This is a genomic window from Vibrio gigantis, assembly GCF_024347515.1.
GTDB lineage: Bacteria > Pseudomonadota > Gammaproteobacteria > Enterobacterales > Vibrionaceae > Vibrio > Vibrio gigantis.
Window position 1 is genome coordinate 3459916 of the sequence record NZ_AP025492.1, and the last position, 115343, is coordinate 3575258.

The window sequence follows — 115343 nt, forward strand, 5'->3', positions numbered from 1 at the left end:
CTCAATCGAGGTGCACAAGTCTCTTATTGTGAGACCTACCGTAGAGAATATATTCCCATTAGCGACCACAATACCTATCAAACATGGATAAACAAAAAAACGTCCAAAGTTGTCATCACTAGTCAGGAACAATTGGAGTATCTGTGCTCAATTACCCCTGACGAGTATTTGGCTTGGCTTTCAACGAGACAACTATTTGTCCCAAGTCAGCGCATAGTAGAACGAGCACACCAACTCGGCTTCTTGAACGTGACCAATACTCACAGTGCTACGAACCAAATATTACTGGCTGCTCTCCGGCCCTAGCTAGAAACAGGAAATAAGCATGACAAGCAAAAAAAATAATGAGCATATTGAACCTGAAAATAAACAAGACACTCAGCCAGTAGTTGTTGAAAGCGAAAAAGCTGACTCTACAGAGACAAAACAGCCTGAACAGAAGCTTGATGCCTCTACGTCAGATACCGCTAAAAATGAGCAGCCTCAAGCTGAACATCAAGAGCAAATAGAGAAAGCAGAAAAACAAGGTAAACGCGGTGTCAAACTAGGTGCTATTGCGATCGCTATTTCTATTATCTTCAGTGGTGGTATCGCATTTCAAATGCAACAAAAGAGCGCTGAATACTCAGCTCAAATCGCTGCTCTTCAAGCACAGCTTCAAAATACCCAAGCAGCAGTAAATAAAGATCTACAAACCATCAAACAAGAGACGATCCAAGAAGCTTCACACGCGGTGGAGAAAACTCAGGTAGTACAGTCTCAACAGCAGAAGAGCATTCAAAGCCTGCAGTTAGCGGTGGCTGATGTGAAAGGTCGACGCCCGAATGACTGGTTACTTGCTGAAGCCGATTACCTTGTGAAACTGGCAGGACGTAAACTGTTCCTAGAACATGATGCCGTAAGTGCAACCAAGTTAATGGAAAGTGCCGATCAACGTATCGCAGCATTAAATGACCCGAGCTTAGTATCACTGCGTCAATCAATGACCAATGACATTACTAAGCTTCGTACTATTCCTCTGATCGACCGTGATGGCTTAGTTCTACGCATTACAAGTCTGCAACAGCAAGTCGATACACTGCCGCTTGCCAATGCTATTCTTCCAGAAGCTGCCGCTGTTGAGAAAAAAGCGGTATCACAAGATATTAATGATTGGCAGAACAACCTGATGACGTCGATGAAAGACTTCTCAGAAAACTTCATCACCTTCCGTAGTCGTGATGGCGAAGTTATCCCTCTACTATCTCCTGAGCAACACTTCTACCTACGTGAAAATATCAAAGGTAAATTAGAAACTGCAATTCGCGCAGTCTACAAAGAGCAAGGTGAAGTCTATAGTACGGCTCTTAATACCGCTAGCGAGTGGTCAAAAGCGTATCTAAACCAAGATAGCAACTCAGTTATTGAATTTGAGAAAGCAATTAAACAGTTAAGTGAACAGAACATCTCTGTGAAATACCCTGTAAAACTAGAGTCTCAAAATGAGTTATCCGATGTGATACGTGAGCGACTACGTCGTGAAGTCACCGTTATGACCACGGAGGAGAAATAATGATTCGTTGGATTTTTCTTTTTCTCGTATTAGGTGCTGGGTTAGTTGTCGGCACCCAGTTCTCAGGTCAACAAGGGTATGTGCTGATCTCAATAGCAAATAAGACCATTGAGATGAGCGTAACAACACTGGTTATTTTTGTCATTGCACTTCTAGCCGCTCTATTCGGTTTAGAGTACCTATTTAAAAAACTTATGTACGCAAGCTCGACAACTTGGAACTGGTTCAGCGTTCGTAAACTAAAACGCTCTCGCCGTTATACCAATGAAGGGATCATCAAGCTTCTTGAAGGTGATTGGAAAGGTGCTGAGAAGAAGGTAACTCGTTGGGCTAATCATCATGACATGCCCCTGCTTTGTTATTTAGTCGCTTCTCAAGCTGCTCACGAACAAGGCAATACAAGTGAGCGCGATAAGTATATCGAGCTTGCTAGCCAACAGGACGACTCTTTACTAGCGGTTGAGCTAACTAAAGCAAAACAGCAAATCAGTGAGTCGAACTACGAAGCGGCATTCAATACGCTTTCTTCCTTAAAAGGCACATACCCTAATAACACCGCGGTACTTGGGCTATTAAAAGCCACCTACATGCAACTTAAGTTATGGGAACCGTTGCTAGAGCTGACACCTAAATTGGTAAAGAACAAGCTTCTAACAACTGATGAACAACGTGAATTAGAACAGAAAGCACAATGTGGTTTACTTCATGATGTTGCACAGCAGCAAGGCAGTGAAGGCCTAATAAGCCACTGGAACAAGCTTTCAAGAAAGCAGAAACAAAACTCGCATCTTGTATCATGCTTTGTGAAACAACTGATCGCTCGTAAAGCTGACTCAGAAGCGTTCACAGTGATCAAAGAGAATATTGCAAAGAGTGGTTCAAATGAGCTCTACATGTTGCTTCCAGAACTTAATCTAGCCGATCACCACCCAGTAGTGGTCATGCTAGAACGTGCTATCAGTAAAGACAGCGGTAATGCCGAAGCACATAGTGCATTAGCTCAATTCTACCTGAGAGAGCAGAAGTGGGCAGAAGCACAAGGCCACTTCGAAAAAGCCCTAGCACTTCGCTCAAATGTTTCAGATTATGGATACCTATCTGACGCACTAGAGAAGCAAAACTTAACGAAAGCGGCTCACGAGGTTTCTCGTAAAGCGCTAGCTCTAGTTCAGCCAGCCTAGTCTAATTCTATAAATGAAAAGCCGATGCCCAGCATCGGCTTTTTTGTATCTGTAGCTTATCGCCAGATAACGTCAAAGATACCTCTAAACCAAATCTATCCCCTTACTCGCTCCCCCTCGCAAACCGAGTTTATAAAACTATGATTTCACGAAATAAAGGATCCCAAACACACGGCAAGCAACTTTAATTGTGTCTGTACATAATTCAGAATTCTTATAAACAAGCTCGTAGATTTGATTCAAGAGCCACCTCAGAGAAAACTGGCACCTTGAAGCTAAAGAGAAATGAAACTCACCTCAAGAGAAGGCGTTTAAAAATATTTATCAGCCGATAGAAACCCACTTTAAATTACGCTGAGTTATCAATGAAATAGCTATCAATATTCCAACTATAAAATGCTAACACCCGGTAATGTAGCTACCGTAGCTGCCTGTTGAGTCACTTCTGTAGTAAAAGAGATGAGCAAGAATTCCAGAACCAACAAAGCCTTATCATTAAAAACGAGGGATCTTTACCTGCCAACTCAAATTAGTAGGAAGCAAAACTCTCTAAAATTCTCTGGAAAGGTTAATCATTGAACCATAGCCAATATCAGCGGACAACAGAGATTATAAGAGAAGGATTGACGCCCTTATACCGGAAACGACGAAAGCCTAGTCGTCAGACTAGGCTTTCTAATACGAGCGAGAATAGCGAAAGCGTTTAATGCGGCCACCGAGCAAGGAGAAATCCTGTTGGCACGATCTCCTCGAGAGACAAAACACTTTTCTTCAAATGTAAAAAAGCCCTGCTATTTCTAGCAGGGCTTTTCTAATAAGTGGCGGAGTGGACGGGACTCGAACCCGCGACCCCCGGCGTGACAGGCCGGTATTCTAACCAACTGAACTACCACTCCGCAGTGGAATACTTGTCGTCGCTGACAAGTGTTCAAATTTAAAGCCTGGCGATGTCCTACTCTCACATGGGGAAGCCCCACACTACCATCGGCGCTATTGTGTTTCACTTCTGAGTTCGGCATGGAATCAGGTGGGTCCACAATGCTATGGTCGCCAAGCAAATTTTAAAATTCGGAAAGCTGTTTTTCGTTCTCTTCAAACCCATTCAAGCGTTTGGTATTTCTTTGAGTCCATCAAAACCCCTTGGGTGTTGTATGGTTAAGCCTCACGGGCAATTAGTACAGGTTAGCTCAATGCCTCGCAGCACTTACACACCCTGCCTATCAACGTCGTAGTCTACGACAACCCTTTAGGACACTTAAAGTGTCAGGGAAAACTCATCTCAAGGCTCGCTTCCCGCTTAGATGCTTTCAGCGGTTATCGATTCCGAACTTAGCTACCGGGCAATGCCATTGGCATGACAACCCGAACACCAGAGGTTCGTCCACTCCGGTCCTCTCGTACTAGGAGCAGCCCCTTTCAATTTTCCAACGCCCACGGCAGATAGGGACCGAACTGTCTCACGACGTTCTAAACCCAGCTCGCGTACCACTTTAAATGGCGAACAGCCATACCCTTGGGACCGACTTCAGCCCCAGGATGTGATGAGCCGACATCGAGGTGCCAAACACCGCCGTCGATATGAACTCTTGGGCGGTATCAGCCTGTTATCCCCGGAGTACCTTTTATCCGTTGAGCGATGGCCCTTCCATTCAGAACCACCGGATCACTATGACCTGCTTTCGCACCTGCTCGAATTGTCATTCTCGCAGTCAAGCGGGCTTATGCCATTGCACTAACCACACGATGTCCAACCGTGTTTAGCCCACCTTCGTGCTCCTCCGTTACTCTTTGGGAGGAGACCGCCCCAGTCAAACTACCCACCAGGCACTGTCCGTAATCCCGATTCAGGGACCAACGTTAGAACATCAAAACTACAAGGGTGGTATTTCAAGGACGACTCCACCACATCTAGCGACGCGGTTTCAAAGTCTCCCACCTATCCTACACATGTAGGTTCAATGTTCAGTGCCAAGCTGTAGTAAAGGTTCACGGGGTCTTTCCGTCTAGCCGCGGGTACACTGCATCTTCACAGCGATTTCAATTTCACTGAGTCTCGGGTGGAGACAGCGTGGCCATCATTACGCCATTCGTGCAGGTCGGAACTTACCCGACAAGGAATTTCGCTACCTTAGGACCGTTATAGTTACGGCCGCCGTTTACCGGGGCTTCGATCAAGAGCTTCGACCGAAGTCTAACCCCATCAATTAACCTTCCGGCACCGGGCAGGCGTCACACCGTATACGTCATCTTACGATTTTGCACAGTGCTGTGTTTTTAATAAACAGTTGCAGCCACCTGGTATCTGCGACTCTCGTCTGCTCCATCCGCAAGGGACTTCACTGATAAGAGCGTACCTTCTCCCGAAGTTACGGTACCATTTTGCCTAGTTCCTTCACCCGAGTTCTCTCAAGCGCCTTGGTATTCTCTACCCGACCACCTGTGTCGGTTTGGGGTACGATTCCTTACAATCTGAAGCTTAGAGGCTTTTCCTGGAAGCATGGCATCAATGACTTCACTACCGTAGTAGCTCGACATCGTATCTCAGCGTTAGTAGCGGTCCGGATTTACCTAAACCACCCGCCTACGTACTTGAACCTGGACAACCGTCGCCAGGCCCACCTAGCCTTCTCCGTCCCCCCATCGCAATTGTAAGAAGTACGGGAATATTAACCCGTTTCCCATCGACTACGCCTTTCGGCCTCGCCTTAGGAGTCGACTTACCCTGCCCCGATTAACGTTGGACAGGAACCCTTGGTCTTCCGGCGAGGGAGTTTTTCACTCCCTTTATCGTTACTCATGTCAGCATTCGCACTTCTGATACCTCCAGCAGCCCTTACAGACCACCTTCAACGGCTTACAGAACGCTCCCCTACCCCACATACCCTAAGGTACGTAGCCGCAGCTTCGGTGTATAGCTTAGCCCCGTTACATCTTCCGCGCAGGCCGACTCGACCAGTGAGCTATTACGCTTTCTTTAAATGATGGCTGCTTCTAAGCCAACATCCTGGCTGTCTGAGCCTTCCCACATCGTTTCCCACTTAGCTATACTTTGGGACCTTAGCTGGCGGTCTGGGTTGTTTCCCTCTCCACGACGGACGTTAGCACCCGCCGTGTGTCTCCCGGATAGTACTTACTGGTATTCGGAGTTTGCAAAGGGTTGGTAAGTCGGGATGACCCCCTAGCCTTAACAGTGCTCTACCCCCAGTAGTATTCGTCCGAGGCGCTACCTAAATAGCTTTCGGGGAGAACCAGCTATCTCCAGGTTTGATTGGCCTTTCACCCCTAGCCACAAGTCATCCGCTAATTTTTCAACATTAGTCGGTTCGGTCCTCCAGTTGATGTTACTCAACCTTCAACCTGCCCATGGCTAGATCACCTGGTTTCGGGTCTAATCCTAGCAACTGTACGCCCAGTTAAGACTCGGTTTCCCTACGGCTCCCCTAAACGGTTAACCTTGCTACTAAAATTAAGTCGCTGACCCATTATACAAAAGGTACGCAGTCACACCACGAAGGTGCTCCTACTGCTTGTACGTACACGGTTTCAGGTTCTATTTCACTCCCCTCACAGGGGTTCTTTTCGCCTTTCCCTCACGGTACTGGTTCACTATCGGTCAGTCAGTAGTATTTAGCCTTGGAGGATGGTCCCCCCATATTCAGACAGGATATCACGTGTCCCGCCCTACTCGTTTTCACTGATTATGATGTGTCGGTTACGGGGCTATCACCCTTTATTGCGAGACTTTCCAGACTCTTCACCTGCATCATTAAAAGCTTAAGGGCTAATCCAATTTCGCTCGCCGCTACTTTCGGAATCTCGGTTGATTTCTCTTCCTCGGGGTACTTAGATGTTTCAGTTCCCCCGGTTTGCCTCCTGTTGCTATGTATTCACAACAGGATACTTACTTATGTAAGTGGGTTTCCCCATTCAGGAATCCCAGACTCAAAAGGTTATTACTACCTAATCTGGGCTTATCGCAAGTTATTACGCCTTTCATCGCCTCTGACTGCCAAGGCATCCACCGTGTACGCTTAGTCACTTAACCATACAACCCGAAAGGGTCTTAGTGTATGGCAACTAACCAAGGTTTTTGGTTGTCATCAAGAAGGGTTAATTCTTGATGACTGTTTGCCGGACTCAATTGTGAATCAAACTAAAGTTTGATTCGAATACAAGACACTTGAATGTGTTTGTTGTGTTTATCTAATGAAAGATAAACATTGAGAACTTTTAAATTTGATTGAATTACTCGTAAGTAATCAATCAGTCAGCTTTCCAAATTGTTAAAGAGCTTGATTCATAAATGAACCATTTTTAAAGATTCTTAGGGAAAAACCCTTAAAGATGGTGGAGCTATGCGGGATCGAACCGCAGACCTCCTGCGTGCAAGGCAGGCGCTCTCCCAGCTGAGCTATAGCCCCATCTAGGTCGATATTGGTGGGTCTGAGTGGACTTGAACCACCGACCTCCCGCTTATCAGGCGAGCGCTCTAACCAGCTGAGCTACAGACCCAATATCGTCTCTTAACTTTTCTAAACCTAATCAATCTGTGTGGACACTCATCGTAAATATCTTCGTATAAGGAGGTGATCCAGCCCCAGGTTCCCCTAGGGCTACCTTGTTACGACTTCACCCCAGTCATGAACCACAAAGTGGTGAGCGTCCTCCCCGAAAGGTTAAACTACCCACTTCTTTTGCAGCCCACTCCCATGGTGTGACGGGCGGTGTGTACAAGGCCCGGGAACGTATTCACCGTGACATTCTGATTCACGATTACTAGCGATTCCGACTTCATGGAGTCGAGTTGCAGACTCCAATCCGGACTACGACGCACTTTTTGGGATTCGCTCACTATCGCTAGCTTGCTGCCCTCTGTATGCGCCATTGTAGCACGTGTGTAGCCCTACTCGTAAGGGCCATGATGACTTGACGTCGTCCCCACCTTCCTCCGGTTTATCACCGGCAGTCTCCCTGGAGTTCCCGACATTACTCGCTGGCAAACAAGGATAAGGGTTGCGCTCGTTGCGGGACTTAACCCAACATTTCACAACACGAGCTGACGACAGCCATGCAGCACCTGTCTCAGAGCTCCCGAAGGCACACCTGCGTCTCCGCTGGCTTCTCTGGATGTCAAGAGTAGGTAAGGTTCTTCGCGTTGCATCGAATTAAACCACATGCTCCACCGCTTGTGCGGGCCCCCGTCAATTCATTTGAGTTTTAATCTTGCGACCGTACTCCCCAGGCGGTCTACTTAACGCGTTAGCTCCGAAAGCCACGGCTCAAGGCCACAACCTCCAAGTAGACATCGTTTACGGCGTGGACTACCAGGGTATCTAATCCTGTTTGCTCCCCACGCTTTCGCATCTGAGTGTCAGTATCTGTCCAGGGGGCCGCCTTCGCCACTGGTATTCCTTCAGATCTCTACGCATTTCACCGCTACACCTGAAATTCTACCCCCCTCTACAGTACTCTAGTTCACCAGTTTCAAATGCAGTTCCGAGGTTGAGCCCCGGGCTTTCACATCTGACTTAATGAACCACCTGCATGCGCTTTACGCCCAGTAATTCCGATTAACGCTCGCACCCTCCGTATTACCGCGGCTGCTGGCACGGAGTTAGCCGGTGCTTCTTCTGTTGCTAACGTCAAGAGATAGCGCTATTAACGCTACCCCCTTCCTCACAACTGAAAGTACTTTACAACCCGAAGGCCTTCTTCATACACGCGGCATGGCTGCATCAGGCTTTCGCCCATTGTGCAATATTCCCCACTGCTGCCTCCCGTAGGAGTCTGGACCGTGTCTCAGTTCCAGTGTGGCTGATCATCCTCTCAGACCAGCTAGGGATCGTCGCCTTGGTGAGCCATTACCTCACCAACTAGCTAATCCCACCTAGGCATATCTTGACGCGAGAGGCCCGAAGGTCCCCCTCTTTGGCCCGTAGGCATTATGCGGTATTAGCCATCGTTTCCAATGGTTATCCCCCACATCAAGGCAATTTCCTAGGCATTACTCACCCGTCCGCCGCTCGACGCCCATTAACGCACCCGAAGGATTGTTAGTGTCGTTTCCGCTCGACTTGCATGTGTTAGGCCTGCCGCCAGCGTTCAATCTGAGCCATGATCAAACTCTTCAATTTAAGACTTTGTGACTCAACGAATACTGACTTCAAAACTAATATTCATTCGCTCTTTTCGAAAAAGGAACGTGAACATGTAATTCTAAAGCTATTACCATTCCAACAGAATGATAATGAATTGACTGTGCCAAATAACCGAAGTTATTTGTATTGGTCACTCAGTTCATTGAAATCAATTTTGTTACCGAAGTAACTGCTATTACCTAAGTAATAACGTTTTGATATTCATCAACGAGTGCCCACACAGATTGATAGGTTTAAATTGTTAAAGAGCTTTGCTTTCAGTGCCTTAGCACTTAAGCAGGACGCGTATAATACGCTTTCTACTTTGAAAGTCAACATAAAATACTAAGAAAACTTAGAACCCTATGGTGACTTGTCTAGAAACTAGACAAAGTCGAAATTAAAGCCTGGCGATGTCCTACTCTCACATGGGGAAGCCCCACACTACCATCGGCGCTATTGTGTTTCACTTCTGAGTTCGGCATGGAATCAGGTGGGTCCACAATGCTATGGTCGCCAAGCAAATTTTAAAATTCGGAAAGCTGTTTTTCGTTCTCTTCAAACTCATTCAAGCGTTTGGTATTTCTTTGAGTCCATCAAAACCCCTTGGGTGTTGTATGGTTAAGCCTCACGGGCAATTAGTACAGGTTAGCTCAATGCCTCGCAGCACTTACACACCCTGCCTATCAACGTCGTAGTCTACGACAACCCTTTAGGACGCTTATAGCGTCAGGGAAAACTCATCTCAAGGCTCGCTTCCCGCTTAGATGCTTTCAGCGGTTATCGATTCCGAACTTAGCTACCGGGCAATGCCATTGGCATGACAACCCGAACACCAGAGGTTCGTCCACTCCGGTCCTCTCGTACTAGGAGCAGCCCCTTTCAATTTTCCAACGCCCACGGCAGATAGGGACCGAACTGTCTCACGACGTTCTAAACCCAGCTCGCGTACCACTTTAAATGGCGAACAGCCATACCCTTGGGACCGACTTCAGCCCCAGGATGTGATGAGCCGACATCGAGGTGCCAAACACCGCCGTCGATATGAACTCTTGGGCGGTATCAGCCTGTTATCCCCGGAGTACCTTTTATCCGTTGAGCGATGGCCCTTCCATTCAGAACCACCGGATCACTATGACCTGCTTTCGCACCTGCTCGAATTGTCATTCTCGCAGTCAAGCGGGCTTATGCCATTGCACTAACCACACGATGTCCAACCGTGTTTAGCCCACCTTCGTGCTCCTCCGTTACTCTTTGGGAGGAGACCGCCCCAGTCAAACTACCCACCAGGCACTGTCCGTAATCCCGATTCAGGGACCAACGTTAGAACATCAAAACTACAAGGGTGGTATTTCAAGGACGACTCCACCACATCTAGCGACGCGGTTTCAAAGTCTCCCACCTATCCTACACATGTAGGTTCAATGTTCAGTGCCAAGCTGTAGTAAAGGTTCACGGGGTCTTTCCGTCTAGCCGCGGGTACACTGCATCTTCACAGCGATTTCAATTTCACTGAGTCTCGGGTGGAGACAGCGTGGCCATCATTACGCCATTCGTGCAGGTCGGAACTTACCCGACAAGGAATTTCGCTACCTTAGGACCGTTATAGTTACGGCCGCCGTTTACCGGGGCTTCGATCAAGAGCTTCGACCGAAGTCTAACCCCATCAATTAACCTTCCGGCACCGGGCAGGCGTCACACCGTATACGTCATCTTACGATTTTGCACAGTGCTGTGTTTTTAATAAACAGTTGCAGCCACCTGGTATCTGCGACTCTCGTCTGCTCCATCCGCAAGGGACTTCACTGATAAGAGCGTACCTTCTCCCGAAGTTACGGTACCATTTTGCCTAGTTCCTTCACCCGAGTTCTCTCAAGCGCCTTGGTATTCTCTACCCGACCACCTGTGTCGGTTTGGGGTACGATTCCTTACAATCTGAAGCTTAGAGGCTTTTCCTGGAAGCATGGCATCAATGACTTCACTACCGTAGTAGCTCGACATCGTATCTCAGCGTTAATGAAAGTCCGGATTTACCTAAACTTTCCGCCTACGTACTTGAACCTGGACAACCGTCGCCAGGCCCACCTAGCCTTCTCCGTCCCCCCATCGCAATTGTAAGAAGTACGGGAATATTAACCCGTTTCCCATCGACTACGCCTTTCGGCCTCGCCTTAGGAGTCGACTTACCCTGCCCCGATTAACGTTGGACAGGAACCCTTGGTCTTCCGGCGAGGGAGTTTTTCACTCCCTTTATCGTTACTCATGTCAGCATTCGCACTTCTGATACCTCCAGCAGCCCTTACAGACCACCTTCAACGGCTTACAGAACGCTCCCCTACCCCACATACCCTAAGGTACGTAGCCGCAGCTTCGGTGTATAGCTTAGCCCCGTTACATCTTCCGCGCAGGCCGACTCGACCAGTGAGCTATTACGCTTTCTTTAAATGATGGCTGCTTCTAAGCCAACATCCTGGCTGTCTGAGCCTTCCCACATCGTTTCCCACTTAGCTATACTTTGGGACCTTAGCTGGCGGTCTGGGTTGTTTCCCTCTCCACGACGGACGTTAGCACCCGCCGTGTGTCTCCCGGATAGTACTTACTGGTATTCGGAGTTTGCAAAGGGTTGGTAAGTCGGGATGACCCCCTAGCCTTAACAGTGCTCTACCCCCAGTAGTATTCGTCCGAGGCGCTACCTAAATAGCTTTCGGGGAGAACCAGCTATCTCCAGGTTTGATTGGCCTTTCACCCCTAGCCACAAGTCATCCGCTAATTTTTCAACATTAGTCGGTTCGGTCCTCCAGTTGATGTTACTCAACCTTCAACCTGCCCATGGCTAGATCACCTGGTTTCGGGTCTAATCCTAGCAACTGTACGCCCAGTTAAGACTCGGTTTCCCTACGGCTCCCCTAAACGGTTAACCTTGCTACTAAAATTAAGTCGCTGACCCATTATACAAAAGGTACGCAGTCACACCACGAAGGTGCTCCTACTGCTTGTACGTACACGGTTTCAGGTTCTATTTCACTCCCCTCACAGGGGTTCTTTTCGCCTTTCCCTCACGGTACTGGTTCACTATCGGTCAGTCAGTAGTATTTAGCCTTGGAGGATGGTCCCCCCATATTCAGACAGGATATCACGTGTCCCGCCCTACTCGTTTTCACTGATTATGATGTGTCGGTTACGGGGCTATCACCCTTTATTGCGAGACTTTCCAGACTCTTCACCTGCATCATTAAAAGCTTAAGGGCTAATCCAATTTCGCTCGCCGCTACTTTCGGAATCTCGGTTGATTTCTCTTCCTCGGGGTACTTAGATGTTTCAGTTCCCCCGGTTTGCCTCCTGTTGCTATGTATTCACAACAGGATACTTACTTATGTAAGTGGGTTTCCCCATTCAGGAATCCCAGACTCAAAAGGTTATTACTACCTAATCTGGGCTTATCGCAAGTTATTACGCCTTTCATCGCCTCTGACTGCCAAGGCATCCACCGTGTACGCTTAGTCACTTAACCATACAACCCGAAAGGGTCTTAGTGTATGGCAACTAACCAAGGTTTTTGGTTGTCATCAAGAAGGGTTAATTCTTGATAACTGTTTGCCGGACTCAATTGTGAATCAATGTAAACATTGATTCGAATACAAGACACTTGAATGTGTTTGTTGTGTTTATCATAAAGATAAACATTGAGAACTTTTAAATTTGATTGAATTACTCGTAAGTAATCAATCAGTCAGCTTTCCAAATTGTTAAAGAGCATAAAGCAAAAAGCTTTAATCAATAACTTACGTTATTAATTAAAGCTCTGGCTTTAACTAAATCTAAACCATCAATCTGTGTGGACACTCATCGTAAGTATCTTCGTATAAGGAGGTGATCCAGCCCCAGGTTCCCCTAGGGCTACCTTGTTACGACTTCACCCCAGTCATGAACCACAAAGTGGTGAGCGTCCTCCCCGAAAGGTTAAACTACCCACTTCTTTTGCAGCCCACTCCCATGGTGTGACGGGCGGTGTGTACAAGGCCCGGGAACGTATTCACCGTGACATTCTGATTCACGATTACTAGCGATTCCGACTTCATGGAGTCGAGTTGCAGACTCCAATCCGGACTACGACGCACTTTTTGGGATTCGCTCACTATCGCTAGCTTGCTGCCCTCTGTATGCGCCATTGTAGCACGTGTGTAGCCCTACTCGTAAGGGCCATGATGACTTGACGTCGTCCCCACCTTCCTCCGGTTTATCACCGGCAGTCTCCCTGGAGTTCCCGACATTACTCGCTGGCAAACAAGGATAAGGGTTGCGCTCGTTGCGGGACTTAACCCAACATTTCACAACACGAGCTGACGACAGCCATGCAGCACCTGTCTCAGAGCTCCCGAAGGCACACCTGCGTCTCCGCTGGCTTCTCTGGATGTCAAGAGTAGGTAAGGTTCTTCGCGTTGCATCGAATTAAACCACATGCTCCACCGCTTGTGCGGGCCCCCGTCAATTCATTTGAGTTTTAATCTTGCGACCGTACTCCCCAGGCGGTCTACTTAACGCGTTAGCTCCGAAAGCCACGGCTCAAGGCCACAACCTCCAAGTAGACATCGTTTACGGCGTGGACTACCAGGGTATCTAATCCTGTTTGCTCCCCACGCTTTCGCATCTGAGTGTCAGTATCTGTCCAGGGGGCCGCCTTCGCCACTGGTATTCCTTCAGATCTCTACGCATTTCACCGCTACACCTGAAATTCTACCCCCCTCTACAGTACTCTAGTTCACCAGTTTCAAATGCAGTTCCGAGGTTGAGCCCCGGGCTTTCACATCTGACTTAATGAACCACCTGCATGCGCTTTACGCCCAGTAATTCCGATTAACGCTCGCACCCTCCGTATTACCGCGGCTGCTGGCACGGAGTTAGCCGGTGCTTCTTCTGTTGCTAACGTCAAGAGATAGCGCTATTAACGCTACCCCCTTCCTCACAACTGAAAGTACTTTACAACCCGAAGGCCTTCTTCATACACGCGGCATGGCTGCATCAGGCTTTCGCCCATTGTGCAATATTCCCCACTGCTGCCTCCCGTAGGAGTCTGGACCGTGTCTCAGTTCCAGTGTGGCTGATCATCCTCTCAGACCAGCTAGGGATCGTCGCCTTGGTGAGCCATTACCTCACCAACTAGCTAATCCCACCTAGGCATATCTTGACGCGAGAGGCCCGAAGGTCCCCCTCTTTGGCCCGTAGGCATTATGCGGTATTAGCCATCGTTTCCAATGGTTATCCCCCACATCAAGGCAATTTCCTAGGCATTACTCACCCGTCCGCCGCTCGACGCCCATTAACGCACCCGAAGGATTGTTAGTGTCGTTTCCGCTCGACTTGCATGTGTTAGGCCTGCCGCCAGCGTTCAATCTGAGCCATGATCAAACTCTTCAATTTAAGATTTTGTGACTCAACGAATACTGACTTCAAAACTAATATTCATTCGCTCTTTTCGAAAAAGGAACGTGAACATGTAATTCTAAAGCTATTATCATTCCAACAGAATGATAATGAATTGACTGTGCCAAATAACCGAGGTTATTTGTATTGGTCACTCAGTTCATTGAAATCATTTTGATTCCGAAGAATCTGTTTTATCTAACGATAAAACGTTTTGATATTCATCAACGAGTGCCCACACAGATTGATAGGTTTAAATTGTTAAAGAGCTTTACTTCTTGAGCGTTCCTTTTAAGTAAGGAGCCTCTCGAAGTGGACGGCCATTCTAGCGAATTAACATTCAGTGTCAAACACTTTTTGAAAATTAATTTTTTGTCGCTTTCCGTCTTACTGATTCTTGCTGAAGCCTTGTGGCGTCTGCCGTCTCAGTGGGGTCGCATTATAGGGAACCCTCTCAGGTTAGCAACTACTTTTTCATAAAAAATGAATAAATAGAGGTTAACTGCCTAATAGTTCACCTAAACGTAAAAAAGAGAGCATTTCTGCTCTCTTTTTGCTCAAAATCTAAGGGTATTATTAGATAAAAGCGTAAGCATCAGCGTACATATGGTCACGCTTTGCTTCTTTATTCTGAGTAAATAGGTCTCTCGCAGCACCAGCCATTTCAAAACGACCTGCAATATAGATATCGAAATCAGCCAGTGATTCGAAACTTTGCGTGATTGCTTCAAGTACATTACCAGTTTGGCCGTGCCATACTTCAGGAGCTTCTTCTACTACTGGTATAAAGTGCACGTTGCTGTGCTTTTCTGCGATGCCAACTAACTCTTCTTTCGCATACAACTGGCACTCATCTTTTGCGCCCCAGTATAGATAGATCTCTTTCGAGCTATTTTGTGCGATGCAGTGATCAAGAATAGAACGCACGTAACTGAAACCAGTACCACCAGCAATAAGTAATAGAGGGCGATCGCTTTCTTCTTTGATCCAAGCATCACCGTGTGGTGCGTCAATCGCGATATCACCATCTTCAGCTTGTGCCTTCTTCATCGCTTCAACGACTTCTAGTGCGTAAGCGTTGTGCTCAGCAGCACCAATGTGTAACTCAAGTTCGCCTTCGTGGCGACAAGGGCTACTTGCGATGGAGAATGGTCGCTTATCTTTCTCACCCATTTCAACCATAAGGTACTGGCCTGCTTTAAAGGCGACCGGTGTCTCTGGGTGCAATAGGATTTGGTAAGTATTACAAGCCAAAGGCTCGATAGACTTCACTTTACATTTAATAGTCATGTTCTTCCTCTTACTAACCCTTAATCGGCAAAGGTTAGAACTAAATTACTTTCTGCAAATGCTTGGCAAGCGAAAATCCAGCCCTGTTCCTGCTCTTTCTCTGTGAGCATGGGTTCAAGGTGGTAACTCACTTGCCCTTCTAATTTTTTGCACATACACATCGCGCATGCGCCAACTTGGCAACGGTTTGGGAAATAGATATCGCTGTTGAGCGCAGCATCCAAGACCGTTTGCCCTTTTTCTACTGTGAAACTGATGTTTTCTGGATATAAGACTACTTGGTAGCTCATGAAATTCCTAGTTGTTCCCAGATGCTATCAATCTTTTTAACGACATCAGGATCTTTCGTGATAGGAACTCCCCACTCGCGAAGACATTCGCCTTCCCATTTATTGGTCGCATCTAGTCCCATTTTCGAGCGTCCAGTTTCGTTCTGTAGGAATAAGGTATCTCTGGCCGGGTCCATTCTGGTGGTTACCGCCCAAATGATGTCATTCCAGTCACTCACATTGACATCACCATCACACACGATAACAAACTTGTTCTCATCAAATTGAGACCAAACCGCTTCCATAATTTTCTTACCATTACCTGCTGCTTGCTTATCAATAGACACGACAACCATGCTGGCATTATCGTTCTGTAGATGAATATCAATAATTTCAGGGTGAGCCTTGGTTAACTCAGCCAAGCCACCTTCGATATGTTCACTACTTACTGGAGTAGATTCAACGTCTGGTGATAATGCTAACTCCGCATCCCACTTCTTGGTGATGTCTAAGCCCATCTTAGAGCCCAATCCAACCACAGGTGATGCAAAATCTAACGAGTCGATAGGCGTGTTCTCGATCATCAAGCTATCACGAGACGGATCCATGTGTTCACACATCGCAGCCGTTACTTGAGACCAATCACGTGCGTTCACATCCTCATCGCACACCAATACAAATTTGGTGTACATGAATTGGCGCAAGAAAGACCATACCCCCATCATCACTCGCTTAGCGTGACCTGGATATTGCTTCTTCATAGTCACTACCGCCATTCGGTACGAACAACCCTCAGGTGGCAGGTAGAAGTCTTCTATCTCCGGGAACTGCTTTTGAAGAATAGGAACAAATACTTCATTTAGTGCAACACCCAATACCGCAGGTTCATCAGGCGGACGGCCAGTATAGGTGCTGTGATAGATAGGGTTCTCGCGCATGGTTACATGAGTAATCGTAAATACGTGGTGCTTTTCTTTCTCGTTGTAGTAACCCGTATGGTCTCCATATGGGCCTTCATCGGCGAACTCATTCGGGTCGATGTAACCTTCCATTACGATTTCCGCACTTGCTGGTACTTCTAGGTCATTACTGATTGATTTAACGACCTCAGTTTTACTACCACGCAGCAAGCCTGCAAACGCGTATTCAGATAAAGTATCCGGCACTGGTGTAACCGCACCCAGAATGGTGGCAGGATCAGCACCGAACGCAACGGATACTGGGAATGGTTTACCTGGGTTGGTTTCCATCCAATCGCGCAGATCAAGCGCACCACCACGGTGGGCTAACCAACGCATGATGATTTTATTCTTACCTATCTTCTGCTGACGATAGATGCCTAAGTTTTGGCGTTTCTTGTTTGGACCACGAGTAACCGTTAAACCCCACGTTAGCAACGGTGCGACATCGTCGGCCCAACAGCTCATCACAGGAATTTTATCTAGGTCGACATCATCACCTTGCCATACCACTTGTTGACATGCCGCTTTGCGAAGGCGTTTAGCCGGCATGTTTAAGACTTGCTTAAATACAGGCAGTTTATCAAGAGCGTCTTTAAAGCCTTTTGGTGGCTCAGGTTCTTTTAGGTAAGCAAGCAACTTACCCACTTCGCGCAGCTCTTTTACATCCTGACGCCCCATACCAATAGCAACACGATTAGGCGTACCAAATAGGTTAGTCAAAACAGGCATGTCATAGCCTACTGGGTTTTCAAACAATAGAGCCGGGCCACCAGCACGTAGAGTACGGTCGCTAATCTCGGTCATTTCATAGTCTGGGTCGACTGGATGAGAGATGCGTTTCAACTGACCAATACTTTCAAGATGGTCGATAAAATCACGTAAATCTTTAAAACTCATAGGACTTCTACATGCTGATTATTCTGCGCTCAGTATATCAAAAAGGGTGACACTGAGATCCCCCTTTTTAATGTGGTTATTGAGAGCCAAAATCCACTTTACGGTAATGCTTGCTCAATCAAAGAGCTCTTCACCTGAGGGTTATCGTTGACGAGATCTTGCAACCAACGCGTGTGACCTTGTTTGGCGAGTTCACGCGCGACTAATGGCGCTTCATCGGCAATCGCCATCCGAGATACAAGGAACTGCTTCACCTCTTCTGACAACGGGTTTACCTTGGTGAGCAAGGTAATCGCTTCATCTTTCAGTCGCGGGTTCTTGGTCGCTGCCATTACCTGTTCAAGCGCGAACGTTTGTTTGGTTTCAGCAAGGCGAACTAACTCAGCTTGGCTATGATAATCGGCCTTCATTCGCCATAGAATCTTATAGACCTCTGGGTCTTCGCTCACTTGTGCTAATCGAACCACCACTTCAGTCGAGGGTAACCAACTAACAATAGAAGATGCGGTGAGTTGCTTAGTTAGGTAATCCACCGCCTCTGGAGATAAACTGTCTAGCTCTCTGATTAACAGCGCTTCTCGCGTTTGAACTTGATGCTCCGAGCCGGATAACCACTCTTTTAGATCGAGTTCCTGCTTCTCAGCATCGAGAACAAAAACCAGTGTCTTCTGATCTTGGCGCCACTGTTTGATGAGACGATTAGCAATTGAAGGGTAATTAAAGGCAGGTACCGTAAACTCATAGCCATCTCCACGCTCTAAAACTTGGTAAGTGGGTGTGATAGCGAGTTGCTGCTCGATGAAAATAGACATCTTGGGTGTGAGGACGATTTTTTGCTGTTCGAGCTTCTTCAAGAGTTGGTAACGAGCTACCTCTTGTTGGGGAAATGTCAGTCGCTCAAGCGCAAAGCGTAACGAATTGACTTCGTCACGCACGACAAGCTCGAGTAATTCAGCAGTTTTCAGTTTTACTTGATCATTCTCAAGCCAAGACTCTACTGTAAGTGGAGACATCTCGGTGGCATAGCTAATACCAACCGGTGAAAATAACAGTGAAGTAGACAGGAGCAATGATGACAACAGTCCATGTTGCATTTTAACTTCCTTGTAACACTTTTGCTCATTCTGCAAGCTGTCGCTACAAAATGCAAATAAAAAGCGCCACCCGAAGGCAGCGCTTATTAAATAACTATCCGCTAATCAATATTACTGACGACGCATTGCGTCAAAGAACTCGTCGTTCGTTTTGGTCATTGCTAGCTTGTCGATAAGGAATTCCATTGCGTCGATTTCGCCCATAGGGTGAACAATCTTACGCAGGATCCACATCTTCTGTAGTTCATCGTTCTTGGTAAGAAGCTCTTCACGACGAGTACCAGAGCGGTTGAAATCAATCGCAGGGAATACACGTTTTTCAGCAATCTTACGGTTAAGGTGCAGTTCCATGTTACCTGTACCTTTGAATTCTTCGTAGATAACTTCATCCATCTTAGAACCAGTATCAACCAGTGCTGTAGCGATGATAGTTAAGCTACCGCCTTCTTCTACGTTACGTGCTGCACCGAAGAAACGCTTAGGACGGTGAAGTGCATTCGCGTCAACACCACCGGTAAGAACTTTACCTGATGACGGAATCACGGTGTTGTAAGCACGAGCTAGACGAGTAATAGAATCCAGAAGGATAACTACGTCTTTTTTGTGTTCAACAAGGCGTTTTGCTTTCTCGATAACCATTTCTGCTACTTGTACGTGGCGAGATGCTGGCTCATCGAATGTAGAAGCAACTACTTCACCTTTAACTAGGCGCTGCATTTCTGTTACTTCTTCAGGACGCTCATCGATAAGTAGAACCATTAGTTCACACTCAGGATGGTTACGAGCAATACTTTGTGCAATGTTTTGCAAAAGCATTGTCTTACCCGCTTTAGGCGGAGCAACAATAAGACCACGCTGACCTTTACCAATTGGAGATGCAAGATCAAGAATACGAGCCGTAATATCTTCAGTCGCACCATTACCCGCTTCCATCACCATACGTTCGTTAGCGTGAAGAGGAGTAAGGTTTTCGAAAAGAATCTTGTTACGAGCGTTGTCTGGCTTGTCGTAGTTAACCGTGTTCACTTTAAGCAGTGCAAAGTAACGCTCACCATCTTTAGGTGGACGGATTTTACCGCCAATAGAGTCACCAGTGCGAAGGTTAAAACGACGAATTTGGCTTGGCGATACGTAAATGTCGTCAGGGCCAGCTAGGTATGAGCTGTCTGCACTACGTAGGAAACCAAAACCGTCTTGAAGAATTTCTAGAACACCATCACCAAAGATGTCCTCACCACTTTTTGCATGCGCTTTAAGGATGGAGAAGATAATGTCTTGTTTTCTTAGGCGAGCTTGATTTTCAAGACCTAAGCTTTCGCTAAGTTTAACAAGCTCAGACACAGGTCTGTTCTTCAGTTCAGTAAGATTCATAGTGGTGGAAGTTTGTTTAGTCAAAATAGGATCTGTTTTCTTAAGTTAAGAAGGATTTGGTCACAGGATCGACCAAGAAGAGAAATTCGTTCAATTAACGTGCGATAAATTAGCACTAAAACTAAGACTAGTCCATAGCTTAGAAAAAACAAAACCGCGCATTTGTTAACTGCACGGTTTCTTTTCAAATGCTGACCCGATTAAAGGTTAGCGTCTAAGAACTCTTTAAGTTGAGTTTTAGACAATGCACCAACTTTAGTCGCTGCTACGCCGCCATCTTTGAAAAGAAGTAGCGTTGGAATGCCGCGAATACCAAATTTTGGTGGAGTACCAGCATTTTGGTCGATATTTAATTTACCGATAGTGAGCTTGCCTTCGTACTCGTCTGCGATTTCATCAAGAATCGGCGCAATCATTTTACATGGACCACACCATTCTGCCCAAAAATCAACAAGAACAGGGCCTGCAGCGTTGATTACATCGTTATCAAAACCGTCATCAGTTAGCTGCAAAATCTTATCACTCATCTTCCACTCCAATGTATTTTTTAGAACTGGTTGGATGATAACCAGTAAATAGATGCCCTATTGGAATGTATTTACTTTCGTATTGCAAGCTTAAGCTGATATTCTATAGCAATGAAAAAGACGCATATCACAGAGCAAAAGTTCGCCGACTTGGATTTACTTCCGCAAGTCATTGAAGGATTGGAGAAAAAAGGGTTCGATTATTGTACCCCTATCCAAGCCTTGGCGCTCCCGGTACTGCTCACCGGCCAAGACATTGCAGGCCAGGCCCAAACGGGTACTGGTAAAACGCTTGCGTTTCTTACTGCTACTTTTAACCACCTGCTAAAAACACCTGAGCATGAAGGGCGTAAGCCTAACCAGCCTCGTGCAATTATTATGGCACCAACGCGTGAACTCGCGATTCAGATCTATAACGATGCTGACTCTCTAGTTGCAAGCACAGGTATCAAAGCAGCACTTGCTTACGGTGGTGAAAGCTACGATAAGCAACTAGGTAAGATCGAAGAAGGCGCAGATATCTTAATTGGTACCACTGGCCGCATCATCGACTTCTACAAGCAGAAGGTATTTAACCTTAACCATATTCAAGCTGTTGTTCTTGACGAAGCTGATCGCATGTTCGATCTTGGTTTCATCAAAGACATCCGCTTCTTGTTCCGCCGTATGCCTGAGCCAAAAGATCGCCTGAACATGCTGTTCTCTGCGACATTGTCTTACCGCGTACAAGAGCTAGCGTTCGAGCACATGCACAACCCAGAGCATGTTGTTGTTGAGCCCGAGCGTAAAACAGGTCACCGTATTCAGGAAGAGCTGTTCTACCCTTCAAACGAACACAAGATGGCACTTCTGCAGACGCTCATTGAAGAAGAGTGGCCAGAGCGCGCTATCATCTTCGCTAACACTAAGCACAAATGTGAGTCTGTTTGGGGCCACCTAGCTGCTGATGGTCACCGTGTTGGCCTACTAACAGGTGATGTTCCTCAGAAGAAACGTGAAAAAATTCTTGAGCAATTCACCAAAGGCGATGTTGACCTGCTTGTCGCAACCGATGTTGCAGCACGTGGCCTACACATCCCTCAAGTAACACACGTATTCAACTTTGATCTACCTGACGATTGCGAAGATTACGTTCACCGTATCGGTCGTACAGGTCGTGCTGGAGAAAGTGGTCACTCGATCAGCTTTGCTTGCGAAGATTACGCAATCAACTTGCCACCAATCGAAGAGTACATTGAGCACGCAATCCCAATGTCTGATTACGATGCTTCTGCACTGCTAGAAGATCTGCCAGCACCATTGCGCTTACGTACACGTAACCCGCAACAACGCCGCTCAAACAACAATGGCCCACGCAACGGTAACCGTAAACCGAACCAGAACCGTCGCCCACGCCAACCGCGTCATAACAAGGAAGCTTAGTCGCTTATGAGTCAAACAGTGTCACCTCCGCTTTACGCTGCAATCGACCTCGGGTCGAACAGTTTTCATATGCTCGTTGTGCGTCATATCGATGGCAGCGTACAAACCATGGCTAAGATTAAGCGCAAAGTGCGTTTAGCCGCAGGCTTAGATGAAAATAATGCGCTTAGTACAGAAGCAATGCAGCGCGGTTGGGACTGTTTGAGTCTCTTTGCAGAGCGACTGCAAGATATTCCGAAAGAAAATATCCGCATTGTCGGTACAGCGACCCTACGTACCGCTATCAATGTGGATATATTTCTGGAGAAAGCGAACCAGATCCTTGGATACGACATCAATGTTATCTCCGGTGAAGAAGAAGCTGCGACTATCTATAAAGGCGTAGCACACACTTCTGGTGGCAGCGGCCGCCGACTGGTTGTTGATATTGGTGGCGCTAGTACCGAGATGATCATCGGTGAAGGCTTTTCTGCAAAAGCACTAACCAGCCTGAAAATGGGTTGTGTTACTTGGCTTGAGCGCCACTTTAAAGATCGCCAATTAACTGCAACCAACTTTAACAATGCCATTGAAGCGGCAAAATCTACGTTGGCTCCTATCCTAGATAGCTACACTGATATCGGATGGGATGTGTGTGTTGGTGCTAGTGGTACTGTTCAGGCACTGCAAGAAATCATGTTGGCGCAAGGTATGGATGAAGTTATCACTCATGCCAAACTTAAGCGCCTACAGAAACAAGCGATGATCACTGAGCGCTTGGAAGAGCTAGAAATAGAAGGACTTACCCTTGAGCGTGCATTAGTGTTCCCAAGTGGCCTTTCTATTCTTATTGCGATTTTTGAGCTGCTTGAAATCGATTCAATGACACTCGCAGGCGGCGCACTTCGTGAAGGCCTAGCTTACGAGATGGTTGAAGAACTACGCCAAGAAGATATCCGTGCACGTACCATCAAAAGCGTGCAATCACGCTATCAAATGGACGTAAGCTACGGTGAACAAGTTGCTGTAGTCGCACAAACTCTGTTAGACCAAGCTGGCGCTGAAGCGTGGGTTCCAGAACCTCAAGCTAGTGTGCTATTGCAAACGGCGGCTAAGCTTCATGAGATTGGTTTAACCATCGATTTCAAAAAGGGCGGTGAGCACAGTGCTTACCTACTGCAGCACTTAGATCTACCTGGCTTTACTCGAGCTCAAAAACACTACTTGGGTGAGTTAACACGTCGCTACCGTGAACAGTTAACCTCATTGCCCGAGCAACATGCCATCTCAGGTACCAGTAGCAAACGCATCTTACGTATTCTACGTTTGGCTATTTTGTTGACTCACCGTCGTAACCCAGCGCTAGTGCCTGAGTTCAAGCTTACTACTGACAGTGATAATCTGACTCTAACACTTTCTAAGCAATGGCTAGCAGACAACCCGCTGACCGCTGCAGAGCTAGAGATCGAGTCGAATAGACAAACCGACATTGGCTGGCCGCTGACGATTGCTGAGCAGTAACGCTTAAGCTTAAATCAGCCCCAGAAGTTATTCGAAAGCTCCCTATAACGGGAGCTTTTTGTTTATGTCTAACAGCAATCCTATTAATCCATCACCTCAAATATTTAACTCACGCACACCTTTTAGAATCCACTCTAAAATTACAACAAATTCATCACATTATGTAATAGAGTTAATAAGGTGAATATAGAACGCAGGATGCCGTTTGAATGCAGGAGAAAGGGATGCTTGAGAAGAATTCATGTTTTAGTGTCGATGAGTGGCTATTCGTTCCAAATGAAGGGCAAATCCTCTTCGCCGAAAGAACGGTAACCATAGATAAGCGTTTAACTAAACTACTTGAATTTTTGTGCCTCAATCCCGGGCAAACTCATACCCGAGACGAACTCATCAACAACGTCTGGAGCGGTATGATTCTCAGTGACCAAGTAGTCACACAAGCGGTGTTTGAGCTGCGTAAGGTTCTGAAGCAAAACTCTCAACAGCACAACAGCTACATCATTACCGTGCCAAAGCGTGGCTATAAGTTTGAAGCGGACGTAATACAAAGCAAAATCGAGACTGACCAAGTCGCTGAACCTGAACCATCAACAACTCAGCCCTCTGCTCCAGAACAATCGCCACCAGCAGATAAACCGCCCCAAACTGATGTCAGTGAGCAAACTAAGCCCAATAAAAGAAACCTGATGATTGGTTTACTACTTAGCGCTATCGTTGTTATGGAGTCTGGCTATATCCTTTATTCAGCATCGAGCAGCACGCCAGATGAAAAGGTCGCTCCTGCAACCCAACTCCGACACTATGAGTTTCGTTATGTCATGTTGGATATCAGCGATGACGTCAAACACGACCCGGTTTTATACGGCACCATCACCAAATTCATTGAGTACTTGAGCGCTTACAGTGGCATACGCATAGTCCATAGCGAGCCATTACAAAAGATTGCGGCAATCAAACTCACCTTTGGTACGAGCCCAAGTCGAGACGGCAAGCATACTCGCCTCACCATGCGTTATCACAATAACATCTCTGACCAATCGCACCTCAACCGCCGCTACCCGACGGAGTTGTCAGAGCTGCACCACACACTCTACCGCATGGTCGATGACATACTAGACGCTCTTTATATCAAGGTGCCGAAAGAGGAGCTCACAGAAAGTATTTCCCAACTGCCAATGACGCCCGACGCATTAAAATACACACTCAGTGGCCTTGGTGTGTTGTACAACGAGGCAGAGTTGCCAATGGTGATGGATTACTTCGCAAAAGCCCAACAAGCTGACCCTAGCAATGATCTTGTGTTCGTTGCCAATTACATAGGCAAGGTGATGAACACCTTCTACGCCTCTTCAGGCAGTAAAAAACAAGCCATTGCTAAGTTGAATCAAGAGGCTAAACCAAGACTAGAGCGCCTGCTCGCAGAAGGAAAACTGGCGCGCGCCTATGACGCCAACGCCATCATCGCCCTTTCTGAGGATGACCCAGAAAAAGCGATGAAGATTTTGTTGTCGATGCCACCGCAAAACCAATCGATATTGACCTACCTACTGCTTGCGAAAGCGGAAGAGTCTCGCGGTAATGCGGGTGCAGCAAAAGAGCTATACATCAAAGCAACACAAGGCAACTCTTCTCTCAAAGCAATACAGATGGCCTCACCACTGTTTTTCGACAGTAACCTAGAACCTCTTCTGAAAGAATTAGAGTGATAGCCTCTATAGGACCTCGCTGTGCTGTAAGGCGCGCTCTTCTACTCCTCCATTATCTGGGTTCGAAGCTCTTTGCGCCTTGTTAAGCTGCCTATCCAGTAAGATATGGCAGATTTCGAGCGTTAATCCAAACGCTAAAGCAACGTACAAATAGCTTTTATCCACATGTAACCCATACCCTTCAACAACGAGCAAACCACCCAATAAAATCAGGAATAAAAGGGCAAGTAGCTTCAAACCAGGATAAGCGGTAATGGTTATTTGAATCTTTTCAGCAACCGCCAGCATGATGATTGCAGAGATAACGATAGCAGCAATGATGATCTCTACGTTGTGGACCAAAGCCACTGCAGTAATCACCGAGTCGAATGAGAACACTGCATCGATAGCAATAATCTGTAGTACGATCATGGTGACACTGGTTTCGAGTGCGTTCTTCTCTTTTTTCTCTTTTACTAGCAACCAATTCAATAGCTCTTTAAAGCTCTTCAATAGCAGGAAGCCACCACCAACAATCAAGATCAGATCTTTACCTGATAGGCCGCGCTCAAAAACGGTAATAAAGGGTTCGGTGAGCGACATCAACCAGGTAACCGAGAATACCAATCCAATCCGCGTAACAACCGCTAAGCCAATACCAAGATTACGAATACGGCTTCTTAGCCTCACGGGTAGCTTCTCGACCAAGATTGAGATGAAGATAATGTTGTCGACTCCCAGAATCACTTCCAGTAGTAAAAGCATGCTAAATGACGCGAGATAATCAACGTACATAAACACCTCTTGCTTTGATGGCATTCATCCTAGCCGCAGAGAGAAGTGGCTCAACCATCAGCCAAAGAAAGATCAATTGAATAATAAATGGAGTCAGCATGGTTATGATGGCTCCACGTTATTACGTGTGCAAACAGTGGTACGCGCCCCAAAATAGCCCTGCTTTCTTAGCTTTAGAAAGCAGAACACCGTCAGTTTTATGGTAATCAGTATCATCAGTAATCGAACCAAGTTGTGAATGGCCGGCCATTCTACGAATTGGCGAAATGGCTTCATCACTAAAGCGTCACCTATAGATAAAAGGGATATAACAGAAATATAAAGATCTACATATCAATCACTTAACCACACATGACAAACCAATGATTAATGTTCACTCTGCTTGGGCAAAGTCGAACTAGAAAGGAAAATAAAACCATAATGATTTAATGATGTATTGGAAACGAACGGCCACAATAATGCAGCCTCAACTATTTAGAGGTTACTATGCTTAGCTACATCGACACCATTTTTTCGACATTAAAACAGTACGACTTGTTACTCGCTTTGCTGTTTATTCTTATCTATTGGATTCTTAAACACTCTACGGAAAAAGCCATTCAGGCACTCGCAGAGACAAAAACCGTCAATGCGACACGCACTGCTTTCATCAATCGCTGCTTTAATATCATTTACTTCGGGTTCTTGTTTGCAACCTATTTGATTGTCAGCGGCATCGGCTACGGTAACTTTTCGATTTTTATCTCTTCAGTATTCACGGTTATCGGTGTCGGTTTTATCGCTCAGTGGTCCATTCTCAGCAACATCACCGCCAGCTTCTTAATCTTCTTTGTATTCCCCTACCGTATTGGGGACTCAATCATTGTGGCCGATGGAGATGGTATTGAAGGAAAGATACTCGACATAAAGATGTTCCATACTCTAATCCGACATCCAGAGGGCAATGTGATTACCTACCCTAATTCACTACTACTGCAAAAAAGCGTGACTAAGGTGAGCCCAAAGAACTCGAAATATAAGGTATCAGTGCCAAGAAAGAGTAATAAGGATGCAGGTGTTGGTGTTGAGACCGTGCTTGAAGGCCAAGCTTAGTGGAGCAGCCATAGAAAGGAATAAACAAAGAGGAACGAAAGGCGGTTATTCAGAGATGACCTTGAATAACCGCGATTCCATCTAGCTAGGCGTTAACACCTGTCGCTTTAAAGTCAGGGTTCACAGCGGTTAGCTTCTTAACAATGTAGTTCAGAAGCACGCCGTACATAGGAACAAACAAGCCTAGGCTGATGATAAGTTTGAAACCGTAATCAACCAGTGCAATCTCAGTCCAATGTTCTGCCATGAATGGATCTGGGCTTTGGTAGAAAGCGATCGCAAAGAAAGCGATGGTATCAATGGCATTACCGAATAGCGTTGAACATGTTGGGGCAACCCACCACTGTTTAAGCTGACGTAGACGGTTGAAAACATGTACATCCAAGATCTGCCCCAGTAAATAAGCCATGAAGCTTGCTGCTGCGATACGTGCAACAAACAAGTTGAACTCACCGAGTTGACTAAAGCCTTGGAACGAACCTTCAAAGAACACGACTGACAAAAAATAAGAAACGGCCAATGCAGGTAACATCACTAAGAAAATGATTTTACGAGCCAGCTGTGCGCCAAAAATGCGTACGGTCAGATCAGTCGCTAGGAAGATAAACGGGAAAGTGAAAGCACCCCAAGTGGTGTGCATACCGAAAACGGTAAAAGGTAGCTGAACCAGATAGTTGCTTGACGCAATAATGATCAAATGGAACAAAACTAATAGTGCTAGGGCTTTGCGCTGTTGCTCAGGGGTAAAGTTACTCATGCTGTACCTTTTTAGTTTGGTTTGGGGGTGAGGGAACCCAAATCGAGTCATTTCTTCGAATAAACTAAGAAAGCTCTTACCAATAATGTGAATTAAAAATGTATCTATAATTTGCTCTATTGAGCGGCGGGCGATTATACATTAATCAATATTGGCTGCAATGGTGAGAACAGACGCAAACGTTTATTCTCACTTTTATTGGTGAACGGCGCTAGAAACTATGTTTTAAAAGCCAGGTTTAAAAGCTACGTTTTAGAAGCCATGCTCAAAGTTAGAAACCACGCTTAAACAAAGCTGCTAGGTAATCAAACTCTTCTCGGCTCTCTTCAGCGTTTAACGACTCAAACCAAATTGATTCACTGTAATGCTCAGACTTTAAGAACATCCGACAATCTTCAAAATCGATCAACCAAGAGTGCATGTCAGCGTCCCACTGCTTTTCCACCACAGAAGCGGACAACAATGCCACCAGCTTTTCACCTAACACTTCGTAAGAATCAAAATCAAAACTTGGAGACGTAATCAATAAACGTCCTTCCTCAGCCAAATACTCTCTTAAACCAAATTCTGTTTGTGTTGTCATGTCCCTATCAACCTTATTCTTTTTCTATGATCTAACCGTTTTTAGAAGCTAAACGATTCTGAAAACTAGCCGTGTGTCGTGATGTGTTCTTGAATCAAATCTAAGAATGGGTCTGCGTACTTATCAAGTTTACGCTGACCAACACCGTTTACTGCCAACATCTCACCGTATGAGGTAGGCAGCACTTCGGCCATATCAATCAGAGTCGCATCACTGAACACCACATAAGGTGGCAAACCATCTTCATCAGCAATCGACTTACGCAGCTTACGCAGTTTGGCAAACAGCTTCTTATCATAGTTCTTGCTACTTAATTTATCGGACTTAGCATTACGTACCGCCGTATCTAAACGAGGCACAGCCAATTCCAAAGACATCTCACCACGCAGTAGTGGCCGCGCTTCTTCTGTTAGCTGTAATGTTGAATTACGAGTGATGTTTTGGAACAACAAGCCTTTGTGAATCAACTGACGGAAGATACTGATCCAGTAATCATGACTGTGGTCACGGCCAATACCGTAAGTAGACAGCTTGTCGTGACCATTATCGCGCACACGGATGTTCTGCATGCCACGCATCACTTCAACCACATAGCCCATACCAAACGACTGATTCACACGGTACACACAAGATAATGCCTTCTGCGCCTCTTGGGTCGCATCAAAGTGTTTTGGTGGGTCGAGGCAGATATCACAGTTACCACATTGCTTCTCGCGATACTCACCAAAGTAGTTGAGCAGTACCTGACGACGACAAGTTTGCGCTTCTGCAAAGGCGCTCATCGCGTTTAGCTTATGCATCTCAACCTGTTTCTGTGGACCTTCTTCTTTCTCATCCAGCATACGACGCAGCCACCCCATATCAGCAGGGTCAAACAGCATCATCGCTTCAGCAGGCAAGCCATCACGACCCGCACGGCCAGTCTCTTGATAGTAAGACTCGATGTTGCGTGGAATATCAAAGTGCACCACAAAGCGTACATTGGGTTTGTTGATACCCATACCAAACGCCACAGTCGCGACAACAATCTGGATATCATCACGTTGGAAAGCTTCTTGAACGTAAGCGCGCTCATCGGTGTCCATGCCTGCGTGGTAACCCGCAGCGCGAATACCGTTGTTACACAGCTTCTCAGTCACCATCTCTACTTTTTTACGGCTGCCGCAATAGATGATTCCGCAATTACCCTTTTGTGTTTCTAGGTAGCGAACCACCTGAGACACCGGCTTGTGTTTCTCAACCAAGTTGTAGCGAATGTTAGGGCGATCGAAGCTACCTAAATAAGTGTGCGGATCTATCAACTGCAAACGCGAGATAATATCTTTGCGCGTCGCATCATCAGCAGTTGCTGTAAGCGCCATGTAGGGCACATGAGGGAAATACTGTTTAAGCTGGCCTAACGAGGCATATTCTGGGCGGAAATCATGCCCCCACTGCGAGATACAGTGCGCTTCGTCGACCGCTATCATAGAAAGCGGTAGGCCTTGTAGACGCTCGATAAAGTCACGCATCAACACGCGCTCTGGTGACACATATACCATTTTCAGCTGACCTGAGTTCATGCGATTAAACACACTTAGCAATTGGTCGCGAGGCATTGAAGAGTTAATGCACTCTGCTGCCACACCATTAGCTTTCAACTGATCAACTTGGTCTTTCATCAGCGAGATAAGCGGTGAGATAACCAGAGTGAGCCCTTGACGCACTAAGGCTGGAATCTGGTAACACAGAGATTTTCCGCCACCGGTTGGCATAATAACCAAGCTGTCTTGGCCTTCCACGGCCAGATCAATAACCTCTTGCTGACCATCGCGAAAGGTTTGATAGCCAAACACATCTTGTAAGATGGTTTGCGCATCATTCGCAGGAGTTGGTGTTTGCTCAGCAATCAGAGTGGCGGTCATTGTGGTTCCTAATCGAGGTATAAAGTCAGCATGCAGCGTTGGCAAGCAAGTCGCACATTGTAGAGTGGAACGCTGGTGAATTAAACCGCAAATTGTTAGGTGAAAAGGGTTATCGCTCCTATACTGACCAACTCTCTTATAAATCTTATTAATAAGCACTCGGTGCTAGAGAAAGATGCATGACTCCAGAAGAACAACAACGTACGCGCCAAGGAATTTTGCTTGCTGTAGGTGCTTACACCATGTGGGGGATCGCCCCTATATATTTCAAATCTTTAAGTGAGGTTTCCCCGCTAGAGATCCTTAGCCACCGTGTAGTATGGTCTTTTTTCTTACTCGCTTTCTTGCTACACATTGGCCGCAGCTGGCGTAAAGTACGCGACACCTTAACTTCAAAGCCAAAAATGCTCTATTTGGTGGCGACGTCTATTTTGGTAGGCGCTAACTGGCTGATCTTTATTTGGGCGGTCAACTCCAATCACATGCTCGATGCTAGCTTGGGGTATTACATCAACCCACTGATTAACGTGTTGCTCGGGATGCTCTTCCTTGGCGAACGCTTACGTAAGCTACAATGGTTTGCAGTGGCTCTTGCTGCGATTGGTGTATTGATCCAATTAATTGCCTTCGGTTCAGTGCCGATTGTCGCCATTGCTCTAGCCTTTAGCTTTGGTTTTTATGGCTTACTGCGTAAGAAAGTCAGCTTAGAGGCACAAACTGGCTTGTTCATTGAAACTCTGGTGATGCTGCCTCTTGCCGCAACCTACTTACTGTTTATTGCCGATAGCCCAACCTCAAATTTATCGATGAACCCGATGCAACTCAACCTGTTACTGGTAGCTGCAGGTGTGATCACCACGGTTCCATTGCTGTGTTTTACTGGCGCTGCAACTCGCTTAAAACTATCGACACTCGGCTTCTTCCAGTACATCGGCCCCAGCTTGATGTTCTTACTAGCGGTTCTAATTTACGGTGAAGCGTTTACCAGTGACAAAGCGATTACCTTCGCCTTTATTTGGGGAGCGTTGGTGATATTCAGCTTTGATGGTCTACGTAACAACAGAAAGAACAAACAAGCTAAACAGTAACACTGATCGTTTTTTACAAGACAATTTCGAAATACGAAGATAAGCTTGGTTGAATTGATGACTATTTAACCAAGCTTTTTTGTACCATGGATAAAGTCCACTATTACTCCACCCCAACAGATGATATCAGCCTGATCCAAGCTCAATACCAAGAGTTTGCCTTTCAGCGCCACTATCATTTGGACTTTCACATTGGTTTAATTACCCAAGGGCAGCAAAAATTCGCCTATAAAGGGACTAGCCATCATGTTGGCGCAGGCCAAGTTGTCATCATGCCACCCGATGAACTGCATGATGGGCATTCCAAACTCGATTCGGGTTATCAAGTCAGCGTGTTCGCAGTTTCTCCCCAGTGGTTTCAAGATCTTGCCGATCCCAAGCAAAATGGTCACACATTAGGCTTTTCTGAGTTGATCCTCTCCGATCAAGCTGCATTTTCACAATTACGCAACCTACACGGTCTGTTAATCAATCAAAACATCAGCCAACTCGCTCAAGATTGCTTACCATTCGAGGGATTCTCGACGATTGTCGATCGTTATGCGAAATTTGGGTCCAAGAGCGACATCAAATTGGGTAATCAATCGATTGATACGCTAAAAGACTATTTGATGGCAAATTTAGATCAGCCAGTGCGATTAGAACAACTGTCTGAGCTGTGCGGCTTAACCACAACTCAATTCCAACGCCACTTTAAAAACAGAATGGGTATCACGCCATACGCATGGCTGAGCCGCTTACGTATGGAGCAGAGCATGCGCCTAATCAAATCTGGCATATGTGGTACCAAGGTCGCGTACCAAGTGGGCTTCTATGATCAAGCACACTTCTCCAAAGCGTTCAAAACCACATTCGGCGTCCCGCCCTCACAAATCAACTAAGTGTTGATAATTTACAATTGCTCGATTTCAAATCACGGTAAGCTACGCTCAATACGATTACTTATTTAAAAATAGCGGCAGCGTTATTGAGAACTAACATGAACGAAGTCACCATACTGATCACCCTCGCCTCAATCCACTTCATAGCTTTGATGAGCCCCGGCCCTGACTTTGCGTTAGTCGTGCAAAATGCGACGCGTCACGGCAGACAAACAGGCTTGTACATCGCGCTTGGCCTATCTTGTGGGATTTTACTGCATTCGTTGCTGAGCCTGACGGGCATCAGTTATCTGGTTCATCAGCACCCAACTCTTTTCGCGACCATACAGTTAGCTGGCGGTAGCTACTTGTTGTATCTCGGTGTTGGTGCACTAAAGGCCACCTGGCAGATCATTACTCATCACGAAGATGAGGCCAATCCTGTCGATTCAAAGGATCTGATTCTTACCAATAAACGTCAGGCATTTTCGAAAGGGTTTGCGACTAACATCCTTAATCCAAAGGCCTTAGTGTTTTTCATCAGTTTGATGTCGAGCTTGGTTCCTGCAGACATGTCGCTGTCGGGCAAAGGCCTTGCTTTAATCATCCTATTTGGCCTTTCGCTATTCTGGTTCTCGCTACTGGCGTGGATGCTTTCAACTAAAACCCTACAGAAGAAGCTTAGCGAAGCAACAGTCTACATTGATGGCTTGTGTGGCGTGCTATTTAGCCTGATTGGCCTAAGTATTCTTTGGCAGTCGTTGTCTGGTTTAATCGCCTAAATTCGAATCAAGATTACAATTCGTTAACAACACACTGGCTATCTTATCTTTCCACTGCCAATCTAGCTCTGCATATTAAAAGGAGAAGATCATGCAGTGGAAAAAAAAACTAACAACCCTCGCCACTTCTACCCTACTTTTTGCCTCTCACGTCAGTTGGGCAAATCAAGCTGCCGATTCCGTCGCTCCCGAACAAAGTAGTGGTTTAGAAACCAAACAACTCGTAAAAGCTAACGACTGGATGGTCACCGCGGCCAACCCTCTGGCAACCCAAGCCGGCGCTGATGTACTTGCTCGTGGTGGTAACGCGATTGATGCCATGGTTGCTGTACAGCTAATGCTTGGCTTAGTTGAACCGCAGTCGTCCGGTATTGGCGGTGGCGCATTTCTTGTTTATTTTGATGGAAAGGACAAACAGCTTAAAACCTACGATGGTCGCGAAACCGCCCCACTTGATGCTACCCCACGTCTATTCCAAGACGAAAACGGCCAACCGCTTAAATTTTATGATGCCGTGGTTGGTGGTCGCTCAGTAGCGACACCGGGAACAGTCCAATTACTGTGGGACACTCACCAAAAATATGGCAAGTTAGAGTGGGCATCGCTGATCAAGCCTATCGCACAACTGGCTGAAAAAGGTTTTACCATCAGCCCACGTTTAGCGACCTTGATTGAAAATGACCAAGAACGACTAAGCCGCTTTACCACTACCAAAGCCTACTTCTTTAATGCCGATGGCAGCCCGAAAACCGCAGGTACGCTACTTAAGAACCCTGAATACGCCGCAACGTTAAACGCTATCTCAAAGGATGGTGCTAAGGCTTTCTATCAAGGCGAGATTTCCGCTGACATCATCAACACAGTACAAACGGCCAAAGGTAACCCGGGCGTATTGGCACAGAAAGACTTCGATGCGTATTCAATCAAGCAACGCGAACCGGTTTGTTCTGCTTATGAGAGTTACGATATCTGTGGCATGGGACCACCAAGTTCAGGTGCATTAACCGTTGGACAGATCTTAGCGATGACTGAACAGTTTGATCTGAAATCATGGGGGCCAAACGACGCGAAATCTTGGCAAGTGTTAGCGGATGCTTCTCGCCTAGCCTTTGCAGACCGTGGTATGTACATGGCAGACCAAGATTACGTACCAATGCCGACACAAGGGTTAGTAAACACTGACTATCTGCAGGAACGTGCCCAGTTAATTACCGCAGGTAAGGCATTAGACAGTGCGCCATCAGGCACCCCACCGTGGGATCACGCCATGCTGCGCAGCCAAGATGTGTCTATTGAACTGCCGTCCACCAGCCACTTCAATATTGTCGATAGCGATGGCAATGTCGTATCGATGACCACCACCATCGAGAACGCATTTGGCTCACGCCTGATGGTAAGAGGATTCCTACTCAACAACGAACTGACCGACTTCTCATTCAAGACTCATAACGATGGCAAGCCTATCGCGAACCGACTTGAACCGGGTAAGCGTCCACGTTCTTCAATGGCACCGACCATTATCATGCAAGACGATAAGCCTTATATGGCGATCGGTTCTCCGGGTGGTAGCCGCATCATAGGTTATGTAGCACAAGCTATTATTGCCCATACCCAGTGGGACATGAATATCCAGCAAGCGATCAACCAACCGCACTTCCTCAACCGTTTCGGCACCTTAGATTTGGAAAAAGGAACATCGGCGGAAAACTTCAAACCTGAGCTAGAAAAGATGGGATTTGAGGTCAACGTTCGAGATCTTAATTCGGGTTTACACGCCATTCGCATCACAAAAGATGGTCTAGAAGGTGCTGCAGACCCACGTCGTGAAGGTGCCGCTATCGGCCAATAAGGGAGAATACTCCCTTTTTACTCCCTGTCTTGTGCGAGATCTCTCACAAGGCAGTGAGTAAATATCGATATTTAACTGCGAAATTAAGCACCCATATATCGTAACCAATTGAAATTAAACAACATGTACATTTATCCTTCAAATAATTATATAGAAATTCGCGTATGCACCATTGCTGATAAATAAGGAATCGGTAATATGAATGGTGTCGGAAGGATGCTGACACGGAACAGGAAATGCCAAGGACTTGGTTATCTTCAGGATGAAGATTCGATTACTCAGGATGAATAATCGGCATGGATAGCGAAATGGACATTGAATGGACGCAATAGTAACTAGGATGGTTGCTACTAAGGAAAGACAATGGACACCTCTGGATGAGGAAAGGACTGAACATCAGGATGATGTAAAGGACACCGCTCAAGGAACAAGTGACGCGCGCTAACGAGGATTGTTGGCAGATCAGGATAAGATCAAGGACACCGCTAGGAAGGCGACGAAAGGAATACGCTGAAGGATAACAGCACACTATCATGGATTTGATGCATGGAGCACACTTAGTAGCCGGATTGCTGCGAGTAAGACTATAGACCCCGATGAGCGCAAGCTCTCGGGGTTTTTCTTTATCTGTCGTCCCACCATCTCTTCCCTAAAACAAGCAAATCAAAGACCTTTGATTACAATTCTGACATTTAAACCATTCACTTCTTAACCACTTCCGAGTAACGTAAGTCTTACTAGGCTCAACTAGTTTCATAACCATAATTAAACTAAGGACAAATTCATGTCACACGTTACCTTCAAAGGCGCTGCTGTACCGCTAACTGGCACATTCCCACAAACTGGCGAACAGGCACCAAGTTTTGCACTGACTGCAGGCGATCTTTCTGAACTGACACTTGCTTCTCTTGCAGACAAGAAAGTAGTTCTAAACATCTTCCCAAGCATCGACACTGCAACTTGTGCAACGAGCGTACGTACGTTCAACGCAAAAGCGGCAGAGCTTGAGAACACAGTTGTTGTTTGTATTTCTGCTGACCTACCATTTGCTGCAGGCCGCTTCTGCGAACTAGAAGGCATTGAAGGCGTTCAACACGCTTCGACTTTCCGCTCTCCTACATTCGCATCAGACTACGGCGTAGCGATTGCTGAAGGTCCACTAGCAAGCCTAACAACACGTGCAGTTGTCGTTGTTGATGAAAAAGGTGTGGTAACACACAGCGAGTTAGTTACAGAGATCACTGAAGAACCAAACTACGAAGCGGCACTTGCAGCACTGTAAACTCCCTTCTAGTCAGTCATGTATTGTGATCGCTTAAAGCGATATGCAATAAAAAAGAGCAGCCATTGGCTGCTCTTTTTGTTTTCAATAATGAACGGTTATTAGATGCCGAAGTAACAGGTTAAAGCTGCTCTAAGCGTGCGTACGCGGTGACTAACCACTTAATGCCTTCGCCATTGAAAGCGACTTGAACTCGGCTTTGCGGGCCGCTTCCTTCAAAATTAATGATCGTCCCTTCCCCAAACTTAGGGTGGTTAACACGAGAGCCCAAGGTAAAGCCTGTCTCGTTGAAGTTCTCTTTCACTGCTGTCTGGCTAAAACGGCCACTGCTTGCAGGGCGGCTCACTTGCGCTTTCATACGCACTTCATCCAGACAGGTCTCTGGTAGCTCACGAATAAAACGCGATGGTTTGTGGTACTTGTCTTGACCGTACAAACGACGCATCTCAGCATAAGTGATGTATAACTTTTCCATCGCACGTGTCATACCTACGTAACACAGGCGGCGCTCTTCTTCTAAACGTCCTGCTTCTTCAGCAGACATTTGGCTTGGGAACATGCCTTCTTCGACACCCACCATAAACACCATTGGGAACTCTAGGCCTTTCGCACTGTGCAGAGTCATTAACTGAACTGCATCATCAAACTCATCAGCCTGACCTTCACCCGCCTCTAGCGCCGCATGCGTTAAGAAAGCCGTTAGCATGCTCATCTCATCCGCTTCTTCTGGCTTCTCAAACTGGCGAGTTGCTGTGACCAATTCTTCTAAGTTCTCAATACGTGCCTTTGATTTCTCGCCTTTTTCTTGCTCATACATCGCAAACAAACCCGACGATTTAATCACATGGTCGGTCTGTTCATGTAAGCTCAATTCTAACGTGTCATCTTCAAGCGCATTAATAAGCTCGATAAAACGGCTTAATGCACCCGCAGCACGGCCGGGTAGCACTTGCTCTTCTATCAAAGCAACACTGGCTTCCCACATGGTTGCACCACGATCACGCGCTGCAAGACGAATCGTTTCTAACGTTTTATCACCCAAGCCACGCGTTGGTGTATTAACCACGCGTTCAAACGCCGCATCATTACTGCGGTTATTCATTAGGCGCATGTAGCTCAAAGCATCTCTGATTTCTTGACGCTCGAAGAATCGCATGCCGCCGTAGATTCGGTATGGTAAACCCGCTTGAATTAGCGCCTCTTCCAGAACACGAGATTGGGCGTTATTACGATAAAGCATCGCGGTATCTTCGAGTGCACCGCCTTTCTCTTGCCACTCTTTGATCTTACTAACCGTGAAACGCGCTTCATCCAACTCGTTATAAGCCGAGTACACCGAGATTGGCTCGCCATCGTTGCCATCGGTCCACAGCTCTTTACCCATACGCTCGGTATTATTCGAGATAAGTTCATTAGATGCCTGCAGAATGGTTTTGGTCGAGCGGTAATTTTGTTCGAGTCGAATCGTCGAAGCACCTGGGAACTCATCCAAGAACTTCTGAATATTTTCGATTTTTGCACCACGCCAGCCATAGATAGATTGATCATCGTCGCCCACGATCATCACGCGACAATCAGGCCCCGCCATCATACGCAGCCACGCGTATTGGATGTTGTTGGTATCTTGGAATTCGTCGACAAGGATATGTTTAAAGCGAGCTTGGTAATGTTCTCGAACATGCTTCTTATCACGCAGTAGCTCGTGGGCTCTTAATAAGATCTCTGCGAAGTCGACCAAGCCAGCACGATCACATGCTTCTTGGTAAGCTGAATAGATCTTTAACCACGTTTGAGTGATTGGATCATGGTAGGCGTCAATGTGACTTGGGCGTAAGCCTTCGTCTTTCTTACCATTTATCCACCAAGAAGCTTGCTTTGCAGGCCACTGCTTTTCATCAAGGTTTTGCGCCTTGATTAAACGGCGTAGCAAACGAACCTGGTCATCTGAATCAATAATCTGGAAATCTTCTGGCAGTTTTGCATCTAGGTAGTGAGCACGAAGGATGCGGTGACAGATACCATGGAAGGTGCCGTTCCACATACCTGATGAGCTGCCCATCATCAACTCTTCAATACGACCACGCATCTCTGCTGCCGCTTTGTTGGTGAAGGTAACAGACATAATAGAGAACGGTGATGCTTGCTCTACACTTTGCAACCAAGCGATACGATGCACCAACACTCGCGTTTTACCACTACCAGCACCTGCCAGAATAAGTAGGTTTTCTAAAGGTGCCGCGACCGCCTCACGTTGTTTGTCGTTTAAGCCATCGAGTAAAAGCGAAGGATCTATCATTGGATATGCTCACTACTGGGTATTTATACATAAAAGTTGATTATAACCTAAACACTAGGCTGCGTTTAGGATAATAAGAAGAAAAAACAATCAAAAATTAACATCATAAATTCAATAAGTTAAACAATAAAACACCATTAATATTGATATTTTTTATAATACCGTGAAATTATTTCCTGGTTGTTCCTATCCTTTTTAATAAGCAAGTTAACAATCCATTAACCTGCGATATAAAAATACTATTAAGTCCTAGAGGGAATGACTATGAAAAATTCTAATCTTGCTGTTACAGCTGCAATCACAAGTGTACTAGCATTCGGTGGTGCAGTTCTTACATCAGCACCTGCGGAAGCAGCAGCAAAAGAAAAATGCTACGGCGTGGCAAAAGCTGGCCAAAATGATTGTGCAACCAAAACAAGCTCATGTGCGGGTACAGCAAAAGAAGACAACCAATCAGATGCATTCGTGGTCGTTCCTAAAGGGCTATGTGGCAAATTATCAGGTGGTAGCACCCAATCATCATAATTGAGCTGCTTAGTATGGTGAGCTGACATTCAGCTCACCTCCACTTCTTGTTAGGAGAATCGTTGTGACTCAAACTCTTCACCCCAATGCAGGAGTTGGTCTTAGAACACCACACTTGGATTTCTTTAGCCAAAATCCATCTCTAGTGAGTTGGTTAGAGGTTCACAGCGAGAACTACTTCTTAGCTCAATCACCGCAACGCCAACAACTCAGAGACATTCGCAGCGCACGCAGCATAAGTTGCCACGGTGTTGGATTATCTCTCGGTTCAGTTGAGCGTATTAATCAACACCATCTGGTGCAGTTAAAAGACCTGATTGATGATATCGAACCTTTCTTGGTTTCTGACCATCTCAGCTGGAGTCAGAATGGCGGTCATTACTTCAATGACTTGCTACCGCTGCCTTATACCGAAGAGGCGTTAGAAGTCTTTTGCCGCAATGTCATCGAAGTTCAAGACAGCCTGCAACGCCCTATGTTGATTGAGAACCCATCGAGCTACCTAGCCTTCAAGCATTCAACCATTCCAGAGTGGGAGTTTTTGGCTGAGGTACAAAAGCGTACTGAGTGTCGCCTACTGCTCGATTTCAATAATATTTTTGTCTCATCTTTTAATCATGGCTTTAGTTGTGAAGAGTACTTAAGCGGAATACCAGCAGACAAAGTTGAAGAAATTCACTTGGCAGGTTTTACCAAAAAGAAGCTTGAACAAGGTGAGATCTGGATAGACACACACAGTAAGCCTGTCTGTGACGAAGTGTGGCAACTCTATACTGACTGGATAGCACAACATGGTTCACGTCATACTTTGATTGAATGGGATCTAGATATCCCAGAGCCACAAGTTTTATTGACCGAAGCAACCAAAGCCAGTGACATCTTGTATCAACACGACAAGTTCAACCAAAGGAGTCGCGTATCATGAGCCACTCCCTAGCAGATGTTCAATTGGAGTTTGCTAACGCCCTACGCTACCAAAACAATGGTGAGCACTGCGACATAGTGCGCGACCATTTTACCGATGAACAGCGAATCCAGATTTACCGTAATAACTTTGTGATCAGCTTGAGCGAAGTTCTGGCAGCAACCTACCCACTCACTGAAATGTTAGTTGGTGAAGAGTGCTTCCAACAGATGGCTCGTCAACATGTCTTAAGTTCTCCATCGACCTCTGGTGATGTCAGTGGTTACGGTGAACACTTTGAACAGACTATCCAAGCCTTTCCTGCCGTTATTGAGGCTGCACCTTATCTCGGTGAAGTGGCTTTGTATGAATGGCAGAAAGACTGTTTGATAAGGTTTACGTCACAAGCACATGTCGACCAGAAACCTCTTTCTTGCCTAGCCGATGTACCACAAGAACAACAAGGCGCTTTGGTCTTTCATCTCAAAGATTCAATAACACTGATTCATTCTAGTTACACGATTATCGCGCTTGAACACGCCATCTATCAGCAACAACTTGATGGGCTAGACATAAATCAAGCCGAGTTTGGGGTGTTAATCCGAGCTGAGAATTCACAGGTTGAGAGTCATTGTTTGACAAAAGAAAGCCACCAACTCCTCACTGAATTGCAATCAGGTCGAGCACTCTCAGCGATAGACCCTTTACTACTACAACATCTGAATACTGTTATGGCGCTAAACGTCATCTCAGGTTTTTCAATCAATGCCGAATTGGAGACATAACATGGATAACAACACAGTCACGAACATGATGGCTCAATACGACAGTTTGATTGAGAAATCACAGGCACTTTTTGTTCCAGTGCTTCTACTATTTTGTCGCCTTTGGGTGGCGTGGGTATTCTTTAATTCTGGGCTCACTAAGATAGCAACTTGGGATAGCACGCTTTACTTGTTTGAGTTGGAATACCAAGTGCCACTGCTACCTTGGGAATTAGCGGCTTACATGGGTACCGCCGCTGAGTTAATTCTGCCGGTGTTCTTAGCGCTCGGTTTATTAACACGACCTATGGCTGCGGTGTTGTTCGTTTTCAATATCATTGCCGTTGTGTCTTACCCTGTATTATGGGATCAAGGCTTCTACGATCATCAGCTTTGGGGGTTAATGATTCTTATCGTTGTCGTGTGGGGCGCAGGACCGTTTTCACTTGATAGAGTTTTGAAAGCGCAGTTCAGGAATTAATATGAGTTTTCACCTCTTTTGAATTGCTACAGCCCAAACGCAAAAAACCACTCCATTGAGTGGTTTTTTTTTAACTGGGATAAGCTTACTTATTTAGAAAAGCTTGTAGCTCTTCAGCAGAGATGCCTTGCTCGGCTAGCTCTTTTGCTAGTAGCTGAACCTGCTCACCTTTACGAGACTCTACCACGCGCTGAAACTGGTAAATGATATCTCGTAAAGTATCGATTGGAACTTGTTTTGCCGCACTGCGAATACGCTCTTCACTTTGGTTGCCTAGTTCTTTAAGCAGTTTACCAAACATGACCTTTTCAGGTGCATCTTCCATTTGTTCTAAGACGCGCGCCATTTCGTAGGTTGTTAATGACATTACAGTATTTTCCGTTGGGTACTAACGTTTCAATGAGTGACAAATATACCATGTTTTAACGTTTCGAAAACTGCCATTTGTATATTTTGTCACCCTTGTAACTTATGCCTTAGCAAACGTCGCGTGCCAAGACTTACCCGCTTTGCTCGCAAGCACTAATAGCGCAGGAACTATCAGGAACATTTGCAGAGCGATCATCACTTGCGACGTTAAATCAAGACGTTGCATGGTACCCACAAGAAGTCCTGAACCACTCATTTGGAATAGGCCAAGCAGCGCAGCCGCTGTACCCGCACGGTCACCGAAAGGTTCTAGAGCTTTACCAGCTGCAGCACCAAGAATCCAAGCAAACCCAACCGACGATAAGAAGATCGGTAGCATGAATGCGATTGGAGTCGCGTGCTCAGCAAGCACCAACATAATCACACCCGCTAAGCCCAGCGTCGAGATACCAACAACCAATGCCTTGTAAGTACCAAAACGGTCCATAAACTTCGGCGCTGTGAATGCAGCAGTGATGTTGATAGCAGCGTTAATACCAAACCAGAAGGTAAACTCGTTCATCGTCAAACCTAGGTTCTCCATCAACACAACCGGTGCTGAGGTAACATAAGCAAGAATTACCGCCATCGCCATCAAACACAAGGTTGCATGGAAAAGGAATGATGGTGTTTTCAGTACTGACCAGTAACGCTCCAGTTTGAACACAGCAACCTTCTCTGTCGCCGGGTTAGATTCTTTCATTTGGAAGAATAAGATGCTGCCAACGACTACCGCGAAACCAGCCATAAAGCTGAAGTTCGAACGCCAGCCAAATTGATGAGTTAACCAAGCGCCAAGAATCGGTGCCAACGCAGGGATAAAACAGATCGCACCATTGAGGTAGCTGATCATTCGGCCACTCTTCTCTGGGCCAAATAGATCGCGAACCGTTGCAAAGGCAGCTACAGAAGTCGCACAAGCTCCTAAGCCTTGTAGCAGCCGAGCTATTAGCATCATATCAATCGATTGAGCTGCCCACGCCAAGCAAGCACTCAATGCATAGATACTAACACCTCCCAATGCAACGGTTCGACGTCCTAGCTTATCAGCCAAAGGGCCGGCAAATAGTTGGCCGACACCCATGGCAAATAAAAACCAAGTAATCGTATCTTGTGCTAGTGCATGTTCCACGTGAAACGCTGTCGAAATTTGTGGCAGAGCTGGTAGGTAGATATCAATAGCCAAAGGGCTAAATAGAACCAGCATTGCCAATAAAGCAACCTGCAGTTTACTAGGGGTTGGAAGCGCGTTAGAAGGCACAAGATTCTCCGAATGAGTTAATTTAGGTGCATAATAACCAACTAAAGATATGAACAAAAATGGCATATACTCATTAGCATTATTCCAAATAGGAAACTCATATGAATATCGAGAAACTTTCGCGCCTCGACCTCAACCTATTAGTTTGCTTGCAGGTGCTAATGGAAGAGTTGAGTGTTACTCGCACTGCGCATCGATTGTGCCTAAGCCAGTCAGCCGTGAGTAAGTCATTAGCCAAACTTCGTGAGCAATTTAATGACCCCCTTTTCACAAGAAGTGCACATGGCTTGCGACCAACACCAAAGGCTTTATTTCTCAAGCCTCGATTAGAAACGCTGATCAATCAACTTGATGTGCTCACCCAACCAGAGACGTTCATTCCCAACAACAGTGACCACAGTTTTCACATTGCGGCTGTTGAAAGTGTGTACCCGCTGATTCTTCCCCACTTCTTACCGGCTATATTTCGACAAGCCCCTAAAGTGAATATCAACACCCACGCTTGGACGGAGCAAACCTTTAAGAAACTGCAGCTAGGTGAGCTCGATATCGGACTCACAGGTAAAGACATCGACATCAACGACGCGCGTTTAACCATGCTGCCGCCAGATGATATTTGCGAACAGGAGATCTACCGTGATGCACAGATGTGTGTATTAAGACGAAACCACCCTGCTCTGAGCGGTAAATGGGATCTGGAAACCTACCTTGCACAGCGTCATGTACAAGTGAGGTGCGATGGCAACGACCGTTGGTTACTCGACTATAAGCTTGCCGACCTTGGTCACCAACGTGATATCGCTATTTCTGTTCCCGACTTCAACAGTGCGGCTAGCCTGTGTACCTACACTGACTTTGTATTTACGGCACCAAGTCACTTCACCTACCTTGTTGCCAAGCAACTCGACTTAGTCGTTGTCCCTCTACCAATGGAATTTCCGCCGATGGCATACACTCTATTTTGGCACCGTGATAGAGAAAATGACCCAGCGTTAACTTGGTTGCGAGATATCATCAAAGAAAAAACTCTGCACCTTAGATAAAAATGGCGTACAGCGTTTGCAGCAAACGAACAAAAGCGCTAGCTTATTGACCTAATAAGTCCCCTCGCATGTATATCTACTGTGAGTGTTAACAAGGATCCTAACAATAAGGATAAACACAGATGCACAATATCACTGCGGAACGCGTTACTGCGGTTCGAGCTTGGCTTGAAGCAAACCACCTAGATGCTGTTATCATTCCACACGAAGATGAATACCTAGGTGAATACGTTCCAGCTCATAACGAGCGACTTCACTGGCTAACCGGTTTCACTGGTTCTGCAGGTGCGGCTGTTATCACACGTGAAAACGCGGCTATTTTTGTTGATGGTCGCTATACCGTTCAGGTTCGCAAACAAGTACCTGGTGAGCTATTTGAGTATCGCCACCTTATTGAAGAACCAGCTTTAGATTGGATCATCAATTCACTAGCGCAAGGCAGTAAAGTTGCGTTTGACCCACGTATGCACACAGCCGCTTGGTTGAAAGGCGCACAAGCTAAACTGGCTGATAAAGTAGAACTTACCACATTAACAGCAAACCCGATTGATGAGCTTTGGTCTACTCGCCCTACACCAGTTGTATCTGATGTTCGCCTCATGGCAACAGACGCCGTTGGCCAATCAAGTGAAAGCAAACGTGCAGAAATTGCAGGTCTACTAAAAGCGAAAGGTGCTGATGCCGCTATCCTTACCGAACTGGATTCAATCTGCTGGTTACTCAACATTCGTGGTTTAGACGTATCTCGTCTACCAGTCGTGTTATCTAATGCCATCATTCACGCCGATGAAAGTGTCGATTTCTTCTTAGATCCAGCTCGTATCCCTGCAGGCTTTGAAGCGCACGTTGGTAATGGTATTCGTGTTTCTCACCCATCAGAACTTGAAGCTCGCCTTCAATCTTTAGAGGGTAAGAATGTGTCAGTTGATTCAGGCACAAGCAATGCTTGGTATACGCTTGTTCTACAAAACGCTGGCGCTCATATTATTGAAGCAGCAGACCCATGCCTAATGCCAAAAGCTGCGAAGAACGAAACTGAAATTGCAGGCATGAAAGCATGTCACATCCGTGATGGCGTGGCGATGGCAAAATTCCTATCTTGGATTGATGCAGAAGTCGCGCAAGGTAACCTGCATAACGAAGCGGTATTAGCAGACAAAGTACAGTCATTCCGCGAGCAAGATCCAACATTGATGGACTTAAGTTTTGACACGATTTCAGCAGCAGGCGGCAACGCAGCTATGTGTCACTACAATCATGAGAACCAACCTGAGCCAGGTCAGTTAGAGATGAATACTCTGTACCTAGTCGATTCAGGCGGTCAGTATTTAGATGGCACAACCGACATCACTCGTACTATTGCGATTGGCCAGCCAAGCGACGAAATGATTCAGCAATTCACATTAGCGCTTAAAGGCCACATTGGTATTGCACGTGCGCGTTTCCCACAAGGTACTCGTGGTTTCCAACTTGATATCCTAGCGCGTCAGCACTTATGGGCAGAAGGCTTCGACTATGACCACGGTACTGGTCACGGTGTTGGTCACTTCCTGAGTGTTCATGAAGGCCCACAAAGCATCTCTAAGAAGCTGATCGACGTACCTCTTGTTGAAGGCATGGTGTTATCAAACGAGCCGGGTTACTACCGTGCCGATGAATTTGGTATTCGTATCGAGAACCTAGAATTGGTTGTTGAGCTTCCAACTCAAGGTGACTTCTCAGTACTAACGTTTGAATCGCTAACACGTTGCCCTATCGATAAGCGCAACATCAACGTCGATCTACTGACACGACCTGAGCTTGCATGGCTGAACGATTACCACCAAAAAGTATGGAATGATGTTAGCCCACTAGTTGAAGGTGACACGTTAGAATGGCTACGCGAATCAACAACCCCATTGGTTCACGCTTAATACCTTGCTAGGTAGGTAACTGAGCCAAAACTAGTTGGCTCAGTTAGATATTAAAACGGCTACCTTTAGGTAGCCGTTTTTGTTTGTCGATTTCACATCACAGATGTTTCACGTGGAACATCAAACAAGATGTTAGTTAGCCTGAGTAAGCGCTGTGCCAATCTCGCCATACCGGGTCGAAGCCTCTGTGACGAATCATAGTCTCAACATCAGCCGCACTTCTCTCATCACTTATCTCAAACTGCTCAAGCTCTTCCTCACCCGAAGCATAACCGCCCGGTTGAGTTTTTGACGCGGCAGACATGCTAGTGATACCTAACGGCAACACGTTATCGCGGAACGTTGCAGATTCACGCGTCGAAAGAGACAACTCAACCTCTGGGTTTAATAGTCGATAAGCACAGATAAGTTGCACCAATTGTTTATCACTCATAATCGATTTAGGTTGCAAACCACCCTCACAAGGACGAAGGCGTGGGAACGAAATCGAGTAACGCGTTTGCCAATACGTACGTTCAAGGTAGTCTAAATGAGCTGCCACGAAGAAGCAGTCAGTTCGCCAATCTTCCAGGCCAATCAAAGCACCAATACCTATCTTATCAATACCCGCTTTTGCCAAACGATCTGGCGTTTCGAGCCGGTATTCAAAATCCATTTTATTGCCACGCAAGTGGTGCTCAGCGTAGGTACTTGGGCTATATGTTTCTTGATAAACCATCACAGCATCTAAGCCAAGCGTTTTGAGCTCGGCGTAGTCGTCTTGATCAAGCGGCTGAACTTCCATCGCAAGATAGTTAAATTGCGCTTTGATATTCGGTAGCACCTCACGGAAGTATTTCATTCCAACCTTAGTTTCGTGTTCGCCGGTCACCAACAATACACTATCGAATTTCATCTTTTTGATGGCCGCGCTTTCGGCATCAATTTCATCCAAGGTTAGTGTGCGACGCTTAATGCGGTTCTCCATTGAGAAGCCACAATAGGTACACGCATTCGCACACAAGTTCGATAAGTACAAAGGAATATACAGCGAGATCGTATTACCGAACCGCTTACGTGTTAGTGCCAACGATCGTTGTGCCATCTGCTCTAAGTAAGGTTCTGCAGCCGGAGAAATTAAAGCCTTAAAATCTTCTAAGTCACGTTTGGGTTTACTCAGAGCACGTTCAACATCCGTTGCAGTTTTGCTGAAGATAGACATACCAATGTCATCCCAGTTGAGCTGTTTAAATCGATCAACAAACGTCATAGCAATACTACTCGTCTAGGAATGAGGTGAGCGGGCTTGAAGCAACCGCGTGAGATACCTGACCTGCTAGCCCAGCAAGGTAAGCCATTCGACCAGCTTCAACTGCCAGCTTAAAGGCAATCGCCATATCAACAGGCTGTTGAGAAGCAGCAATCGCAGTATTAACTAGAACAGCGTCCGCGCCCATTTCCATTGCACGAGCAGCATGTGATGGTGCACCAATGCCAGCATCAACAATCACAGGAACGTTCGCTTGGTCGATAATGATCTCTAGGAAGTCTGCTGACGCGATTCCCTTATTAGAACCAATCGGAGCACCTAATGGCATCACAGCGGCGCAGCCTACCTCTTCTAAGCGTTTACACAAAACAGGGTCGGCGTGGCAATAAGGCAACACAACAAAGCCATCTTTCACTAGTTGCTCAGCAGCATTAAGTGTCTCGATTGGGTCTGGCATCAAGTACTTTGGATCTGGGTGAATCTCAAGCTTTAGCCAGTTAGTACCTAATGCTTCACGAGCCAAGTGTGCGGCGAAAATTGCATCCTTAGCGTTCTTCGCACCAGAGGTATTCGGAAGTAGATTAACGCCAGCATCAATAATTGGCTGTAAAATATCATCTTGCTCAGAACGAATATCGACTCTCTTTAGTGCCATGGTTGCCAGTTGAGAACCGGAAGCTTCAATAGCACTCGCCATCAAATGCTTGTTTGCAAATTTGCCGGTTCCCGTGAACAGACGTGATTGAAACGTTTTATCTGCGATGCTTAACATGGTTAGCCCCCTGCAATAGCTTGGAAAAGAGAGATAGAATCGCCTTCATTAACGATGGTTTGTTGCCACTGGCTGCGTGGGACAACCGCGTTATTGATAGCAAACACACACCCTAAATCAGGTAGCGATAGTGCTTGGATGATGTCTGAAAGAGACGATGATTGCGCGACCTGCTCTGGTTGCTCGTTTATAGAAATAGTTATGTGGCTCATTGTGCTTCTTCTTGTAGGTGTTGGATCGCAGTTGTATTGCAAACCGGACATTCGCTATCTTGCGTGACCATTAGGTTTTGCCAGTTCATGGTCTGGCCATCGAACAGTTTTAACTGATGCGTTGCGACTTTAAACTCGCCACCGCTAATACGCTGAATAGCAGCAAGAGCTTGGAGGTTACCTATCGTTCCAACCACTGGACCAATAATGCCGCTATCACTACAACGCGTTGTTTGTGGATGATGTTCAAACGGGAAAAGACAGTGATAACACCCCTGCCGGTTCTGATAATCAAAGACAATAAATTGACCTCTCCAGCCGATTGCAGAACCCGATATCAAAGGTGTATTAGCTTTGAAACAAGCTCGGTTAACCTGCTGGCGTGACGCGAAATTGTCAGTACAATCCAATACGAGATCAGCCAACATGACTTCTAATTTAAGTTGGCTTTCACTCATTCGTTGATTGATAGTTCTTACTTGGCCTCGACCATTAAGCTCATTCAGTTGTTGTTTGAGTGCTTCGACCTTAGGTGAACCTAATTGGCTTTCCTTAAACGCTACCTGTCTCTGCAGGTTGGACGAATCAACACAGTCATCATCGACCAACACGATTCTTCCAACACCAGAAGCTGCGAGATAGAGAGAAGCCGCATTACCTAAACCACCGCAACCCATCACCAACACATGGCTGTTTAACAGGTTTCGTTGCCCTTGCTCACCAACCTCAGGTAGTGCAATTTGTCGTTGGTAACGGATGAACTCAAAGTCACTCAGCATAGCTAGGCTCCCGCATAACCTCTTTACTAGTCATTGAAGACCTAGGAGCCATCAGCTTATCGAAGAATTCGATCACTTTCTGTGGGTCTTCCGCTAATGTAATTGCGCGTACAACCGCTAAGCTCGATACACCACAATCCCAAACCTGCGCAGCTGTCGATTGGTCAATACCGCCAATAGCCACCGTCGGATAACCAGTAAGTTCTTCTGTGTATGGGATGGTATCAATTAGCTGTTGGTACAGAGATAAACGCACCAAACCTTGAGGCTTGGAGGGCATCTGTTTCGTCGTGGTCGGGAATATATGGCCTAGTGCAATGTAGCTTGGATTGATTTGGACGATGCGTAACAACTCATAATAACCATGAGTCGATAGACCGATCTTAATACCCGCTTGGCTCAGTTGGGAAAGGTTTGATTCTTCAATATCCTCTTGCCCAAGGTGTACACCAAAAGCACCATGCTTGAGCGCAAGCTGCCAGTAATCATTAATAAAAACCTGAGCGTTATATTCTCGACCAAGTTCGATAGATCGCGCAACTTGTTGCTCCAAGTCGGCTTGTTGAGGGTTCTTAATACGCAGTTGGACGGTGTTGATTCCAAGCTTAAGCAACCTTTCTATCCACTCAACATCATCAACAACCGGATATAAGCCGAGGCTATTTTTGCTCAACTCAGGGAAGGAAAGTACTGTCCCTTGGTTGGCCCAACCGACACTTATATCCAGTCGTTCATCTTCTAGAACAGGGATAGGAAAGTTTTGATAGTGTCCTGGCCATGTTCCACGTGAAACATTCGATGCAGCGCGAGCCACAACCAATACGTCTTCTAATGGGAATTCTAGCGCCAACAAAGTAAGTAACCAAGCGAAGTGGCCACGACTATCTAACTCCTGATGAGTTGTAGTTTCACACTTGATAGCTCGATTAGAATCTAAGTGTGACCAGATATCTAACACAGCTGAATCATCGGAGACTCCGATATAGACGGTGTTCGAAGCTTGAGCCAAAGCAGCACAAACATCGGTCAACGCGGCTGAATTACTGTAATCAACAACATGGCTCAGTTGCGCTAACTGACACTCTGCTAAGGAATCAACATCATCAACAAAGCCAATAGATAGTGCCTGTTGAGCATCAACGATAGAGAAGTATCGAGTTGGGCTAACACCCAACTCAACTGCATCAGTTGCTAAACCTTGTCGTTTAGCAACCAATAGACAGTTTTGAACCTCTCCCGTTAACTCGATGTATTGAGATGGGATGAGAATCTTCACTGTCATTATTCCTCTAGTTGAGCTTCTTTTGCGCCTACTGCAGGGTGATAAAGTTCAGAGCCAGTATCTCGGAACTCTTGTGATTTTTGACGCATTCCCTCCAACGGGTTATCTAGCATCTTAATCTCAATAGCCTGATCAGCGGCTACTTGTTCTGTGTCTTTCGCGTACTCTCGAACTTCTTGAGAAATCTTCATCGAGCAGAACTTAGGACCACACATAGAGCAGAAGTGAGCAACCTTGCCCGACTCTTGTGGCAGGGTTTCATCGTGGAAAGAACGTGCTGTTTCCGGATCTAAAGCTAGATTAAATTGGTCTTCCCAACGGAATTCAAAACGTGCTTTAGACAATGCATTATCTCGGATTTGTGCGCCCGGGTGCCCTTTTGCCAAGTCTGCAGCATGTGCTGCCAGCTTGTAAGTAATCAAGCCAGTCTTCACATCTTCTTTGTTCGGCAAGCCTAAATGCTCTTTAGGCGTTACATAACAAAGCATCGCACAGCCGTACCAACCAATCATCGCCGCACCAATACCAGAGGTAATATGGTCATAACCCGGCGCAATATCTGTAGTCAGTGGACCTAAAGTATAGAAAGGCGCTTCATGGCAGTGCTCTAACTGCTCGTCCATGTTCTCTTTAATAAGATGCATAGGTACATGTCCAGGGCCTTCAATGATCACCTGAACGTCATATTCCCAAGCCACTTTAGTCAACTCACCTAGAGTGCGTAACTCCGAGAATTGAGCCTCATCGTTAGCATCTGCAATAGAGCCTGGACGCAAGCCATCACCAAGTGAAAGAGCAACATCATACTTCGCACAGATCTCACAGATCTCGCGGAAATGTGTGTATAGGAAGCTTTCCTGATGATGTGCAAGACACCATTTCGCGATAATAGATCCACCACGAGAGACAATGCCAGTCACACGTTTAGCCGTCATAGGTACGTAACGAAGCAGCAAACCGGCATGGATAGTGAAGTAATCAACACCCTGCTCAGCTTGTTCAATCAAGGTATCGCGCATCACTTCCCAGTTTAGGTCTTCTGCAACGCCATTCACTTTTTCAAGCGCTTGATACATAGGAACCGTACCAATCGGCACAGGGCTGTTACGCAGGATCCATTCACGAGTCTCGTGGATATTACGTCCAGTAGAAAGGTCCATTACGGTGTCGCCACCCCAGCGGGTTGACCATACTAACTTCTCAACTTCTTCTTCAATTGAAGAGCTTACTGAAGAGTTACCGATATTGGCGTTCACTTTCACTAAGAAGTTTCTACCAATAATCATAGGCTCTGATTCTGGGTGGTTGATGTTTGAAGGGATAATAGCTCGACCTTCAGCAACCTCTTTACGCACGAACTCAGGGGTGATTTCTTTAGGTAGGTTGGCGCCAAAGTTATGGCCAGGGTGTTGGTGATTAAGTTGTTCATCAGCAAACTTCTGACGTCCCATGTTCTCACGTATCGAAATATACTCCATCTCAGGAGTGATAATACCCTGACGAGCATAATGCAGTTGAGTTACACATTGGTCGCCAGTAGCACGACGAATTCTAGGCAGGTTTCCGTAACGAAGGTCGTCTAAGGTTTCATCTTCTAAACGTTCTTTGGTGTAAACAGAGCTTACATCATCGAGCAATTCCGTATCGCCACGCTCTTCAATCCATTGCTCTCGCAACTTAGGAAGGCCGCTATAAAGGTCTATTTCATGCGTAGGATCGGTATAAACACCGGAGGTATCGTAGACATGAATAGGCTCATTAGATTCGAATACAGGCTCTTTTTTGGTGCCACCGACAAGGCTATCTGCGAGTGATATTTCTCGCACAGGGACTTGGATATCTTCTCGAGATCCTTGGATGTAAGCTTTTTTTGAATTTGGATAAGGTTGTACGGATAAAGAATCAATGAAATTCTTCGCTTCCAGTCTTGCTTGTTTACGACTCGACATAGCATTTTTCCTTGGCTTTTAGCCATTATTTATAGGGATAAAAATGCTTGACGGATTAGATGCTACAAGAGGGATCACGGTAAGAAATACAGTTGTGATCTGGAGATAGATCTCTAGAAGGATTCTAGTTAGATATCTACTCTTGTTCCCTTCGCAGGTATTAGCCTGATCAGGTTCAACGGATCCCGAGTTAACGGTCTCAGCCATATGGCACTCCGACAAGTTCGATCGAGTATATAAAAACGGCTTGGATAAACCAAGCCGAGTTGTTAACAAATCGTAAGAAAGTTTTAAGACTTTATCAAAAGTTGGAAGCCGATCCATGCTGCTGAAATACTGAGAACCACGTTGAGCAACACATTAAGCCCCATCTTAAAGAAAGCGCCCTGCTGCATAAGAAGCACGTTATCCATCGAAAATGTAGAGAACGTAGTCAGTGCTCCAAGGAAACCGAGGCCAATGATCTGTCTCCATGGCTCCGTCGCAACCATCTCATTTTCGAATGCGGCGATGAGCAAGCCCATAATCAAAGAGCCGATCACGTTAACGGTCAGTGTTCCGTAAGGAAAGCCACGCCCTAACATCACTACACATAACTCTGAAATCAAATAGCGCGAACAAGCACCAAATGCGCCACCAATGGCAATAAAACCTAAAATAGATAGCTGACCCATGAATCCTCCCAAATAACAGTCCCTATATTCTAGCTTTACCGCCGATAAAAGCGAGGGTAGAAACTAAGAATGCATGCGCAAAAATTAAACGTTACAGGTGTCACTTAACTTCAATATATCCCATTAGTCCCGTTTTCATGTGCTCAATGACATGACAGTGGTACATCCAACGTCCTGGGTTGTCTGCAACAAATGCAGCTTTAGCTCGGCCGTTTTTTCCAAGTAACACTGTATCGGTATGGAAAGGTTCTTCAATTTTTTTACCATCAAGTTCCAATACAGTAAATGTATGACCATGAATATGAATCGGGTGATGATATTGAGTGACGTTCTTAAGATCGAATATGTAAGTCTTACCTAACTCTAAAGTCGCCAACGGCTCTGGAATATTGTCTTTGCTCATTCCCTCCCATGCTCGCTTATTAGTAAGCCAAAATTTAGGCATGGACTTACCATCTTTAGATACTGGTGATACCGCCCCTTCCCACTCAAACACAAAATCGATTTCTTCTGCGTTGGCGAGATCTAAGTTAGGCACGGGATTCAAAGGCAATGAAGGAAGTGTTTGGCCTTCTATTAACGTTGAATCTACAACCTCAAACTCACACAAGGAGAACGGAAAACGCCCCTTCATTTGAAGGACACTCACTTGCTCGCCCACCTTAGGAGCAATCAGCCCAAGGTCGACACGCATACCTGGGCCAATTTTATATTGAGTCAGCTTATAAGGTGTCTTTACAGGGTTACCATCAATGCCAATGACCCATGCTTCTGCCCCTTCAATAGCAATCGGATAGGTAATCGTGTTATCAACATTAGCGATACGGAGCCTAGTCGTTGCATACTGCTTCAATTGATAGATAGGTTCATGTACTCCATTAACGCTACTCCACTCTCCTGGCGTGCCCATACGAGCGCTGAGGCGGGGAATCATTAAGTCTTTCCACTGACCTTGTTTGTCGATATGCCAATGTTTAAGCATCAGAGCATGCTCTTCATCGAACTGAACTGGCGCGCTCTCTTCAACAATAATAAGGCCGACTAAGCCCATACCCAGTTGTTTAACGCTGTTCATGTGTGGGTGATACCAAAAAGTACCCGCATCTGGTGGGGTAAACTCATAGACAAACGTTTCACCGGGCATAATAGGAGGCTGACTTAAGAAAGGAACCCCGTCCATTTCGATTGGAATTCTCAGTCCATGCCAATGAATTGTCGTCGGTTCTGAAAGCTTGTTGGTAAATCGGATCGTTACCTTTTCGCCTTGTCGACAGCGAATAATCGGCGCTGGAATCTGTCCATTAAAGGCTAAAACATTAGTATTAAACCCCTTTACCAACTCAGCAGTTGAGGGCTCAGCAGTTAAGTCATAAACGAACTTTCCTTGCTCATCAACAGACTGCTTCATTGAACAAGCCGGCAGGACGGTTAGTGCAGATATAGCGAGAGATGATTGAATAAACTTACGACGGGAAATATCCATATTTGTTGCCTTTTAGTAATAACAACCAAAATGTAACAAAATATTGAGAATAATTCTCATAAAGAAGTGTGGTTTGTGCTATCGGTTATTTATAAAAGAAGCTGAGATAAGTAAGCACTTACACTTTTAAGGCTAAGTTCTGTTAAAGATAGGAATTATCGAATAAATAGAAAGCAAAAAGATTCCAAGTTTTCTGCGGGGACGCGTAGTCTGGAGCCTTAAATATGCCAGGGGCGCCTAGCTATCCAAACATTACTTTTCAGAAGCAACAGACGTAAAAAAGCCCCAGCATTTCTGCTGAGGCTTTAGTATATGGCAGGGGTGGAGAGATTCGAACTCCCAACACGCGGATTTGGAATCCGCTGCTCTGCCAATTGGAGCTACACCCCTAAAAATTTCATTACTTCAGATTCGAAAAAACCTCGCACTAGGCGAGGTTATCGAATAAGTGGCGGAGTGGACGGGACTCGAACCCGCGACCCCCGGCGTGACAGGCCGGTATTCTAACCAACTGAACTACCACTCCGCAGTGGAATACTTGTCGTCGCTGACAAGTGTTCAAATTTAAAGCCTGGCGATGTCCTACTCTCACATGGGGAAGCCCCACACTACCATCGGCGCTATTGTGTTTCACTTCTGAGTTCGGCATGGAATCAGGTGGGTCCACAATGCTATGGTCGCCAAGCAAATTTTAAAATTCGGAAAGCTGTTTTCGTTCTCTTCAAACTCATTCAAGCGTTTGGTATTTCTTTGAGTCCATCAAAACCCCTTGGGTGTTGTATGGTTAAGCCTCACGGGCAATTAGTACAGGTTAGCTCAATGCCTCGCAGCACTTACACACCCTGCCTATCAACGTCGTAGTCTACGACAACCCTTTAGGACGCTTAAAGCGTCAGGGAAAACTCATCTCAAGGCTCGCTTCCCGCTTAGATGCTTTCAGCGGTTATCGATTCCGAACTTAGCTACCGGGCAATGCCATTGGCATGACAACCCGAACACCAGAGGTTCGTCCACTCCGGTCCTCTCGTACTAGGAGCAGCCCCTTTCAATTTTCCAACGCCCACGGCAGATAGGGACCGAACTGTCTCACGACGTTCTAAACCCAGCTCGCGTACCACTTTAAATGGCGAACAGCCATACCCTTGGGACCGACTTCAGCCCCAGGATGTGATGAGCCGACATCGAGGTGCCAAACACCGCCGTCGATATGAACTCTTGGGCGGTATCAGCCTGTTATCCCCGGAGTACCTTTTATCCGTTGAGCGATGGCCCTTCCATTCAGAACCACCGGATCACTATGACCTGCTTTCGCACCTGCTCGAATTGTCATTCTCGCAGTCAAGCGGGCTTATGCCATTGCACTAACCACACGATGTCCAACCGTGTTTAGCCCACCTTCGTGCTCCTCCGTTACTCTTTGGGAGGAGACCGCCCCAGTCAAACTACCCACCAGGCACTGTCCGTAATCCCGATTCAGGGACCAACGTTAGAACATCAAAACTACAAGGGTGGTATTTCAAGGACGACTCCACCACATCTAGCGACGCGGTTTCAAAGTCTCCCACCTATCCTACACATGTAGGTTCAATGTTCAGTGCCAAGCTGTAGTAAAGGTTCACGGGGTCTTTCCGTCTAGCCGCGGGTACACTGCATCTTCACAGCGATTTCAATTTCACTGAGTCTCGGGTGGAGACAGCGTGGCCATCATTACGCCATTCGTGCAGGTCGGAACTTACCCGACAAGGAATTTCGCTACCTTAGGACCGTTATAGTTACGGCCGCCGTTTACCGGGGCTTCGATCAAGAGCTTCGACCGAAGTCTAACCCCATCAATTAACCTTCCGGCACCGGGCAGGCGTCACACCGTATACGTCATCTTACGATTTTGCACAGTGCTGTGTTTTTAATAAACAGTTGCAGCCACCTGGTATCTGCGACTCTCGTCTGCTCCATCCGCAAGGGACTTCACTGATAAGAGCGTACCTTCTCCCGAAGTTACGGTACCATTTTGCCTAGTTCCTTCACCCGAGTTCTCTCAAGCGCCTTGGTATTCTCTACCCGACCACCTGTGTCGGTTTGGGGTACGATTCCTTACAATCTGAAGCTTAGAGGCTTTTCCTGGAAGCATGGCATCAATGACTTCACTACCGTAGTAGCTCGACATCGTATCTCAGCGTTAGTAGCGGTCCGGATTTACCTAAACCACCCGCCTACGTACTTGAACCTGGACAACCGTCGCCAGGCCCACCTAGCCTTCTCCGTCCCCCCATCGCAATTGTAAGAAGTACGGGAATATTAACCCGTTTCCCATCGACTACGCCTTTCGGCCTCGCCTTAGGAGTCGACTTACCCTGCCCCGATTAACGTTGGACAGGAACCCTTGGTCTTCCGGCGAGGGAGTTTTTCACTCCCTTTATCGTTACTCATGTCAGCATTCGCACTTCTGATACCTCCAGCAGCCCTTACAGACCACCTTCAACGGCTTACAGAACGCTCCCCTACCCCACATACCCTAAGGTACGTAGCCGCAGCTTCGGTGTATAGCTTAGCCCCGTTACATCTTCCGCGCAGGCCGACTCGACCAGTGAGCTATTACGCTTTCTTTAAATGATGGCTGCTTCTAAGCCAACATCCTGGCTGTCTGAGCCTTCCCACATCGTTTCCCACTTAGCTATACTTTGGGACCTTAGCTGGCGGTCTGGGTTGTTTCCCTCTCCACGACGGACGTTAGCACCCGCCGTGTGTCTCCCGGATAGTACTTACTGGTATTCGGAGTTTGCAAAGGGTTGGTAAGTCGGGATGACCCCCTAGCCTTAACAGTGCTCTACCCCCAGTAGTATTCGTCCGAGGCGCTACCTAAATAGCTTTCGGGGAGAACCAGCTATCTCCAGGTTTGATTGGCCTTTCACCCCTAGCCACAAGTCATCCGCTAATTTTTCAACATTAGTCGGTTCGGTCCTCCAGTTGATGTTACTCAACCTTCAACCTGCCCATGGCTAGATCACCTGGTTTCGGGTCTAATCCTAGCAACTGTACGCCCAGTTAAGACTCGGTTTCCCTACGGCTCCCCTAAACGGTTAACCTTGCTACTAAAATTAAGTCGCTGACCCATTATACAAAAGGTACGCAGTCACACCACGAAGGTGCTCCTACTGCTTGTACGTACACGGTTTCAGGTTCTATTTCACTCCCCTCACAGGGGTTCTTTTCGCCTTTCCCTCACGGTACTGGTTCACTATCGGTCAGTCAGTAGTATTTAGCCTTGGAGGATGGTCCCCCCATATTCAGACAGGATATCACGTGTCCCGCCCTACTCGTTTTCACTGATTATGATGTGTCGGTTACGGGGCTATCACCCTTTATTGCGAGACTTTCCAGACTCTTCACCTGCATCATTAAAAGCTTAAGGGCTAATCCAATTTCGCTCGCCGCTACTTTCGGAATCTCGGTTGATTTCTCTTCCTCGGGGTACTTAGATGTTTCAGTTCCCCCGGTTTGCCTCCTGTTGCTATGTATTCACAACAGGATACTTACTTATGTAAGTGGGTTTCCCCATTCAGGAATCCCAGACTCAAAAGGTTATTACTACCTAATCTGGGCTTATCGCAAGTTATTACGCCTTTCATCGCCTCTGACTGCCAAGGCATCCACCGTGTACGCTTAGTCACTTAACCATACAACCCGAAAGGGTCTTAATGTATGGCAACTAACCAAGGTTTTTGGTTGTCATCAAGAAGGGTTAATTCTTGATAACTGTTTGCCGGACTCAATTGTGAATCAAACTAACGTTTGATTCGAATACAAGACACTTGAATGTGTTTGTTGTGTTTATCATAAAGATAAACATTGAGAACTTTTAAATTTGATTGAATTACTCGTAAGTAATCAATCAGTCAGCTTTCCAAATTGTTAAAGAGCATGAGACTTTAAGAACCAGTGTTCTAAAATTCACATTTTCTAAAGACTCTCACAGTCGAAAAATCCAACCAGCGACATAAGAAGTGGTTTGGAGTTTTAACTTCCAAGAATATTTAGAGAATGGTGGGCGATACCGGGCTCGAACCAGTGACCCCCTGCTTGTAAGGCAGGTGCTCTCCCAACTGAGCTAATCGCCCACGATAGTTTTAATTCCTTCGCGGAGAAAGAATGGTGGGTCGTGCAGGATTCGAACCTGCGACCAATTGATTAAAAGTCAACTGCTCTACCAACTGAGCTAACGACCCAATGGTATCCCGTAGGGGAGTCGAACCCCTGTTACCGCCGTGAAAGGGCGGTGTCCTAGGCCTCTAGACGAACGGGACACTGGATTGAAGAACTTGGGAGTTCTTCGTCTCTTTTACTTTCTAAACCTAATCAATCTGTGTGGGCACTCATCGTAAATATCTTCGTATAAGGAGGTGATCCAGCCCCAGGTTCCCCTAGGGCTACCTTGTTACGACTTCACCCCAGTCATGAACCACAAAGTGGTGAGCGTCCTCCCCGAAAGGTTAAACTACCCACTTCTTTTGCAGCCCACTCCCATGGTGTGACGGGCGGTGTGTACAAGGCCCGGGAACGTATTCACCGTGACATTCTGATTCACGATTACTAGCGATTCCGACTTCATGGAGTCGAGTTGCAGACTCCAATCCGGACTACGACGCACTTTTTGGGATTCGCTCACTATCGCTAGCTTGCTGCCCTCTGTATGCGCCATTGTAGCACGTGTGTAGCCCTACTCGTAAGGGCCATGATGACTTGACGTCGTCCCCACCTTCCTCCGGTTTATCACCGGCAGTCTCCCTGGAGTTCCCGACATTACTCGCTGGCAAACAAGGATAAGGGTTGCGCTCGTTGCGGGACTTAACCCAACATTTCACAACACGAGCTGACGACAGCCATGCAGCACCTGTCTCAGAGCTCCCGAAGGCACACCTGCGTCTCCGCTGGCTTCTCTGGATGTCAAGAGTAGGTAAGGTTCTTCGCGTTGCATCGAATTAAACCACATGCTCCACCGCTTGTGCGGGCCCCCGTCAATTCATTTGAGTTTTAATCTTGCGACCGTACTCCCCAGGCGGTCTACTTAACGCGTTAGCTCCGAAAGCCACGGCTCAAGGCCACAACCTCCAAGTAGACATCGTTTACGGCGTGGACTACCAGGGTATCTAATCCTGTTTGCTCCCCACGCTTTCGCATCTGAGTGTCAGTATCTGTCCAGGGGGCCGCCTTCGCCACTGGTATTCCTTCAGATCTCTACGCATTTCACCGCTACACCTGAAATTCTACCCCCCTCTACAGTACTCTAGTTCACCAGTTTCAAATGCAGTTCCGAGGTTGAGCCCCGGGCTTTCACATCTGACTTAATGAACCACCTGCATGCGCTTTACGCCCAGTAATTCCGATTAACGCTCGCACCCTCCGTATTACCGCGGCTGCTGGCACGGAGTTAGCCGGTGCTTCTTCTGTTGCTAACGTCAAGAGATAGCGCTATTAACGCTACCCCCTTCCTCACAACTGAAAGTACTTTACAACCCGAAGGCCTTCTTCATACACGCGGCATGGCTGCATCAGGCTTTCGCCCATTGTGCAATATTCCCCACTGCTGCCTCCCGTAGGAGTCTGGACCGTGTCTCAGTTCCAGTGTGGCTGATCATCCTCTCAGACCAGCTAGGGATCGTCGCCTTGGTGAGCCATTACCTCACCAACTAGCTAATCCCACCTAGGCATATCTTGACGCGAGAGGCCCGAAGGTCCCCCTCTTTGGCCCGTAGGCATTATGCGGTATTAGCCATCGTTTCCAATGGTTATCCCCCACATCAAGGCAATTTCCTAGGCATTACTCACCCGTCCGCCGCTCGACGCCCATTAACGCACCCGAAGGATTGTTAGTGTCGTTTCCGCTCGACTTGCATGTGTTAGGCCTGCCGCCAGCGTTCAATCTGAGCCATGATCAAACTCTTCAATTTAAGATTTTGTGACTCAACGAATACTGACTTCAAAACTACTGTGTAATTTTAAAGTTATTACCATTCCAACAGAATGATAATGAATTGACTGTGCCAAATAACCCCTCTCTATAAAGAAAGTAATTATTCGTATTGGTCACTCAGTTCATTGAAATCAATTTTGTTACCGAAGTAACTGCTATTACCTAAGTAATAACGTTTTGATATTCATCAACGAGTGCCCACACAGATTGATAGGTTTAAATTGTTAAAGAGCTTTTCCTTTTTGAGCTTCGCTCAAATCGGACGGCCATTTTAGCGATTTAAGTTTTAGTGTCAACCACTATTTTCAAAACTTTTTTCAAGCGCTTAGCTTGGCTAATTAGGCTTGCTGATTCGTTTAGGTTTCTTTCGAAGCCATCCCGTGTCAGCGAGGTGGCATTATAGAGATTTCGATCACACTGGCAAGCCCTTTTTGAAGTTTTTCTTACTTTTTTGATTGTTCGAGCGTTTTTTGTTCAAAACACCCCATTTTCACTAGTATTCCCCTTAATTAAGGGCTTAAGGTGCCTATATAAAGGAGGATTTATGAGTTCAATACGTAGTTATAAAGGAATATCCCCCCAGATTGGACAAGATGTCTATATAGATACAAGTTCGGTACTGGTTGGTGATATCAAAATCGGTAACGACTCCAGCGTGTGGCCTTTGGTTGCAGCTCGAGGGGATGTAAACCACATCCATATTGGAGAGAGAACTAATATTCAAGACGGAAGCGTCTTGCACGTCACCCATAAGAATGCAGAAAATCCTGAGGGTTATCCTCTACTAATAGGTAATGATGTGACCATTGGCCATAAAGTAATGCTGCATGGCTGCACTATTAAAGATCGTGTACTCGTCGGCATGGGCGCTATCTTATTAGATGGTGTGGTCGTCGAACAAGACGTAATGATTGGTGCGGGAAGTTTGGTGCCACCTAACAAGGTACTTGAGAGTGGTTATCTCTATGTAGGAAGCCCAGTTAAGCAAGCACGCCCATTAAATGATAAAGAACGTGCTTTCTTGCAGAAGTCGGCTGACAACTATGTTCAGAATAAAAACGACTATATAGACTCTGTCCTTCCAGCCTAAAGCGCTTTGATCTGAATCCGATTAGAGGAGTCATACTCCTCTTCTTCTATTAACTCTTCCGCTAGCTCTTCAATATCGAAACGTAACCCTGAAAAGATAACTAAAGCTTGATCACCTTCCTCTATATCTTTACCGGCCAGTCGTGATAATTCTTCAATAGACATGACACATTCAATCAATGCGCCCGACTGTTGTGCAGGAAAAGTGATTGTTCGACTTGCTTCATCCCAATCTTGGATATCAGGAAATAGAATTGATTGATTCATTTTTATAAATACCTTGTTACATCTCTAGGTTTTTACGTAGTTCTCTTAAGATCTGCTTAGTTCCCGGACGAAGACCACGCCATAGTATGAAGCTCTCTGCAGCCTGACCCACCAGCATACCTAAACCATCATAAGCAGCATGAACACCATTATCTAATGCCCATTGGTTGAATACTGTATTGCCTGAACCATAAACCATGTCGTAGACGACACTATTACTATTGAAGATAGATGGAGAAACTTCTGGTAGTTGACCACTTAGGCCTGATGACGTTGAGTTAATAATGACATCAAAGCCTTCAAGCACATCACTTAGCCCTACCCCTTTAATGTTTCCATGCGAGGTAAACATCTCAGATAACAGTTCAGCTTTTGAACTGGTGCGGTTAGCCACCACTAATTGCTGCGGCTTTTGATCGAGGAGAGGTTGAATCACTCCTCTTGCTGCGCCACCAGCACCCAGTAAGAGAACTCGAGCTCCCTCTAATACCACTTGGTGTTGAAGTAGATCTTGAACAAGCCCCTCACCATCAGTGTTATCACCAATGATTTCTCCGTCATCTAGCTTCTTTAATGTATTAACAGCACCGGCTAGCTGAGCTCTTTCAGTCAATCGATTAGCAAACTGATAAGCGTCTTCTTTAAATGGTGCTGTGACATTACACCCTCTACCGCCTTCGCTAAAAAAAGCGTTAGCCTCGGTAATGAATTGACCGTGTTCTGGCTGCAGTGCTGTATAGGTAAGTTGTTGATTGGTTTGGCGAGCAAATAATGTGTGAATGAATGGCGATTTGCTTTGCCCAATAGGGTTACCGAAAACGGCATAACGATCTACTTGCTGTGTCATATCCTTACCTAACAGAAATAATAAAAGGGTCATCTATATAGACGACCCTATCACTATCCCTATAAGGAAGGAAGAACTACCAAACTCGCGGTTTTAGGTAGTCACTATAAAGCAGCGCTTCTGGTGACCCTACTTCTGGTTCGTAACGATATTCCCAACGTGCCAATGGCGGCATAGACATCAATATAGACTCTGTACGACCACCGCTTTGCAGACCAAACAAAGTGCCACGGTCATAGACTAGGTTGAATTCAACGTAGCGACCACGGCGGTATAGCTGGAAGTCACGCTCACGCTCACCATAAGGTGTCTCTTTACGGCGCTCAACAATAGGTAGGTATGCCGCGGCATAACCTTCACCAACAGCCTGCATGTAAGCAAAACTCTTTTCAAAGCCCCACTCATTTAAGTCATCAAAGAACAGGCCACCAACACCACGCGTTTCATCGCGGTGAGGTAGGAAGAAGTACTTATCGCACCACTCTTTGTGTTCTTGATATACGTTATCACCAAATGGTGCACACAGAGCTTTAGCAGTTTGATGCCAAGACTGACAGTCTTCGTCGAAAGGGTAGAATGGCGTTAAGTCAAAACCACCACCAAACCACCAAATTGGGTCTTCACCTTCTTTTTCCGCAATGAAGAATCGAACATTAGCGTGTGAAGTTGGGATATAAGGGTTTTTAGGATGGATAACTAATGAGACACCCATCGCCTCAAACTTACGCCCGGCTAATTCAGGGCGATGAGCAGTCGCTGAGGCAGGCATTGCCTTACCTGCAACGTGAGAGAAGTTTACACCACCCTGCTCAAAGACTGCACCGTCAGTCATCACACGAGTGCGACCACCTCCACCAAGGCGATCGCTAGGTTCACGTTCCCATGCATCTTCTTTGAATAGTGCACTACCATCAGCTTGTTCAAGCTGTTGGCAAATCGAATCTTGTAGGCTCAGTAAAAACTGCTTTACTGCTTCTTTATCAATTGCTGACATTTTACTTTCCTTTGCAGGGTTTAACCCTGTCTTAATATTTTCGATGTTTTTGCATCTCTAATTTCGCTTGGCTTGTCACGACCACCCGTTTCCCCTTCAAGAATCGCAACCAAGTGTTGGCCAAGTTGCTGTTGTACCTCTTCGGTCGTCATACAAGGTGGTTCGCCCGTCAGATTAGCACTGGTAGAGGTTAACGGCTTACCGAATTCATTACACATTCTTTGCACCAAAGGGTGATCCGTCACTCGCACAGCGATTGAATCAAACTGACCACTCACCCAGTCAGTCACTTTAGCACTGGTTGGCATGATCCAAGTGACTGGCCCCGGCCATGTAGCTTTAACCGTCGCCAATTGCTCATCGGTCAGTTGGCTTTCATCAATATAAGGAAGCAGCTGCTCGTAACTTGCCGCAATCAAGATCAAGCCCTTTTCAACTGGACGCTGTTTTAACTCGAGTAATTTCTTGATGGCATGTGGATTATCAGGATCACAACCAACCCCAAAAACGCCTTCGGTCGGGTAAGCAATGACTTCGCCCTGTTGTAATGCCTGCAATGTATGTTGAAAGTTATCCACGGGTTGCCTCATTAAGTCAGTTATCGAACTCACTAAGTGTACAAATTATCACTCACTGTTACTAAAGCTATTTGTTTATAAAATGTATCAATTGGCAATTTAGACTGACGCAAACGTTTTCCTTAAGCGATTTTACCCGTATAATGCGCGCAAAATATCTAATCACTAATTAAATCGTACCTGAAGGAGTTTGAGATGACTGTCGGTATTATCATGGGTTCTAAATCTGATTGGCCAACAATGAAGCTAGCTGCGGACATGTTGGATCAGTTTGGCGTGGCGTACGAAACAAAAGTGGTTTCAGCTCACCGCACACCTCAGTTGCTTGCAGACTACGCAACCAGTGCGAAAGAGCGCGGTATTAAAGTCATTATTGCTGGTGCTGGCGGTGCTGCTCACCTACCAGGCATGGCGGCTGCTTTCACAAGCGTCCCAGTTCTTGGCGTTCCAGTTCAGTCTAAAGCGCTGAAAGGCATGGATTCTCTGCTTTCTATCGTGCAAATGCCAAAAGGCATTGCGGTAGGTACTCTGGCTATCGGTGAAGCGGGTGCAGCGAACGCTGGCATCCTAGCCGCTCAAATCATTGGCACACACAATGAAGAAGTAATGGCAAAAGTAGAAGCATTCCGCTCTGAGCAAACAGAAACGGTACTTGCTAATCCAAACCCTGCAGAGGACTAATCCCCATGCATGTTCTTGTGTTAGGCGCGGGCCAACTTGCTCGCATGATGTCCCTAGCTGGGGCACCGCTGAATATTGAAATTTCTGCTTTTGATGTTGGCAGCAAAAATATTGTTCATCCATTAACGCAAGCGATTCTAGGCAACGGCTTAGAGAATGCGATAGAGCGAGCGGACGTCATTACGGCTGAGTTCGAACACATCCCTCACGACGTACTTGAGGTATGTGAGCGCAGCGGTAAGTTCTTACCGACCACAGAAGCAATCAAAGCAGGCGGTGACCGTCGCCTTGAAAAAGCGCTGTTAGACGAAGCGAACGTGAAAAACGCTAAGTACTATGTGATTAACTCTCGCGAAGACTTTAACGCTGCGATCGCTCACGTTGGCTTACCAATGGTACTGAAGAGCACACTTGGCGGCTACGATGGTAAGGGCCAGTGGCGCTTAAAGACACTAGACAATGTTGACGCGACTTGGGCAGAAATGGCCGAGTGCATTGCAGCGACAGACAATCAAGCCATTGTGGCTGAAGAGTTCGTTCCATTCGACCGTGAAGTATCACTGGTTGGTGCTCGCGGTACCAATGGCGAGATTCAAGTGTACCCACTGGCTGAGAATGTTCACACCGACGGCGTGTTGAGCTTATCGACCGCGATTGATGACATGGAACTGCAAGAGCAAGCGAAAACCATGTTCACAGCAATTGCAGAACGCTTAGATTACGTTGGCGTGCTAGCACTTGAGTTCTTTGATGTTCAAGGTTCACTGCTGGTTAACGAGATAGCACCACGTGTTCATAACTCTGGCCACTGGACGCAACAAGGCGCTGAAACTTGTCAGTTTGAGAACCATCTGCGTGCTGTATGTGGCATGCCACTAGGCAGCACTAAGCTGATTCGTCCAACCGCAATGATCAACATTCTTGGTGAAGATACTCTACCTGAGGCTATTCTGGCCCAAGGTGGCTGTCATGTTCATTGGTATGGTAAAGAGAAGCGTGCAGGTCGTAAGATGGGCCATATTAACGTGAGCGCTGACTACAACGCAGAACTGCAAAGAGCGTTGTGCTCATTGGCTGATATTCTCGATAAGCAAGCCTACCCGGCTGTGCATGAGTTTGCTGAGCAGATGAAGTAAGCCTACATTGGTTTATGGATACAAAAAGTTCATTGGATATAGAAACGGCGCTCATTGAGCGCCGTTTTTTTATTTCTGGTCATTCACTTACTGTGATTAACATGACTACTGAGATTGAATGTGATGACACTTACGATCAGCACATTGCTTCTTAGTGCCATTGGCTGTTTTCTTCTCCAGTAACAACGGGAACTGGCACTCTTCACAGCGACCAATAACAGGAGGCTGATTAACGGCAAACTTACACTTAGGGTAGTTATCACAAGCATAGAAGGTTTTGCCATAGCGAGATTTACGCTCAACCAAATGGCCTCTGCCACACTCAGGGCACGCAACAAGTGGCTGCTCTTCAGGTTGTTCTTTCGGTTGATCCAAAGATTCGATGTGATTACACGTTGGGTAACTACTGCAACCAATAAACATCCCAAAGCGGCCCTGCCTTAATACCAACTCGTTTTGGCATTTAGGACACGGCACACCCAGCTCTTTCACCACGTGTCCATCGTTTTGATGCAACGGCTTGATGTAATCACAGCTCGGGTACTGCTTACAGCCTAAAAATGGACCGTGCTTACCATGGCGAAGCTGAAGCTCTCCACCACACTGTGGACATGGTTCATGCTCTAATGCATGTTCATGTGCTGAAAAAAGCTGATTATCAATCTTACTACTCATGACAAGCCTGTGTTAATGCAAGATACCTTGCTCTTTGGTGTACAACAGCTCTTCCATTTGCGTGTAAGCACTTTCATTACCCGGCACATTAAATAGCACCATTAAGATAATCCATTTCAGATCATCTAATTCAAATTCGTTGGTCTCAAGCCCCATCACACGATCAATCACCATTTCACGAATCTCTGTCGTGAGTACGTTGATCTGCTCTAGGAACAGTAAGAAACCTCGACACTCCATATTAATACGTGAAATCTCTCGACTGGTATAAATACGCATTGAGGTATTGGAACACACACTAATCGCCGCTTGGTTCTCGGTATCTTGCAATGCCGCAAGATCTTCTAACCAATGGAGGGCCTTATAAATATCATCTTGGTGAAACCCTGCTCGAAGAAGCTCATCTTCCAGCTCATCTTGATCCACCTGCAATTCAGAATCGCTATGGATGTAGGTTTCAAACAAGTACATCAGTATGTCCATCATCATAGCTTAGCCTCTCCCCTTTCGAATATAGCCACCGGAAACTGCAACAACATGCCCTGAGAGCTCAAGCTCTAAAAGCTGCATCATGACCTCATGCACAGGTATATGGGTTCTCTGTGCCAAAATATCAACGGGTGTCGCCTCTAATCCTACGTTAGCTAACAGCTGTGGAAATGGCAATTGCTCATTTTCACCCTCATTCGGCGTAGGCTCGAACAAACTGGGCTGCTGATCTATAGACCAGTCTAACAGACTCTTTATTTCAATCAGAACATCTTGAGCATTTTGCACCAAACATGCACCAGATTTAATTAAGCTGTTACCTCCGCGGCTGGTTGGACTATGAATTGAGCCAGGAAGTGCAAACACCTCTCGGCCTTGCTCCATGGCATAGCGAGCCGTAATCAAAGAGCCACTCTTCTCAGCCGCCTCAACCACTAAGGTTCCTAGCGACAAGCCACTAATAATACGGTTACGGCGAGGGAAATGTTCAGGTCGTGGTTTAGCACTTGGCCGAAACTCTGAAATCAGCGCACCATTCTCACAAATTCTATCGGCTAAGTTTCTATGCCGCGCAGGGTAAATGGAGTCCAAGCCAGAGCCCAACACTGCGAAGGTCTCCCCTCCTTTATCCAAAGCACCATCATGAGCATAGCCATCAATGCCCAACGCTAAGCCACTCGTGACAATCAAGCCATTTTGTACAAACTCTTTAGCGAAGGACTTCGCTGTCTGTAGTCCTTCGAGACTGGCATTACGACTGCCAACCATTGCGATTTGAGGCTCAATCAATTTTTCAACGTGACCTTTAACGAAAAGAGCACTTGGCGCAGAGGCTGTCTCGTTCAGCAGTTTGGGATAGTGTGGGCAGTTAGGGGTAATGATGTGATGGTTGGGCTGCCTTGCTTGCCACGCTAAGCAAGCCTCCACTTCTCTCGGGGCTTGCTCTCTTAGATAGGAAATTTGCTTGGCAGACAAACCAAGTGCTTGTAGCTGCTGACTTGAGTAGCCAACAATATTAGAAGGAGAATCAATACTCAGCAAACGAGAAAGGCGCTTGCTACCCAATTGAGGAACAAAACTTAGAGTTAGCCAAGCACTCAGTTGCTGCTCATTCACTCGGTGCCCTTAACCTCTTTCGTCAAAGCAAGGTCCAAAGGCGATACCGCCAGAATGTCATTGCTAACCGGCTTAGAGCTCTGAGTGATCAACGCGAGGCTAAAATACTCATAAGGGCGAATGACCATCAAACTACCGAGTGAGGTACTTGGCAATTGCACCTTATCGCTCGCCGCTGACTCTTTATAGCTATATTCACCCTGCTTACCAAACACCACCGCGCCGCTTTCGCTGAGGGTAAACATAGAGCCTTGGCGAAGATTGTCCTGTGAGCCTTTGTTAATAACCACAACCTGATTTTTTGCGCTGTATTGGCTCCCATCTAATGAACCTAAGATATTAGCAAACTGCCCCACAGCACTAGGCGCTGGATAAAATGTGGTTGAGAGATTCACCTGATCAACGCCAAGCTCCGGCAACACTAGATCGTTAAGTAACACCTCTTGCAGCTGAGTCTCTATCTTCAAGCTACTGAACTCATCATCCACCTCTTTGAGGTGTGCCGTAGCGACCAAACGCAAAGAGGTAATACTCGCTTGAGGTTGCTGTCGTTGGTAGGTTTCGACAGAACGGTAAATACCCCATTTTTGATGTTGTTGGTTGCCCGAGATAAATAGTCGGTCTTCACCCGATAAGAAGCGTTTGCCATCACTGGTTCCTAATACCCGTTGCGCCGACTCGATATCTTGCTGCTCTACCAAGCGATCAGATTGTAAATACGGCAGAACTAGCCCTTCATTCACGGTAGGTACTGCTTTCTTTTCTGATACACGAATCTTAGGGCTTAGCTTGATGACGGGTTTAAGGCTCAATACAGGCTCGCCATTAATCCAAACCAGAGACAATTTATCTCCGGGGTAAATAAGATGAGGGTTTTCTATCTCAGGGTTTACCTGCCACAACCTTGGCCACAACCACGGGCTATCGAGATACATCGCGGAGATATCCCACAAGGTATCGCCCTTAACCACCACATACGCCTCGGGTGCACCCTGTTTAATGGTTAAAGGTTGAGCACTATTTTCAGTCGTAGCGGCAAACGAAATCGAGGCACAAATAAGAGATAAAGCGGGGAAAAAATGACGCATGACCTAGGTTCCTTGGTCTGAATATATGACATCTGATTAGAGAATTACCTTCAGGATGCTGTCATTTGACCTCTAAAATGTCTAGAATTGAGCCAACAAGGTTTAAGCTGTTTCGGCACAGTTCAATATTTCGAGTGTATATGTCTGTATTACAAGTATTAACATTACCAGATGATCGTCTACGTACCGTGGCGAAACCGGTAAAAGAAGTTACCCCAGAGATTCAAAAGTTCGTTGATGACATGATTGAAACCATGTACGACGAAGAAGGTATCGGCCTTGCGGCAACGCAAGTAGATTTCCACCAGCGCATCGTTGTTATCGATATTTCAGAAACACGTGACGAGCCTATGGTTCTGATCAACCCTGAAATTACTGACAAACGTGGCGAAGATGGTATCGAAGAAGGCTGTCTATCTGTACCAGGCGCTCGAGCTCTAGTACCTCGCGCTGCAGAAGTAACGGTTAAAGCATTAGACCGTGAAGGCAACGAATTCACATTCGACGCTGACGACCTTCTGGCTATCTGTGTTCAGCACGAACTTGACCATCTAGAAGGCAAGTTGTTTGTTGATTACCTATCGCCACTAAAACGCAAACGTATTCAAGATAAGCTAGCGAAGATTAAACGTTTCAACGAGAAACAAGGTTAATAACCGCTGCTATTACTAAATTAAGAAGGAAGTCTACCTTGAGTCAATCTTTGAGAATTGTCTTCGCAGGTACTCCGGATTTCGCCGCCCGTCATTTGGCGGCGTTGTTGTCTTCGGAGCATGAAGTTATTGCTGTTTACACACAGCCAGATCGTCCAGCAGGCCGCGGTAAAAAACTGACTGCGAGCCCAGTAAAAAACATCGCACTTGAAAACAATATTCCGGTTTACCAACCAGAAAATTTCAAGTCAGATGAAGCTAAGCAAGAATTAGCGGATTTGAATGCTGACATCATGGTAGTTGTTGCTTATGGCTTGTTGCTTCCACAAATGGTTTTAGATACGCCTCGCTTAGGTTGTATCAATGTACATGGTTCTATCCTACCGCGCTGGCGTGGTGCTGCCCCTATCCAACGCTCTATTTGGGCGGGTGATAAAGAGACAGGCGTAACGATCATGCAGATGGATATCGGCCTAGATACGGGTGACATGCTAAGTATCGCAACGCTACCAATTGAAGCGACAGATACCAGTGCTTCAATGTACGAAAAACTAGCTGGCCTTGGCCCTGATGCGCTTGTTGAGTGCTTGTCTGACATAGCTTCTGGTAAAGCGGTGCCTGAAAAGCAAGACGACGAACTTGCTAATTACGCGAAGAAGCTAAGTAAAGAAGAAGCGCGTATCAGCTGGAGTGATGACGCGGCTCATATTGAGCGCTGCGTTCGTGCCTTCAACCCATGGCCAATGAGCCACTTTGAAGCTGCTGAGAACAGCATTAAAGTATGGCAAAGCCGTGTGGCAGAACAAACTTCTGATAAGCCTGCAGGTACCATTCTGCAAGCGGATAAAACGGGTATCTATGTAGCGACTGGACAAGGCGTACTTGTTCTTGAACAACTGCAAGTTCCTGGTAAAAAAGCCATGTCCGTTCAGGATATCTTGAACTCACGTGCAAGCTGGTTTGAAGTTGGCACTCAACTTTCTTAATCCGCTTTTAAAGCTGTTAATTACTCAGCTTAGAAAACCTTTACGAGGGCAGAGATGCCCTCATGTATTCAAATAAATATTCGGTACCCCTCATGAATGTTCGCGCTGCTGCTGCAAATGTCCTATTCCAAGTTGTCGATAAAGGCCACTCTCTTTCACACGCTCTCCCTGCGGCTCAAAAAACGATCCGTCCGCGAGACCATGCTCTACTGCAAGAGATTTGCTACGGCGCACTTCGTTACCTGCCTCGTTTAGAGTCAATCGCTAACGAACTGATGGAAAACCCGCTTAAAGGTAAAAAGCGTGTATTCCACCACCTTATTTTGGTGGGCATTTACCAACTGAGCTTCATGCGTATCCCTTCGCATGCTGCCGTTGCAGAAACAGTTGAGGGCACCAAAACACTGCGTGGCCCAAGCCTAAGTGGTTTGATCAACGCGGTATTACGTAGCTACCTACGTGACCAAGAAGAGCTAGATGAGAAAGCAGTTAGCCACAACGCGGGCAAATATGGCCACCCAAGCTGGATCCTAAAAATGCTTCAAGAGAGCTACCCAGATCAATGGGAGCAACTGGTTGAAGCAAACAACAGCAAGGCACCAATGTGGCTACGCGTTAACCGCCAACACCACACTCGTGACGAGTATGTTGAACTGCTTAAAAACGAAAACATTGAATACACATTGCACCCTGAAGCAGCAGATGCCATAAAATTAGCTGCACCTTGTGATGTTACTTTACTTCCTGGCTTCGACAGAGGTTGGGTATCAGTACAAGACGCTGCCGCTCAGCTTTCAGTTGATTACCTAACACCAAAAGATGGTGAGCTAATCCTAGATTGCTGTGCTGCGCCAGGTGGTAAAACGGCACACATTCTTGAGCATACCAATGACACTGAAGTGGTTGCGATTGACTGCGACATTAAACGCCTAGACCGTGTTTACGATAACCTTGAACGTCTACAACTGCGTGCCGACGTAATTTGTGGTGATGCTCGCTACCCTGAAGAGTGGTGGATGGGTGATAAGTTCGACCGTATCCTACTTGATGCACCTTGTTCAGCGACAGGCGTAATTCGCCGTCACCCTGACATCAAGTGGCTACGTCGCGCATCTGACATTGATGCGCTGGCTGAACTGCAAAGCGAGATTATGGATGCAATGTGGCGTCAGTTGAAAGAAGGCGGCACCATGGTTTATGCGACATGCTCAATCACGCCGCAAGAAAACGTACTGCAAGTGAAAGCATTCCTTGAGCGTACTGAGAACGCAACGCTTGTTGGGTCTGATATCGAAAATCCGGGTCGTCAAATACTGCCTGGAGAAGAAGATATGGATGGCTTCTACTACGCAGTTCTAGTAAAACAGGCATAACAACTAACAGCGGCTAAGAATTTATTTCTTAGCCGCTGTTTCTTTCTAGTGCATTATCAAAACAAAGTTAGATAACTAGAATTACCACGGTAAAGAAAAGAGAAAGGCTATGAAGATCATTATCCTAGGTGCTGGACAAGTTGGCGGTACCCTTGCTGAAAACCTGGTTGGTGAAAACAACGACATCACCATTGTCGACCGTAATGCTGACCGACTGCGTGAACTTCAGGATAAGTACGACCTTAGGGTTGTAAACGGTTATGCCAGTCATCCAAACACACTACGTGAAGCAGGTGCGCAAGATGCCGACATGTTGGTTGCCGTAACCAATATGGATGAAACCAATATGGCTGCGTGTCAGGTTGCTTTCTCTCTTTTCAACACGCCAAACCGAATTGCTCGTATTCGTTCTCCTCAATACCTAGAAGAGAAAGAAGCGCTATTCAAATCAGGGGCTATCCCTGTAGACCACCTGATCGCTCCGGAAGAGCTAGTGACCAGCTATATCGAGCGCCTAATTCAATACCCAGGAGCACTACAAGTGGTGAGCTTTGCTGAACAGAAGGTGAGCCTAGTAGCGGTAAAAGCCTACTATGGTGGTCCACTGGTGGGTAATGCATTGTCTGCTTTGCGTGAGCACATGCCTCATATCGATACGCGTGTTGCGGCTATCTTCCGACAAGGCCGCCCTATTCGCCCACAAGGCACCACCATCATTGAAGCCGATGATGAAGTGTTCTTTGTGGCGGCAAGTAACCATATCCGCTCAGTAATGAGTGAACTACAACGCTTAGAGAAACCGTACCGCCGCATCATGATTGTCGGTGGTGGTAACATCGGTGCAAGCTTAGCGAAACGCCTTGAGCAGAGCTACAGCATCAAGCTTATCGAGCGCAGCTACACACGTGCAGAGAAGCTGTCTGAAGAATTAGAAAACACCATCGTATTCTGTGGTGATGCAGCAGACCAAGAGCTACTCACCGAAGAGAACATCGATCAGGTTGATGTATTCATTGCCCTAACCAATGAAGATGAAACCAACATCATGTCGGCAATGCTGGCTAAGCGTATGGGTGCCAAGAAAGTAATGGTACTGATCCAACGCGGTGCTTACGTCGACCTTGTGCAAGGCGGTGTGATTGACATTGCAATCTCCCCACAACAAGCGACCATTTCTGCGCTACTTACTCACGTTCGTCGTGCTGATATTGTTAACGTATCTTCTTTACGTCGCGGTGCTGCTGAGGCTATCGAAGCCATCGCCCACGGTGACGAAACCACATCTAAAGTCGTTGGCCGAGCAATTGGCGATATCAAACTACCACCGGGTACCACCATTGGTGCCATTGTTCGCGGAGAAGAGGTGCTGATCGCGCACGATAGAACCGTGATCGAACAAGATGACCACGTAGTAATGTTCCTAGTAGACAAGAAGTACGTGCCTGATGTTGAGTCTCTTTTCCAACCGAGTCCGTTCTTCTTGTAGCCTTGTTTCATAAGTCTTCACGTAACAACGCGCTCAGGCATTAAGCTATGGTCAATTTTCGTCCGATATTATTAGTGATAGGGTTAGTGTTATCTAAACTGGCCCTGTTCATGTACATCCCAACACTGGTGGCCTTCTTTACCGGCACAGGTGGCTTTCTCGAGTTTGGTCAATCGGTAGTTATCACGCACATTGTGGCGTTTATCTGCTTAAGCTTAGGCCGCTCCGCAAAATTCCGGTTAGGGGTGCGGGACATGTTCCTAATCACCTCTCTGGTATGGACTATTGCCAGTGCCTTCGCTGCCCTGCCCTTTGTCTTTATCAACCACATCAGCTTCACTGATGCCTATTTTGAAACCATGTCTGGTATCACTACGACAGGTTCAACCGTCTTAAGCGGCTTAGACAGCATGGCTCCAAGCATTCTGTTGTGGCGTTCCATATTACAGTGGCTAGGTGGCATCGGCTTTATCGTGATGGCGGTAGCTGTTCTGCCAATGCTCAACGTCGGTGGTATGCGCCTATTCCAAACCGAATCATCCGATTGGTCAGATAAAAGCAGCCCACGAGCAAAAACAGTCGCCAAGAACATCGTGGCGGTTTATCTAGTTCTTACCGGCTTGTGCATCATTAGTTATCTGTTTGCAGGCATGGGTATCTTTGATGCTATCAATCACGCCTTCACTACGCTGTCGACAGGTGGTTACTCAACATCTGATGGCTCGATGAACCACTTCTCTAACAGTGCTCACTGGGTAGGAACCCTGTTCATGTTCCTTGGTGGTCTGCCGTTCTTACTGTTTGTTAGCGCACTGCGTGGTAGAAAACTCTCAATCCTATATAAAGATGCGCAAGTGAGAGGTTTCACGTATCTATTTTTGGTCACCAGTGCCGTAATATCGACATGGTTGGTGGTTAGAGATGGCTACACAGTCATGGATGCGATGCGTGTTTCGATGTTCAACATAGTGTCAGTCGTCACCACAACCGGTTTTGGCTTAGAAGACTTCACCGCGTGGGGCGCACTGCCAACGACCTTATTTGCGTTTCTAATGATGGCGGGCGCGTGCTCGGGTTCAACCTCTGGTGGTATTAAAATATTCCGCTTCCAGATCGCGATGACCATGCTTCATAAACAAATGATGAAACTGATTCACCCGTCAGGTGTATTTGTTCAACGCTATAACCAACGACCAGTGAATGACGACATTGTGCGTTCACTTGTTGCATTTGGTTTGATGTTCTTTATTACGATTATCTTAATTGCAGGTGGCTTGAGCGCGATGGGACTTGATCCCGTGACCAGTATATCTGGCGCAATCACAGCCGTTGCTAACGTTGGCCCGGGCATGGGCAGCGTGATCGGTCCAACCGGGAACTTTGCTCCACTGCCAGATGCTGCTAAATGGCTATTAAGTTTAGGAATGCTGATGGGGCGACTCGAGATACTGACGCTCATTGTTCTATTTTTCCCAGCCTTTTGGCGACGCTAACCAAGCACAAAATCAAGGAAACACAGATGAAATCATACGTACTTCTCGCTGGCGCATTGCTTAGCAGTTCTGCATTCGCCGACCAGTTGGTGACTCTACCTGATGGTAAAGAAATTTTACTGAAAGACGATTTCACATGGCAATATCATAGTAAGACCTCATCTGACGGAGAGCCTACACTAAAAAGTATTCCTATAGCCAAAAGTATGCGCGGGACTACAATCACGATTGGTGATACAAAACCAAGCTTACAGGTTTCTAAATCAGGTGTGGATGTTTTGATTGGGGCTGGACTCTACGAAAATGAGCAGTTGATTCTACCGATATCTATTACTAACCAGAGTACGCAAGCGGTAGTGTTAGTGACCTTAAAAGTTACGGTCTATTCACCAACGGGTGAGCTACTTCATCAAGAAAGCATTAATACATGGCAATCTATCAAACGTATGGCAGACACTTACCTTCGTCCACAAACTTCTGCCGAAGGTAAGTACTTAGCAATTGATGTTGATAAGTACCCGGAATATAAAATCGATGTCGAGATTACCGACGTTTCAACACGTTAGAAGTCTATCGTAGTAACGCTAAACCGGTGTCACATACAGATAAATAGCGAAGAAATGGCAAGCGCAGCCCGCCAATACAAACAGGTGCCAAATGGCATGGTTATAAGGGATGCGTTTTGCTACATAGAAAATCACACCCAACGAGTAAATCACCCCACCAACCGCCAGCAACACCAAGCCACCTATATCGATATTCATCGCCAATTGATAAACCACAATCAAAGATAGCCACCCCATCGCTAAGTAAATGAACAGCGATAGGCGCTTGAAACGGTACACGAACGCGATCTTCATGATGATACCCACCAACGCAATCCCCCAAATAACCGCCATCAAGCCCATTGCGAGTGGGGTTCTTAAACCGACTAATAAAAACGGGGTGTAGCTACCTGCGATCAGCAAATAAATCGCACAGTGATCGAGGGTTTTCAATAAACGCTTGGTCTTTTCTGTGGTGATCGAGTGATAGAGCGTGGAAGCAAGAAAAAGCAGGATAATACTGCTGCCATAGATTGCCATACTAGCAACAGTCAACATGTCGGCTTGGTAATCAAATGCACGAATCAGCAACAAAATCAGACCAACTACGCCAAGCACAACGCCCAAGCCATGGGTTATCGCATTAGCGCGTTCTTCGATGTCGCTGTATTCGCTGGCTGATGATGCAGACATGAGTATCCTACTAGAGTAAATGTTCAATTGACCTAGTATTGCATATTAAGCTTACACGTGTAAGCTTAAATTTTTATGACATTAATAACGCCAAAACTGTGTGATGAGGTTAGGCGCTCTCAAACTAACTAACTAACCAAAGAGCTAACTAAGAGGCGCTATCTAGATACTCAAGCACCATCTTGCCGGCTTCTTCCGGAGATGTATCCAATGGCACACTCAACTGACGCTGCAGCTGGCCCACTCCCAATAAGCTCGCCAACATACCTTTTGCACCGTCGCGATTGCGGTCTATCTCAAACCACAACTTAAGCTCGGCATCATCACGATGGGCAACAACCTCAAGCTCACGCCAACGGCCATGATAAGGACCAGTCGTCGGAACAAACTCGAACTCTTGTACAAATGGAAGTTCAAAGCCCTCTACCGCTTCACATTCCACTTGGCGGATACGTAGACCTTGAGCTTCAAGTTCGTTAAAAATGCCATCGAGGAGTGCATCAGGACGAACCGTTAAGATATCTTTATCCGATGGGTCAATCGCCATCGCAATATCCAAGCCGGTTTCAAGCCACACCTTTGAATCACCAATCGTGACCGGTGTATTCAGTGGTACATCAAACTCACATTCAAAATCACGGGTTTCACCTGGCTGAATAACAAAGGCATACGGCAGGCTCCATTTGGCCAACGAGTATGTTTGGTGCATTCGGCGTTTATGACCGCCCTCTTGCCTTTGTGAGTTCATGGTGACTTCTTTGACGTAACGACAGCACAAGTTGAGATCGATATTGTCGATCTCCTGTGGCTGAGCGCCACCGTAGACATGCACAATAATGCTCGCCTTTTGTCCTGGATAAAGCACTTCCTGTTGCAATACAGAATCTACCTTGGCAGACCCAATGCCAAAACTTGCTAACGTTTTCTTTAAGAACGACATATGCACCTCCTTTAAAGCATCATCTTAAGCCTGAAAGAGGTTCAAACTCAAATATACTGCTCACACTATTTTAGCTCTAATATCGTTTAATTATCACTCAGGCGTCGATCGATAACTTAGATAGTGATAATCTAAGCCTTGATATGCATGCATATCATTATCCTGATTTATTCTTCGGATTGGCGAAAGCCAGACGAGTGACGCTTCAAGTAATTGAGGTGGATCTCATGGTAAATCAGGCCATTAGATTGGCAATGGATATGCCTGACCGTTAGGTAAATTAATGCGCCCAACAGCTGTCAGGTTCTCGCACACCAACCGTAGTGCGATGCGTCGTCGTAGTGGCTTTGTTGCTGCTCCAACGGCTAAGAAATTGGCTCCTACAATGACTCTAGTTGAGAAGACTGCTTTATTAGCACCGACTACAACAAAAGTGATTAAAGCCGCTTAACAAAAAGCGCAGTTTTTACTGCGCTTTTTCTTGCCCGCTCCCATCTTGAAATGTGTTTACACATTGGTATTCCCTACCCGATTTGATACCTTAGCCACAAATCATTATAAAATTTGTGGAGAATAAAGTATGAAGTGTCACCGCATAGAAGAACTGCTTGAACTGATGGAGCCTGAGTGGCAGAAAGATCAAGAGCTTAACTTGTTAGAGTTCATCATTAAGCTGTCAAAAGAAGCAGGCTACGAGGGTAAACTTGAAGACCTGACTGACGATGTGCTTATCTACCATCTAAAAATGCGTAACAGCAAAAAAGATGAAATGATCCCGGGTCTGAAAAAAGACCAAGAAGATGATTTCAAAACCGCAATTCTAAAAGCACGTGGCATCCTTTAATTACCTCGATGCTCAAGAGCGTAATTACCGTATAGATAAAACTCTCAATTTAAAAAAGCGACCACTCGGTCGCTTTTTTGTTTCTGTTCGCTATTTTTTCGTCACAACTGTTATGACTTTTGTTGTTAAAGGTTGATAGCGTTAAAGAAATGAGAACAAGATTGTCGCTATAATCGCCATCCATAAGAATCTTCTAAAATAATAAGAGTGAGTGCGATAACAACAAATGCACCAAGCTCAATTTCTACAGGTTCTCTAAATCATACTTTCAAGTAATGTCGTCATGCTCGTTTTAAGCGGGCAAACAAGCCACAAAAAGGATAGTCCATGAGTCAGGATAAAATCGATATCAAAGATGTGACTCCTAAAACCTTTAACCCGAAAACACATAAAGGTAATGGAGATCGATTTAACCCAAGTAACCGAATCTATGTTCGAGAAAGCAAAGGTAAATTCCAACAACTGCGTCGCTATGGCGGTTGGTTCTTACTTTTACTTTTTGCGCTTATCCCATGGATTCCATTTGGTGAACGACAAGCGATCTTGCTCGATATCGGTAGCCAACAGTTCAACTTCTTTGGCACCACGTTATACCCGCAAGATCTGACTCTACTCGCGATCCTATTTATGATTGCCGCGTTTGGCTTATTTTTCATAACGACCTTTTTAGGGCGAGTCTGGTGCGGCTACTTGTGTCCACAAACCGTCTGGACCTTCATGTACATATGGTTCGAAGAGAAACTGGAAGGTGCAGCCAATAAGCGAAGAAAACAAGACTCGGGCAAACTGACGAGCAATTTAATCGTCAGAAAAACCCTCAAACACATTGCGTGGTGGGCGATTGCCATCGCTACGGGCTTAACCTTTGTTGGTTACTTCATTCCAATCAAAGAGTTAGTGGTTGGTTTCTTTACCTTTAACTCATCTTTCTGGCCAGTGTTTTGGGTGCTGTTTTTTGCTGGGTGTACTTACGCCAATGCAGGTTGGATGCGTTCAATTGTTTGTCTGCACATGTGTCCTTACGCGCGTTTCCAATCAGCTATGTTTGATAAAGACACCTTCATCGTAGGCTACGACACAGAACGTGGTGAAAGCCGTGGTCCTCGCTCTCGCAAGGCGGATCCAAAAGAGCTTGGCCTAGGCGACTGTATTGACTGTAATTTATGTGTGCAAGTTTGCCCTACCGGAATTGATATCCGTGACGGCCTGCAATACGAATGTATTAACTGTGGCGCGTGTATTGATGCCTGTGACAACACCATGGAACGTATGGGCTATGAGAAAGGCCTGATTAACTACACCACCGAGCACAGACTTGAGGGTCACTCAACCAAGGTAATGCGTCCTAAGTTGCTAGGCTATGGAGCCATCTTGATCGTGATGCTTGGCTTGTTCTTCGCACAGATAGCAAGTGTTGATCCTGCAGGTCTGAGTGTTCTGCGTGACAGAAACCAGCTGTTTAGAATCAATAACCAAGGGTTGGTTGAAAACACCTATACCCTCAAAGTGATCAACAAGACTCAACAAGAGCAAGAATACAAACTCGATGTGAGCGGACTACCCGGTTCTATCTGGTACGGCAAACAGACGATTACCGTCAATCCGGGAGAGGTTTTGAACCTACCTATCAGTTTAGGCGCCGACCCAGAAAAACTGAGCTCACCAGTTTCGACAATTCAGTTTATACTCTCGGATAATGAAGAGTTTACGATGGAAGTCGAAAGCCGCTTTATCAAGAAGCTCTGATACCCGCACCTTAGTGCTTGGTATAACAACCCAATAAATGGAAAAAGGCTCAGTAATGAGCCTTTTTTATTCTATGACGATGCAAGCCTTTAACTTTGATAACCTGACTCCTGACTTCATGTGGTACGCACTGGAGAGTATAGGAGTTCGCGCTGAATCCGGGCTTCTCGCTCTCAACAGTTACGAAAACCGTGTATATCAATTCACAGACGAAGACCGTAAACGCTACGTCGTTAAGTTTTATCGCCCACAGCGCTGGAACAAGGCACAGATCCAAGAAGAACATGACTTCGCACTAGAGCTTATCGAACAAGAGATGCCCGTTGCGCCTCCAATGCGAATCAACGGTGCAACATTACATGAATACCAAGGCTACCTATTTGCCTTATTTGAAAGTGTCGGTGGTAGGCAGTATGAAGTGGATAACCTAGACCAATTGGAAGGCGTTGGGCGCTTTCTTGGGCGTATTCATAAAGCCAGCGCAGGAAGAACATTCCAACATCGCCCTACTATCAGCCTGGATGAATACCTTTATCAGCCACGTAAGATTCTAGAGAATTCTCAGTTTATCCCGACGCACCTAGAGAACGCGTTTTTCAATGACGTTGACCTTCTGATAAAAGAGCTAGAGAGCCAGTGGCCGAGCAACATTGAGAATATCCGCCTGCACGGTGACTGCCACCCTGGCAATATTTTGTGGCGCGATGGGCCAATGTTCGTCGATCTTGATGACGCACGTAACGGCCCTGCGATACAAGATCTGTGGATGCTGCTCAATGGCGAGCGCCAAGATAAGCTGATGCAACTGGATATTTTGCTAGAGAGTTACCAAGAGTTTTGCGATTTTAATACCGCACAACTGAAACTAATCGAACCACTACGCGGTCTACGTATGGTGCATTACATGGCATGGTTGGCGAAACGATGGCACGATCCTGCGTTTCCTCTGGCCTTCCCATGGTTTAATGATCCGAAATATTGGGAACAACAAGTACTTGCTTGTAAAGAGCAAATTGCTACCCTGCAAGAGCCACCACTTTCGTTAATGCCTCAGTGGTAACAGCAATCGCAACATACAACTAGATAAAAATTCAAACATAATGGAGATTGGATAAATGAAAAAGCTATTCGCATTTTTCTCATTGATCATGTTGAGCCTTTCAGCTCACGCTGCGAAATTTAACGAAGGTGAACACTACAAAGTTCTTGACCTAGAAGCATCAAAAAAACCAATGGTGACAGAGTTCTTCTCTTTTTACTGCCCACACTGTAATAGCTTTGAGCCAATCATCCAGCAGCTAAAACAACAGCTACCTAAAGACGCTAAGCTACAGAAGAACCATGTTTCATTTATGGGTGGCAACATGGGGCTGCCAATGAGCAAAGCTTACGCGACCATGATTGCGCTGAAAGTTGAAGACAAGATGGTGCCAGTGATGTTTAACCGCATCCACACAATGAACAAGCCACCACGTGATGAAGCAGAACTGCGTCAAATCTTCCTAGACGAAGGTGTTGATGCGAAGAAATTTGATGCGGCATACAATGGCTTTGCGGTAGATTCAATGGTTCGTCGTTTCGACAAAGCATTCAAAGACAGCGGACTTTCAGGCGTACCAGCTGTCGTAGTTAACAACCGCTACCTAGTAGAAGCTCAAGGCATCAACAGCCTAGATGAATACTTTGAGTTGGTTAACTTCCTGCTGAAAAAGTAAAAAAACAATCAAAAAACCATAATAAGGGAGCTTCGGCTTCCTTTTTTGTCCCTAACGCTTTTTAATCACTTCAGGCAGAAGATACTATCTCTCGATGTAGTTCTACTTCCCATTTATTTAATAAACCTTTACATGGTGCGCGATAAAGTGAACCTTTAGATTTTATTGTTTTCTATAACCTTTTGTTAACAGCTATTTGTTGCTGCCAATTACTGGGGCAAGGAGCCTCTGAATGAAAATTAAATATACGTTATTAGCGTTAAGCGTTGCCGCTGCGCCTGCGTTTGCCAAGCTTGCTGATGAGCAAGGCTTCAGTGGTGAAATCTCTATTAACACCGGGGTAACCTCTTCAACCTCAAACTTTGATACCGATGCTGATAGCACAATTTCATCAAACACGCAGAAAGCCTCATCTGAGAGCTCATTTCTTGTCGCACCTCTAGGTAGTATCGCTTACACCTTTGGTGAAAAGTTAAATCATCAAGTCTACACAGGTACTGCACGTGATGACGTGGCAACGGGTACCGTTGTGCTTGAAGTGGGTTACAAATACCAACTTGAGTCAGGCATGGTGATCGATGCCTCACTACTGCCAACCATTATGTCTGGTGAAACCTGGGCCAACCCTTATGCAGAGGGTGTAGCTCGAAGCAAAACGGATGAAACTGGTAATGCTTTCCGTTTGAAGCTAAGTAACATTGCAGGTTCAGCTTTCTCACTCGATATGGCTTACGCAACCAAGGATGTTGATAGCGATCTGGTTGGATACGAAGAACTTAAGCGTGATGCTGATACCCTCTACCTGAAAGGTCAGTATCGCCAGCCGATTAGCCGCACCATGATGCTAGTACCATCTTTGATTTACCAATCAAGTGATGCGGAAGGTAATGCTGAATCATTCGAACAGTTCGGTGGTGAAGTCAGCTTATTTGGTGGTATGGGTCGTCACCAATACGCATTAACAGCGGGCTACAACCAACGCTCATATGACGCTAGTAACCCAATCTATGACAAAAAGCGTAGTGACGATAATATCAACCTATTCGCTGCTTACGAATATGATCAATTCATGGATTGGGAAAACTGGTCGTTCGTTTCTCTTGCTGGCTACGGCACGAGCGACTCCAACATTACCTTCTATGATGAGTCTCAATACATCGTTTCAGTTGGCTTGAACTACAAGTTCTAACTTCAGCAAGTATCAACTACTTTTCCAAAAAGCCTGCATACAAGCAGGCTTTTTTGTTTACCACAACACAATGACTATACAGCTTGTGCCGTAAGTTGCTTCAATAATCTATCCATCGCGCGGTAACCAAGCGCTTCCGATAAGTGTTTCTTTTCTATCTGCTCGTTACCATCCAGATCAGCAATAGTACGTGCGACCTTGATGATTCGATGATAGGCACGAATCGATAAACCCAGTCTATGCAGCGCTGTTTCCAGAAACTCGGCATCTTCACGTCGCAGTGGGCAATACTTCTCAATTTCTCGACTACCTAACAGTGCATTCGATTTATGGTTGCGAGATAGCATCAACTGACGAGCTTGTTTAACTCTTTGCTTTACAACCTGAGTGGTTTCACCGCGGTCACCACCCTCGGCGAGCATTCCTTTAGGCAGCAATGGAATCTCCAATGACATATCAAACCGATCAAGTAACGGCCCAGATAGCCGATTGAGGTAGCGCAATATGATCTGCGGGTTAGCGCGTGCTTGATTACCTTCGTAGTAACCTGTTGGACTTGGGTTGAGTGCACCGATCAATTGAAAGCGCGCAGGGAAACGAGTTTTCCCCGCCACCCGCGAGATAATGATTTCACCCGACTCCAGTGGCTCACGCAATGAATCGAGCACCTTGCGCTCAAACTCGGGCATCTCATCAAGAAACAATAAGCCATTGTGCGCCAAAGAGATCTCGCCGGGGCGAGGGACTGAGCCCCCACCTACCAGTGCTGCCATTGAACTCGAATGATGTGGAGCGCGAAAAGGACGTTGTTTCCAGTTGTATTGATTGATCTCTTGTTGCGTTAACGAAGCCACCGAAGCGGTTTCCATCGCTTCGTCATCACTCATTTCAGGTAACAAATCACGCAGTCGAGAAGCCAACATGGTCTTGCCCGTTCCGGGAGGGCCTAGAAAAAGTAGGTTATGGTTACCCGCAGCTGCTATCTCTAGTGCTCGTTTGCCTTGCTGTTGGCCGATGATGTCTTGCAGGTCGCGAAGCTCAGACACATCAACTTGATGTTGCTCGGTACGATACAGACCAAGCTGAGCCTGCCCACACAAATCCGCACAAACCTCCAACAAGGTTTGTGCGGATTTGTGAGCTCCCTTGCCCACCAGCGCCGCCTGATCACCGTTGTGGTGTGGGACGACCAAACATCGTTCGACACTATCGGCGGCTAACGTTGCGGGTAACACGCCCTTTACTGAGCGCAACTCTCCTGACAACGCCAACTCACCGATGAATTCATGCTTCGCGATCTTGGATGTGGGAAGCTGCTCGGAGGCGACTAAGATTCCTAGCGCAATAGGCAAATCAAAACGTCCGCCCTCTTTTGGCAAATCTGCTGGAGCGAGATTGACCGTGATTCTTTTCGATGGAAACTCAAAGCGAGAATTAATGATCGCGCTTCTCACTCGATCTTTAGATTCCTTGACCGTTGTTTCAGGCAGACCCACCAGCGTAAAGCCGGGCATTCCGTTGCTTATATGCACCTCAACCGTCACTTCTGGCGCCTCTACACCAACACTAGCTCGACTATGAATTATCGCGAGTCCCATAACTTTCCTTTGTCTTTGATTTAAAAGTATTCGCTCTGGATATTCGTTGCTCACCAAAGCTATAAGGTTGTTATATAGCTTGGTGGAATGGTGTTTTAATGTGAAAAAAGAATGACATTTTCCTTGTCATGCGGCAGATTTGTGTGATAACACTAGAGATGTAGACATTTACTAAAGACAATAAACGAGAAAACTCGAATTATATGAACTTTAACGCTCGCATTTACGCACTGATTAACCTGATTATCGTGGTCATTATTGAGACTGCGCGGGGGCGAGTGGGAAAAAAGTAACCACGAATTAGAAAAAACCCCCGCACTGAAAAGTCCGGGGGTTTTTTCTAATTTGACGATTCGATTTTTATAATTTTAATTATTTTCGGCTTTGCCGATTTACAGGAAGAATGGGAGCACAAGATGTGCAGAGACAAAGGAAACAGTTACCAAAATAAAGGTAATACGGGAGAATTCCGATGAAAGGCGCAGAACTAGTCGTATCCGCACTCAAGCAACAAGGAATTGAGACCGTATTTGGTTACCCAGGTGGTGCCATCATGCCAATCTACGATGCACTTTATGACGGCGGAGTTGAACATATCCTATGTCGCCATGAGCAAGGCGCAGCTATGGCCGCGATCGGCATGGCTCGCGCAACACAAGATGTCGCTGTTTGTATGGCAACGTCTGGCCCAGGTGCTACCAACCTAGTCACAGGCCTTGCTGATGCCTTTATGGACTCTATCCCACTGGTTGCAATCACAGGTCAGGTTGCAAGTTCCCACATTGGTACCGATGCATTCCAAGAAATGGATGTGATTGGTATGTCTCTGTCATGTACAAAACACAGCTACCTAGTCACCGACATTGAAGATCTTGCTCCAACACTCGCTGAAGCGTTTGTGGTAGCTAAATCAGGCCGCCCTGGCCCAGTTATCGTCGATATCGCCAAGGATGTTCAACTAGCAGAAGCGCCTGTTAACACTCTTCCTGATTTTACTCCACCCGCGATTCCTGTTGCGACAACCGATGCCATTGAGCAGGCACAATACTTTTTGTCTCAAGCGACCCGTCCTGTTTTATACGTAGGTGGTGGTGTTCAACTTGCTAAAGCAACCGATGCGGTTCGTGAGTTTTTACGCCTTAACCCAATGCCAGCAGTCAGCACACTAAAAGGCTTGGGTACCATTGAGCGTGACGACCCACACTACTTAGGTATGCTAGGTATGCACGGCACTAAAGCCGCTAACCTAGTGGTTCAAGAGAGTGATTTACTGATTGTTGTTGGTGCTCGTTTTGATGACCGAGTAACTGGCAAGCTAGATACCTTCGCACCTCATGCTAAGGTTATTCATATCGATATCGATGCGGCTGAGTTCAGCAAACTGCGTCTTGCTAATGCGCCAATTCGTGGTGACATCAACAAGATCATGCCTCAGTTGGAACTAAGCCAAGATATCTCATCTTGGGTCCACCACTCTGAAGGTCTTCGTAGCTCATTCAAATGGCGCTACGACCACCCAGGCGATCTGATCTTTGCTCCACTACTGTTGAAGCAGCTGTCAGACATGATGCCAGCGAGCTCTATTGTTTCTACCGATGTTGGCCAACACCAAATGTGGGCAGCTCAACACATTCAGCCTCGCGATCCACAAAACTTCATCACCTCTGCCGGATTAGGCACTATGGGCTTTGGCTTACCAGCCGCTATGGGTGCTTCGGTTGGACGTCCTGATGACCAATCGATTCTAATCTCTGGTGATGGCTCGTTCATGATGAATGTGCAAGAGCTTGGCACACTGAAACGCCGCCAGATCCCTGTGAAGATGGTGCTTCTAAACAACTCTCGCTTGGGCATGGTTCGTCAATGGCAATCACTGTTCTTTGATGGCCGCCACAGTGAAACCATCCTAGATGACAACCCAGACTTCGTGATGCTAGCGAAAGCATTCGATATCCCGGGTAAAACCATCACGCGTAAAGAAGAAGTAGAGCCAGCACTGAAAGAGATGCTAGAGAGCAAAACCGCTTACCTGCTTCATGTTCTTATCGATGAAGAAGAAAACGTATGGCCACTAGTACCGCCAGGTGCTTCAAACAGTGAGATGTTGGAGAACACATAACATGAAAAGATACCTATTAGACATCAAAGCCGATGATAAGCCTGTACTACTAGAGCGTGTTCTTCGTGTTATCCGCCACCGTGGCTTTATTGTTAAGCAAGTCGCGGGCACCCAAAACCACGAAAGCAAAGTGGCGAGTGTTGAGATCATTGTAGACAGTGATCGTCCGATCTCTTTCTTGGTCAATCAAATCGAAAAACTGTGGGATGTGCGTACCGTTGACGTTATCTCAATCAGTCGTAATGAGTTGCCAAACAATAACTTACAACAAAAGATAAACGCATAAGGAACCGCAAACATGACAGCTAAAACGGCAGACTATATTTGGTTTAACGGTGAGATGGTTCCTTGGGCAGAGGCGAACGTTCACGTCCTGACTCACGCAATGCACTACGGTACTTCCGTATTTGAAGGTGTTCGTTGCTACAACACACCAAAAGGTCCGGTTATTTTCCGTCACCCAGAGCACGCAAAACGCCTAAAAGACTCAGCAAAAATTTACCGCTTCCCTATTCCTTACACTGAGGAAGAAATTATGGAAGCGACTCGCGAAACGTTACGTCAAAATAAGCTAGAGTCAGCCTACATCCGCCCTCTAGGTTTCGTTGGTAACGTTGGTTTAGGTGTATGCCCACCAGAAAACACTGAGATGGAACTGATCATCGCAGCTTTCCCTTGGGGCTCTTACCTAGGTGAAGAAGCACTCGAAAATGGCGTAGACGCGATGATCTCAAGTTGGAACCGTGCAGCACCAAACACCATCCCAACCGCTGCTAAAGCGGGTGGTAACTACCTATCTTCACTGCTAGTTGGTGGTGAAGCACGTCGTCATGGTTACGATGAAGGTATCGCACTAAGTGTTGATGGTTACCTTTCTGAAGGCGCAGGTGAAAACATCTTTGTAGTACGTAACGGCGTGCTATCGACACCACCAGCGACCAGTGCAATTCTGCCGGGCATCACGCGTGATTCGATCATGACATTAGCAAAAGACATGGGTTATGAGATCCGTGAAGAGAACATTGCTCGTGAAGCGCTATACCTTGCTGATGAAGTCTTCATGACAGGCACAGCAGCGGAAATCGTTCCGGTTCGTAGCGTAGACAAAATTACAGTAGGTGAAGGAAAACGCGGTCCTATCACTGAAAAAGTTCAAGCGGCTTACTTTGGTTTATTCAATGGCACCACTGAAGATAAATGGGGCTGGTTAGATTACGTTTATCCACAAAACCAAACTTCACAAAACCAAACGCAAACAACTAAGTAAGCAACAGCCAAATATTTTATAAGGATTTAAGCAATGCCAATCTATCGTTCAGCAACGACTACCCACGGACGCAACATGGCTGGTGCGCGCGCTTTATGGCGTGCAACTGGCGTTAAAGATGATGACTTCGGTAAACCAATCATCGCGGTTGTAAACTCTTTCACTCAATTCGTACCAGGCCACGTTCACCTTAAAGATATGGGTCAACTGGTTGCGGGTGAAATCGAGAAAGCGGGCGGTATCGCTAAAGAATTCAACACCATCGCAGTGGATGATGGTATCGCAATGGGTCACGGCGGCATGCTGTACTCACTGCCATCACGTGAGCTTATCGCAGACTCAGTCGAGTACATGGTGAATGCGCACTGTGCAGATGCGATGGTGTGTATCTCTAACTGTGACAAAATCACTCCGGGAATGATGATGGCTGCTATGCGCCTAAACATCCCAGTGATCTTTGTATCGGGTGGCCCAATGGAAGCAGGTAAAACCAAGCTTTCAGATCAAATCATCAAGCTAGACCTTGTTGACGCAATGATCCAAGGTGCAGATCCAACGATTTCAGATGAGCAAAGTGAGCAAGTAGAGCGTTCTGCATGTCCAACATGTGGTTCATGTTCAGGTATGTTCACAGCGAACTCAATGAACTGTCTAACTGAAGCGCTTGGCCTATCTCAGCCAGGTAACGGTTCTATGCTAGCAACCCATGCTGACCGTGAAGAGCTATTCATCAATGCTGGTAAGCGCATCGTTGACCTAACTAAGCGTTACTATGAGCAAGATGACGAATCAGCACTGCCTCGTAACATCGCAAACCGTGCAGCATTTGAAAACGCAATGGCACTGGATATCGCAATGGGCGGTTCTAGTAACACCGTTCTTCACCTATTGGCTTCTGCTCAAGAAGGTGAGATTGATTTTGATATGGGTGATATCGACGAGATGTCTCGCCGTGTTCCACACCTATGTAAGGTTGCGCCTTCAACACCTAAGTACCACATGGAAGACGTTCACCGCGCTGGTGGTGTAATGGCTATCCTAGGTGAACTAGACCGTGCTGGCCTACTGAACAACCAAACTCGCACCGTACTTGGTCTAAGCATGCAAGAGCAACTCGCTCGATACGACATCATGCAGACAGAAGACGAAGCCGTGCTTAAGTTCTTCCGTGCAGGCCCTGCGGGCATCCGTACAACTAAAGCATTCTCACAAGATTGCCGTTGGGATCGTCTTGATGACGACCGTAAAGAAGGTTGTATCCGTACCAAAGAGAACGCATTCAGCCAAGAAGGCGGCCTAGCGGTTCTTTCGGGCAATATCGCGGTTGATGGCTGTATCGTTAAGACGGCAGGTGTTGATGAAGAGAACCTGAAATTCCAAGGCCCTGCTATCGTATTTGAAAGCCAAGATAGTGCTGTTGATGGCATTTTAGGTGGCAAAGTGAAAGCGGGCGAAGTGGTTGTTATTCGTTACGAAGGCCCTAAAGGTGGTCCGGGCATGCAAGAAATGCTTTACCCAACTACTTACCTAAAATCGATGGGTCTAGGCAAGTCTTGTGCACTGCTAACAGATGGTCGTTTCTCGGGTGGTACATCAGGTCTGTCTATCGGTCACGCTTCTCCAGAAGCAGCAAGTGGCGGTGTGATTGGTCTAGTGAACACTGGCGACATCATCACTATCGACATTCCTAGCCGTTCAATCACACTTGATGTGCCTGAAGCAGAGCTAGAAGCGCGTCGTGTTAAGCAAGACGCACTAGGCTGGAAACCAGAAAACCGTCAGCGTGAAGTGTCTTTCGCACTGAAAGCTTACGCAAGCATGGCAACCAGTGCCGACAAAGGCGCCGTGCGTGATAAGTCTAAGCTAGAGGGCTAACTATGAATGATGACACCTCCAGCCCCCAAAAACAAACTGGCGCAGATTATCTGCGCCAGATCCTGAGAGCGCCAGTTTACGAAGCGGCAATAGTGACTCCTCTGCAAGAGATGCCTCGCTTAAGTGCTCGTATTGGTAATCAGGTTCAGCTGAAACGCGAAGACCGTCAACCGGTCCACTCGTTCAAGCTGCGTGGTGCCTACAACATGGTATCAAGCCTTTCTGAGCAGCAAAAAGCCGCTGGTGTAATTGCTGCATCGGCGGGTAATCATGCTCAAGGCATGGCGCTGTCTGGCTCTAAACTTGGTATTCAAACCACGATTGTGATGCCAAAAACCACTCCAGATATCAAGGTCGATGCGGTGCGTGGATTTGGCGGTAACGTCGTTCTGCACGGCAGCAACTTTGATGAAGCTAAGGCTGAAGCCGAGCGCCTTTCTGCTGAACATGGTTACACCTTTGTTCCTCCATTCGATCACCCGTTGGTGATCGCTGGTCAAGGCACCATGGGTATGGAGATGCTTCAGCAAAATGGTCACATGGATTACATCTTTGTGCCAGTTGGTGGTGGTGGCTTGGCTGCGGGTGTTGCAGTTCTTGTTAAACAGCTGATGCCAGAGATTAAAGTCATCGCGGTTGAACCTGAAGACTCATCTTGTTTGAAAGCAGCACTGGATGCCGGTGAGCCTGTAGTACTGGATCAAGTCAGCATGTTTGCTGATGGTGTCGCGGTTAAACGCATTGGTGAAGAGACCTTCCGCCTATGTCAGCAGTACATCGATGGTCACATTGCCGTGTCTAGTGATGAAATTTGCTCGGCGGTGAAAGACATCTTTGAAGACACTCGTGCAATTGCCGAACCTTCAGGGGCGCTTGCTCTGGCTGGTCTCAAAAAGTTTGCTGAACAGAACCAACTGCAAGACAAGCAACTGGCAACGGTACTGTCAGGTGCTAACACCAACTTCCATGGCCTGCGCTATGTGTCTGAACGTTGTGAGTTGGGTGAGAAGCGAGAAGGTTTGCTTGCGGTCACTATCCCTGAACGACAAGGGGCGTTCTTAGAGTTCTGCAATATTATTGGCGGCCGAGCGGTAACAGAGTTTAACTACCGCCACAACGACGAAAGCCTCGCGAATATCTTCGTTGGTGTACGTCTACAAGGCGGGCAAGAAGAGCTCGAGCACATCATCAATGACCTACGCGAAGGTGGCTACCCGGTTGTCGATCTCTCTGATGATGAGATGGCAAAACTGCACATTCGCTACATGATTGGCGGTAAACCATCGAAACCACTGAAAGAACGTCTGTACAGCTTCGAGTTCCCAGAGTATCCAGGTGCATTGATTAAATTCCTTGATACCTTAGGTACTCACTGGAATATCAGCCTGTTCAACTATCGTAACCACGGTGCCGACTACGGTCGTGTATTGTGTGGCTTCGAACTTGGTGATGATGATTTAGCTCAGTTCTCGACACACCTACGAGAGCTTGGCTATCAGTGTAAAGATGAAACCGATAACCCTTCCTACAAGTTCTTCTTGTCTTAAGAGTTAACGACCGAATCAAAAAGAGCGAGTATTTACTCGCTCTTTTTATTGGTGCTGATTCAACCAAAGCTTGAAAAGGATCTTATTGTAAAGAGATCATTAGATCGCCTTGCGATGATCTAACCAATCTTGATGAAGTTGCTCACTCGATCCTAGGTACTTCACCATCCATTCGATCAGTTTATGGTTATCGTCTTTTCGCCACACCAAACAACAATGACTCTGTGGGCTCGGTTCAGGCAATATTTTCTCCACCAGCAAGCCTTGTTCGATAATAGGTGCAGCAATATGCCTTGGCATGTAACCCACCCCTACTCCATTCTTAAGGCACTCTATGGCACTATACCAGTTAGGTAACAATAGGCGTCTTTGATTAGAGTAGTGCCCTGTGTGTCGCTTAGGGAGAACGCTGGAGGTATCGTCCAAACATATTGCGGGATACTGGCTAACAAATTCTTCATTGAGGTTTTGCTCTCGCACACACGGATGACTTGGCGACATTACAAACGCCCAATCTAAGCGTCCCATATCTTTCACCTCAAAGTCACCACCGACCGGAATCGCAGAGGTTGCGCCAATCACGATGTCGGCTCGACCCTGTGCAATGGCTTCCCATGAGCCATTGAACACCTCCATGTTGATCTGAAGTTCGGCAAACTCAAAGGTTTGATAGAACTCTTCAATCATCGGTTTCATCTTGTCGAGTTTCACCACATTATCGAGCGTTAGACGCAAAGTTTTCTTCCAGCCACGAGCAGCACGTCGCGTCTGGGCACTCACCTCTTCCATCTGTCTCAGCAACGCACGAGCCTCTTCAATGAACAACTCACCTGCTGGTGTCAGTTCGACCTTTCTCGGTAAACGTCTGAAAAGTAGAACATCTAGTTCTTGCTCGACTTGCCTAACACCGTAGCTGATCGCCGATGGTACTTTATGCAATTGTTCTGCAGCTGCAGTAAAACTGCCTAAGCGAGCAACAGTATCGAGCATTTCTAAAGAGGATTTAGAGAACATAAGCCTTCAAATTTTTTGATTGATAACTACATATTTTAGCGTTTTATTTTATCAGACCTGAAAAATAGAATGTCAGCATAAATAAATAGGGGTACTCCCCCCTGAGTATCTAACAATTTTTTTGATGATAAAAACATCACTACCTTTAGTTTAATGGCATCTTATGAATATTTCTAAATTTCAATTGGTCTACCTTGCAGTTCTTTCAATGCTTGGCTTTATTGCGACCGATATGTACCTTCCTGCATTTAAGGCAATGGAAGTTGATTTCGCAACTGGCCCAGAGCAAATAGCTCTGTCTCTAACTGTATTCCTTGGCGGTATGGCAATGGGTCAGCTTCTTTGGGGTCTGGCGAGTGACAAGTATGGTCACCGCAATACGCTAGCGGTAGGTCTTGTTATCTTTACTGCAGCTTCATTCGGCCTAGCATTCAGTACCGAGGTATGGCACCTATTGACGCTGCGTTTCATTCAAGCGATCGGTGTGTGTGCTCCTGCTGTAATCTGGCAAGCAATGGTTATCAAGCGTTACTCGCAAAGCAGTAGCCAGCAAATTTTTGCAACCATCATGCCTTTAGTTGCGCTATCTCCTGCACTAGCACCCCAGTTAGGTGTGTTATTGGCGGATAACTTTGGCTGGCATAGTATCTTCGTGACATTAACCCTAATGGGTGCGCTGCTAGTGGCAACCACTATGGCTCAGCCAAAAGAAGCACCAGAAGTAAAACAAACGTCGATTAAGACAGACATCAAGATGTTGCTTAAATCAAAGCCTTACATGGGTAATGTTTTAATGTTTGCTTCGGCATCTGCAGCGTTCTTCGCTTACCTAACGGGTATGCCAGAGATCATGGCTCAGCTCGGTTATGAAGCAAAAGACATCGGTTTGAGCTTTATCCCGCAAACAATCGCGTTCATGGCAGGTGGTTACTTCGGCAAGCAAGCAGTGAAGAAATATGGTGATGGCGTTGTACTAAGAAACCTGATTGGCTTGTTCAGCGTAGCTGCGATGCTTATATTTATCGCATCACAGTGGGAACTGACTTCAATCTGGCCTCTACTTGCACCTTTCTGTCTAATTGCAGTAGCAAACGGTGCCCTCTACCCAATCGTAGTAAACCGTGCCCTATCAAGTGCTAAGCAAAGCCCAGCAACAGCTGCTGGTCTACAAAACAGTCTGCAAATCAGTATCAGTGGCCTATCAAGTGCATTGGTGGCAGCAATGGCTAGCCAAGCTCTAAGCGCAACAGGTGTTGCTGTTGTGATTTGTTTGGGCGCATTGTGGGTTGGCTACATTGTTTCAAACAAAGAGCTGTCTGAACACTTCGCTACGCCGGATAACTCTCGAGTAGTCGCTGACGAGAAACAAGACTAGTTTCTAGGTTAACGAAAACAAAAAAGAGCGAGTAATCTCGCTCTTTTTTATATCTAAATTTAGCCTCTATTGATGACTACTTAGAAGCAGTTTCACCATCGACTACTTCTAACGCAGGCGCTTTATGGCGGCTATATTCATCATAGTTAACCACTCGACTGCGTCCCATGTCTTTTGCCATGTACAGCGCGTTGTCCGCCATCTTAACCAGAGATTCGGTGTCTGAGGCTGGCTTAGGATAGGTGGCGACACCAATAGATACGCCTAGTTGACCTAAAGAAAGCCCTTTGTGCTCAAGGTGCATTGAACGAACCGCATCACACAAGGTTTGTCCGAACTCGGTCGCTTGCTGCATGGTGTAATGTGGAAGCAGCACCGCCAACTCTTCACCACCTAAGCGACAAGCTATCTCATCTTCACTGACACTCTGTTTGAGTAGCGCACTGATCTCTTTTAATACAAAGTCACCTGCATCATGGCCAAAGTTGTCATTGAAGCGTTTGAAGTGATCCAGATCGAGCATGAGTAACGACAGCGGTTGTTCGCTGGTGGCCGAATTCATCGAGTGCTCTTCAAGTTTCTGCTCGAAGAAACGACGGTTGAATAAGCCAGTCAGCGGATCGCTCAGCGCTTGAGAGCGAAGCTTCTCTTGTAAGCTCAGGTTAGCCAATGCCAACCCTAAGTGCTCTGAAACACTGAAGGCCAATTGTTCGGTAATAGGATCGATATTGATATCACCGACACCGAAATAAAGGTGCATGATACCGATGGTGTTGCCATGTGCCGTCAACGGAATACACAGGGTTTGGTTATTTTCCATCTCATGCATGTGACCACAGGTTAACGAGTGGAAATCATCATTCGATTGATGTGCACGTCCTTTACGCAGTGACCAACACTCTTCTGGTGCAAAGCTCGCGCTTCCAAGCCAAGCCTCTCCCCAGTCGAGCTGCGTGATCAACTGGTTACGCGATGCGCGCATCAAGGATACACTGCCGTTCACGTTACCAAGAATTCGCGGCAAAATATCCGAAACAATCTGTTGAGCTTCAACCATGTTGTTACAAGCGGCAAGCATATTCGCGAGGCGGTGCATCAACTCAATTTCATGAGTTCTCTGACGAATGCGCTCGTCTTGCTTCTTCTGTTCTTCTTCTACTCGATGAACAATTTGGCGATTGCTCACATAAGAAGTGCCAATCAAGAAGCTCAAACTCAACAACACCATACCAACTAGAATCCCCATCAATTGGAAGTTCATCTGCTTCAGTTGGTGCATTGGTGAGGAAATAACGATAACGAAGCTGTTATCATTAATAGTTTCTTTGTGGGAGTAATAGATACGATCAACAGAGGTCACAGTACTAAAGCGTACATCACTGCCAAGTCCAGCTTTCAGAGCTTGTTGAAACTCAGGGCGGTCACTATGGTTTTCGACGCCCGCTAGTGCATGGTCAGAAAGATCGGTATCACCAATCACGACACCGTCGAGATTAATCACCTGGATTCTTAATCGTGTATTGGCTTGCGTCAGGTTGCCAATGTAATCATCAACATCCACTCCAGCGCTAAATAGGCTGCTATCTTCACGGATTTCATAAACAACATCAGACATCAATGAGACGAGATGGTTACGTTCGTTCTCTACCACTAACTTTTCCAAGGTGATGTAAAAGCCGTATAAGCCCACCAGCATTGAAAAAGATAAAATAACGATCGGCAAGGTTTGCCATTTTTTATCAACAAGTCTCATTTTGCGCGCACTTTAAATTTACAGAATGACAGCCCGAATATTAACAATCTTCCTACAAAATACAATTAGGAAATAGATTATTTTTTTGTCAGTAAATGATGACAAAAAAGCCAGCAACGTAAGTTGCTGGCTTTCACAAGAATCAAACTTTAGGTGTTAGAAAATTACTTTTTCTTTGGGCGCTGCCAATCTGCAATCTTGCGCTCTTTAGCACGGCTAATCACCAGTTCGTTTTCAGAAACATCACGCGTTACCGTAGAACCAGCTCCTACTGTCGCGCCATTACCAATAGTAACTGGAGCGATTAATTGGCTATCTGAGCCAACGAATACATCATCGCCGATGATAGTCTTAAACTTATTCGCACCATCGTAGTTACAAGTAATAGCACCTGCACCAACGTTAACACGCTGACCAATCTCAGCGTCACCTAAATACGTTAAGTGATTTGCTTTAGAACCTTCACCAAGGCGAGTGTTCTTCACTTCGACAAAGTTACCAACGTGCGAATCATTACGCATGTCAGCACCAGGACGTAGACGAGTGAAAGGACCAACCGTACAGTCTTCACCTACCGTCGCCCCTTCAATTACGCTGTATGGACGAATGATAGTGTTGTCATCGATCTCACAGTCTTTCAATACACAGCCAGTGCCAATAACCACGTTGTCGCCAATACTTACGCTGCCTTCGATGATAACGTTAGTATCAATCTCAACATCCATACCACATTGTAGTTCACCACGCAGATCAAAACGGCTTGGGTCGCGCAGCATTACGCCTTGCTTCAATAGTTTGTCTGCTTGCTCTGCTTGGTAGGCGCGTTCTAGACGAGCCAGCTGAGAGCGGTCGTTCACACCTTCCACTTCAATTGGACTTACTGGGTGCACAGCTTCAACCGCACGACCTTCGTCGTGAGCGGCTGCGATAACGTCAGTCAGGTAATATTCACCCTGTGCGTTGTCGTTGCTTAAACCAGACAACCAACGCTTCAGATCACCACCAGTCGCCACCATAACGCCAGTATTGATCTCTTTGATAAGCTTCTGCTCATCCGTTGCATCTTTTTGCTCAACAATCGCCACAACAGGACCATTGCGACGAATAATACGCCCGTAGCCCATTGGGTTGTCTAACACGACCGTAAGTAGCGCGATGCCACCGTTTGGTTGAGCGTCTAATAGGTTTTCAATTGTTTCAGGTGAGATCAGTGGAACATCACCGTATAGCACCAATACTTTTTCATCATCCGCGAAATGGGCAGATGCTTGATCCACAGCGTGACCCGTACCCAGCTGCTCAGCTTGCAGTGCCCAGTTTACAGATTCTTCAGCTAGGGTAGCCTTCATCTGATCACCACCGTGGCCGTAAACCAAGTTGATGTTTTGAGCGCCTAGACCATTACATGTATCGATAACATGCTTCACCATTGGCTTACCCGCAAGCGTGTGCAGAACCTTTGGTGTGTTTGAATACATGCGAGTGCCTTTGCCCGCCGCGAGAATTACCGCGCTAAACTTCATTGTAAACCTATCCAACGTTATTTTTATTAAGCCGATATTGTAACCGTTTTAGGCAAAAAAATTAAATCGTAATAACCATTTAACCAGTAGTTATACGTAAAAGAAGCATTTTTGAGAATCTAGAAATGCAAAAAGGCGACCCTTAGGTCGCCTTTATCTCAGAGTCTATAATCTTATAAAAGATTAACGACGCTGTTTTGTCAGTTCGATAACTCGTAACTGAGCAATGGCTTTAGCCAGTTCACCGGCCGCTTGTGCGAAGTCTATGTCGCCATGCTGATTTTGGATATTCTCCACAGCCTTGCGTTTAGCTTCTTCCGCCTTTGCTGCGTCTAGCTCTTCACCACGGATAGCAGTATCAGCCAGTACAGTCGCTGTACCAGGTTGAACTTCTACCATACCACCAGAAACATAAATGATTTCTTCGTGGCCGTGCTGCTTAACAATACGCACCATACCAGGCTTGATAGCGGTCAGCAGTGGAGTATGACCATGGAAAATACCAAGCTCACCCTCACTACCGGTCACCTGAAACGTCTCAACAAGGCCTGAGAAAATTTGTTTCTCTGCACTTACAACGTCTAGGTGAAAGGTTATTGCTGCCATATCGCCTCCTAGTTAGCCTTATAGCTTCTTAGCATTCTCGATAGCTTCGTCAATTGCACCACAGTACATAAACGCTTGCTCTGGAATGTCATCGTATTCACCAGATAGAAGACCTTGGAAGCCACGTAGAGTCTCTTTAAGAGGTACGTAAACGCCTGGGTCACCTGTAAATACTTCCGCTACGTGGTAAGGCTGAGTTAGGAACTTCTCAATCTTACGAGCACGAGATACAACTTGCTTATCTTCTTCAGATAGCTCGTCCATACCTAGGATAGCAATGATATCTTTCAGCTCTTTATAGCGCTGAAGAGTAGACTGAACGCCACGAGCGATGTCGTAGTGCTCTTGTCCAACTACCAATGGATCCAGTTGACGTGAAGTAGAATCTAGCGGGTCGATCGCTGGGTATAGACCCATAGATGCGATGTTACGGTTAAGTACAACCGTTGCATCCAAGTGAGCGAACGTTGTTGCTGGAGACGGGTCAGTCAAGTCATCCGCTGGTACATATACCGCCTGTACAGACGTGATAGAACCAGATTTAGTTGACGTGATACGCTCTTGTAGAACACCCATTTCTTCAGCTAGCGTAGGTTGGTAACCTACCGCAGAAGGCATACGACCTAGAAGTGCTGATACTTCAGTACCTGCTAGTGTGTAACGGTAGATGTTATCAACGAACAGTAGAACGTCACGACCTTCGTCACGGAAACGCTCTGCCATTGTTAGACCAGTCAGTGCAACACGTAGACGGTTACCTGGTGGCTCGTTCATCTGACCGTAAACCATTGCTACTTTTGATTCTTCAGGTTTTTCGATGTTTACAACACCTGCTTCCTGCATCTCAAAGTAGAAATCGTTACCTTCACGAGTACGCTCACCTACACCTGCAAATACAGATAGGCCTGAGTGTTGAAGTGCGATGTTGTTGATAAGTTCCATCATGTTAACGGTCTTACCTACACCAGCACCACCGAATAGACCGATTTTACCACCCTTAGCGAACGGACAAATCAAGTCGATTACTTTAACACCAGTTTCTAGAAGAGCCGTCTCGTTAGACTGCTCTTCGTAGCTTGGAGCTTCACGGTGAATGGCGTAATGCTCTTCAGCACCGATCTCACCACACTCATCAATCGCGTCACCTAGGACGTTCATGATACGACCCAATGTCTTAGTACCTACTGGTACTGAGATTGGAGCGCCAGTATTTTCAACTGTCAAACCACGACGTAAACCATCAGAGCTACCCATTACGATTGCGCGAACTACGCCACCGCCAAGTTGTTGCTGAACTTCAAGAACTAGACGTTCTTGTACTTCATTAACATTCAGAGCGTCGTATACACGAGGTACTTCACCCTGTGGGAACTCTACGTCGACTACCGCACCGATGATCTGTACGATCTTACCTGTAGCCATCGTTAATCCTCTAACTATTTAGTTTTACCTAAGCTTAAACCGCAGCTGCGCCTGAAACGATCTCAGAAAGTTCTTGTGTAATCGCCGCTTGACGCGCTTTGTTATACACAAGTTCTAAGTCATCAATAATGTCACCAGCGTTATCTGTTGCTGATTTCATTGCAATCATTCGAGCCGCTTGCTCACAAGCAAGGTTCTCAACCACACCTTGGTACACTTGAGATTCGACATAGCGAACCAATAGTGCATCTAGTAGTGGTTTTGGCTCGGGCTCATAAATGTAGTCCCAAGAATGACTGCGTTTCATTTCTTCGCTGTCTGATTTAGGCAAAGGAAGTAATTGATCGATCGTTGGTTCTTGAACCATAGTGTTTTCAAACTTGTTGAACACTACGAACAGGCGATCTAATTCGCCTTCATCATATTTCTTCAGCATAACGCTTACAGAGCCAATCAAGTCTTCAAGGCTTGGACGATCGCCCAGACCAGAAACTTGAGCTGCTACTTTCGCGCCGCTGTTATTGAAAAATGCTGTCGCTTTTGAACCTACAATTGCAAGTTCAACGTCAGCACCTTTCTCAGACCAATCTTTCATGTCGTTCATGGCTTTCTTGAACAAGTTAATGTTCAAACCACCACAAAGACCACGGTCTGTAGAAACGATGATGTAACCAACACGTTTGGCTTCACGTTCCTCAAGATAAGGATGCTTATACTCGAGGCTACCATTAGCCAAATGACCGATCACTTTACGCATTGTTTCTGCATATGGACGAGTAGCTTCCATTGCGTCTTGAGAACGACGCATTTTTGAAGCTGCTACCATTTCCATTGCTTTCGTAATCTTCTGTGTGCTTTTAACACTACCGATTTTATTACGTATCTCTTTTGCGCCGGCCATCGTTACTCTCCGTTAATGGTATGAGGTGGCCCTAAGACCACCTACCAATTACCAGGTCTGGGTTGCCTTGAAATCGTCAACAAGCTTTTTCAGCTCAGCTTCGATTTCTTTATTGAAAGCACCCGTTGTGTCGATCTGTGTTGCTAGATCGGCATATTGACCACGAGCAAACGACAGTAAAGCAGCTTCAAAGTCTAGAACTTTAGAAAGTTCAACGTCTTGAAGGTATCCGCGCTCTGCAGCGAAGATTACTAGAGCTTGGTCAAATACAGACATAGGAGCGTATTGCTTCTGCTTCATCAGTTCTGTAACTTTTTGACCGTGGTCTAGCTGCTTCTTAGTCGCTTCATCAAGATCCGAAGAGAACTGAGCAAATGCTGCAAGTTCACGGTATTGAGCTAGAGCAGTACGGATACCGCCAGATAGCTTCTTGATGATTTTAGTCTGCGCCGAACCACCTACACGAGAAACTGAGATACCAGGGTCAACAGCTGGACGTACGCCCGCGTTGAATAGCTCAGTTTGTAGGAAGATCTGACCATCAGTAATCGAGATTACGTTCGTTGGTACGAATGCAGATACGTCACCAGCTTGCGTTTCGATGATAGGTAGAGCAGTTAAAGAACCTGTCTTACCTGTCACTTCACCGTTAGTGAATTTTTCTACGTATACTTCGCTTACACGAGCAGCACGCTCTAGTAGACGAGAGTGAAGGTAGAAAACATCACCTGGGAACGCTTCACGACCTGGTGGACGCTTAAGTAGTAGCGAGATTTGACGGTAAGCTACAGCTTGCTTAGATAGATCATCATAAACAATCAGTGCATCTTCACCGCGATCACGGAAGTATTCGCCCATCGCACAACCAGCATACGGTGCAAGGTATTGCAGCGCTGCAGATTCAGAAGCAGATGCAACAACAACAACAGTGTTTGCTAGTGCGCCGTGCTCTTCTAGTTTGCGAACTACGTTAGCAATAGTCGACGCTTTTTGGCCGATAGCTACGTAGATAGAGAAAATACCAGAATCTTTTTGGTTAATAATCGCATCGATCGCCATTGCTGTTTTACCAGTCTGACGGTCACCGATTACTAGTTCACGTTGACCACGACCGATAGGGATCATTGAGTCAACAGACTTGTAACCAGTTTGAACAGGTTGATCTACCGATTTACGGTCGATTACACCTGGTGCGATAATTTCTACAGGCGAAGTCAATTTAGCTTCGATTGGACCTTTACCATCAATTGGCTCACCTAGCGTGTTTACAACACGACCAAGCATTTCAGGACCTACTGGTACTTCTAGAATACGACCAGTACCTGTAACTTTCATGCCTTCCTGTAGGTCAGCATACGGGCCCATTACAACAGCACCAACCGAATCACGGTTCAAGTTTAGTGCTAGAGCGTAACGGCCACCCGGTAGTTCGATCATTTCACCTTGCATCACGTCCGCTAGGCCGTGGATGCTAAGGATGCCATCGCTTACAGAAACGATAGTACCTTCATTGCGAGCTTCACTAACAACGTCGAAAGATTCAATACGTTGTTTAATTAGATCGCTAATTTCAGTGGAATTAAGTTGCATGCTCCAATCCCCATTAAGACTGCAATGCATCGCTCAGGCGGTCTAAACGACTGCGCGCTGAGTTATCGATGACTAGGTCTCCGGCTCGAATAATAACTCCACTAAGTAGAGTCTCATCTATACTGCAATTCAGCTGAACTTTGCGCGCTAAGCGCTGTTCCAATTTGCTGCTGATCTCTGCGCGTTGTTCTTCAGAAAGTTCTACCGCTGAAGTTACTTCAACGTCGATCTCTTTCTCATACTCTTGTTTGAGCAATAAGAACTGTTTACAAACATCAGGAAAAGCCATCAAGCGGCCATTCTCGGCCATCACTTTAATCAAGTTCTGACCGAATTCATCAAATTGTTCGCCACAAATTACAATGAATACTTCAGCTAATTTTTCAGCAGTCATAGAACCGCTTAATAAATTATGAACATCATCATTTTGTGCCACTTCGGCAGCAAAAGTAAGCATCTGACCCCATTGGTCTAGCTCACCTTTATCTACCGCAAAGTCAAACGCTGCTTTAGCATAGGGGCGTGCGATTGTAGTCAAATCAGACATATACAGCCCCTTGCTTTAAAGTTTTGCAGTAATGTTGTTAAGAAGATCATCGTGTACATCTTTATCGATTGTACGCTCAAGGATTTTCTCAGCACCAGCTATAGCCAGAGTTGCGACTTGTTTGCGCAGGTCATCACGGGCACGTGTACGCTCTGCTTCAATTTCTGCTTCAGCTTGCGCTAAGATTTTCTGGCGTTCTGCCTGAGCTTCTTCGCGAGCTTCATCAATAATTTGAGCTTTACGTTTGTTTGCCTGATCAATAACCTCAGTTGCAGTGCGCTTTGCTTCTTTCATTTGCTCAGAAGCGTTGGCTTGTGCCAGGTTCAAGTCTTTAGCAGCGCGTTCAGCGGCTACTAGACCGTCAGCAATTTTTTTCTGACGTTCTTCAATTGCTTGCATGATTGGTGGCCATACATATTTCATGCAGAACCAAACAAACAATGAAAAAGCAATTGCTTGACCTAACAGAGTTGCGTTCATATTCACAACAGCTACCCCTCGTTAAGAATCAACTACAAAAATTTAATTAACTATTAAGAGTTAATTAGCCTGCTAGTTGACCAACAAATGGGTTAGCAAACGTGAATAGTAGTGCGATTACGATACCGATCATTGGAACAGCATCCAGTAGACCAGCGATGATGAACATCTTAACTTGTAGCATTGGAGCCATTTCAGGTTGACGCGCAGCGCCTTCTAGGAATTTACCACCAAGAATAGCAAAACCAATTGCAGTACCTACGGCACAAAGACCAACAATAATAGCAACAGCGATTGCTGAAAAACTTAGTACAGTTTCCATTTACGTTCTCCGATTAACATTAATAGTTAGAATAAAGCTTAAAAATTTTTTAGTGATCACTATCTTCATGAGCCATTGATAAGTAAACGATTGTCAACATCATGAAAACAAACGCTTGAATCAAAATAACCAAGATATGGAAGATAGCCCAAGGTAGTGCACCTACCCATTGTAAGTACCACGGTAGCATTGCCGCGATAAGAATAAACACCACCTCACCCGCAAACATATTACCAAATAAACGCATACCTAGAGATAGTGGCTTCGCTAGTAACGAAATTACCTCAAGTACCAAGTTAAATGGAATCATGATTGGGTGATTAAATGGATGCAGTGCCAATTCTTTAGCAAATCCGCCTAGGCCTTTTACTTTGATGCTGTAGTAAATCATCAGAGCAAAAACACCCAAAGCCATTGCCATTGTTATATTAACATCAGCTGTAGGAACCACTTTCAAGTAAGGGATACCTAGCCAATGCTCTGCAGGATATGGTAAGAAATCGATAGGCACTAAGTCCATCAAGTTCATTAAGATAATCCAGCAGAATATAGTCAGTGCTAGTGGGGCAATCAGAGGGTTGCGGCCATGGAAAGTTTCTTTAACGTTGTCACCAACGAATTCCACTACCATTTCAACAAAACACTGAAGCTTACCAGGTACACCTACTGTTGCTTTCTTAGCGACTGAGCGAAAAACCCAAAGGAATAACATCCCTGTCAACACCGAAAAAAACAGACTGTCTATATGTACGTTCCAGAAACTTGTCTCCTCTACAAGACCAAACTTAGCTAAAGAAAGGTTTTGTAAGTGGTGTTCAATGTATCCGGATGCTGTTGGCGCAGCCATAACTCATCCTATTTTTTATTGTTAATGAAAAGCACTGGCGCAAAGATATTAATACCTAGAACCAGTAAATAGGTCAGTTTGAGGGGAACTAATTCCACCTGCATATACATGTAGACAATAGAGAATAGTAGAACTGTGATAAGGATTTTTAGCGCTTCGCCTGCATAGAACGACGCCGCAACTAACTTAGTTGCGCGAGCTCCACAAAATAGGAAAGCACACACACAAAAAACTACATTTGCGATGACAAAAATACCGCCACCGATTAATGCAGCAAAACCCCAATCAGGATTAACAGCTAAACCTAACCCTATCGCCACTAATATAACCGCGCTAAGCTCGATCAATAACATTTGCTTTGCAAGCACTCGTCCTGGTCTTGCTAACGCCGCTACCATGTATTCGTTCCTCTTTTAAGCCTTCTTTACTACTCGCTTAAAAGCGTGCTGAGAAATTGGCGAAAATTATACGTTCAGCCAAATTGATTGCAATAACAATGCAGCAATCATTTACATTTTTGTATACAAACCTACAACTTTTGTACGAAATTACTTGTTTATTACATAATTGACCTAAATCAATTATCTCATTTAGTACTCTAGTTTAGCAATAAGTTGCTCTAATTTGTGAGGCTCATCAAGAGTAATTGTCACTTTTGACTTACCGCTAACAGAACGAGTAACTGAAACGTTTGCTTGCAATTTTTCCGTGAGTCTTCGTGAAAGTTCGATAGCTTCTGTGTCTTCAGGCTTCGATTCAGCTTCAACGTCTGGTTTTAAGCACTTTTTGACAAGTTGCTCAGTTTGACGCACGGTCATTTTTTTGGTTGCAGCCGTGTTTGCAGCTTCAATCTGGGTATCACCTTCGAGCGCAAGCAGTGCTCGAGCATGTCCCATTTCCAGTTGCTTATTGGAAACTAAACCTTTTACTTCATTTTCGAGCTGATTTAGACGTAATAAGTTACTCACCGTCGCTCTCGATTTACCGATAACTTCAGCGACCTGCTGGTGTGTCAGCTCAAATTCGTTCTGTAAACGCTCTAGCGCTTGTGCTTCTTCGATAACATTCAGATCTTCACGCTGAATATTCTCAATCAATGCCATCGCGATTGCAGCCTTGTCTTCCACTCGCTTGACCAGACATGGCACTTGTTTAAGGCCTGCTTGACGAGCAGCTCTCCAACGGCGCTCACCAGCAATAATCTCGAACTGGTCGTGCGCCAATGGGCGAACTACGATCGGTTGGATAATACCTTGAGATTGAATTGATGCAGCCAGCTCTTCTAGCGCTTCAGGCGCAATATCCTTACGCGGTTGATATACACCAGGCTTTAAGCTGCCCACAGCCAGTTCGATAAGCTCACCATCAGCCGACAACGCCTGACTATGAGAAGCAACTTGCTGTTTTTCACGAGCCAATGAGCTAGTTGCAAGCAATGCATCTAGCCCTTTTCCTAAACCACGCTTAGACATTGAGCGAATTCCTTTGGTTGGACCTATACTGGGACTTCTTCACGACGCAACATTTCGCCTGCAAGAGCAAGATAAGCCTTAGCTCCTGCGGAATATTTGTCGTAGTACATTGCTGGCTTGCCGTGACTCGGGGCTTCTGCCAGACGCACATTTCTAGGGATCACAGTTCGGTAGACTTTGCTACCAAAGTGTTTTTTGAGTTGATCGGATACTTCGTTTGATAAGCGGTTACGAGGATCGTACATAGTACGCAGAAGACCTTCGATCTTCAGGTTCTCGTTTACAACAGCCGCTAATTTACTGATGGTATCCATCAATGCAGTCAAACCTTCCAACGCAAAATATTCACATTGCATAGGAACCAATACGGAGTCGGCCGCAGCCATCGCGTTGATTGTAAGAAGGTTTAATGAGGGTGGGCAATCAATAAAGATGAAATCATAGTTATTGCGAATGGATTCGAGTGCGTTTTTTAAACGAACTTCGCGAGCAAACACTTCCATCAACTTGATTTCTGCCGCAGTAACATCACCGTTCGCGGCGATGAGGTCATAATTGCCAGATGTACTCCGGCAAACTACCTCATCAAATGGGGTGTCTTCAACCAACAAATCGTAAGCAGTTGCTTCAACTTGATACTTGTCGACACCGCTCGCCATAGTGGCATTACCTTGAGGATCGAGGTCAACAACCAATATCTTGCGTTTTGTTGCCGCCATTGATGCTGCTAAATTAATGCAAGTTGTTGTTTTTCCTACACCGCCCTTTTGGTTGGCAATTGCTACGATTCTACCCACTATGGCCTCGCTGATTATCCCTGACGCGATAAAGTAACTAGATGACGCTCTCCATCAAGCTCTGGCACTTGCAGAGCTTTAATGTCTGTCACTGAACACCATTCAGGTAACAGGTCGATTTCGTCTCTAGGATGTTGTCCCTTAAGAGCCAAAAATACACCGGATTGCTCTTTAGGTAAATGGTGACACCACTCTACCATGTCTGTCATTGACGCAAATGCGCGACTGAGCACTGCATCAAACTTTTCTTCTGGTTGAAATTCTTCAACACGACTTTGAACCGGTACCACGTTGTCGATACCCAGCTCATGAATCACTTGCTTGATAAAACGAATACGCTTACCTAGGCTGTCTAGCAAGTAAAACTCGCAGTCTGGATTCATGATTGAGAGCGGAATCCCAGGAAGGCCTGGGCCAGTGCCAACGTCGATAAAACGCTTACCTTGTAAGTGAGTGCTAACAATGATGCTATCTAAGATATGTTTCACCATCATTTCTTGCGGGTCACGAACTGACGTTAGGTTATAAGCTTTGTTCCACTTGTTCAGTAGTTCAACGTAGCCAACCAACTGGCCACGTTGCTTTTCAGATACTTCAAGTTCAGTCTGGCCAATCAGGTGATCCAGTTTTTCGCGTAATGCGCTCATTATGCTTCCTCACCTTTTTTCAACAGGCCGTGTTTTTTCAAGTAAACCAGTAGAATTGAGATTGCCGCAGGTGTGATACCTGAAATTCGAGAAGCAATACCAATTGAATCAGGCTTAGCTGTCGTTAGTTTAAGAACCACTTCGTTAGAAAGTCCTTTCACCTTGCTGTAATCGATATCAGCAGGCAGTTTGGTGTTTTCATGACGCAATGATTTTTCAATTTCATCTTGTTGACGCTGAATGTAACCATCGTACTTCACTTGGATCTCAACTTGTTCAGACGCTTGTTGATCTTCCAGCGCAGGACCAAAACGATCCAATGCGGTTAGCTGTGAATAAGTCATTTCAGGGCGACGAAGAAGATCTTCACCGCTCGCTTCACGAGACATTGGTGTTTTCAGAATTTGGTTCAGTTGATCAATATCTTCAGATTTTGGATTAATCCAGGTCTCTTTCAGACGTTGACGTTCTTTCTCCATGTTTTCCATCTTCTCGCTGAAACGAGCCCAACGAGCGTCATCAACAAGGCCAAGTTCACGCGACTTTTCAGTCAAGCGGATATCGGCGTTATCTTCACGAAGTAGTAAACGGTATTCTGCGCGAGACGTAAACATGCGGTAGGGTTCTTTGGTACCCATGGTTGATAGATCGTCAATAAGCACGCCCATGTAAGCTTGGTCACGACGCGGGCTCCAGCCTTCTTTGCCTTGCGTAAACAAGCTCGCATTCAGACCAGCCATCAAGCCTTGTGCAGCCGCTTCTTCATAGCCCGTGGTACCGTTGATTTGACCCGCGAAGAACAGACCTTTGATAAACTTAGTTTCGTAAGTCAGCTTAAGGTCGCGAGGATCAAAGAAATCGTACTCAATCGCATAGCCAGGGCGAACGATATGAGCATTTTCAAAACCCTTCATTGAGCGAACAATTTGAACCTGTACATCAAACGGCAGACTGGTAGAGATACCATTTGGGTATAACTCATGGGTTGTTAGGCCTTCAGGCTCAATAAAAATTTGGTGACTGTTCTTGTCAGCAAAACGCATCACTTTGTCTTCAATCGAAGGACAGTAACGAGGACCTATACCTTCAATCACACCCGCGTACATTGGGCTACGATCTAGATTGGCACGAATAACGTCATGCGTACTTTCATTGGTATGCGTGATATAGCATGGAATCTGACGAGGTTGTTGAGCTCGGTTACCCATGAATGAGAAAACAGGTGTCGGGTTATCACCGTGCTGAACCTCAAGCTCAGAAAAATCAACGCTACGTGCATCGATACGAGGAGGCGTACCTGTTTTCAGGCGATCAACTCTAAATGGAAGATCACGAAGACGGTCAGCGAGTGCGATCGATGGCGGATCTCCAGCTCGGCCGCCTGAAGAACTTTCCATGCCAATATGGATCTTTCCGCCTAGGAATGTGCCCACAGTCAGTACCACAGCATTTGCCCTGAACTTAAGGCCCATCTGGGTCACCACACCCACCACTTGATCCTGTTCAACGATCAAATCATCAACTGATTGTTGGAACAACGTCAGATTAGGTGTGTTTTCAAGAACGTTACGAACAAAGGCTTTGTAAAGTGCGCGGTCAGCTTGTGCACGAGTAGCACGAACCGCAGGGCCTTTTGATGCGTTCAATGTTCTGAACTGAATACCTGCATGATCAATAGCTTGCGCCATTAATCCACCCATTGCATCGACCTCTTTTACCAAGTGGCCCTTACCGATCCCGCCAATGGCTGGGTTACAAGACATTTGTCCTAATGTATCGATATTATGAGTAAGTAATAACGTACTTTGACCAGTACGTGCAGATGCGAGTGCGGCTTCCGTTCCTGCATGGCCACCACCAACAACGATGACGTCAAATTTTTCGTGATAAAGCATGAACCGACCTCAGGTATTCAAACGTTTTCTAGATTGGTAAAAAGGAGCGATATTCTACCTGTTTTCATGGCCTGAGAAAACGTTTTTGGGATTTTTCGAGAAAGCTGTTTTTAATTAATATAGATAAGATCTTTAAGGAGATCTTTTATTAGATCTATTATTAGGATCGAGGGGCTCTGTGGATAAGTGGAAAATGATCAACAAGATCATGGATCTTTTTTGGATCAAATGATGTGATCTAACTTTGATCAGGATGAGGATTAGCTGGGATCAAAATGGCTACTTATTAACAGGGGAGAATTAACCTAAAACTTGTTATTTGGATAACTATAGGTTAATCACCGTATATGTATGATCTTATCCACAACGAAAATAGAAAATAGATCGCTTATTTCCGATGTTTTTGAAAAAAAGTTATTCACAATCGCTGTGTTCAGAGACAAAAAAAGCGGCATAAGCCGCTTTTTTAGAGAAGAGAGGGGTTAAAACTGGTCGCTATGATCGTTAAACCACGCTTCAGCAGCGTCTTCTGGTACCGGAGTTTCCAATACATCGATGGTAAAACAATCAGAAATAGGTTGAGCGCCGAGCTTTTCCAGTTGGTTGTGGACTGATTTACCCGCCAAACAGAAGGTATCGTAACTCGAATCTCCAAGCGCTACGACTGCAAAGCGAACCTGGCTTAAATCTGGGGATTGCTGGGTCAATGCGTCGATAAACGGCTTAATATTATCTGGAAATTCTCCAGCGCCATGAGTTGAAGTCACCAACAACCAAATGCCTTGTTGGGGGATATTATCGTATTCAGGCTGATTATGAAGGGTTATCTCATGACCTTGCTCTTCAAGAAGATCGTTAAGGTGATCGCCAACGTACTCAGCACCCCCTAAGGTGCTGCCTGTAATAATGTGGATCATTAAGCTGTCCTTATTAAAGAAAAAGGCCAACATGAGCCGGCCTTTAAAGTTTATTTACCAATACAGAAAGAGGTGAAGATACGGCCGAGTAGGTCATCGGAGCTGAACTCACCAGTAATCTCGTTAAGGTGCTGCTGCGTTATACGTAGCTCTTCTGCCAAGATTTCCCCTGCCATATAGCCTTCGAGTTGTTGCTGACCAATATCTAGGTGCTCAGATGCGCGTTCTAGGGCATCTAAGTGGCGACGACGTGCCATGAAGCCACCTTCATTACCACCAGCAAAGCCCATGCAATCTTTTAAATGACTACGTAGTGCATCAACGCCTTGTCCTGTCTTTGCTGATAGCCGAATCAGAGTTGGATCATTAACATGGCAAATTCCGAGATCTTCACCTGTTTGATCGGCTTTGTTACGAATAACGGTCATTCCGATGTTGTTCGGCAGACGATCAACGAAATCGGGCCAGATATCTTTCGGGTCGGTTGCATCGGTAGTGGTGCCATCCACCATAAATAAAACGCGATCGGCTTGGGCAATTTCTTCCCAAGCGCGTTCAATACCGATTTTTTCGACTTCATCGGAGGCTTCACGCAGGCCTGCAGTATCAATAATGTGCAGTGGCATACCATCAATATGGATATGTTCACGCAGTACATCACGCGTGGTACCTGCAATATCAGTCACAATCGCGGAGTCTTTACCTGATAATGCATTCAGTAAACTCGACTTACCGGCATTAGGACGACCTGCAATCACCACCTTCATGCCTTCACGCATGATGGCACCTTGATTGGCTTCTTGGCGAACTGCTTCGAGGTTGTCGATGATAGCTTGTAAGTCAGCGCTTACTTTGCCGTCAGCAAGGAAATCAATCTCTTCCTCTGGGAAGTCGATAGCGGCTTCAACATAGATGCGTAAGTGAATCAGAGAATCCACCAGCGTATTAATGCGTTTTGAAAATTCACCTTGCAGCGATTGTAGGGCTGATTTCGCCGCTTCTTCTGAACTGGCATCAATGAGGTCGGCAATCGCTTCTGCTTGGGTTAAATCCATCTTGTCGTTCAAGAAGGCACGCTCCGAGAACTCCCCTGGGCGTGCTGCGCGTAGCCCTGGAATCGCGAGGATGCGTTTGATGAGCATATCCATTACCACAGGGCCGCCGTGGCCTTGTAGCTCTAATACGTCTTCACCGGTAAACGAGTGCGGGTTAGGAAAGTAAAGCGCGATGCCTTGGTCTAGCTCTAAACCATCGTGAGATTTAAAAGGGGTGTACTCTGCGTAACGTGGTTTCAGTACTTTGCCGGTAACTTCAAGCGCAACTTGGGCAGCTTGTGGGCCTGAAACGCGAATAATACCGACGCCGCCACGGCCGGGTGCAGTCGCTTGAGCAACAATCGTATCTGTAGTCATAGTTGTGCCTGCTAGCATGTGAAAGCCAAAAAGGGGCGCTCACGATTAATCAATTAGCTGAATTGTAATCAGCTAAAAATAAAAAGGCGACCTTTTGGTCGCCTTTCTTTATCTCTTTCTATTCCCGAACTTACTTAGAATGTAAGCCTTTCTTTTCCAGCGCGCGGTAGATAAGCGTTTGCTGAATCAGAGTTACGATGTTCGATACTAGCCAGTATAGAACCAGACCTGAAGGGAAGAACAGGAAGAAGAATGTGAACATAACCGGCATAAAGGTCATGATCTTCTGCTGCATTGGATCCGTTACAGTTGTCGGGCTCATCTTCTGGATTAGGAACATTGAAGCACCCATCAGAAGAGGCAAGATGTAGTATGGGTCTTGTGCTGAAAGGTCAGTAATCCAACCGAAGAACGGTGAGTGACGCAGTTCAACAGACTCCATTAGTGCCCAGTATAGCGAAATGAAGATAGGCATTTGTAGAAGGATAGGTAAACAGCCACCTAGTGGGTTTACTTTCTCTTTCTTGTAAAGCTCCATCATTTCTTGGCTCATGCGTTGACGGTCGTCGCCAATACGCTCACGCATCGCAGTCAGCTTAGGCTGAAGCATACGCATTTTCGCCATAGACGTGTACTGAGCTTTCGTTAGTGGGTACATAGCACCACGAACGATGAAAGTTAGACAGATAATTGCCAGACCCCAGTTCACAACGATGCCTTGAATGAACGAAAGCAGAGTATGAAGTGGTTTAGCAATGAACCATAACCAACCGTAGTCAACTACTAGGTCTAGGTTTGGTGCAACAGCAGCCATTTGGTCTTGAAGTTTAGGACCAACCCAAAGCGTTGCTTTGAAGCTTGCTTCGTCGCCAGTAGCGATGGTCTTGTTCGGCATGCGAACACCGATGTCGCCAAGGTTACCAATGACACGAGTGTAAAGGTTGCTGCCTGCTTCGTCGCGTGGAATCCAAGCACTTGCAAAGTAGTGCTGAATCATCGCTGCCCAACCTTGACCGTTTGCTAGGTTAAGAGACAGGTTGCGATCTTGCATATCATCGAAGCTGTATTTTTTGTAACGCGTATCTTCCGTAGAGTAAGCACCACCACGGTAAGTTGGCATTGTTAGGCTACCACCGTCATCCATAACGTTTTGACGTAGGTGAGCGTACATGCCGAATGTTGCGTTATTACCAGAGTTGTTGATTACATCGTATTCAACGTCAATCGCGTAGCTGCCGCGCTTAAGTACGAATGTTTTAGTGTAATCAAGGCCGTTCGCTTGGTAAGTCATTGGGATGCGTAGTTCATCTTGACCTTCAGCCAGCGTAAAGCTGTCTGCTGAAACCGTGTAGCTAGGGCGGTTAGTGCTGCTTAAATCGATACCTTGAGGACCCACTAGACCGCTTTGAGCGATAAATTGGTGACCTGGTTCGTTTTTAAGAAGAACAAAAGTGTCTTCAGAATCGAACTCTGCAGAGTAATCGTTTAGGTTTGCTTTAACGACATCACCACCAACCGTATCAATTGACAGAGTCAGTACATCAGTTGTTACTGTGATAGTTTTAGCAGAAGAAGCAACTTGACCAGGAGCCGGGTCTAGATCATCTGCATAAGATGGCGCTGGTAGGGTGCTGCCAGATTGTGCCTGCTCAACCGCTTGTGGTGCTGGATTCTGAGCTACGTTCCATTGTTGGAACAGTAGGAAAGAAACCAAAGCCAATGCGATTAACAGGATATTACGTTGAGAATCCATCGTTATTTATCTCTGTCTTGTTTTTGGACTGGTGGAACGGGGTCAAAGCCCCCTTCGTTCAAAGGATGGCATTTTAATAGACGTTTGCCTGATAACCAACACCCTTTTACAAAACCGTGAGCTTTCAACGCTTCTATCGCATATAAAGAGCAGGTTGGAGTAAATCGGCAGCGTGGGCCGATGAGTGGACTAATAAACCATCTATAAAAATAGATGGGTATTAGCGCTATCCACGCGAAGGGCGAGACAGGCGAAGCCATAATTTGTCGAGTAGCTTGAACATTTCTTCATTGCTTAAATCTTGCGCGCTCTTCTTAGCGATTACAACAAAATCTTTGTTAGGAAGTTTGTGTTGAGTGTTACGAAAGCTTTCACGAGTAAGACGCTTGAATCGGTTACGACCCACGGCTGTTTTAATCTGCTTTTTCGGAACGGCTAATCCAAGACGAGGATTTGAAAGAGAGTTATTTCGAGCAATGATGGTGAAATGAGGAGAGCCAGCTCGATGAGCTTGCTTGAAGACATTTTGATAATGTTCGGGAGTTAACAAGCGTAACTCCCGACCGAAGGCTAGCTTATTCAAAATAATCAAAGATTACTTAGAAAGACGCTTACGGCCTTTTGCACGACGTGCATTGATTGTTGCGCGACCGTTCTTAGTAGCCATGCGAGCACGGAAACCGTGAGTACGCTTACGCTTTAGAACTGTAGGTTGAAAAGTGCGTTTCATTGTAATTACCTTACTGATCAGTAGTTTTAGGTTTTTGTTAAACCCGGCGTGGGCATTTTTTCTCTTCTTTATATAAGAAAGGAAAACCGACGCCTCTCAACAAAGAGGCGGAATTGTAATCACTGTCACAAAAAGTGTCAATGATTGGGTTAACTAAAATTCCGGTCGGGGGATTATACGTAGAATAACTAAAATCACAAGGATCCTTAGTCGATCCCAACCTTATTTAAGAATTTTATTAATTTAGGATCCTGTGGATTACCAAAAATATCCTGTGGAGATCCCTGTTCGACAATATGACCGTCAGCCATGAAGATCACTCGGTCTGCGACCTCTCTAGCGAACTGCATTTCATGGGTAACCACCAGCATGGTTTGGTGCTGATTTGCCAGTTTTTTCATTAGGTTAAGCACTTCGCCAACCCACTCAGGATCGAGTGCTGAAGTCGGCTCATCAAACAATAATAGCTCTGGTTGTAGTGCCATTGCACGGCCAATACCAACCCGTTGTTGTTGGCCACCTGAGAGAGAGGCTGGGTAGCTATCACCTTTGTCACCTAAGCCAATATCATCAAGTATTTGTTGTGCTTTTTCATGGGCTTGCTGCTTTTTCCAACCACGAACAGTAATTAAACCTTCAGCAATATTCTGTCTTGCGGTTTGGTGAGCGAACAGTGCATAGTTTTGGAACACAAAACCGGTTTTACGACGAAGTGCAAGCACCTCTGCCTTAGTGTGTTTCTGAGTATCAACCTTGATGTCATCAATCGAAATCGTGCCTTGATCGGCTTGCTCTAGAAAATTCACACAACGCAGTAGGGTAGACTTACCTGTGCCACTTGAACCTATGATGACAATTATCTCACCTTGTTTGATTTCTAGGTTGATCCCTTTCAAAACTTCGGTGTCACCAAACTGCTTGTGGATATTTTGTAATTTGATCATCGTACATATGCCTTATTCAGTTTCACTTCAGCCCAGATTTGAATACGAGTGAGGACAACCACCACGCCCCAGTAAATCAGCGCCACCGCTAAGAAAGCCTCGAAGAAGCGGAAACTTGAAGAAGCCTCCATCTGAGCTTTAGCCATGATTTCGGCTACACCTAGGGTGAATGCAAGGGAAGTCGATTTGATCATGTCGATGAAGTAGTTCATCAATGATGGCAGTGCCACGCGAGTTGCTTGTGGCAAGATCACGCGACGCATGGCTTGACTGGTTGTCATACCTACCGAAAGACTGGCTTCCATCTGGCTGCGATCAATACCGATAATCGCTGCACGAATACTTTCTGCCATATACGCGGCAAAGTGCAGGGTTAAGCCAATCACAGCGGCGCTGAATGCATCCAACCCAACCATCCACGGGAATACTTGTGGTAAGCCATAATAAAGGAGGAACAGCTGTACCAACAATGGTGTTCCTCGGAAGAAGCTAATGTACAGCTGGCTCAATTGGTCGAGTACTGGGATTTTGAATACACGAATATTCGCCAGTATCAGAGACAGGATCAGAGCAAAGAACAAGCCCCAAGTCGCCATCTCCATCGTGGTGCCTAAATACTTCAGTAGTATCGGCAACAGCTCTAGCATGTAATTAAAGTCAAATCCCATAATTTATCTCGTATTTTTATTGGAAGTACTGTTCTATCAGGTTTTTTAATCAGTGCACAAAAGCAAAAAGCCCACCGCTGTATAAAGCAGTGGGCCTTGAATGGTGAAGTGAGTGATTACTTCTGAGTAATGTCTGCACCAAACCATTTCTGAGAGATACTTTCTAGCGTACCATCTGCGCGCATTGCTGCTAATGCTTCGTTTACTTCGGCTTGCAGTTTTTTGCCGTTATCGTTGTCCACGAAAGGCCAAGCGTTTTCAATGGTTTCGAATGGCTGTCCTGCTAGTTGTAATGGTAGACCAGTCTTCTTGATAAGCTCTAGTGCTGATAAGCGATCCATTACGAATGCATCGGCACGGCCCAGTGCAACATCATGTTCAATACCTGTGTCGTAGGTTTTTACATTGATCTTGCCATCTTTGTCGTAGCTGCGAA

The 115343-nt window shown here is 46.0% G+C and carries 96 protein-coding genes, 8 tRNA genes, 9 rRNA genes and 1 riboswitch (2 of these 114 only partly in view); of the genes, 39 read left to right on the forward strand and 74 right to left on the reverse strand.

Annotated elements, in window-relative coordinates:
* The 3 genes in view from OCV56_RS15580 to OCV56_RS15590 are tightly spaced (at most 19 nt apart) and all read left to right on the forward strand, a layout consistent with a single transcriptional unit that may run on beyond the window.
* Window positions 1-306 carry the 3' portion of a uroporphyrinogen-III synthase gene (locus OCV56_RS15580; protein ID WP_086713403.1) on the forward strand. The gene continues 423 nt to the left of window position 1, outside the view, so 306 of the gene's 729 nt are visible here — the last part of the coding sequence; its start codon lies off the left edge, out of view; its stop codon occupies window positions 304-306.
* Between the two features lie 19 nt (window positions 307-325).
* Window positions 326-1552, forward strand: a complete 1227-nt coding sequence (locus tag OCV56_RS15585; RefSeq protein WP_086713402.1) for a uroporphyrinogen-III C-methyltransferase — start codon at window positions 326-328, stop codon at window positions 1550-1552.
* The gene (locus OCV56_RS15590; protein WP_086713401.1) at window positions 1552-2733 is read left to right on the forward strand and encodes a heme biosynthesis protein HemY; all 1182 of its coding nucleotides are present in this window, start codon (window positions 1552-1554) and stop codon (window positions 2731-2733) included. The genes OCV56_RS15585 and OCV56_RS15590 overlap by 1 nt, the downstream gene beginning before the upstream one ends.
* An 819-nt stretch (window positions 2734-3552) precedes the next feature.
* Here OCV56_RS15590 and OCV56_RS15595 read toward each other — a convergent pair.
* From OCV56_RS15595 to trxA, 15 genes are all read right to left on the reverse strand, one after another.
* Window positions 3553-3629, reverse strand: a tRNA-Asp gene (locus tag OCV56_RS15595).
* Between the two features lie 43 nt (window positions 3630-3672).
* A 5S ribosomal RNA gene (gene rrf, locus OCV56_RS15600) occupies window positions 3673-3788 on the reverse strand.
* Between the two features lie 96 nt (window positions 3789-3884).
* Window positions 3885-6778: ribosomal RNA gene (locus tag OCV56_RS15605) — 23S ribosomal RNA — on the reverse strand.
* A gap of 300 nt (window positions 6779-7078) precedes the next feature.
* Window positions 7079-7154 (reverse strand) — tRNA-Ala (locus tag OCV56_RS15610).
* 14 nt (window positions 7155-7168) lie between these two features.
* A tRNA-Ile gene (locus OCV56_RS15615) sits at window positions 7169-7245 on the reverse strand.
* A gap of 67 nt (window positions 7246-7312) precedes the next feature.
* A 16S ribosomal RNA gene (locus OCV56_RS15620) occupies window positions 7313-8867 on the reverse strand.
* Window positions 8868-9275: 408 nt separating this feature from the next.
* Window positions 9276-9391: ribosomal RNA gene (gene rrf / locus OCV56_RS15625) — 5S ribosomal RNA — on the reverse strand.
* 96 nt (window positions 9392-9487) lie between these two features.
* Window positions 9488-12381: ribosomal RNA gene (locus OCV56_RS15630) — 23S ribosomal RNA — on the reverse strand.
* Window positions 12382-12733: 352 nt separating this feature from the next.
* Window positions 12734-14288 (reverse strand): 16S ribosomal RNA (locus OCV56_RS15635).
* The 16S, 23S and 5S rRNA genes sit together here with 3 tRNA genes alongside, the layout of an rRNA operon.
* 579 nt (window positions 14289-14867) lie before the next feature.
* A complete protein-coding gene (fre, locus tag OCV56_RS15640; RefSeq protein ID WP_086715465.1) occupies window positions 14868-15581 on the reverse strand; it encodes an NAD(P)H-flavin reductase in 714 nt (237 codons plus the stop codon).
* Window positions 15582-15601: 20 nt separating this feature from the next.
* Entirely contained in the window at window positions 15602-15871 is a 270-nt protein-coding gene (locus OCV56_RS15645; protein ID WP_060468860.1) for a 2Fe-2S iron-sulfur cluster-binding protein, read from the reverse strand.
* The gene (gene ubiD / locus OCV56_RS15650; RefSeq protein ID WP_086715463.1) at window positions 15868-17709 is read right to left on the reverse strand and encodes a 4-hydroxy-3-polyprenylbenzoate decarboxylase; all 1842 of its coding nucleotides are present in this window, start codon (window positions 17707-17709) and stop codon (window positions 15868-15870) included. Before ubiD ends, OCV56_RS15645 begins: the two co-directional genes overlap by 4 nt.
* 98 nt (window positions 17710-17807) lie before the next feature.
* Window positions 17808-18803, reverse strand: a complete 996-nt coding sequence (locus OCV56_RS15655; RefSeq protein WP_086715459.1) for a hypothetical protein — start codon at window positions 18801-18803, stop codon at window positions 17808-17810.
* A 111-nt stretch (window positions 18804-18914) separates the two neighbouring features.
* Complete coding sequence (gene rho, locus OCV56_RS15660) at window positions 18915-20174, reverse strand: transcription termination factor Rho (protein ID WP_017062978.1); 1260 nt, start codon at window positions 20172-20174, stop codon at window positions 18915-18917.
* A 200-nt stretch (window positions 20175-20374) separates the two neighbouring features.
* Window positions 20375-20701, reverse strand: a complete 327-nt coding sequence (gene trxA / locus OCV56_RS15665) for a thioredoxin TrxA (protein ID WP_010440700.1) — start codon at window positions 20699-20701, stop codon at window positions 20375-20377.
* A gap of 111 nt (window positions 20702-20812) precedes the next feature.
* On the opposite strand from trxA, the gene rhlB reads away from it, so the two are divergent.
* The 3 genes from rhlB (at window position 20813) to OCV56_RS15680 (ending at window position 25329) form a co-directional block, all read left to right on the forward strand.
* The gene (gene rhlB / locus OCV56_RS15670) at window positions 20813-22123 is read left to right on the forward strand and encodes an ATP-dependent RNA helicase RhlB (protein ID WP_086715457.1); all 1311 of its coding nucleotides are present in this window, start codon (window positions 20813-20815) and stop codon (window positions 22121-22123) included.
* A gap of 6 nt (window positions 22124-22129) precedes the next feature.
* Window positions 22130-23623 carry a guanosine-5'-triphosphate,3'-diphosphate diphosphatase gene (gppA, locus tag OCV56_RS15675; protein WP_086715455.1) on the forward strand — a complete coding sequence of 498 codons (1494 nt, stop codon included), beginning with the start codon at window positions 22130-22132 and terminating at the stop codon, window positions 23621-23623.
* A 224-nt stretch (window positions 23624-23847) separates the two neighbouring features.
* A complete protein-coding gene (locus OCV56_RS15680; protein ID WP_086715453.1) occupies window positions 23848-25329 on the forward strand; it encodes a winged helix-turn-helix domain-containing protein in 1482 nt (493 codons plus the stop codon).
* A gap of 6 nt (window positions 25330-25335) precedes the next feature.
* On the opposite strand, the gene OCV56_RS15685 is transcribed toward OCV56_RS15680, so the two are convergent.
* A complete protein-coding gene (locus tag OCV56_RS15685) occupies window positions 25336-26103 on the reverse strand; it encodes a TerC family protein (protein ID WP_261901414.1) in 768 nt (255 codons plus the stop codon).
* A 486-nt stretch (window positions 26104-26589) separates the two neighbouring features.
* Between OCV56_RS15685 and OCV56_RS15690 the strand changes: the two genes are divergently transcribed.
* Window positions 26590-27195, forward strand: coding sequence for a mechanosensitive ion channel family protein (locus OCV56_RS15690; protein ID WP_086715448.1), 606 nt, complete (start codon window positions 26590-26592; stop codon window positions 27193-27195).
* Window positions 27196-27280: 85 nt separating this feature from the next.
* Here the strand turns inward: OCV56_RS15690 and OCV56_RS15695 are convergent, their stop codons facing one another.
* The 3 genes from OCV56_RS15695 to recQ form a co-directional block, all read right to left on the reverse strand.
* Window positions 27281-27952: a 7-cyano-7-deazaguanine/7-aminomethyl-7-deazaguanine transporter gene (locus OCV56_RS15695; RefSeq protein ID WP_086715446.1), complete on the reverse strand. Its 672-nt coding sequence runs from the start codon at window positions 27950-27952 to the stop codon at window positions 27281-27283.
* A 271-nt stretch (window positions 27953-28223) separates the two neighbouring features.
* The gene (locus OCV56_RS15700) at window positions 28224-28535 is read right to left on the reverse strand and encodes a DUF3630 family protein (RefSeq protein WP_081231249.1); all 312 of its coding nucleotides are present in this window, start codon (window positions 28533-28535) and stop codon (window positions 28224-28226) included.
* Window positions 28536-28600: 65 nt separating this feature from the next.
* Window positions 28601-30439, reverse strand: a complete 1839-nt coding sequence (gene recQ, locus OCV56_RS15705; protein WP_086715444.1) for an ATP-dependent DNA helicase RecQ — start codon at window positions 30437-30439, stop codon at window positions 28601-28603.
* A gap of 179 nt (window positions 30440-30618) precedes the next feature.
* Between recQ and rarD the strand changes: the two genes are divergently transcribed.
* The 5 genes from rarD to tpx all read left to right on the forward strand — a co-directional run bounded on the left by rarD (window position 30619) and on the right by tpx (window position 36300).
* Complete coding sequence (gene rarD, locus OCV56_RS15710) at window positions 30619-31527, forward strand: EamA family transporter RarD (RefSeq protein ID WP_086715441.1); 909 nt, start codon at window positions 30619-30621, stop codon at window positions 31525-31527.
* 86 nt (window positions 31528-31613) lie between these two features.
* Window positions 31614-32408, forward strand: coding sequence for a helix-turn-helix transcriptional regulator (locus OCV56_RS15715; RefSeq protein WP_086715439.1), 795 nt, complete (start codon window positions 31614-31616; stop codon window positions 32406-32408).
* A 98-nt stretch (window positions 32409-32506) separates the two neighbouring features.
* On the forward strand, window positions 32507-33169 hold the full coding sequence (locus OCV56_RS15720; RefSeq protein ID WP_086715437.1) for a LysE family translocator: 663 nt from the start codon (window positions 32507-32509) through the stop codon (window positions 33167-33169).
* 91 nt (window positions 33170-33260) lie between these two features.
* Window positions 33261-35018, forward strand: coding sequence for a gamma-glutamyltransferase (gene ggt, locus OCV56_RS15725; protein ID WP_086715435.1), 1758 nt, complete (start codon window positions 33261-33263; stop codon window positions 35016-35018).
* Between the two features lie 784 nt (window positions 35019-35802).
* On the forward strand, window positions 35803-36300 hold the full coding sequence (gene tpx / locus OCV56_RS15730) for a thiol peroxidase (protein WP_086715433.1): 498 nt from the start codon (window positions 35803-35805) through the stop codon (window positions 36298-36300).
* A gap of 121 nt (window positions 36301-36421) precedes the next feature.
* Here tpx and uvrD read toward each other — a convergent pair whose 3' ends face one another.
* On the reverse strand, window positions 36422-38596 hold the full coding sequence (gene uvrD / locus OCV56_RS15735) for a DNA helicase II (protein ID WP_086715431.1): 2175 nt from the start codon (window positions 38594-38596) through the stop codon (window positions 36422-36424).
* Window positions 38597-38860: 264 nt separating this feature from the next.
* On the opposite strand from uvrD, the gene OCV56_RS15740 reads away from it, so the two are divergent.
* The 4 genes from OCV56_RS15740 (at window position 38861) to OCV56_RS15755 (ending at window position 41270) form a co-directional block, all read left to right on the forward strand.
* Window positions 38861-39121, forward strand: coding sequence for a BufA1 family periplasmic bufferin-type metallophore (locus OCV56_RS15740; RefSeq protein WP_060983713.1), 261 nt, complete (start codon window positions 38861-38863; stop codon window positions 39119-39121).
* A gap of 64 nt (window positions 39122-39185) precedes the next feature.
* A complete protein-coding gene (gene bufB, locus OCV56_RS15745; RefSeq protein WP_086715429.1) occupies window positions 39186-40046 on the forward strand; it encodes an MNIO family bufferin maturase in 861 nt (286 codons plus the stop codon).
* The gene (locus OCV56_RS15750) at window positions 40043-40810 is read left to right on the forward strand and encodes an HvfC/BufC N-terminal domain-containing protein (RefSeq protein ID WP_086715427.1); all 768 of its coding nucleotides are present in this window, start codon (window positions 40043-40045) and stop codon (window positions 40808-40810) included. The genes bufB and OCV56_RS15750 overlap by 4 nt, the downstream gene beginning before the upstream one ends.
* 1 nt (window position 40811) lies before the next feature.
* Entirely contained in the window at window positions 40812-41270 is a 459-nt protein-coding gene (locus OCV56_RS15755; RefSeq protein ID WP_086715425.1) for a DoxX family protein, read from the forward strand.
* Between the two features lie 85 nt (window positions 41271-41355).
* Here OCV56_RS15755 and tsrA read toward each other — a convergent pair whose 3' ends face one another.
* Together tsrA and OCV56_RS15765 are read right to left on the reverse strand one after the other, a co-directional pair.
* Window positions 41356-41637: an H-NS-like global regulator TsrA gene (tsrA, locus tag OCV56_RS15760; protein WP_009848181.1), complete on the reverse strand. Its 282-nt coding sequence runs from the start codon at window positions 41635-41637 to the stop codon at window positions 41356-41358.
* A gap of 102 nt (window positions 41638-41739) precedes the next feature.
* Window positions 41740-42939, reverse strand: coding sequence for a multidrug effflux MFS transporter (locus OCV56_RS15765; RefSeq protein ID WP_206192966.1), 1200 nt, complete (start codon window positions 42937-42939; stop codon window positions 41740-41742).
* Window positions 42940-43040: 101 nt separating this feature from the next.
* On the opposite strand from OCV56_RS15765, the gene OCV56_RS15770 reads away from it, so the two are divergent.
* Window positions 43041-43982 (forward strand): LysR family transcriptional regulator, encoded by a 942-nt coding sequence (locus tag OCV56_RS15770; RefSeq protein ID WP_086715421.1) that lies wholly within the window; start codon window positions 43041-43043, stop codon window positions 43980-43982.
* Between the two features lie 122 nt (window positions 43983-44104).
* Window positions 44105-45895, forward strand: a complete 1791-nt coding sequence (locus OCV56_RS15775) for an aminopeptidase P family protein (RefSeq protein ID WP_086715419.1) — start codon at window positions 44105-44107, stop codon at window positions 45893-45895.
* Window positions 45896-46031: 136 nt separating this feature from the next.
* Here OCV56_RS15775 and thiH read toward each other — a convergent pair whose 3' ends face one another.
* The 16 genes from thiH to OCV56_RS15855 all read right to left on the reverse strand — a co-directional run bounded on the left by thiH (window position 46032) and on the right by OCV56_RS15855 (window position 60240).
* Window positions 46032-47144, reverse strand: a complete 1113-nt coding sequence (gene thiH / locus OCV56_RS15780; RefSeq protein WP_086715417.1) for a 2-iminoacetate synthase ThiH — start codon at window positions 47142-47144, stop codon at window positions 46032-46034.
* 7 nt (window positions 47145-47151) lie between these two features.
* Entirely contained in the window at window positions 47152-47916 is a 765-nt protein-coding gene (locus tag OCV56_RS15785) for a thiazole synthase (protein WP_086715415.1), read from the reverse strand.
* Window positions 47917-47918: 2 nt separating this feature from the next.
* On the reverse strand, window positions 47919-48128 hold the full coding sequence (thiS, locus tag OCV56_RS15790) for a sulfur carrier protein ThiS (protein WP_019820040.1): 210 nt from the start codon (window positions 48126-48128) through the stop codon (window positions 47919-47921).
* Entirely contained in the window at window positions 48125-48907 is a 783-nt protein-coding gene (locus tag OCV56_RS15795; protein WP_086715413.1) for a HesA/MoeB/ThiF family protein, read from the reverse strand. Before OCV56_RS15795 ends, thiS begins: the two co-directional genes overlap by 4 nt.
* Window positions 48897-50189 carry a thiamine phosphate synthase gene (locus OCV56_RS15800; RefSeq protein ID WP_086715409.1) on the reverse strand — a complete coding sequence of 431 codons (1293 nt, stop codon included), beginning with the start codon at window positions 50187-50189 and terminating at the stop codon, window positions 48897-48899. The genes OCV56_RS15795 and OCV56_RS15800 overlap by 11 nt, the downstream gene beginning before the upstream one ends.
* Window positions 50189-52138, reverse strand: a complete 1950-nt coding sequence (gene thiC, locus OCV56_RS15805; protein ID WP_086715407.1) for a phosphomethylpyrimidine synthase ThiC — start codon at window positions 52136-52138, stop codon at window positions 50189-50191. Before thiC ends, OCV56_RS15800 begins: the two co-directional genes overlap by 1 nt.
* A gap of 129 nt (window positions 52139-52267) precedes the next feature.
* Window positions 52268-52366: riboswitch (TPP riboswitch) on the reverse strand.
* A gap of 62 nt (window positions 52367-52428) precedes the next feature.
* Entirely contained in the window at window positions 52429-52812 is a 384-nt protein-coding gene (crcB, locus tag OCV56_RS15810; protein WP_004736665.1) for a fluoride efflux transporter CrcB, read from the reverse strand.
* A 100-nt stretch (window positions 52813-52912) separates the two neighbouring features.
* Window positions 52913-54295: a multicopper oxidase family protein gene (locus OCV56_RS15815; protein WP_086715404.1), complete on the reverse strand. Its 1383-nt coding sequence runs from the start codon at window positions 54293-54295 to the stop codon at window positions 52913-52915.
* 313 nt (window positions 54296-54608) lie between these two features.
* A tRNA-Trp gene (locus OCV56_RS15820) sits at window positions 54609-54685 on the reverse strand.
* A 59-nt stretch (window positions 54686-54744) separates the two neighbouring features.
* A tRNA-Asp gene (locus tag OCV56_RS15825) sits at window positions 54745-54821 on the reverse strand.
* A gap of 43 nt (window positions 54822-54864) precedes the next feature.
* Window positions 54865-54980 (reverse strand): 5S ribosomal RNA (gene rrf / locus OCV56_RS15830).
* A gap of 95 nt (window positions 54981-55075) precedes the next feature.
* Window positions 55076-57969: ribosomal RNA gene (locus tag OCV56_RS15835) — 23S ribosomal RNA — on the reverse strand.
* A gap of 365 nt (window positions 57970-58334) precedes the next feature.
* Window positions 58335-58410 (reverse strand) — tRNA-Val (locus OCV56_RS15840).
* 32 nt (window positions 58411-58442) lie between these two features.
* Window positions 58443-58518, reverse strand: a tRNA-Lys gene (locus OCV56_RS15845).
* 2 nt (window positions 58519-58520) lie between these two features.
* Window positions 58521-58596, reverse strand: a tRNA-Glu gene (locus OCV56_RS15850).
* Window positions 58597-58685: 89 nt separating this feature from the next.
* Window positions 58686-60240: ribosomal RNA gene (locus OCV56_RS15855) — 16S ribosomal RNA — on the reverse strand.
* A 567-nt stretch (window positions 60241-60807) separates the two neighbouring features.
* On the opposite strand from OCV56_RS15855, the gene OCV56_RS15860 reads away from it, so the two are divergent.
* Entirely contained in the window at window positions 60808-61353 is a 546-nt protein-coding gene (locus tag OCV56_RS15860; protein ID WP_086712421.1) for a gamma carbonic anhydrase family protein, read from the forward strand.
* Here the strand turns inward: OCV56_RS15860 and OCV56_RS15865 are convergent.
* From OCV56_RS15865 to OCV56_RS15880, 4 genes are all read right to left on the reverse strand, one after another.
* A complete protein-coding gene (locus OCV56_RS15865) occupies window positions 61350-61619 on the reverse strand; it encodes a DUF1488 family protein (protein ID WP_086712420.1) in 270 nt (89 codons plus the stop codon). The two genes, OCV56_RS15860 and OCV56_RS15865, sit on opposite strands and share 4 nt — an antisense overlap.
* A 16-nt stretch (window positions 61620-61635) precedes the next feature.
* Complete coding sequence (gene aroE, locus OCV56_RS15870) at window positions 61636-62466, reverse strand: shikimate dehydrogenase (RefSeq protein WP_086712419.1); 831 nt, start codon at window positions 62464-62466, stop codon at window positions 61636-61638.
* A 76-nt stretch (window positions 62467-62542) separates the two neighbouring features.
* A complete protein-coding gene (gene hemF / locus OCV56_RS15875; RefSeq protein ID WP_086712418.1) occupies window positions 62543-63460 on the reverse strand; it encodes an oxygen-dependent coproporphyrinogen oxidase in 918 nt (305 codons plus the stop codon).
* Between the two features lie 20 nt (window positions 63461-63480).
* A complete protein-coding gene (locus tag OCV56_RS15880) occupies window positions 63481-64038 on the reverse strand; it encodes an L-threonylcarbamoyladenylate synthase (RefSeq protein WP_086712417.1) in 558 nt (185 codons plus the stop codon).
* A gap of 195 nt (window positions 64039-64233) precedes the next feature.
* Here OCV56_RS15880 and purE point away from each other — a divergent pair, with 195 nt between their 5' ends.
* Window positions 64234-64719 carry a 5-(carboxyamino)imidazole ribonucleotide mutase gene (purE, locus tag OCV56_RS15885; RefSeq protein WP_004739348.1) on the forward strand — a complete coding sequence of 162 codons (486 nt, stop codon included), beginning with the start codon at window positions 64234-64236 and terminating at the stop codon, window positions 64717-64719.
* Window positions 64720-64724: 5 nt separating this feature from the next.
* Window positions 64725-65855 carry a 5-(carboxyamino)imidazole ribonucleotide synthase gene (locus OCV56_RS15890; protein WP_086712416.1) on the forward strand — a complete coding sequence of 377 codons (1131 nt, stop codon included), beginning with the start codon at window positions 64725-64727 and terminating at the stop codon, window positions 65853-65855.
* Between the two features lie 105 nt (window positions 65856-65960).
* Here OCV56_RS15890 and OCV56_RS15895 read toward each other — a convergent pair whose 3' ends face one another.
* The 4 genes from OCV56_RS15895 to OCV56_RS15910 are packed head-to-tail and all read right to left on the reverse strand — an operon-like array spanning window position 65961 to window position 69223.
* Complete coding sequence (locus OCV56_RS15895) at window positions 65961-66530, reverse strand: DNA topoisomerase family protein (RefSeq protein WP_086050337.1); 570 nt, start codon at window positions 66528-66530, stop codon at window positions 65961-65963.
* 12 nt (window positions 66531-66542) lie between these two features.
* Window positions 66543-67019, reverse strand: a complete 477-nt coding sequence (locus tag OCV56_RS15900) for a DUF494 family protein (RefSeq protein ID WP_009848094.1) — start codon at window positions 67017-67019, stop codon at window positions 66543-66545.
* 3 nt (window positions 67020-67022) lie between these two features.
* Window positions 67023-68135, reverse strand: coding sequence for a DNA-processing protein DprA (gene dprA, locus OCV56_RS15905; protein WP_086712415.1), 1113 nt, complete (start codon window positions 68133-68135; stop codon window positions 67023-67025).
* Window positions 68132-69223, reverse strand: a complete 1092-nt coding sequence (locus OCV56_RS15910) for a LysM peptidoglycan-binding domain-containing protein (protein ID WP_086712414.1) — start codon at window positions 69221-69223, stop codon at window positions 68132-68134. Before OCV56_RS15910 ends, dprA begins: the two co-directional genes overlap by 4 nt.
* A 140-nt stretch (window positions 69224-69363) precedes the next feature.
* On the opposite strand from OCV56_RS15910, the gene def reads away from it, so the two are divergent.
* The 6 genes from def to OCV56_RS15940 all read left to right on the forward strand — a co-directional run bounded on the left by def (window position 69364) and on the right by OCV56_RS15940 (window position 75780).
* Window positions 69364-69876, forward strand: coding sequence for a peptide deformylase (gene def, locus OCV56_RS15915; RefSeq protein ID WP_004735769.1), 513 nt, complete (start codon window positions 69364-69366; stop codon window positions 69874-69876).
* A 38-nt stretch (window positions 69877-69914) separates the two neighbouring features.
* Window positions 69915-70862, forward strand: a complete 948-nt coding sequence (gene fmt / locus OCV56_RS15920) for a methionyl-tRNA formyltransferase (RefSeq protein WP_086712413.1) — start codon at window positions 69915-69917, stop codon at window positions 70860-70862.
* A 92-nt stretch (window positions 70863-70954) separates the two neighbouring features.
* Complete coding sequence (rsmB, locus tag OCV56_RS15925) at window positions 70955-72235, forward strand: 16S rRNA (cytosine(967)-C(5))-methyltransferase RsmB (RefSeq protein ID WP_017631532.1); 1281 nt, start codon at window positions 70955-70957, stop codon at window positions 72233-72235.
* Window positions 72236-72344: 109 nt separating this feature from the next.
* Window positions 72345-73721 (forward strand): Trk system potassium transporter TrkA, encoded by a 1377-nt coding sequence (gene trkA, locus OCV56_RS15930; protein WP_004735766.1) that lies wholly within the window; start codon window positions 72345-72347, stop codon window positions 73719-73721.
* 47 nt (window positions 73722-73768) lie between these two features.
* Window positions 73769-75214 carry a TrkH family potassium uptake protein gene (locus OCV56_RS15935; RefSeq protein ID WP_017077319.1) on the forward strand — a complete coding sequence of 482 codons (1446 nt, stop codon included), beginning with the start codon at window positions 73769-73771 and terminating at the stop codon, window positions 75212-75214.
* Between the two features lie 26 nt (window positions 75215-75240).
* Window positions 75241-75780: a DUF3157 family protein gene (locus OCV56_RS15940; protein ID WP_086712412.1), complete on the forward strand. Its 540-nt coding sequence runs from the start codon at window positions 75241-75243 to the stop codon at window positions 75778-75780.
* Between the two features lie 18 nt (window positions 75781-75798).
* Here the strand turns inward: OCV56_RS15940 and trhA are convergent, their stop codons facing one another.
* Together trhA and OCV56_RS15950 are read right to left on the reverse strand one after the other, a co-directional pair.
* Complete coding sequence (gene trhA, locus OCV56_RS15945; RefSeq protein WP_086712411.1) at window positions 75799-76452, reverse strand: PAQR family membrane homeostasis protein TrhA; 654 nt, start codon at window positions 76450-76452, stop codon at window positions 75799-75801.
* A gap of 148 nt (window positions 76453-76600) precedes the next feature.
* The gene (locus OCV56_RS15950) at window positions 76601-77392 is read right to left on the reverse strand and encodes a sporulation protein (RefSeq protein WP_086712410.1); all 792 of its coding nucleotides are present in this window, start codon (window positions 77390-77392) and stop codon (window positions 76601-76603) included.
* Between the two features lie 283 nt (window positions 77393-77675).
* On the opposite strand from OCV56_RS15950, the gene OCV56_RS15955 reads away from it, so the two are divergent.
* The 6 genes from OCV56_RS15955 (at window position 77676) to OCV56_RS15980 (ending at window position 82886) form a co-directional block, all read left to right on the forward strand.
* Window positions 77676-77843 (forward strand): hypothetical protein, encoded by a 168-nt coding sequence (locus OCV56_RS15955; RefSeq protein ID WP_004739323.1) that lies wholly within the window; start codon window positions 77676-77678, stop codon window positions 77841-77843.
* A gap of 129 nt (window positions 77844-77972) precedes the next feature.
* Entirely contained in the window at window positions 77973-78236 is a 264-nt protein-coding gene (locus OCV56_RS15960) for a YihD family protein (RefSeq protein WP_086712409.1), read from the forward strand.
* Between the two features lie 327 nt (window positions 78237-78563).
* On the forward strand, window positions 78564-79982 hold the full coding sequence (gene ccoG / locus OCV56_RS15965) for a cytochrome c oxidase accessory protein CcoG (RefSeq protein ID WP_086712408.1): 1419 nt from the start codon (window positions 78564-78566) through the stop codon (window positions 79980-79982).
* A 73-nt stretch (window positions 79983-80055) separates the two neighbouring features.
* The gene (locus OCV56_RS15970; protein ID WP_017058781.1) at window positions 80056-81042 is read left to right on the forward strand and encodes a serine/threonine protein kinase; all 987 of its coding nucleotides are present in this window, start codon (window positions 80056-80058) and stop codon (window positions 81040-81042) included.
* Between the two features lie 55 nt (window positions 81043-81097).
* Window positions 81098-81697 carry a thiol:disulfide interchange protein DsbA/DsbL gene (locus OCV56_RS15975; RefSeq protein WP_050642882.1) on the forward strand — a complete coding sequence of 200 codons (600 nt, stop codon included), beginning with the start codon at window positions 81098-81100 and terminating at the stop codon, window positions 81695-81697.
* A gap of 232 nt (window positions 81698-81929) precedes the next feature.
* Window positions 81930-82886 carry a DUF2860 domain-containing protein gene (locus OCV56_RS15980; RefSeq protein ID WP_086712407.1) on the forward strand — a complete coding sequence of 319 codons (957 nt, stop codon included), beginning with the start codon at window positions 81930-81932 and terminating at the stop codon, window positions 82884-82886.
* A gap of 74 nt (window positions 82887-82960) precedes the next feature.
* Here OCV56_RS15980 and OCV56_RS15985 read toward each other — a convergent pair whose 3' ends face one another.
* On the reverse strand, window positions 82961-84484 hold the full coding sequence (locus OCV56_RS15985) for a YifB family Mg chelatase-like AAA ATPase (protein WP_086712406.1): 1524 nt from the start codon (window positions 84482-84484) through the stop codon (window positions 82961-82963).
* A 472-nt stretch (window positions 84485-84956) separates the two neighbouring features.
* Here OCV56_RS15985 and ilvG point away from each other — a divergent pair, with 472 nt between their 5' ends.
* From ilvG to ilvA, 5 genes are read left to right on the forward strand one after another with little or no spacing between them, the layout of a single operon-like run.
* A complete protein-coding gene (ilvG, locus tag OCV56_RS15990; RefSeq protein ID WP_086712405.1) occupies window positions 84957-86603 on the forward strand; it encodes an acetolactate synthase 2 catalytic subunit in 1647 nt (548 codons plus the stop codon).
* Between the two features lies 1 nt (window position 86604).
* Window positions 86605-86889: an acetolactate synthase 2 small subunit gene (ilvM, locus tag OCV56_RS15995; protein WP_017055442.1), complete on the forward strand. Its 285-nt coding sequence runs from the start codon at window positions 86605-86607 to the stop codon at window positions 86887-86889.
* Between the two features lie 12 nt (window positions 86890-86901).
* Window positions 86902-87870: a branched-chain amino acid transaminase gene (locus tag OCV56_RS16000; RefSeq protein ID WP_086712404.1), complete on the forward strand. Its 969-nt coding sequence runs from the start codon at window positions 86902-86904 to the stop codon at window positions 87868-87870.
* Window positions 87871-87903: 33 nt separating this feature from the next.
* Window positions 87904-89745 carry a dihydroxy-acid dehydratase gene (gene ilvD / locus OCV56_RS16005; protein ID WP_086712403.1) on the forward strand — a complete coding sequence of 614 codons (1842 nt, stop codon included), beginning with the start codon at window positions 87904-87906 and terminating at the stop codon, window positions 89743-89745.
* Between the two features lie 2 nt (window positions 89746-89747).
* Window positions 89748-91292, forward strand: coding sequence for a threonine ammonia-lyase, biosynthetic (gene ilvA / locus OCV56_RS16010; protein WP_086712402.1), 1545 nt, complete (start codon window positions 89748-89750; stop codon window positions 91290-91292).
* Window positions 91293-91391: 99 nt separating this feature from the next.
* Here ilvA and punR read toward each other — a convergent pair whose 3' ends face one another.
* On the reverse strand, window positions 91392-92306 hold the full coding sequence (gene punR / locus OCV56_RS16015) for a DNA-binding transcriptional activator PunR (RefSeq protein ID WP_017058788.1): 915 nt from the start codon (window positions 92304-92306) through the stop codon (window positions 91392-91394).
* A gap of 163 nt (window positions 92307-92469) precedes the next feature.
* Between punR and punC the strand changes: the two genes are divergently transcribed.
* Entirely contained in the window at window positions 92470-93681 is a 1212-nt protein-coding gene (punC, locus tag OCV56_RS16020; protein ID WP_086712401.1) for a purine nucleoside transporter PunC, read from the forward strand.
* Window positions 93682-93757: 76 nt separating this feature from the next.
* Here punC and OCV56_RS16025 read toward each other — a convergent pair whose 3' ends face one another.
* The 24 genes from OCV56_RS16025 to OCV56_RS16140 all read right to left on the reverse strand — a co-directional run.
* On the reverse strand, window positions 93758-95377 hold the full coding sequence (locus OCV56_RS16025) for a sensor domain-containing diguanylate cyclase (RefSeq protein ID WP_086712423.1): 1620 nt from the start codon (window positions 95375-95377) through the stop codon (window positions 93758-93760).
* Window positions 95378-95598: 221 nt separating this feature from the next.
* Window positions 95599-96957, reverse strand: coding sequence for a bifunctional UDP-N-acetylglucosamine diphosphorylase/glucosamine-1-phosphate N-acetyltransferase GlmU (gene glmU, locus OCV56_RS16030; protein WP_086712400.1), 1359 nt, complete (start codon window positions 96955-96957; stop codon window positions 95599-95601).
* A gap of 183 nt (window positions 96958-97140) precedes the next feature.
* Entirely contained in the window at window positions 97141-97563 is a 423-nt protein-coding gene (locus OCV56_RS16035) for a F0F1 ATP synthase subunit epsilon (protein ID WP_004735742.1), read from the reverse strand.
* A gap of 18 nt (window positions 97564-97581) precedes the next feature.
* Complete coding sequence (atpD, locus tag OCV56_RS16040) at window positions 97582-98985, reverse strand: F0F1 ATP synthase subunit beta (protein WP_048610850.1); 1404 nt, start codon at window positions 98983-98985, stop codon at window positions 97582-97584.
* A gap of 34 nt (window positions 98986-99019) precedes the next feature.
* Window positions 99020-99886 carry a F0F1 ATP synthase subunit gamma gene (gene atpG / locus OCV56_RS16045; protein ID WP_016794171.1) on the reverse strand — a complete coding sequence of 289 codons (867 nt, stop codon included), beginning with the start codon at window positions 99884-99886 and terminating at the stop codon, window positions 99020-99022.
* A gap of 48 nt (window positions 99887-99934) precedes the next feature.
* On the reverse strand, window positions 99935-101476 hold the full coding sequence (gene atpA, locus OCV56_RS16050; RefSeq protein ID WP_076654330.1) for a F0F1 ATP synthase subunit alpha: 1542 nt from the start codon (window positions 101474-101476) through the stop codon (window positions 99935-99937).
* A gap of 13 nt (window positions 101477-101489) precedes the next feature.
* Window positions 101490-102023: a F0F1 ATP synthase subunit delta gene (atpH, locus tag OCV56_RS16055; protein WP_086712399.1), complete on the reverse strand. Its 534-nt coding sequence runs from the start codon at window positions 102021-102023 to the stop codon at window positions 101490-101492.
* Window positions 102024-102038: 15 nt separating this feature from the next.
* Entirely contained in the window at window positions 102039-102509 is a 471-nt protein-coding gene (atpF, locus tag OCV56_RS16060) for a F0F1 ATP synthase subunit B (RefSeq protein WP_010433231.1), read from the reverse strand.
* 58 nt (window positions 102510-102567) lie between these two features.
* Window positions 102568-102825, reverse strand: coding sequence for a F0F1 ATP synthase subunit C (gene atpE / locus OCV56_RS16065; protein WP_004411110.1), 258 nt, complete (start codon window positions 102823-102825; stop codon window positions 102568-102570).
* 49 nt (window positions 102826-102874) lie between these two features.
* Window positions 102875-103672 (reverse strand): F0F1 ATP synthase subunit A, encoded by a 798-nt coding sequence (gene atpB, locus OCV56_RS16070; RefSeq protein ID WP_017632650.1) that lies wholly within the window; start codon window positions 103670-103672, stop codon window positions 102875-102877.
* An 8-nt stretch (window positions 103673-103680) separates the two neighbouring features.
* The gene (locus OCV56_RS16075) at window positions 103681-104070 is read right to left on the reverse strand and encodes a F0F1 ATP synthase subunit I (protein WP_017632651.1); all 390 of its coding nucleotides are present in this window, start codon (window positions 104068-104070) and stop codon (window positions 103681-103683) included.
* Between the two features lie 192 nt (window positions 104071-104262).
* Window positions 104263-105144, reverse strand: coding sequence for a ParB/RepB/Spo0J family partition protein (locus tag OCV56_RS16080; protein WP_086712398.1), 882 nt, complete (start codon window positions 105142-105144; stop codon window positions 104263-104265).
* A gap of 23 nt (window positions 105145-105167) precedes the next feature.
* Complete coding sequence (locus tag OCV56_RS16085) at window positions 105168-105941, reverse strand: ParA family protein (protein ID WP_019825554.1); 774 nt, start codon at window positions 105939-105941, stop codon at window positions 105168-105170.
* Window positions 105942-105955: 14 nt separating this feature from the next.
* Window positions 105956-106588 (reverse strand): 16S rRNA (guanine(527)-N(7))-methyltransferase RsmG, encoded by a 633-nt coding sequence (gene rsmG / locus OCV56_RS16090; protein WP_017058801.1) that lies wholly within the window; start codon window positions 106586-106588, stop codon window positions 105956-105958.
* Entirely contained in the window at window positions 106588-108483 is a 1896-nt protein-coding gene (mnmG, locus tag OCV56_RS16095) for a tRNA uridine-5-carboxymethylaminomethyl(34) synthesis enzyme MnmG (RefSeq protein WP_086712397.1), read from the reverse strand. Before mnmG ends, rsmG begins: the two co-directional genes overlap by 1 nt.
* 482 nt (window positions 108484-108965) lie before the next feature.
* A complete protein-coding gene (gene mioC, locus OCV56_RS16100; protein ID WP_086712395.1) occupies window positions 108966-109400 on the reverse strand; it encodes an FMN-binding protein MioC in 435 nt (144 codons plus the stop codon).
* A 50-nt stretch (window positions 109401-109450) separates the two neighbouring features.
* On the reverse strand, window positions 109451-110812 hold the full coding sequence (mnmE, locus tag OCV56_RS16105) for a tRNA uridine-5-carboxymethylaminomethyl(34) synthesis GTPase MnmE (RefSeq protein WP_086712422.1): 1362 nt from the start codon (window positions 110810-110812) through the stop codon (window positions 109451-109453).
* Between the two features lie 130 nt (window positions 110813-110942).
* On the reverse strand, window positions 110943-112565 hold the full coding sequence (gene yidC, locus OCV56_RS16110; RefSeq protein ID WP_060983466.1) for a membrane protein insertase YidC: 1623 nt from the start codon (window positions 112563-112565) through the stop codon (window positions 110943-110945).
* Window positions 112566-112567: 2 nt separating this feature from the next.
* On the reverse strand, window positions 112568-112825 hold the full coding sequence (gene yidD, locus OCV56_RS16115) for a membrane protein insertion efficiency factor YidD (protein WP_004735802.1): 258 nt from the start codon (window positions 112823-112825) through the stop codon (window positions 112568-112570).
* Window positions 112792-113115 carry a ribonuclease P protein component gene (gene rnpA / locus OCV56_RS16120; protein WP_017055478.1) on the reverse strand — a complete coding sequence of 108 codons (324 nt, stop codon included), beginning with the start codon at window positions 113113-113115 and terminating at the stop codon, window positions 112792-112794. The genes yidD and rnpA overlap by 34 nt, the downstream gene beginning before the upstream one ends.
* A 45-nt stretch (window positions 113116-113160) precedes the next feature.
* Complete coding sequence (rpmH, locus tag OCV56_RS16125) at window positions 113161-113295, reverse strand: 50S ribosomal protein L34 (protein WP_004735800.1); 135 nt, start codon at window positions 113293-113295, stop codon at window positions 113161-113163.
* A gap of 206 nt (window positions 113296-113501) precedes the next feature.
* Window positions 113502-114239 carry an amino acid ABC transporter ATP-binding protein gene (locus OCV56_RS16130; protein WP_086712394.1) on the reverse strand — a complete coding sequence of 246 codons (738 nt, stop codon included), beginning with the start codon at window positions 114237-114239 and terminating at the stop codon, window positions 113502-113504.
* A complete protein-coding gene (locus tag OCV56_RS16135; RefSeq protein WP_060983464.1) occupies window positions 114236-114907 on the reverse strand; it encodes an amino acid ABC transporter permease in 672 nt (223 codons plus the stop codon). The genes OCV56_RS16130 and OCV56_RS16135 overlap by 4 nt, the downstream gene beginning before the upstream one ends.
* A gap of 116 nt (window positions 114908-115023) precedes the next feature.
* Window positions 115024-115343, reverse strand: the 3' end of a protein-coding gene (locus OCV56_RS16140; RefSeq protein ID WP_060983463.1) for an amino acid ABC transporter substrate-binding protein. It continues 430 nt past the right edge of the window; the window shows 320 of its 750 coding nt (coding positions 431-750); the start codon falls outside the window, past its right edge — the gene reads right to left on this strand; its stop codon occupies window positions 115024-115026.

Coding starts and splice junctions, on each gene's coding strand:
- atpE (WP_004411110.1), bottom strand. CDS start 102,825: ATGGAAACTGTACTAAGTTTTTCAGCAATCGCTGTTGCTATTATTGTT.
- gppA (WP_086715455.1), top strand. CDS start 22,130: ATGAGTCAAACAGTGTCACCTCCGCTTTACGCTGCAATCGACCTCGGG.
- OCV56_RS15815 (WP_086715404.1), bottom strand. CDS start 54,295: ATGGATATTTCCCGTCGTAAGTTTATTCAATCATCTCTCGCTATATCT.
- OCV56_RS15750 (WP_086715427.1), top strand. CDS start 40,043: ATGAGCCACTCCCTAGCAGATGTTCAATTGGAGTTTGCTAACGCCCTA.
- trxA (WP_010440700.1), bottom strand. CDS start 20,701: ATGAGTGATAAGATTTTGCAGCTAACTGATGACGGTTTTGATAACGAT.
- ilvD (WP_086712403.1), top strand. CDS start 87,904: ATGCCAATCTATCGTTCAGCAACGACTACCCACGGACGCAACATGGCT.
- rarD (WP_086715441.1), top strand. CDS start 30,619: ATGACTCCAGAAGAACAACAACGTACGCGCCAAGGAATTTTGCTTGCT.
- tpx (WP_086715433.1), top strand. CDS start 35,803: ATGTCACACGTTACCTTCAAAGGCGCTGCTGTACCGCTAACTGGCACA.
- OCV56_RS15950 (WP_086712410.1), bottom strand. CDS start 77,392: ATGTCGTTCTTAAAGAAAACGTTAGCAAGTTTTGGCATTGGGTCTGCC.
- OCV56_RS15860 (WP_086712421.1), top strand. CDS start 60,808: ATGAGTTCAATACGTAGTTATAAAGGAATATCCCCCCAGATTGGACAA.
- OCV56_RS15985 (WP_086712406.1), bottom strand. CDS start 84,484: ATGGGACTCGCGATAATTCATAGTCGAGCTAGTGTTGGTGTAGAGGCG.
- ilvM (WP_017055442.1), top strand. CDS start 86,605: ATGAAAAGATACCTATTAGACATCAAAGCCGATGATAAGCCTGTACTA.
- rhlB (WP_086715457.1), top strand. CDS start 20,813: ATGAAAAAGACGCATATCACAGAGCAAAAGTTCGCCGACTTGGATTTA.
- punR (WP_017058788.1), bottom strand. CDS start 92,306: ATGTTCTCTAAATCCTCTTTAGAAATGCTCGATACTGTTGCTCGCTTA.
- OCV56_RS15685 (WP_261901414.1), bottom strand. CDS start 26,103: ATGTACGTTGATTATCTCGCGTCATTTAGCATGCTTTTACTACTGGAA.
- OCV56_RS16130 (WP_086712394.1), bottom strand. CDS start 114,239: ATGATCAAATTACAAAATATCCACAAGCAGTTTGGTGACACCGAAGTT.
- OCV56_RS15720 (WP_086715437.1), top strand. CDS start 32,507: ATGAACGAAGTCACCATACTGATCACCCTCGCCTCAATCCACTTCATA.
- yidC (WP_060983466.1), bottom strand. CDS start 112,565: ATGGATTCTCAACGTAATATCCTGTTAATCGCATTGGCTTTGGTTTCT.
- OCV56_RS15785 (WP_086715415.1), bottom strand. CDS start 47,916: ATGTTAAGCATCGCAGATAAAACGTTTCAATCACGTCTGTTCACGGGA.
- OCV56_RS15975 (WP_050642882.1), top strand. CDS start 81,098: ATGAAAAAGCTATTCGCATTTTTCTCATTGATCATGTTGAGCCTTTCA.
- OCV56_RS15910 (WP_086712414.1), bottom strand. CDS start 69,223: ATGCGTCATTTTTTCCCCGCTTTATCTCTTATTTGTGCCTCGATTTCG.
- mnmG (WP_086712397.1), bottom strand. CDS start 108,483: ATGCTTTATCACGAAAAATTTGACGTCATCGTTGTTGGTGGTGGCCAT.
- rsmB (WP_017631532.1), top strand. CDS start 70,955: ATGAATGTTCGCGCTGCTGCTGCAAATGTCCTATTCCAAGTTGTCGAT.
- OCV56_RS15740 (WP_060983713.1), top strand. CDS start 38,861: ATGAAAAATTCTAATCTTGCTGTTACAGCTGCAATCACAAGTGTACTA.
- thiC (WP_086715407.1), bottom strand. CDS start 52,138: ATGTCGAGTCGTAAACAAGCAAGACTGGAAGCGAAGAATTTCATTGAT.
- ilvA (WP_086712402.1), top strand. CDS start 89,748: ATGAATGATGACACCTCCAGCCCCCAAAAACAAACTGGCGCAGATTAT.
- glmU (WP_086712400.1), bottom strand. CDS start 96,957: ATGAAGTTTAGCGCGGTAATTCTCGCGGCGGGCAAAGGCACTCGCATG.
- OCV56_RS15935 (WP_017077319.1), top strand. CDS start 73,769: ATGGTCAATTTTCGTCCGATATTATTAGTGATAGGGTTAGTGTTATCT.
- atpH (WP_086712399.1), bottom strand. CDS start 102,023: ATGTCTGATTTGACTACAATCGCACGCCCCTATGCTAAAGCAGCGTTT.
- OCV56_RS15940 (WP_086712412.1), top strand. CDS start 75,241: ATGAAATCATACGTACTTCTCGCTGGCGCATTGCTTAGCAGTTCTGCA.
- thiS (WP_019820040.1), bottom strand. CDS start 48,128: ATGAGCCACATAACTATTTCTATAAACGAGCAACCAGAGCAGGTCGCG.
- purE (WP_004739348.1), top strand. CDS start 64,234: ATGACTGTCGGTATTATCATGGGTTCTAAATCTGATTGGCCAACAATG.
- OCV56_RS15715 (WP_086715439.1), top strand. CDS start 31,614: ATGGATAAAGTCCACTATTACTCCACCCCAACAGATGATATCAGCCTG.
- mioC (WP_086712395.1), bottom strand. CDS start 109,400: ATGATCCACATTATTACAGGCAGCACCTTAGGGGGTGCTGAGTACGTT.
- OCV56_RS15960 (WP_086712409.1), top strand. CDS start 77,973: ATGAAGTGTCACCGCATAGAAGAACTGCTTGAACTGATGGAGCCTGAG.
- hemF (WP_086712418.1), bottom strand. CDS start 63,460: ATGTCAGCAATTGATAAAGAAGCAGTAAAGCAGTTTTTACTGAGCCTA.
- punC (WP_086712401.1), top strand. CDS start 92,470: ATGAATATTTCTAAATTTCAATTGGTCTACCTTGCAGTTCTTTCAATG.
- OCV56_RS15955 (WP_004739323.1), top strand. CDS start 77,676: ATGCGCCCAACAGCTGTCAGGTTCTCGCACACCAACCGTAGTGCGATG.
- OCV56_RS16035 (WP_004735742.1), bottom strand. CDS start 97,563: ATGGCAGCAATAACCTTTCACCTAGACGTTGTAAGTGCAGAGAAACAA.
- trkA (WP_004735766.1), top strand. CDS start 72,345: ATGAAGATCATTATCCTAGGTGCTGGACAAGTTGGCGGTACCCTTGCT.
- atpD (WP_048610850.1), bottom strand. CDS start 98,985: ATGGCTACAGGTAAGATCGTACAGATCATCGGTGCGGTAGTCGACGTA.
- OCV56_RS15680 (WP_086715453.1), top strand. CDS start 23,848: ATGCTTGAGAAGAATTCATGTTTTAGTGTCGATGAGTGGCTATTCGTT.
- OCV56_RS15770 (WP_086715421.1), top strand. CDS start 43,041: ATGAATATCGAGAAACTTTCGCGCCTCGACCTCAACCTATTAGTTTGC.
- OCV56_RS15695 (WP_086715446.1), bottom strand. CDS start 27,952: ATGAGTAACTTTACCCCTGAGCAACAGCGCAAAGCCCTAGCACTATTA.
- OCV56_RS15970 (WP_017058781.1), top strand. CDS start 80,056: ATGACGATGCAAGCCTTTAACTTTGATAACCTGACTCCTGACTTCATG.
- OCV56_RS15865 (WP_086712420.1), bottom strand. CDS start 61,619: ATGAATCAATCAATTCTATTTCCTGATATCCAAGATTGGGATGAAGCA.
- uvrD (WP_086715431.1), bottom strand. CDS start 38,596: ATGATAGATCCTTCGCTTTTACTCGATGGCTTAAACGACAAACAACGT.
- crcB (WP_004736665.1), bottom strand. CDS start 52,812: ATGGGTCAGCTATCTATTTTAGGTTTTATTGCCATTGGTGGCGCATTT.
- OCV56_RS15800 (WP_086715409.1), bottom strand. CDS start 50,189: ATGACAGTGAAGATTCTCATCCCATCTCAATACATCGAGTTAACGGGA.
- OCV56_RS15895 (WP_086050337.1), bottom strand. CDS start 66,530: ATGAGTAGTAAGATTGATAATCAGCTTTTTTCAGCACATGAACATGCA.
- OCV56_RS15795 (WP_086715413.1), bottom strand. CDS start 48,907: ATGCTGAGTGACTTTGAGTTCATCCGTTACCAACGACAAATTGCACTA.
- OCV56_RS16135 (WP_060983464.1), bottom strand. CDS start 114,907: ATGGGATTTGACTTTAATTACATGCTAGAGCTGTTGCCGATACTACTG.
- atpG (WP_016794171.1), bottom strand. CDS start 99,886: ATGGCCGGCGCAAAAGAGATACGTAATAAAATCGGTAGTGTTAAAAGC.
- OCV56_RS16000 (WP_086712404.1), top strand. CDS start 86,902: ATGACAGCTAAAACGGCAGACTATATTTGGTTTAACGGTGAGATGGTT.
- mnmE (WP_086712422.1), bottom strand. CDS start 110,812: ATGACTACAGATACGATTGTTGCTCAAGCGACTGCACCCGGCCGTGGC.
- thiH (WP_086715417.1), bottom strand. CDS start 47,144: ATGACGTTTGTTGATCGATTTAAACAGCTCAACTGGGATGACATTGGT.
- OCV56_RS15690 (WP_086715448.1), top strand. CDS start 26,590: ATGCTTAGCTACATCGACACCATTTTTTCGACATTAAAACAGTACGAC.
- ilvG (WP_086712405.1), top strand. CDS start 84,957: ATGAAAGGCGCAGAACTAGTCGTATCCGCACTCAAGCAACAAGGAATT.
- yidD (WP_004735802.1), bottom strand. CDS start 112,825: ATGGCTTCGCCTGTCTCGCCCTTCGCGTGGATAGCGCTAATACCCATC.
- OCV56_RS15655 (WP_086715459.1), bottom strand. CDS start 18,803: ATGCAACATGGACTGTTGTCATCATTGCTCCTGTCTACTTCACTGTTA.
- OCV56_RS16025 (WP_086712423.1), bottom strand. CDS start 95,377: ATGCTGGTGGGCTTATACGGCTTTTACATCACCTTGGAAAAGTTAGTG.
- OCV56_RS15980 (WP_086712407.1), top strand. CDS start 81,930: ATGAAAATTAAATATACGTTATTAGCGTTAAGCGTTGCCGCTGCGCCT.
- tsrA (WP_009848181.1), bottom strand. CDS start 41,637: ATGTCATTAACAACCTACGAAATGGCGCGCGTCTTAGAACAAATGGAA.
- OCV56_RS15590 (WP_086713401.1), top strand. CDS start 1,552: ATGATTCGTTGGATTTTTCTTTTTCTCGTATTAGGTGCTGGGTTAGTT.
- ubiD (WP_086715463.1), bottom strand. CDS start 17,709: ATGAGTTTTAAAGATTTACGTGATTTTATCGACCATCTTGAAAGTATT.
- trhA (WP_086712411.1), bottom strand. CDS start 76,452: ATGTCTGCATCATCAGCCAGCGAATACAGCGACATCGAAGAACGCGCT.
- OCV56_RS16080 (WP_086712398.1), bottom strand. CDS start 105,144: ATGTCTAAGCGTGGTTTAGGAAAAGGGCTAGATGCATTGCTTGCAACT.
- ccoG (WP_086712408.1), top strand. CDS start 78,564: ATGAGTCAGGATAAAATCGATATCAAAGATGTGACTCCTAAAACCTTT.
- aroE (WP_086712419.1), bottom strand. CDS start 62,466: ATGACACAGCAAGTAGATCGTTATGCCGTTTTCGGTAACCCTATTGGG.
- OCV56_RS15900 (WP_009848094.1), bottom strand. CDS start 67,019: ATGATGATGGACATACTGATGTACTTGTTTGAAACCTACATCCATAGC.
- OCV56_RS15700 (WP_081231249.1), bottom strand. CDS start 28,535: ATGACAACACAAACAGAATTTGGTTTAAGAGAGTATTTGGCTGAGGAA.
- OCV56_RS16075 (WP_017632651.1), bottom strand. CDS start 104,070: ATGGTAGCGGCGTTAGCAAGACCAGGACGAGTGCTTGCAAAGCAAATG.
- OCV56_RS15585 (WP_086713402.1), top strand. CDS start 326: ATGACAAGCAAAAAAAATAATGAGCATATTGAACCTGAAAATAAACAA.
- OCV56_RS15775 (WP_086715419.1), top strand. CDS start 44,105: ATGCACAATATCACTGCGGAACGCGTTACTGCGGTTCGAGCTTGGCTT.
- rsmG (WP_017058801.1), bottom strand. CDS start 106,588: ATGAGCGCATTACGCGAAAAACTGGATCACCTGATTGGCCAGACTGAA.
- rpmH (WP_004735800.1), bottom strand. CDS start 113,295: ATGAAACGCACTTTTCAACCTACAGTTCTAAAGCGTAAGCGTACTCAC.
- OCV56_RS15890 (WP_086712416.1), top strand. CDS start 64,725: ATGCATGTTCTTGTGTTAGGCGCGGGCCAACTTGCTCGCATGATGTCC.
- fre (WP_086715465.1), bottom strand. CDS start 15,581: ATGACTATTAAATGTAAAGTGAAGTCTATCGAGCCTTTGGCTTGTAAT.
- ggt (WP_086715435.1), top strand. CDS start 33,261: ATGCAGTGGAAAAAAAAACTAACAACCCTCGCCACTTCTACCCTACTT.
- rho (WP_017062978.1), bottom strand. CDS start 20,174: ATGAATCTTACTGAACTGAAGAACAGACCTGTGTCTGAGCTTGTTAAA.
- atpB (WP_017632650.1), bottom strand. CDS start 103,672: ATGGCTGCGCCAACAGCATCCGGATACATTGAACACCACTTACAAAAC.
- OCV56_RS15645 (WP_060468860.1), bottom strand. CDS start 15,871: ATGAGCTACCAAGTAGTCTTATATCCAGAAAACATCAGTTTCACAGTA.
- def (WP_004735769.1), top strand. CDS start 69,364: ATGTCTGTATTACAAGTATTAACATTACCAGATGATCGTCTACGTACC.
- OCV56_RS15755 (WP_086715425.1), top strand. CDS start 40,812: ATGGATAACAACACAGTCACGAACATGATGGCTCAATACGACAGTTTG.
- recQ (WP_086715444.1), bottom strand. CDS start 30,439: ATGACCGCCACTCTGATTGCTGAGCAAACACCAACTCCTGCGAATGAT.
- atpA (WP_076654330.1), bottom strand. CDS start 101,476: ATGCAACTTAATTCCACTGAAATTAGCGATCTAATTAAACAACGTATT.